Annotated in this window: 104 protein-coding genes (2 of these 104 running past the window's edge); 38 read left to right on the forward strand and 66 right to left on the reverse strand. The window is 69.1% G+C overall.

Translation table 11 applies throughout. The annotated features are described in order from the left end of the window. The 3 genes from menD to FU260_RS19855 form a co-directional block, all read right to left on the reverse strand. Positions 1–763: the beginning of a 2-succinyl-5-enolpyruvyl-6-hydroxy-3-cyclohexene-1-carboxylic-acid synthase gene (gene menD / locus FU260_RS19845; RefSeq protein WP_235912400.1), read on the reverse strand. Its footprint begins 944 nt before the window's first position; 763 of the gene's 1,707 nt are visible here — the first part of the coding sequence; it begins with the start codon at positions 761–763; the stop codon falls past the left edge of the window. After that, on the reverse strand, positions 760–1,707 hold the full coding sequence (locus tag FU260_RS19850; protein ID WP_147918617.1) for an o-succinylbenzoate synthase: 948 nt from the start codon (positions 1,705–1,707) through the stop codon (positions 760–762). Before FU260_RS19850 ends, menD begins: the two co-directional genes overlap by 4 nt. Positions 1,708–1,776: 69 nt before the next feature. Beyond that, on the reverse strand, positions 1,777–2,739 hold the full coding sequence (locus tag FU260_RS19855; RefSeq protein ID WP_147918618.1) for a helix-turn-helix transcriptional regulator: 963 nt from the start codon (positions 2,737–2,739) through the stop codon (positions 1,777–1,779). A gap of 94 nt (positions 2,740–2,833) precedes the next feature. Here FU260_RS19855 and FU260_RS19860 point away from each other — a divergent pair, with 94 nt between their 5' ends. The 4 genes from FU260_RS19860 (at position 2,834) to FU260_RS19875 (ending at position 5,369) form a co-directional block, all read left to right on the forward strand. Next, positions 2,834–3,073 (forward strand): hypothetical protein, encoded by a 240-nt coding sequence (locus tag FU260_RS19860; RefSeq protein ID WP_147918619.1) that lies wholly within the window; start codon positions 2,834–2,836, stop codon positions 3,071–3,073. Between the two features lie 152 nt (positions 3,074–3,225). Beyond that, positions 3,226–4,167, forward strand: coding sequence for a 1,4-dihydroxy-2-naphthoyl-CoA synthase (locus FU260_RS19865; RefSeq protein WP_147918620.1), 942 nt, complete (start codon positions 3,226–3,228; stop codon positions 4,165–4,167). Between the two features lie 231 nt (positions 4,168–4,398). Then, on the forward strand, positions 4,399–4,941 hold the full coding sequence (locus tag FU260_RS19870; protein ID WP_147918621.1) for a type IV toxin-antitoxin system AbiEi family antitoxin domain-containing protein: 543 nt from the start codon (positions 4,399–4,401) through the stop codon (positions 4,939–4,941). After that, positions 4,938–5,369: a nucleotidyl transferase AbiEii/AbiGii toxin family protein gene (locus tag FU260_RS19875; RefSeq protein WP_147918622.1), complete on the forward strand. Its 432-nt coding sequence runs from the start codon at positions 4,938–4,940 to the stop codon at positions 5,367–5,369. Before FU260_RS19870 ends, FU260_RS19875 begins: the two co-directional genes overlap by 4 nt. A gap of 198 nt (positions 5,370–5,567) precedes the next feature. Here FU260_RS19875 and FU260_RS19880 read toward each other — a convergent pair whose 3' ends face one another. From FU260_RS19880 to FU260_RS19890, 3 genes are all read right to left on the reverse strand, one after another. After that, positions 5,568–6,452, reverse strand: coding sequence for an SRPBCC family protein (locus FU260_RS19880; RefSeq protein WP_147918623.1), 885 nt, complete (start codon positions 6,450–6,452; stop codon positions 5,568–5,570). After that, positions 6,449–6,790, reverse strand: a complete 342-nt coding sequence (locus FU260_RS19885; RefSeq protein WP_147918624.1) for an ArsR/SmtB family transcription factor — start codon at positions 6,788–6,790, stop codon at positions 6,449–6,451. Before FU260_RS19885 ends, FU260_RS19880 begins: the two co-directional genes overlap by 4 nt. 253 nt (positions 6,791–7,043) lie before the next feature. Beyond that, positions 7,044–7,229 carry a hypothetical protein gene (locus tag FU260_RS19890; protein WP_147918625.1) on the reverse strand — a complete coding sequence of 62 codons (186 nt, stop codon included), beginning with the start codon at positions 7,227–7,229 and terminating at the stop codon, positions 7,044–7,046. A 125-nt stretch (positions 7,230–7,354) separates the two neighbouring features. Between FU260_RS19890 and FU260_RS19895 the strand changes: the two genes are divergently transcribed. Next, positions 7,355–9,055 carry a cation:proton antiporter gene (locus FU260_RS19895; RefSeq protein ID WP_147918626.1) on the forward strand — a complete coding sequence of 567 codons (1,701 nt, stop codon included), beginning with the start codon at positions 7,355–7,357 and terminating at the stop codon, positions 9,053–9,055. Between the two features lie 120 nt (positions 9,056–9,175). Here FU260_RS19895 and FU260_RS19900 read toward each other — a convergent pair whose 3' ends face one another. The 15 genes from FU260_RS19900 to FU260_RS19970 all read right to left on the reverse strand — a co-directional run bounded on the left by FU260_RS19900 (position 9,176) and on the right by FU260_RS19970 (position 31,635). After that, a complete protein-coding gene (locus tag FU260_RS19900) occupies positions 9,176–10,816 on the reverse strand; it encodes a glycoside hydrolase family 183 protein (RefSeq protein ID WP_147918627.1) in 1,641 nt (546 codons plus the stop codon). Beyond that, on the reverse strand, positions 10,813–13,392 hold the full coding sequence (locus FU260_RS19905; protein WP_147918628.1) for a GH116 family glycosyl-hydrolase: 2,580 nt from the start codon (positions 13,390–13,392) through the stop codon (positions 10,813–10,815). The genes FU260_RS19900 and FU260_RS19905 overlap by 4 nt, the downstream gene beginning before the upstream one ends. A 19-nt stretch (positions 13,393–13,411) precedes the next feature. Continuing rightward, positions 13,412–14,305, reverse strand: coding sequence for a carbohydrate ABC transporter permease (locus FU260_RS19910; RefSeq protein WP_147918629.1), 894 nt, complete (start codon positions 14,303–14,305; stop codon positions 13,412–13,414). Continuing rightward, positions 14,305–15,225: a carbohydrate ABC transporter permease gene (locus FU260_RS19915; protein WP_147918630.1), complete on the reverse strand. Its 921-nt coding sequence runs from the start codon at positions 15,223–15,225 to the stop codon at positions 14,305–14,307. Before FU260_RS19915 ends, FU260_RS19910 begins: the two co-directional genes overlap by 1 nt. Positions 15,226–15,296: 71 nt before the next feature. After that, entirely contained in the window at positions 15,297–16,664 is a 1,368-nt protein-coding gene (locus FU260_RS19920; RefSeq protein ID WP_168211871.1) for an ABC transporter substrate-binding protein, read from the reverse strand. 67 nt (positions 16,665–16,731) lie between these two features. Continuing rightward, the gene (locus tag FU260_RS19925; protein ID WP_210418132.1) at positions 16,732–17,823 is read right to left on the reverse strand and encodes a glycoside hydrolase family 172 protein; all 1,092 of its coding nucleotides are present in this window, start codon (positions 17,821–17,823) and stop codon (positions 16,732–16,734) included. Positions 17,824–18,174: 351 nt separating this feature from the next. Then, the gene (locus FU260_RS19930) at positions 18,175–19,230 is read right to left on the reverse strand and encodes a glycoside hydrolase family 172 protein (RefSeq protein WP_147918632.1); all 1,056 of its coding nucleotides are present in this window, start codon (positions 19,228–19,230) and stop codon (positions 18,175–18,177) included. Between the two features lie 57 nt (positions 19,231–19,287). Continuing rightward, entirely contained in the window at positions 19,288–20,304 is a 1,017-nt protein-coding gene (locus FU260_RS19935; protein WP_168211872.1) for a LacI family DNA-binding transcriptional regulator, read from the reverse strand. After that, positions 20,301–22,088 carry a glycoside hydrolase family 183 protein gene (locus FU260_RS19940; RefSeq protein ID WP_147918634.1) on the reverse strand — a complete coding sequence of 596 codons (1,788 nt, stop codon included), beginning with the start codon at positions 22,086–22,088 and terminating at the stop codon, positions 20,301–20,303. Before FU260_RS19940 ends, FU260_RS19935 begins: the two co-directional genes overlap by 4 nt. 121 nt (positions 22,089–22,209) lie before the next feature. Beyond that, positions 22,210–25,398, reverse strand: a complete 3,189-nt coding sequence (locus FU260_RS19945; protein ID WP_147918635.1) for a family 20 glycosylhydrolase — start codon at positions 25,396–25,398, stop codon at positions 22,210–22,212. Positions 25,399–25,443: 45 nt separating this feature from the next. Continuing rightward, the gene (locus FU260_RS19950) at positions 25,444–26,547 is read right to left on the reverse strand and encodes a glycoside hydrolase family 172 protein (protein WP_187368414.1); all 1,104 of its coding nucleotides are present in this window, start codon (positions 26,545–26,547) and stop codon (positions 25,444–25,446) included. A gap of 36 nt (positions 26,548–26,583) precedes the next feature. Continuing rightward, positions 26,584–28,530 carry a DUF5107 domain-containing protein gene (locus FU260_RS19955; RefSeq protein ID WP_147918636.1) on the reverse strand — a complete coding sequence of 649 codons (1,947 nt, stop codon included), beginning with the start codon at positions 28,528–28,530 and terminating at the stop codon, positions 26,584–26,586. Continuing rightward, the gene (locus FU260_RS19960) at positions 28,527–29,387 is read right to left on the reverse strand and encodes a carbohydrate ABC transporter permease (RefSeq protein WP_147918637.1); all 861 of its coding nucleotides are present in this window, start codon (positions 29,385–29,387) and stop codon (positions 28,527–28,529) included. The genes FU260_RS19955 and FU260_RS19960 overlap by 4 nt, the downstream gene beginning before the upstream one ends. After that, complete coding sequence (locus tag FU260_RS19965; protein ID WP_147918638.1) at positions 29,384–30,355, reverse strand: carbohydrate ABC transporter permease; 972 nt, start codon at positions 30,353–30,355, stop codon at positions 29,384–29,386. The genes FU260_RS19960 and FU260_RS19965 overlap by 4 nt, the downstream gene beginning before the upstream one ends. Before the next feature lie 2 nt (positions 30,356–30,357). After that, entirely contained in the window at positions 30,358–31,635 is a 1,278-nt protein-coding gene (locus FU260_RS19970) for an ABC transporter substrate-binding protein (RefSeq protein WP_147918639.1), read from the reverse strand. A 154-nt stretch (positions 31,636–31,789) separates the two neighbouring features. Between FU260_RS19970 and FU260_RS19975 the strand changes: the two genes are divergently transcribed. Further along, the gene (locus FU260_RS19975; RefSeq protein WP_210418133.1) at positions 31,790–32,995 is read left to right on the forward strand and encodes an ROK family transcriptional regulator; all 1,206 of its coding nucleotides are present in this window, start codon (positions 31,790–31,792) and stop codon (positions 32,993–32,995) included. Positions 32,996–33,031: 36 nt separating this feature from the next. Here the strand turns inward: FU260_RS19975 and FU260_RS19980 are convergent, their stop codons facing one another. Next, a complete protein-coding gene (locus FU260_RS19980) occupies positions 33,032–33,679 on the reverse strand; it encodes an NADPH-dependent F420 reductase (RefSeq protein WP_147918641.1) in 648 nt (215 codons plus the stop codon). 7 nt (positions 33,680–33,686) lie between these two features. Next, a complete protein-coding gene (locus FU260_RS19985; protein ID WP_147918642.1) occupies positions 33,687–34,529 on the reverse strand; it encodes an alpha/beta fold hydrolase in 843 nt (280 codons plus the stop codon). Positions 34,530–34,646: 117 nt separating this feature from the next. Here FU260_RS19985 and FU260_RS19990 point away from each other — a divergent pair, with 117 nt between their 5' ends. Then, positions 34,647–35,225 carry a TetR/AcrR family transcriptional regulator gene (locus FU260_RS19990; protein ID WP_147918643.1) on the forward strand — a complete coding sequence of 193 codons (579 nt, stop codon included), beginning with the start codon at positions 34,647–34,649 and terminating at the stop codon, positions 35,223–35,225. 135 nt (positions 35,226–35,360) lie between these two features. On the opposite strand, the gene FU260_RS19995 is transcribed toward FU260_RS19990, so the two are convergent. From FU260_RS19995 to FU260_RS20015, 5 genes are all read right to left on the reverse strand, one after another. Further along, positions 35,361–37,004: a fucose isomerase gene (locus FU260_RS19995; protein ID WP_147918644.1), complete on the reverse strand. Its 1,644-nt coding sequence runs from the start codon at positions 37,002–37,004 to the stop codon at positions 35,361–35,363. Positions 37,005–37,201: 197 nt separating this feature from the next. Continuing rightward, a complete protein-coding gene (locus FU260_RS20000) occupies positions 37,202–38,041 on the reverse strand; it encodes a TIGR02569 family protein (RefSeq protein ID WP_147918645.1) in 840 nt (279 codons plus the stop codon). Then, entirely contained in the window at positions 38,038–38,778 is a 741-nt protein-coding gene (locus FU260_RS20005) for an N-acetyltransferase (RefSeq protein ID WP_147918646.1), read from the reverse strand. Before FU260_RS20005 ends, FU260_RS20000 begins: the two co-directional genes overlap by 4 nt. 96 nt (positions 38,779–38,874) lie before the next feature. Further along, positions 38,875–39,645, reverse strand: coding sequence for an LLM class F420-dependent oxidoreductase (locus tag FU260_RS20010; protein WP_147918647.1), 771 nt, complete (start codon positions 39,643–39,645; stop codon positions 38,875–38,877). Between the two features lie 68 nt (positions 39,646–39,713). After that, entirely contained in the window at positions 39,714–40,763 is a 1,050-nt protein-coding gene (locus FU260_RS20015; RefSeq protein ID WP_147918648.1) for a DUF3048 domain-containing protein, read from the reverse strand. Positions 40,764–40,795: 32 nt separating this feature from the next. Here FU260_RS20015 and FU260_RS20020 point away from each other — a divergent pair, with 32 nt between their 5' ends. Both FU260_RS20020 and FU260_RS20025 read left to right on the forward strand, forming a co-directional pair. Continuing rightward, positions 40,796–41,920: an AMP-binding protein gene (locus FU260_RS20020; RefSeq protein WP_147918649.1), complete on the forward strand. Its 1,125-nt coding sequence runs from the start codon at positions 40,796–40,798 to the stop codon at positions 41,918–41,920. 52 nt (positions 41,921–41,972) lie between these two features. Beyond that, the gene (locus tag FU260_RS20025; RefSeq protein ID WP_147918650.1) at positions 41,973–42,842 is read left to right on the forward strand and encodes a 1,4-dihydroxy-2-naphthoate polyprenyltransferase; all 870 of its coding nucleotides are present in this window, start codon (positions 41,973–41,975) and stop codon (positions 42,840–42,842) included. On the opposite strand, the gene FU260_RS20030 is transcribed toward FU260_RS20025, so the two are convergent. Next, the gene (locus FU260_RS20030; RefSeq protein WP_147918651.1) at positions 42,801–43,205 is read right to left on the reverse strand and encodes a DUF4229 domain-containing protein; all 405 of its coding nucleotides are present in this window, start codon (positions 43,203–43,205) and stop codon (positions 42,801–42,803) included. The genes FU260_RS20025 and FU260_RS20030 overlap by 42 nt on opposite strands. A gap of 23 nt (positions 43,206–43,228) precedes the next feature. Between FU260_RS20030 and FU260_RS20035 the strand changes: the two genes are divergently transcribed. Further along, positions 43,229–43,684 carry a PLD nuclease N-terminal domain-containing protein gene (locus tag FU260_RS20035; protein WP_147918652.1) on the forward strand — a complete coding sequence of 152 codons (456 nt, stop codon included), beginning with the start codon at positions 43,229–43,231 and terminating at the stop codon, positions 43,682–43,684. Positions 43,685–43,788: 104 nt separating this feature from the next. Here FU260_RS20035 and FU260_RS20040 read toward each other — a convergent pair whose 3' ends face one another. Continuing rightward, complete coding sequence (locus FU260_RS20040) at positions 43,789–44,289, reverse strand: MarR family winged helix-turn-helix transcriptional regulator (protein WP_147918653.1); 501 nt, start codon at positions 44,287–44,289, stop codon at positions 43,789–43,791. A 33-nt stretch (positions 44,290–44,322) separates the two neighbouring features. On the opposite strand from FU260_RS20040, the gene FU260_RS20045 reads away from it, so the two are divergent. Then, on the forward strand, positions 44,323–45,597 hold the full coding sequence (locus FU260_RS20045; RefSeq protein WP_235912401.1) for an epoxide hydrolase family protein: 1,275 nt from the start codon (positions 44,323–44,325) through the stop codon (positions 45,595–45,597). 345 nt (positions 45,598–45,942) lie between these two features. On the opposite strand, the gene ccsB is transcribed toward FU260_RS20045, so the two are convergent. From ccsB to FU260_RS20075, 6 genes are all read right to left on the reverse strand, one after another. Beyond that, a complete protein-coding gene (gene ccsB / locus FU260_RS20050; protein ID WP_147918654.1) occupies positions 45,943–46,983 on the reverse strand; it encodes a c-type cytochrome biogenesis protein CcsB in 1,041 nt (346 codons plus the stop codon). Further along, complete coding sequence (resB, locus tag FU260_RS20055; protein WP_147918655.1) at positions 46,980–48,656, reverse strand: cytochrome c biogenesis protein ResB; 1,677 nt, start codon at positions 48,654–48,656, stop codon at positions 46,980–46,982. Before resB ends, ccsB begins: the two co-directional genes overlap by 4 nt. 13 nt (positions 48,657–48,669) lie before the next feature. Continuing rightward, positions 48,670–49,443 carry a cytochrome c biogenesis CcdA family protein gene (locus FU260_RS20060; RefSeq protein ID WP_235912402.1) on the reverse strand — a complete coding sequence of 258 codons (774 nt, stop codon included), beginning with the start codon at positions 49,441–49,443 and terminating at the stop codon, positions 48,670–48,672. Next, complete coding sequence (locus tag FU260_RS20065) at positions 49,440–50,162, reverse strand: TlpA family protein disulfide reductase (protein WP_244951251.1); 723 nt, start codon at positions 50,160–50,162, stop codon at positions 49,440–49,442. The genes FU260_RS20060 and FU260_RS20065 overlap by 4 nt, the downstream gene beginning before the upstream one ends. Further along, positions 50,159–50,803, reverse strand: a complete 645-nt coding sequence (locus FU260_RS20070) for a histidine phosphatase family protein (protein ID WP_147918656.1) — start codon at positions 50,801–50,803, stop codon at positions 50,159–50,161. Before FU260_RS20070 ends, FU260_RS20065 begins: the two co-directional genes overlap by 4 nt. A 79-nt stretch (positions 50,804–50,882) precedes the next feature. Further along, a complete protein-coding gene (locus FU260_RS20075; RefSeq protein ID WP_235912404.1) occupies positions 50,883–51,368 on the reverse strand; it encodes a MarR family winged helix-turn-helix transcriptional regulator in 486 nt (161 codons plus the stop codon). A 106-nt stretch (positions 51,369–51,474) separates the two neighbouring features. On the opposite strand from FU260_RS20075, the gene FU260_RS20080 reads away from it, so the two are divergent. Next, positions 51,475–52,017, forward strand: coding sequence for a YceI family protein (locus tag FU260_RS20080; RefSeq protein WP_147918658.1), 543 nt, complete (start codon positions 51,475–51,477; stop codon positions 52,015–52,017). A gap of 202 nt (positions 52,018–52,219) precedes the next feature. Here FU260_RS20080 and FU260_RS20085 read toward each other — a convergent pair whose 3' ends face one another. The 4 genes from FU260_RS20085 to FU260_RS20100 form a co-directional block, all read right to left on the reverse strand. Continuing rightward, the gene (locus FU260_RS20085; RefSeq protein ID WP_147918659.1) at positions 52,220–52,456 is read right to left on the reverse strand and encodes a glutaredoxin family protein; all 237 of its coding nucleotides are present in this window, start codon (positions 52,454–52,456) and stop codon (positions 52,220–52,222) included. 202 nt (positions 52,457–52,658) lie between these two features. Then, positions 52,659–52,757 (reverse strand): 30S ribosomal protein bS22, encoded by a 99-nt coding sequence (locus FU260_RS20090; RefSeq protein ID WP_084480631.1) that lies wholly within the window; start codon positions 52,755–52,757, stop codon positions 52,659–52,661. A 156-nt stretch (positions 52,758–52,913) separates the two neighbouring features. Further along, positions 52,914–53,129 (reverse strand): helix-turn-helix domain-containing protein, encoded by a 216-nt coding sequence (locus FU260_RS20095; protein WP_147918660.1) that lies wholly within the window; start codon positions 53,127–53,129, stop codon positions 52,914–52,916. 111 nt (positions 53,130–53,240) lie between these two features. Then, positions 53,241–54,416 (reverse strand): acetoin utilization protein AcuC, encoded by a 1,176-nt coding sequence (locus tag FU260_RS20100; RefSeq protein ID WP_147918661.1) that lies wholly within the window; start codon positions 54,414–54,416, stop codon positions 53,241–53,243. A gap of 90 nt (positions 54,417–54,506) precedes the next feature. Here FU260_RS20100 and FU260_RS20105 point away from each other — a divergent pair, with 90 nt between their 5' ends. Beyond that, positions 54,507–55,904 (forward strand): TrkH family potassium uptake protein, encoded by a 1,398-nt coding sequence (locus FU260_RS20105; protein ID WP_235912405.1) that lies wholly within the window; start codon positions 54,507–54,509, stop codon positions 55,902–55,904. After that, entirely contained in the window at positions 55,897–56,592 is a 696-nt protein-coding gene (locus FU260_RS20110; RefSeq protein WP_147918662.1) for a potassium channel family protein, read from the forward strand. The genes FU260_RS20105 and FU260_RS20110 overlap by 8 nt, the downstream gene beginning before the upstream one ends. A 37-nt stretch (positions 56,593–56,629) precedes the next feature. Here the strand turns inward: FU260_RS20110 and FU260_RS20115 are convergent, their stop codons facing one another. Continuing rightward, complete coding sequence (locus FU260_RS20115) at positions 56,630–57,157, reverse strand: VOC family protein (protein ID WP_147918663.1); 528 nt, start codon at positions 57,155–57,157, stop codon at positions 56,630–56,632. Between the two features lie 90 nt (positions 57,158–57,247). Beyond that, positions 57,248–58,060 (reverse strand): pyrroline-5-carboxylate reductase, encoded by an 813-nt coding sequence (gene proC / locus FU260_RS20120; protein WP_147918664.1) that lies wholly within the window; start codon positions 58,058–58,060, stop codon positions 57,248–57,250. Positions 58,061–58,177: 117 nt separating this feature from the next. Here proC and radA point away from each other — a divergent pair, with 117 nt between their 5' ends. Beyond that, positions 58,178–59,590, forward strand: coding sequence for a DNA repair protein RadA (gene radA / locus FU260_RS20125; RefSeq protein ID WP_147918665.1), 1,413 nt, complete (start codon positions 58,178–58,180; stop codon positions 59,588–59,590). A gap of 121 nt (positions 59,591–59,711) precedes the next feature. Further along, the gene (disA, locus tag FU260_RS20130) at positions 59,712–60,767 is read left to right on the forward strand and encodes a DNA integrity scanning diadenylate cyclase DisA (protein ID WP_210418134.1); all 1,056 of its coding nucleotides are present in this window, start codon (positions 59,712–59,714) and stop codon (positions 60,765–60,767) included. Positions 60,768–60,834: 67 nt separating this feature from the next. On the opposite strand, the gene FU260_RS20135 is transcribed toward disA, so the two are convergent. Together FU260_RS20135 and FU260_RS20140 are read right to left on the reverse strand one after the other, a co-directional pair. Then, the gene (locus FU260_RS20135; protein WP_147918667.1) at positions 60,835–61,821 is read right to left on the reverse strand and encodes a hypothetical protein; all 987 of its coding nucleotides are present in this window, start codon (positions 61,819–61,821) and stop codon (positions 60,835–60,837) included. A 69-nt stretch (positions 61,822–61,890) separates the two neighbouring features. Continuing rightward, complete coding sequence (locus FU260_RS20140; RefSeq protein WP_147918668.1) at positions 61,891–62,286, reverse strand: DUF5997 family protein; 396 nt, start codon at positions 62,284–62,286, stop codon at positions 61,891–61,893. 33 nt (positions 62,287–62,319) lie between these two features. On the opposite strand from FU260_RS20140, the gene FU260_RS20145 reads away from it, so the two are divergent. From FU260_RS20145 to FU260_RS20160, 4 genes are all read left to right on the forward strand, one after another. Next, positions 62,320–63,114 (forward strand): LysR substrate-binding domain-containing protein, encoded by a 795-nt coding sequence (locus FU260_RS20145; protein ID WP_147918669.1) that lies wholly within the window; start codon positions 62,320–62,322, stop codon positions 63,112–63,114. Then, entirely contained in the window at positions 63,111–64,031 is a 921-nt protein-coding gene (locus FU260_RS20150; RefSeq protein ID WP_147918670.1) for an HhH-GPD family protein, read from the forward strand. The genes FU260_RS20145 and FU260_RS20150 overlap by 4 nt, the downstream gene beginning before the upstream one ends. Positions 64,032–64,197: 166 nt before the next feature. Further along, positions 64,198–65,742, forward strand: coding sequence for a glycoside hydrolase family 140 protein (locus FU260_RS20155; protein ID WP_210418135.1), 1,545 nt, complete (start codon positions 64,198–64,200; stop codon positions 65,740–65,742). A gap of 109 nt (positions 65,743–65,851) precedes the next feature. Then, complete coding sequence (locus FU260_RS20160; RefSeq protein ID WP_147918671.1) at positions 65,852–66,427, forward strand: hypothetical protein; 576 nt, start codon at positions 65,852–65,854, stop codon at positions 66,425–66,427. A 324-nt stretch (positions 66,428–66,751) separates the two neighbouring features. On the opposite strand, the gene FU260_RS20165 is transcribed toward FU260_RS20160, so the two are convergent. Both FU260_RS20165 and FU260_RS20170 read right to left on the reverse strand, forming a co-directional pair. Further along, positions 66,752–67,276 carry an amino-acid N-acetyltransferase gene (locus FU260_RS20165; RefSeq protein WP_235912406.1) on the reverse strand — a complete coding sequence of 175 codons (525 nt, stop codon included), beginning with the start codon at positions 67,274–67,276 and terminating at the stop codon, positions 66,752–66,754. Positions 67,277–67,280: 4 nt separating this feature from the next. Continuing rightward, positions 67,281–68,246, reverse strand: coding sequence for a sugar-binding transcriptional regulator (locus tag FU260_RS20170; RefSeq protein ID WP_268957806.1), 966 nt, complete (start codon positions 68,244–68,246; stop codon positions 67,281–67,283). A gap of 193 nt (positions 68,247–68,439) precedes the next feature. Here FU260_RS20170 and glpK point away from each other — a divergent pair, with 193 nt between their 5' ends. The 6 genes from glpK to FU260_RS20200 all read left to right on the forward strand — a co-directional run bounded on the left by glpK (position 68,440) and on the right by FU260_RS20200 (position 77,390). Next, positions 68,440–69,957 carry a glycerol kinase GlpK gene (glpK, locus tag FU260_RS20175; RefSeq protein ID WP_147918672.1) on the forward strand — a complete coding sequence of 506 codons (1,518 nt, stop codon included), beginning with the start codon at positions 68,440–68,442 and terminating at the stop codon, positions 69,955–69,957. A 201-nt stretch (positions 69,958–70,158) separates the two neighbouring features. After that, positions 70,159–71,085 carry an NAD(P)-dependent oxidoreductase gene (locus FU260_RS20180; RefSeq protein WP_147918673.1) on the forward strand — a complete coding sequence of 309 codons (927 nt, stop codon included), beginning with the start codon at positions 70,159–70,161 and terminating at the stop codon, positions 71,083–71,085. 467 nt (positions 71,086–71,552) lie between these two features. Next, positions 71,553–72,935, forward strand: a complete 1,383-nt coding sequence (locus tag FU260_RS20185) for a Gfo/Idh/MocA family protein (RefSeq protein WP_147918674.1) — start codon at positions 71,553–71,555, stop codon at positions 72,933–72,935. A gap of 55 nt (positions 72,936–72,990) precedes the next feature. Next, complete coding sequence (locus FU260_RS20190; protein WP_147918675.1) at positions 72,991–74,556, forward strand: glycoside hydrolase family 43 protein; 1,566 nt, start codon at positions 72,991–72,993, stop codon at positions 74,554–74,556. Continuing rightward, on the forward strand, positions 74,556–76,445 hold the full coding sequence (locus tag FU260_RS20195) for a DUF6807 family protein (RefSeq protein WP_147918676.1): 1,890 nt from the start codon (positions 74,556–74,558) through the stop codon (positions 76,443–76,445). Before FU260_RS20190 ends, FU260_RS20195 begins: the two co-directional genes overlap by 1 nt. 12 nt (positions 76,446–76,457) lie before the next feature. Further along, positions 76,458–77,390: an AEC family transporter gene (locus FU260_RS20200; protein WP_147918677.1), complete on the forward strand. Its 933-nt coding sequence runs from the start codon at positions 76,458–76,460 to the stop codon at positions 77,388–77,390. Position 77,391: 1 nt separating this feature from the next. Here the strand turns inward: FU260_RS20200 and FU260_RS20205 are convergent, their stop codons facing one another. The 9 genes from FU260_RS20205 to xylA form a co-directional block, all read right to left on the reverse strand. After that, entirely contained in the window at positions 77,392–78,306 is a 915-nt protein-coding gene (locus FU260_RS20205; protein ID WP_147918678.1) for a carbohydrate ABC transporter permease, read from the reverse strand. Further along, positions 78,306–78,785 carry a DUF4064 domain-containing protein gene (locus FU260_RS20210; RefSeq protein WP_147918679.1) on the reverse strand — a complete coding sequence of 160 codons (480 nt, stop codon included), beginning with the start codon at positions 78,783–78,785 and terminating at the stop codon, positions 78,306–78,308. The genes FU260_RS20205 and FU260_RS20210 overlap by 1 nt, the downstream gene beginning before the upstream one ends. Then, positions 78,769–78,933, reverse strand: coding sequence for a hypothetical protein (locus FU260_RS23700; protein ID WP_168211875.1), 165 nt, complete (start codon positions 78,931–78,933; stop codon positions 78,769–78,771). Before FU260_RS23700 ends, FU260_RS20210 begins: the two co-directional genes overlap by 17 nt. Before the next feature lie 65 nt (positions 78,934–78,998). After that, positions 78,999–80,192 (reverse strand): type 2 periplasmic-binding domain-containing protein, encoded by a 1,194-nt coding sequence (locus tag FU260_RS20215; protein ID WP_168211876.1) that lies wholly within the window; start codon positions 80,190–80,192, stop codon positions 78,999–79,001. Between the two features lie 20 nt (positions 80,193–80,212). Continuing rightward, the gene (locus FU260_RS23705; protein ID WP_168211877.1) at positions 80,213–80,407 is read right to left on the reverse strand and encodes a hypothetical protein; all 195 of its coding nucleotides are present in this window, start codon (positions 80,405–80,407) and stop codon (positions 80,213–80,215) included. A gap of 105 nt (positions 80,408–80,512) precedes the next feature. Next, on the reverse strand, positions 80,513–81,301 hold the full coding sequence (locus FU260_RS20220) for a YesL family protein (RefSeq protein WP_147918680.1): 789 nt from the start codon (positions 81,299–81,301) through the stop codon (positions 80,513–80,515). A 26-nt stretch (positions 81,302–81,327) separates the two neighbouring features. After that, on the reverse strand, positions 81,328–82,302 hold the full coding sequence (locus FU260_RS20225; RefSeq protein WP_147918681.1) for an ABC transporter permease: 975 nt from the start codon (positions 82,300–82,302) through the stop codon (positions 81,328–81,330). Positions 82,303–82,771: 469 nt separating this feature from the next. Next, positions 82,772–84,229, reverse strand: a complete 1,458-nt coding sequence (locus FU260_RS20230; RefSeq protein WP_147918682.1) for a xylulokinase — start codon at positions 84,227–84,229, stop codon at positions 82,772–82,774. 9 nt (positions 84,230–84,238) lie between these two features. After that, a complete protein-coding gene (gene xylA, locus FU260_RS20235) occupies positions 84,239–85,417 on the reverse strand; it encodes a xylose isomerase (protein WP_147918683.1) in 1,179 nt (392 codons plus the stop codon). A gap of 162 nt (positions 85,418–85,579) precedes the next feature. Here xylA and FU260_RS20240 point away from each other — a divergent pair, with 162 nt between their 5' ends. Continuing rightward, positions 85,580–86,761, forward strand: coding sequence for an ROK family transcriptional regulator (locus tag FU260_RS20240; protein ID WP_147918684.1), 1,182 nt, complete (start codon positions 85,580–85,582; stop codon positions 86,759–86,761). Between the two features lie 35 nt (positions 86,762–86,796). Beyond that, positions 86,797–87,882, forward strand: a complete 1,086-nt coding sequence (locus tag FU260_RS20245) for a PLP-dependent cysteine synthase family protein (RefSeq protein ID WP_147918685.1) — start codon at positions 86,797–86,799, stop codon at positions 87,880–87,882. 209 nt (positions 87,883–88,091) lie between these two features. Here the strand turns inward: FU260_RS20245 and FU260_RS20250 are convergent, their stop codons facing one another. The 5 genes from FU260_RS20250 to FU260_RS20270 all read right to left on the reverse strand — a co-directional run bounded on the left by FU260_RS20250 (position 88,092) and on the right by FU260_RS20270 (position 93,614). Beyond that, a complete protein-coding gene (locus FU260_RS20250) occupies positions 88,092–89,105 on the reverse strand; it encodes a LacI family DNA-binding transcriptional regulator (RefSeq protein ID WP_147918686.1) in 1,014 nt (337 codons plus the stop codon). A gap of 57 nt (positions 89,106–89,162) precedes the next feature. Beyond that, entirely contained in the window at positions 89,163–90,077 is a 915-nt protein-coding gene (locus FU260_RS20255; RefSeq protein WP_147918687.1) for a carbohydrate ABC transporter permease, read from the reverse strand. Next, entirely contained in the window at positions 90,070–91,029 is a 960-nt protein-coding gene (locus FU260_RS20260) for a carbohydrate ABC transporter permease (protein ID WP_147918688.1), read from the reverse strand. The genes FU260_RS20255 and FU260_RS20260 overlap by 8 nt, the downstream gene beginning before the upstream one ends. Positions 91,030–91,123: 94 nt before the next feature. Next, positions 91,124–92,410, reverse strand: coding sequence for an ABC transporter substrate-binding protein (locus tag FU260_RS20265; protein ID WP_168211878.1), 1,287 nt, complete (start codon positions 92,408–92,410; stop codon positions 91,124–91,126). Continuing rightward, on the reverse strand, positions 92,343–93,614 hold the full coding sequence (locus tag FU260_RS20270) for a polysaccharide pyruvyl transferase family protein (RefSeq protein ID WP_168211879.1): 1,272 nt from the start codon (positions 93,612–93,614) through the stop codon (positions 92,343–92,345). Before FU260_RS20270 ends, FU260_RS20265 begins: the two co-directional genes overlap by 68 nt. Positions 93,615–94,369: 755 nt before the next feature. Here FU260_RS20270 and FU260_RS20275 point away from each other — a divergent pair. The 9 genes from FU260_RS20275 (at position 94,370) to FU260_RS20315 (ending at position 107,660) form a co-directional block, all read left to right on the forward strand. Further along, positions 94,370–98,080 (forward strand): heparinase II/III family protein, encoded by a 3,711-nt coding sequence (locus FU260_RS20275; protein WP_148239468.1) that lies wholly within the window; start codon positions 94,370–94,372, stop codon positions 98,078–98,080. Between the two features lie 168 nt (positions 98,081–98,248). Further along, positions 98,249–99,265, forward strand: coding sequence for a LacI family DNA-binding transcriptional regulator (locus tag FU260_RS20280; RefSeq protein WP_210418137.1), 1,017 nt, complete (start codon positions 98,249–98,251; stop codon positions 99,263–99,265). Between the two features lie 116 nt (positions 99,266–99,381). Then, positions 99,382–99,744 (forward strand): cupin domain-containing protein, encoded by a 363-nt coding sequence (locus FU260_RS20285; RefSeq protein WP_147918693.1) that lies wholly within the window; start codon positions 99,382–99,384, stop codon positions 99,742–99,744. A gap of 253 nt (positions 99,745–99,997) precedes the next feature. Then, positions 99,998–101,161, forward strand: coding sequence for a Gfo/Idh/MocA family protein (locus tag FU260_RS20290; protein ID WP_147918694.1), 1,164 nt, complete (start codon positions 99,998–100,000; stop codon positions 101,159–101,161). Between the two features lie 11 nt (positions 101,162–101,172). Beyond that, positions 101,173–102,060 carry a sugar phosphate isomerase/epimerase family protein gene (locus FU260_RS20295; protein ID WP_147918695.1) on the forward strand — a complete coding sequence of 296 codons (888 nt, stop codon included), beginning with the start codon at positions 101,173–101,175 and terminating at the stop codon, positions 102,058–102,060. A 44-nt stretch (positions 102,061–102,104) separates the two neighbouring features. Continuing rightward, positions 102,105–103,460, forward strand: coding sequence for a hypothetical protein (locus FU260_RS20300; protein ID WP_147918696.1), 1,356 nt, complete (start codon positions 102,105–102,107; stop codon positions 103,458–103,460). 10 nt (positions 103,461–103,470) lie between these two features. Continuing rightward, positions 103,471–104,805, forward strand: coding sequence for a PQQ-binding-like beta-propeller repeat protein (locus FU260_RS20305; RefSeq protein ID WP_147918697.1), 1,335 nt, complete (start codon positions 103,471–103,473; stop codon positions 104,803–104,805). 79 nt (positions 104,806–104,884) lie between these two features. Then, positions 104,885–106,201, forward strand: a complete 1,317-nt coding sequence (locus FU260_RS20310; protein WP_147918698.1) for an outer membrane protein assembly factor BamB family protein — start codon at positions 104,885–104,887, stop codon at positions 106,199–106,201. A gap of 82 nt (positions 106,202–106,283) precedes the next feature. Next, positions 106,284–107,660, forward strand: coding sequence for an outer membrane protein assembly factor BamB family protein (locus tag FU260_RS20315; RefSeq protein WP_147918699.1), 1,377 nt, complete (start codon positions 106,284–106,286; stop codon positions 107,658–107,660). 73 nt (positions 107,661–107,733) lie between these two features. Here the strand turns inward: FU260_RS20315 and FU260_RS20320 are convergent, their stop codons facing one another. The 4 genes from FU260_RS20320 to FU260_RS20335 all read right to left on the reverse strand — a co-directional run bounded on the left by FU260_RS20320 (position 107,734) and on the right by FU260_RS20335 (position 111,878). After that, positions 107,734–107,922 carry a PemK family protein gene (locus FU260_RS20320; protein ID WP_147918700.1) on the reverse strand — a complete coding sequence of 63 codons (189 nt, stop codon included), beginning with the start codon at positions 107,920–107,922 and terminating at the stop codon, positions 107,734–107,736. A 56-nt stretch (positions 107,923–107,978) separates the two neighbouring features. After that, positions 107,979–110,153 carry an FAD-binding protein gene (locus FU260_RS20325; RefSeq protein WP_147918701.1) on the reverse strand — a complete coding sequence of 725 codons (2,175 nt, stop codon included), beginning with the start codon at positions 110,151–110,153 and terminating at the stop codon, positions 107,979–107,981. Positions 110,154–110,243: 90 nt separating this feature from the next. Continuing rightward, a complete protein-coding gene (locus FU260_RS20330) occupies positions 110,244–111,053 on the reverse strand; it encodes a 3-ketoacyl-ACP reductase (RefSeq protein ID WP_147918702.1) in 810 nt (269 codons plus the stop codon). Positions 111,054–111,296: 243 nt separating this feature from the next. Further along, positions 111,297–111,878 (reverse strand): DUF488 domain-containing protein, encoded by a 582-nt coding sequence (locus FU260_RS20335; protein ID WP_147918703.1) that lies wholly within the window; start codon positions 111,876–111,878, stop codon positions 111,297–111,299. A gap of 64 nt (positions 111,879–111,942) precedes the next feature. On the opposite strand from FU260_RS20335, the gene FU260_RS20340 reads away from it, so the two are divergent. Then, on the forward strand, positions 111,943–112,299 hold the full coding sequence (locus FU260_RS20340) for a hypothetical protein (RefSeq protein WP_147918704.1): 357 nt from the start codon (positions 111,943–111,945) through the stop codon (positions 112,297–112,299). 63 nt (positions 112,300–112,362) lie between these two features. Here FU260_RS20340 and FU260_RS20345 read toward each other — a convergent pair whose 3' ends face one another. Further along, positions 112,363–113,400: an SGNH/GDSL hydrolase family protein gene (locus tag FU260_RS20345; RefSeq protein ID WP_168211880.1), complete on the reverse strand. Its 1,038-nt coding sequence runs from the start codon at positions 113,398–113,400 to the stop codon at positions 112,363–112,365. A 140-nt stretch (positions 113,401–113,540) separates the two neighbouring features. Next, a protein-coding gene (locus FU260_RS20350; RefSeq protein ID WP_147918706.1) for an L-rhamnose mutarotase crosses the window boundary here: on the reverse strand, positions 113,541–113,796 show its 3' portion. The gene runs 98 nt beyond the window's last position; the window shows 256 of its 354 coding nt (coding positions 99–354); the start codon falls outside the window, past its right edge; the stop codon is at positions 113,541–113,543.

Consider the following 113,796-nt stretch of genomic DNA (forward strand, 5'->3'; position numbering starts at 1 on the left):
CGGCCAGCACCGGCCAGCCCCAGCGCTCGGTGAGTGCACTGATCCCGGAGGGTGCGCCGTCGCCGGCCACCACCACGGTGCGCGGCCCGCGGGGCAGCTCTACCGCGTCGGCCGGCCGGGACGGCCGGACCTGCAGCCCGGGTGCCGGCCGAACGCCGGGCGACCACTCGCCGTCGGGAACGAGCGGATCGGCGAAGGCGATGTTCAGCTGCACCGGTCCAGCGTTCCGGGTGCGCACCCCCGTGGCCGCGGTCACGGCCCGCACGACGGCGGAGCTCACCAGGGCGCCCACCTCACCGCGGTCCGCGGGCAGCTCCCAGTAGCCGCGGACGGCGGAGCCGAAGATCTTCACCTGATCGGTCGTCTGGTTGGCGCCGACGCCGCGCAGCTCGTGCGGGCGGTCCGCGCTCACCACGATCAGGGGCAGGTGCGCATGCGCAGCCTCCAGGACGGCGGGGTGCAGGTTGGCCACAGCGGTGCCGGAGGTGGTGACCACGGCCGTGGGTCCTTCGTGGGCCAGACCGAGGGCCACGAAACCGGCGCTGCGTTCGTCCACCCGCACGTGCACACGGAGCCAGTCGGCACCGGCTGCAGCGGCGAGGGCGTAGGCCAGCGGGGCGCTGCGCGAGCCTGGGGCGAGGACCACGTCCCGCACCCCGGCGGCGACCAGCGCGGTGACCACGGCGCGGGCGCTGCGGGTGGAGGGGTTCTCCTCGGTCCGGGACGGGTCCTCGGATGACGGGTTCACGTGCTGCTGGCTCACGGCAGTGATCCTGCCACGGTGCGCAGCCGATTCGCCCAGCGGGTGGTCAGCTCGGGGCCGGCAGCGGTGGCGGCGAGGCGTTCCGGGGTGGGCTCGACGGACCGCACGTCGATGGCGCCATCGACCGGGAGCAGCGGGTGATCGGTGACGTCGTCGGTGAACAGGTTGACGGTGGCCAGGCCGCAGGCATGCTCCAGCGTGGGCAGCGCGGCCGCGAGCGCGAGGCCGGCGGCGATACCCACTGAGGTCTCCAGCGCGGAGGAGACCACTACAGGCAGTCCGATGTCTTCGGCGATCCGCAGCGCGGCGCGCACCCCGCCGAGCGGCTGGACCTTGACCACCACCACATCAGCAGCCTCCGCGCGGGCCACCTCGTACGGGTCGGCGGCGCGGCGGATGGACTCGTCCGCGGCGATCGGCACCTCGGTACTGCGGCGCAGGGCAGCCAGGTCGGCGACCTCGCGGCAGGGCTGCTCGGCGTACTCCAGCCCGCCGGCAGCGCGGTCCAGGATCGGCAGGCGGCGGCGGGCCTCGTCGTAGTCCCAGGCAGCGTTGGCGTCGATGCGGATCTTCCCGCCGGGGCCGAGCGCGTCCCGAACCGCCTCCAGACGGGCCTGCTCGGCGCCGAGGTCCTGGCCCGGTTCGGCAACTTTGACCTTGGCGGTGGTGCAGCCGCCGGAGCCGGCGACGATCTCGTGGGCACGCTCGCTGGTAGTGGCCGGAACGGTGACGTTGACCGGGATCCGGGTGCGCAGCGGTGCAGGAAACCCTTGGTCGGCGGCCTCCCGGGCGGCGTTCCACCAGGGCCGGGAGGTGGGCGCGTCGTAGTCCCAGAACGGGGAGAACTCGCCCCAGCCGGCATCGCCCCGGATCAGCAGGCCGTCTCGGAGGGTCAGGCCGCGGAACCGGGTGTGCAGCGGTATCGAGTAGCAGTGGGTGTGCACCGCCTCAGGATAGAACTGACGGATAGACGGCAGCGTGTGCCTTATCTGGCACGGCCTGCCGTATATCCGTCACTGGGCACCATCCACCGTCCGGGCCAAGCGCGCCGACAGCTGCCGGCACCGGTCGATGAACTCCGGTGGGCCGAGCAGCTCGAAATCCACATCGAGGGAGAACAGCCAGCCGAGGAACTCGTCCGCGTTGTCCCAGCCCGCCCGGAGCAGGCTGTGCTGATCGCCGTCGGGGAACAGCTGCCCGGCGCTGAGGCCCACCCGGGACGCGAAGTCGGAGACCGGTCCGTGCAGCCGGACGCTCACGTCATAGCGGTACGGCGACCGGCTGATCGCTTCCTGCACATAGGCGGCCACGTCACCGGCGGGCAGGTCGCGTGGTGTGAACCGGGCCCGCTGGGACGGGTGGGTACGGATTCGATCTGCCCGGAACGTCCGCCAATCTCCGCGCCGGGTGTCCCAGGCGACCAGATACCACCGTTGACCGGAGTCGACGAGATGGTAGGGCTCCACCACCCGGCGGATCCGCTGGCCGTCGGCCCGCGCGTACTCGAAGGAGAGTTGGCGCCGGGACGCGATCGCGGCAGAGATCTCAGTGAGGTGCTGTGGGTCGACGGCGTCCGAGGGCCTGCCGATCCTGGTGACGGCGGCTTTCAGCGTGGCGAACCGGTTGCGCAGCCGGGCGGGCAGCACCTGTTCCAGCTTGGTCAGGGCTCGCACCGAGGCCTCGGCCACTCCGGCCACCGGACTGGCGGCGACGGCGGCGAGACCGAGGGCAACCGCAAGCGCTTCGTCGTTCTCCAGCAGCAACGGCGGGAGTTGGGCGCCGGCACCCAACCGGTAGCCGCCGGCCATCCCGGCGCTGGCCTGGATCGGGTAGCCGAGCTCGCGGAGCTTGTCGATGTCACGGCGCACGGTCCGGTCGGTGACACCCATCCGCTCGGCGAGTCCGGCGCCGGTCCACTCGCGTCGCAGCTGCAGCAGCGAGAGCAGTTGCAGCAGGCGGGCCGTGGAGGACATCACCTGGTCAGCGTAGCGAACGTCTAGGACGGGAACTGTCCTAGTTCAGCGAGATCCTGGAGTACAGGCAACAGAGGACGAAAGAGGCGAAGCGACCATGACGCAGCTCACCGGTGCACCACACCACGTGTTCTGGCCGTCCCGGGTGGAGCTGAACCGGGCGGGCGCCGGTCCCCGGGCACCCCGGAGCCGGTTGCTGGTCCGGCTCGGCCGCGCGCTCGTGGCCAGCGGCGGACGGTCCAGCAGCCAGGGCATGCGGGCGCTCCATCTGCAGGCGCAGGAAGAGCGCACCCGGACCTGCGCCGCGATGCTCCGCGAAGGAATGCCGCTCTGCTGAGTGGCGCGGGAGCCTGAAGCTCTGGGCCCGCCCCCTGACCACCCGCAGTTCCGGATGCGCTGAGCAGTCCGCGGACCACCCGCAGTTCCGGATGCGCTGAGCAGTCCGCCGTCGACCACGCACCCCGGCGACGGCGACTTAGAGTAGGGCGGGTGAGCCACGATCTTCCCGCCCAGGTGTCCGAGCTGTTCGATCCGAGCCGCTGGCGGGAGGTGCCGGGCTTCGACTTCACCGACCTCACCTACCACCGCGGCGTGGACCGGTCCGGCGACCAGATGCGCGACCTGCCGGTGGTGCGGATCGCCTTCGACCGGCCCGAGGTCCGCAACGCATTCCGCCCGCACACGGTGGACGAGCTCTACCGGGCCCTGGACCACGCACGGATGAGTTCGGACGTCGCCGCCGTGCTACTCACCGGCAATGGCCCCAGCGCCAAGGACGGCGGCTGGGCGTTCTGCTCTGGTGGCGACCAGCGCATCCGCGGCCGGGACGGCTACCAGTACGAAGGCTCGACGGCTGGTGAGGTGGACCCGGCCCGCGCGGGGCGGCTGCACATCCTGGAGGTGCAGCGACTGATGCGGACCATGCCCAAGCCGGTGATCGCCGTCGTGCCCGGGTGGGCGGCCGGGGGCGGGCACAGCCTGCACGTAGTGGCCGATCTGACGCTGGCCTCGGCCGAACACGGGAAGTTCAAGCAGACCGATGCCGACGTGGGCTCGTTCGACGCCGGCTACGGGTCGGCGTTGCTGGCGAAGCAGGTCGGCGACAAGCGTGCCCGGGAGATCTTCTTCCTCGCCCGCACCTACTCCGCCGAGCAGGCCGAGGCGTGGGGGGCGATCAACGAGGCGGTGCCGCACGCGGACCTGGAAGAGCGTGCCCTGGAGTATGCGGCGATCATCGCCACCAAGTCCCCGCAGGCGATCCGGATGCTGAAGTTCGCGTTCAACCTCGCCGACGACGGTCTGGCCGGGCAGCAGGTGTTCGCCGGGGAAGCGACCCGGCTGGCGTACATGACCGACGAGGCGGTGGAGGGCCGGGACGCTTTCCTGCAGCGGCGCGAGCCGGACTGGGCAGACTTCCCGTACTACTACTGAGCGGTTTAGTCGGCGACCCGACGGCGCGCCCGCGCCTTGGCGACGACCGCGTGCGGCGCCCGGCTGCGGGTGCTCACCCCTCGCTCTCCGTCGGAGGCACCCGGCACGACCGGAGGCTTTCCGCCGCTGACCTCCGACCGCCGCACTTCCCTCCGGTCGACCGATCCGCTCCGAGACCCACAACCCTTTCCGAATCTGTCACAACACTACCGCTTTCGGTATGGTTGTGACATGGCCCTCGCACCGAAGTATCGAAACATCGTGCGTGAGATTGCGCTCGACCACTACGGGTACGTCACGACGAAGGAGGCGGTCGCGGCCGGGATTCCAGCAGTCGAACTCCCCAAACTCGCCGCACGAGGGGGCTTGGATAACGTCGCCTATGGCTTGTACCGGGTGCCGGATATTCCGCCGACTGACTTCGACCAGTTTGCCGAGGCACTCCTTCGTGTGGGCGAGGGAGCATACCTCCATGGCGAGTCGGTACTCGCGTTGTTCAGACTGTCCGACGTCAACCCTCGTCGGGTCCGCGTGGCAATCCGCCGACGCGCCCGACCTCAACTCCCGGCGTTCGTCGAGTTGACCCAGGCGAAGGAGGACGTGCCAACGACGCTCTACGCGGGCCTGGAGGCTCAACCGGTAGCCGACGCGATCCTGGAGTGCCGGGGACGCATCGAGACTGAGCGCCTGCGGGCTGCCGCCGAGCAGGCGCGCGCTGAAGGGTTGTTGACCACGACCGAGTGGCAGCGGGTAAGGAAGGGGCTGCGGCCATGAGCTACATCGGCGATGCCGACGAGCCTGAGGTGCAGCTTGCAGCCGATCTCGCTGGGCTATTGACCGAGGTTGGGCTCGAAGAACCCAGGCCCGTGCGCGCGATCCGGGTCGACCACCAGATCGCGCAGAAACTCCACGCGATTTCCGAGGCCGGAAGCGAACGGGCCCATGACCTCGTCGACCTCCAGCTTCTGGATCGAGGGGAGGACCTTGACCTTCCTCAGGTCCGGGCGACCTGCGTACGACTCTTCGAGTACCGGCAGCAGCACACCTGGCCACCGGTCATCGTGGTGGGCAATGGTTGGGACACTCTCTATGCCGCCGCAGTCGATGACATCGACGTCGTGCCCGAGATCGCGGAGGCCGTCCGCTGGGCCAACGCCTTCATCGAGCGGATCGAGGCGGCCGGGCCATGTCTGCCTGTGTGACAGATGTGCGGCAAGACGATCAGGCACCAGCGGTCACGTTCACGTGCCCGTCACGTTTGCACAGGTCAACCGCACAGCACCAACTGGTGCCGACGACCGCCACTGACTGTGTCGCGCCCTCCGCTATCACCGATTCCGTCGGAGGCACCTGGTGCGATCGGAGGCTGTCCGCGCTGACCTCCGACCGCCGCACCTCCCTCAGACCGACCCGTCACCGCTCGCCCAGGCGAGTCCGGCCTCCGCCAGCCCACCGATGGCACCCGCGCCCCACTCGCCCTCCGCCGGACTGCGTTGGCCGGAGTCAGCGCCCGTCACGGTGAGCGCGACCCGGGCACCATGCCCGGTACCCTCGCCGAACTCGAGGGTCAGGTGGTCGCCGGGCACGTCCGGCGCCAAGTCGAGGGCGAGGCGATGCGGCTCCTCGGCGTGGGTCACGTAGCCGAGCACCACCTCGGGTGCCTGTGCCGGCGTCATCGGTTCGCCGACGGCGGGAGCTCGCCGCTGCTGCAGTGTCACCAGATCTGTGCCGAACCAGGCGTTCCAGGCCACCTGGGCCGGGCAGACGAGCTGGCGCTCGTAACGCAGCGTCCAGCCGCACTCGTCCTCTGTCACGTCGGGTCGGTCCAGACCGAACCGGCTGACCAGCTCTTCGTGCCGAGCAAAGCCGGGCTCCGCCGTCGGCATCTCTGTCCCGGCGATCAGCGCGGCCAGGCCGCCGATACAGGTCTCCCAGCCGGTGGCGAAGCTGGCAGCGCCGGCGCGGTCGTCGAAGACGTGCGCCAATGTGAACTGCGTGCCGTCTCCTTCGGCGGTCAGGGTGAAGGTGAACTGGTCGCTGCCCCAGGTAAAGACGAGCAGCCCCGGCGCCTGCACCGTGTCGACGACGCCGACCGCCTCCGCCCCGTCAAAACCCGGGAACCGCATCGCACCGCCGGGGGTCAGCTCGAGCTCCACCGGCGCCGGGAACCACTGGGACAGGTGCACCGGCTCAGTGACGGCCCGCCACACCTTCTCGATGGGGTGTGGGAAGTGCCGCTCGACCACTACTCGGAATCCCCCGTCCCGCTCCTCGAACGTGGTCATGATCCCGCTCCTGGTTCATCGCTGTGGGTAAGATCCGGCATCGCGTCGAGGTGGGCACCGAGGTCGTCCAACCGGGACTCCCACATCCACCGGTAGGGCGCGAGCCACTCGTCAAGCTCGACCAGCGGCTGGCTGCGCAGGGTGTACCAGCGCCGGGGGCCGTCGATCCTGGCCTGCACCAACCCGGCCTCCCGCAGTACGCGCAGATGCTTGGACACCGAGGCCTGGGCCAGGCCCAGAGCCTCAGCGAGATCGCCGACCAGTTGCTCACCCGCCCGCAGCCGGTCCAGGATCGCGCGCCGCGCGGGCTGCGCGACTACCTCGAACGTGGATGCCATAGCCTCAATATGCTGCATACGGCACATTCCTGTCAAGGCATACAGGAGGTGGCTCGGCTCAATGCGCACTTGAGGCATTCGGCACGGCGCCCGGGTGCCCACCACGCATTCGGCAGTGCGCCCGGTGCGTCGATACCCGGGAGCACTACTGAGTGCAGGAAGTAACGACTGATTCGATTCAACCTGGATCGGATGGGATGGGATGGGGCGGGGTGGGGTGGGACGGCGCCGGGTGGGTTGCGGGTGCGGTCGCTCAGCCGACGAAGTAGGTGAGGGTGGCGTGGATGGCGAAGCCGATCAGTGCCGCGGCGCCGGCGAAGATGCCGAGCACGGCGAGCAGGGACAGGCCGGCGGTGAGCACGCTGGCACCCGCGGACTGCTGCGGGGCATCGGCACCGGTGGGGATATCGACGGGGCGGGAAGGGTGGATCGTTGTCATGTATCGATCCTGCGCCGGGGCAAGGGTCCGGCGCATCGGCCCGTCGGCCCGTCCTGAGCACTCGGGTATCCCCCTGATGGCGCACCTGGGCATCAGCCTGTAGGTGGACCTGGCAAAATAATGCTGTGGACTTCGCCTGGGGTGGTGCTATCGCCCTGGTGACGATCGTCCTGGTGGCCCGGTTCTCCACGAAGCTCGGTCTGGCGGCGCCACTGGTCCTGGTGGTGGTCGGGGTGGTGTTCAGCCTGATCCCCGGGACCCCGCCGATCGAGGTGGAGCCGGAGTGGATCCTGGTCGGCGTGCTGCCGCCGCTACTGTATTCGGCGGCCGTCACCGTGCCGATCATGGACATGCGCCGCAACCTCAAGGCGATCACCAGCCTGTCCGTGGTGTTGGTGATGGTGAGCACCGCCATCTCCGGATTCGTGCTCTACCTGGTGTTCCCAGACCTGGAGCTCGCCCCCGCTTTCGCCCTCGGTGCGGTGATCAGCCCTCCCGACGCTGTGGCGGCCACCTCGGTGGGAAAGCGCCTCGGTCTCCCACCCCGGCTGGTGGCGGTGCTCGAGGGTGAAGGGCTGGTCAACGACGCGACCGCCCTGGTGCTGTTGCGCACCGCGATCGCCGCCGCGGCCACGACGGTGACGTTCTGGGGTGTGCTCGGCGATTTCCTGCTCGCAGTAGCCGTCGCGATCGGGGTCGGGCTGGTGATCGGCTACCTGGCGGTGACGGTCCGGTCTCGGCTGCACAACCCGGTGCTGACCACTGTGGTCTCGTTCGCGGTGCCATTCCTGGCCTATCTGCCGGCCGAGCACTTCCGCGCCTCCGGGGTGCTGTCGGTGGTGATCGCCGGTCTGGTCACCGGGCACCGCGGTGCCAAGCTGCTCAGCGCGCAGGACCGGATCAGTGAACGGCTGAACTGGCGCACGATCCAGTTCGTGCTGGAGAACGGCGTGTTCCTGCTCCTCGGCGTGGAGCTGAAGCCGTTGGTGGAGGCGGTCCAGGAGGATCAGCTGGGCGTCGGGTCAGCAGTGTTGATCGGCTTGCTCGCCACGGTGGTGCTGATCGTGGTGCGGGTGCTGTTCATGATCCCGCTGATCGCCATGCTGCGCCGCGACACCCGCCGGGCGGAGCGGCAGGGGTCGAGGCTGGAGTCGATGGCCGACCGGATGAATCAGATGGAGGCCAGCGACGAACGGATCCGCGCCCGGCTCGCGCACGGGCGGCGGTTCATCGCCCGGCGGCAGGCGGATCTCGATTTCGCCACCTCCCAGGGGCTGGCCTGGCGCGGCGGGGCGGTGCTTGCCTGGGCTGGGATGCGCGGCGTGATCACCCTGGCTGCCGCGCAAACTCTGCCTCGGGACCTGCCGTATCGGCCCCAGCTGATCCTGGTGGCGTTCACCGTCGCTGTCGTCACCCTGCTGCTGCACGGGAGCACATTGCCAGCGGTGATCAAACGCCTCCGGCTGCGCGGTACCGATGCCGATGCGCACCGCGAGGAGCTCGCCAGTCTGCTGGACGAGATCACCGAAGCCGGGCTGGCGGCGATCAGCGACGAGGCGCTGTCCGCGGCTGACGAGGAGGTGGATGCCAAGGTGCTCAAACGCGTCCGGGGCGAAGCCCAGCTGCGGGTGGCTGCTGCCCGCCAGGCCGAGACCGACGAGACGTATACGCAGTACCGGGCGCTGCGCCGTCGTGCTCTGGACGCTGAACGCGGTGTCCTGCTCGAGGCACGCTCGATCGGTGCCCGCAGCTCCGAAGTGCTCGCCGAGGCGCAGACCCTGCTGGACCAGGAGGAGTCCCGCCTCTGGCAGAACCCCGGGCACTGATCGCTCCGGGCTGGCACCGAAGCCCCAGCCTCGAACCCGGGTCACCGGCCCGAGCAGGCCCGGGACACCGACCCACCAGCCCGAACGGGCCCGCGTCACCGGCCCGAACCGGGCCCGCGCTCAGCTGCGGCGCCGCCGCCGAACAAGCACCACTGCACCAGCAATCAGCCCGGCGCCGACCAGTCCGCCGGCCACCACGGCACCCGCGCCCAACCCACCGGAGCCGGCCCCACCACCTGCCGCACCACCACCGGCGACCTCGACCAGCGAGCAGTCATCGCCGTTCACCCACCGGTCGCCGCCCTCGAAGCTGGTGGCGATGTACACCTCGAGGTTCTCCGCATCGCCGGAGTCCACAGTGCCAGTGAGCTGCTGCCACCCGTCCAGATCGGTGAACTCCACGGCCAGCTCGCCCCCGGAGCCGGAGGGCGGGCGAGCGCCGAGCTCCCCGGGGCCGCTCGCTCCCCCGGTCCGCAACCAGCAGGTCAGCCGGTACTCGGTGTCCGGGCGCACGGCCACGGTCTGCGCCACCTCCGCCGATCCCTGAGTGTCCCGGAGCCAGAACTGGTGCGCGCCGAGCTTGGCCTGGTCGATCGCCACATCGATACCGCCGGTTCCGGTCAGCTGCCAGGGGCCCTGCCCCAGCTCGGTGGATCGTTCGAAGCTGGGATCGGCGAGCAGGTTCGGCCGGATGAGCCTGCCGTCGGCGTCGTACTCGGCGTGCATCAGCGTCACGTTGTACCCACCCCACACGGTCATCGCCAGGTAGAGCTCGCCGCTGGCGGACCAGGGGTGGACGTAGCCGCCGTAGAGGCCGGGATAGTCGGCCGAGCTGGCCAGCACCTGAGGCTCGGTCCAGGGCCCGGTCGGGGTGGTGGCGGTGCGTAGCACGAGGTCAATGTCCTCGTTCAGGTAGACCATCAGCCAGAGTCCGGTCTCGGCGTCCCGGTGCACGGAGAGCTCGGCCACGCTCGGCCCGAGGAGCGGCTCCAGGTCCGCCAGATCAGCGGACCAGCCATCACCGGTGTAGTACTCGTACGCGCCCTGGTCGCCCACGGCATCGGTGGCCACCCGGGCCAGGTGCGCGGGGCCGAACCTCCCGTTCGGGGTGCCGAACACGTACAGCGAGTCGCCGTCGCGGGCGAAGGCGTGCATCTGAAACGGGTGGCTGCCCTCGGCGTCGTTCTCCCACCGGGGCATCCCGTCGCTGCTCCAGGTCTGCCCGCCGTCGTCGGAGTAGTGCAGCTGAGCGAAGTTCGTCCACCACTGCCCCGGATCGCCCCACTCCCGCACGGACATCGCGGACAGGTACTGCCGCCCATCGATCGCGATTCCCGCGGTCGGGATGACGGTGTGCTCCTCGCCCGGGATCTTCGCCGAGCCGACGATCTCACCGGCGTGGCCGGGTGCGTCCTCGAGCGCCCAGTCGAAGGACATCCCATCGGACAGCTCGGCGTCGGTGGAGCGCAGCAGCACGTTGGAGCGCCAGTCCTGGCCACCGCCACCATCGCCGGACCAGTCACCGAAGGTGTCGCCGAACGCGGTGAGCACACCACCGTCGCCGTCGTCCCACATGATGCCCAGGTCGGTGCCCTCGATCTGCCACTGCGCGGCAGTGTCGGTCACGGCGCCGGTACCGGTCATCTCCTCCACCAGCACCGCACTCGATCCGGACTCCGAGGCGGAGGCCCCTCCGGCGGCGGCCAGGCTCATCGCGACCACTCCTCCCATGATCAGTGTGGCCGGTCGGGTCCTGCTCACCGGACCGCTCCCGGAACTCTCACCGTCTCCCCCGGGCCGATCCGGAGGTCGACGGCGGAGCTCGGGTGGCCGTCCACGCTCAGCTGGTCGATGGCGAGCTCTCCGTACCTGCCGGTCAGGCTCAGGCCGTCGGCGCTGGCCTCGGCGGTGCCCCAGCCGGTATGGGTGAGCACCGGGAACGCGCCGCCGGCCGGGGGCCGGCGCAGCGCCAGCGCTGCGGTGGTGGCATCCCAGCTGTGCTCGGTCAGCGCTTCCAGCACGCTCCAGCCGGCGAGGGCGCGCACGTAGTGGTCGCCGCACTCCACCTGGTTGTAGGGGTTGCGCCGGCGGCCGTCGTAGCGGGACCAGAGACCGTCGAGGATCGCGTGCCCCTCCTCCGCCAGCCCTTCGGCCAGGCAGTGCGCGGCCACCTGGTTCTCGGTGCCGGTCCACACCTCGTCGCAGTACCGGGTGGGGATCTCGGGGCGGCCGCCGTCCGGCCAGGTGCACATCAGCAGCCCGGTCTCACGGCCGTCGGCGAACACCCGGTAGCCATTGTCGAAGTCGGTGAAATCGGTGCGCAGGTTGTGCCGGACCACGGCCCGCAGCGCGGTGCGCACATGCTCGGCGGGCAGCAGGTAGCCGAGGCCGAGCTGGTGCGCCCACCACTGCCCGATCAGCTGGTCGGACAGGCAGCCGCGGCCCCACTGGAACTGTTCCGGGTCGCCATCCTCGAGCACCTGGACATAGAAGTCGCCGGTGAACAGCTGCTCGTCGTAGCGCCGGGACCCGGCCTCGAAGCGCTCCCGCCAGCCGGCAGCAGCCTCCTGCTCGCCGAGCAGCAGAGCCATCTCCTCCGCGGCGCGCAGCGCGGCCAGCCAGAGGGTGCCCATGAACGAGTTCACCCCGGCCAGGTCGATGTCGTGGGTGGAGGGCTGGATGCCGTGCAGCACCCCGGTCTGCTCCGGGTCCCACCGCTCGGCCACGTAGCCGAGCAGCCGCTGCGGCTGGGGCCAGTACCGGGCCAGCCAGTCCTGCCCGGCGCCGGTACGTACCTCCCGGTAGGTCTTCAGCACGGTGCCGAGCATCCCGTCCAGGGCCGGTTCCCCCGGTCCGCCGATCTCCCGGTCCCACAGCTGCGGGGTGTGCAGCGGGAGCAGCAGCCGGTGCGGGATGAAGCCGGCCGGTGCCTGCAGCACGTCGAGCTCGAGCTCGCGCATGTCCCGCTCCAGCTCGGGGAACAGCTTGGCCACCCCTTGGGCGTAGTTGAACACGTGGGTGCAGTTCAGCGGGCAGGAACCGCCCACGTCCCCGGACCACATCCGGGTGGAGGCTCCGTGCACCCCCTCGAAACCATAGAAGTGACCGTCCGCGGTGCGGAAGAACGTCGGGCTGCGCACGATCGCCGCCTGCGCGGCCAGATGTTCCACCGCGCCCGCGCGCAGAGCCCCGGTACTGAGGACGTCGGTCCAGTCCCGGGAGAGCTGCTCCAGCTCGTCCCACTCGGTCTGCACCCGTTCGGCCACGGCCAGAGCGTCGGGATACCGGGTGCTGTAATGGTTGCCGAGCCAGGACCGGCTCGGCCCCCACTCCGGGCGGATACCGCCGAACTGGGTGAAGTTCACATACCGGTTCGGGAAGTGCCAGGCCAAGGCGAACCGTACGGTCGTGGTCTCGCCGGGGGCCAGGGAGAACTGGCTGACCAGCCCGCCGTTCCAGGTGGACCCTGCTGGGCTGGGCCCGGCCTGGACCCAGGTGCCGGTGGGTTGCGGATCGGCCACCTCACCCGGCAGGTGCGTCCAGTCGTCGGGGCCGAACGGTTGCCGGGAGCCGAGGAAGTCGAGCAGCTGCCGCGGGCTGGTCCAGGCCGGGAGTGCACTGGCGGGCGCGCCGCTGGTGCTGAGCACCATCTGCCCGGCACCGGGGTGCAGCTCGGGCAGCGTGTGGTTCTCCAGCACCAGGGACGTCCAGCCGCCGGCCCGGTGGATCCGGTTGGTGTTGCCGCCGTACCCGGGGTGACCCACACCATCGGGTGGCACGACCCCGTCACCACCGACCGCGTTCTGCAGCCCGGCCCCGAACCAGCCGTGCACGTGTATGCTGTCGGTGTTCGTGACCGTGAAGGTGAACAGCGCCGCCGGCAGCGAGCTGCGGTCCACATCGAGCGGCACCAACGGAGTGAACGCCTCGAGCGAGATCTGCACCGGCAGGGTGTCGTCGTGGTACTCCACCCGACCGAACGGATAGGTGCCGGAGAACGTGGTGGAGGAAACGCCGTCGGCCTGGTGCAGCAGCTCGCGCTGCCAAGCCGGCACCTCATCATCGGTGACCAGCGGTGTGCTCGTGCTGCCCGCCGGCGCCGGTGGAGCCTGCAGCACGCGGACGGCATCGAACGGTGGCTCCCACTGGGAGACGCGGACGGCGAAGAACGAGCCAGGCAGCTCGCCGCGGTGGTTGCCGACGTTCTGCAGCTGCCACTGCCGCAGACCTCCGTCCGCCGTCAAGGCCAGATTGCCGGTGCCGATCCCGCCGAGCGGTAGCGCCACGTGCCGCCCCTCGGTGTGCGGGATCCGCCGTGCCTGGTATCCGTGGTTCATCGGTCCCCTTCCCGGCGCCTCATTTCAGGCCGGCCATCTTGATGTTGGCGATGATCTGCCGCTGGAACACCAGGAACACCAGCACCACCGGGGCAGCTGCGAGCGCGGAGCCGGCCATCAGCATGCCCAGCTCGGAGGAGCGCTCGGAGCGGAACGCCGCCAGGTACTGCTGGATCTGGTAGAGCTCCGGGGAGGTGATCGTCATGATCGGCCACACGTAGGAGTTCCAGAAGGTCAGGAACGAGGTCACCCCGACCACCACGAACGGGGCCTTGGACATCGGCAAGAAGATCCGCAGATAGACCCCCCAGCGGCCGCAGCCGTCGATCAGTGCGGCCTCCTCCAGGCTCCGCGGCACGTTCAGGTAGAACTGCCGGATGAAGAACACGTGGATGGCGGCAGCGGCCCCGGGCAGCACCAGCACGGCGAGGGTGTCCAGCATCTGCAGCTTGGTGACCATGATGAACGAGGTGAGCAGGATGGTCATCCCGGGGATGAACATCGTGGTGATGACCACCACCCACAGCGTGCGTTTGAGCTGGAACTCCAACCGGGCGAAGGCGTAGGCCGCCATCGAGTTCACCGTCAGGGACAGCAGCGTGAACAGCACCGCGCCCAGTGCGGTGACCCCCAGAGAGCGCAGGAACACCGGATCGGCAAGGATCTGGGTGTAGTTCTCGGTGTTCCAGACCTCGGGGAAGAACTGGAACGGAGTCCGCACTACCTCGGTCTTGGTCTTGAACCCGGCGATCACCATCCACGCCAACGGGAACAGCGCGAGCACCACGAAGAACATCCCGGCGATCGCCTTCAGCGTGCCGGCCAGCCAGCGGCGGGGCCGGCGCCGGGGGGTGTCGGTGTCCGGTGCCAGACCCCCCGAGGTCGGCGGGGTGAGGGTGGCGTTCTGGGTCATCAGTCCACCAACTTCTCGGAGTTGAGCACACGGAAGATCAGCGCCGAGACGGATCCGAGCACCACGAACAGCAGCAGCGCGGCGGCGATCGAGTAGCCGACGTACGGGTCACCGCGGAAGTGGTTGAAGATGAACAGGTTCGGCAGCTCGGTGGAGGACATCGGACCGCCGCTGGTCATGATCAGCGGCAGCTCGAACTGCTGGATCGAGGCGACGAACCCGGTGATGATCAGGTACAACAGCACGTTCTTCAGCTGCGGGATGGTGATGTAGATCGTCTTCTGCCACCAGTTCGCACCCTCGACGTCCGCGGATTCGTAGAAGCTCGCCGGGATGTCGAGCATGCCGGCGATCATGATCAGGCAGGTGAGGCCCATCCCGAGCCAGACGGCGGGGGCTGCGATCGCCGCCAGCGCCAGCTTCGGATCGCCCAACCAGGCCTGCCCGGGCAGGTCGAGCGAGCCGAGCACGGCGTTCAGGATGCCGCCGGAGTAGTCGTAGATGATGGTGAAGATCACCGAAGTGATCACCCCGGAGATGATCGTCGGGATGTAGATGCTCACCTTGAGCACATCGGCGAACCTGCGGTTCACCGCGGTGGCCAGCGAGGCGAACAGGAACGCACCGATCAGCTGGATCGGCAGCGTCATCGCCACGAACTGCAGCCCGAGGAGGATGGAGGCGCGGAACTTCGGGTCGGTGAGCACATCGGTGAAGTTCTTCACCCCGACGAACTCCGACTCCTCGTAGAAGCTCCAGTCGTAGAAGCTCAGCACCGTCGCCTGGATGGCCGGGTAGATCACGAAGATGCCGAGCATGATGACGATCGGGGCGATCATCACGTACGCCATCACGTTGTCCGGGTAGCGCTTCTTGTTCGAGTTCGCCACCTGGTAGGTGGGCGTTCGTCCTCTGGCCATCCCTCACCTCTCCTTGGTCCCGGGCCGGGGCAGCGGTGCCGCGCCCCCCGGCCCGGGGTCAGTACCGGTGGTCAGTCACCGAGCTCTTCACGGTTGGTGGGCAGGTCCTCGCGTTCGATGATCTGCTCGATGGTGGCGTTCGCTTCGGCGAGGGCATCGGCCGGAGCCACATCGCCCATCATCGACTGCTGGATCGCCAGCCCCATCGCCACGTTGACGTCCCACGGGTAGAGCGGTTCGCCGATCGTGTACGGCACCACGTCCTCGGTGATCACCTGGGCCCACGGCGCCTCGGCCGCGCCCGGGTCGGCGTTCACCGCCTCGGCCACATCCTCCCGGGCGGGTGCCTTGGTGAACTGCGTGTTCACGAAGAACGGCAGCAGCACGTCGGTGTCCCCGGCGAGGGCGAACTCGATGAAGGCAGCAGTGGCCTCGGCGTTCTCGGTGTTCGCATCGATGACCCACTTGAAGTTACCGACGGTGGTCAGCGTCTCGGTCTGGTTGCCGTCGCTGGTGACGGTGGGCGCGACCCCGGTGCTCTCCACCACCTCCGGGTAGTCGGCGACCAGCTCGCTCATCCCCCAGGAGCCCTGGGTGATCATCGCGACCTCGCCCTCACCGAACGGCGCGGCGGAGTTCCCGGCGGCCAGCGACTGGCGCGGGATGTAGCCCTCGTCGTACAGCGTGGTGTAGTGCTCGATCAGCTCTTCGTAGGCCGGGTCGGTGGCCTCCGCGGTGGTCCAGTCCTCGGAGATCGGCAGGTGCCCGGCCACGTGCATCTGCTCGGCCACCGTGCTCCAGGCCAACGTGTCCTGGTCGCTGAACGTCTCGATGCAGAACTGGCCGTCGGAGAGCACCGGCTGGATCTGCTCACACGCCTCGTAGAGCTCGTCCCAGGAGGTCGGTGGGGTCTCTGGGTCGAGCCCGGCTTCGGCGAAGATGTCCTTGTTCCAGTAGAGCACCCGTTGCGGTTCCAGCAGCAGCGGGTAGCCGTACCAGGTGCCGTCCACCTGGGAGATCTCCGCAGCGGAGTCGGTGACCTGCTCGAATGCCTCCGCGGGCATCAGGTCGTCCAAGGCCAGGTAGCTGCCCAGCCGGACGCCGTCGTTGAGACGGCCCGGCACCGGGTACACGTCCGGTGCGGTACCGGCGGCCTGCGCGGCGGTCATCTTCTCGTCCCAGGCGTCCCCGGGGACCACCGTGGAGTTGACGAAGATCTCGTCCTGGGAGGCGTTGAAGTCCTCCACTACCTGCTCGTACCACTCGTTCTCGGGGGTGGTGAATGTGTGGTGCCAGAACTCCACCACCTCACGGTCGCCGGCTTCGGCGTCCTCGTCTGCGGACTGCCCCGGGGTGCCACTGCCGCAGGCGGCGAGCAGGGCCACGGAGGCCAGGAGTGCGGTGCCGGCGCCCAGTCGACGCCGTGTGGTTGTGGTCATCATTGCTTCTCCTCGTTGAGATCCGTTCGTTCTCGTCGGTAGGTGGACACCTCGCCCGGTGGCTGGGTCAGCCCAGCCGTGGCAGGCGTTGTTCGACCGGGGGCAGCACCAGGCCGGTTGCCGGGTGCTCCTGGTACCAGTACGCAGTCGAGGACAGGTCGTCGCTGCGCTTGTTCGCGTGGCCGTGCTCGATGCTCACCCGGATCGAGGTGGTGAAGGGGACGGGGTCCTCCACGTGAAAGCGGTAGGTGGAGATCTGCCCGGACCAGTTCTCCCCGCCCGGGAGGGTGAGCCCGTGATAGGGCGCGGAGAACGGCTGGGTGGGACACCAGGCCGTGTTGAAGTAGTCCTCCGTCCCGGTACCGTGCAACGTCGGTGGCCACGCCTCGCCGTCGACGAAGATCATGTCGTCCCCTTCGCCGTACCAGTTCCACTGCTCGGTATGGCGCAGGTTGGTCACGTTCAGCACGCAGCCCACGTAGTGGCCGCGGCCGGTGGTCGACAGAATGGTGTAGTTGCCGTCGCCATCGAGGTTGCTGCCCTCGAACAGGTACTCGGAGTTGCTCTGCCCCTGCGGCGGCACCCCATCGGTAGGGCACTGCCGGTTCCAGCTGGCGTGGAACCGGCCGAGGCCGTCCTCGAGCTCGTCGAAAGCGTCGTAGTCGATGTAGAAGTAGAACCACAGCACCTCCGAGGAGCACTCGCTGGTGAGCTCGAACCGGGCGCCGTCGGCAAACGGCATGTGGAAGAAGGAGTTGAACGACTTCCCGTCCTCCGGGCTCATCTGCAGCGGCAGCGAGGCGAAGTTCACCGTGCGGGCGTGCCCGACGCCGAAGAAGTCGCCGAGCGGCACGAGCACGCTCGGTGTGTCGGCACCGTCCCAGTAGATCCGCAGCACCAGCTTGCGCAGGTAGTCCCGGTCGGCCGTCTCCGGCGTATCGGGTTCCCGCGGCGCCACGGTCATCCAGAGGTGGTTCACCGATCCGGCGCCGGCGATGTCCGCGAGCGTGACGGTCTGGCCCGGGTGGATGGTGACCCGGTCCTCGTTGCCACCGCTGCGGTCCCAGCTGGACTCCCGCCGCCGGCGGTGCGAGCGCAGCCGCGGGAGATCTCGCAGGCTGCTGCCGAAGTCGCCGTAGCGGCTGACCGTCATCGTCATCGACGTCCTTCCTCGAACGCGTGCGGCCCGATCGGCCGCCGCGCAGGGTGGAGCGGTTCTGCTCCCTCCCGCCAGGCACCCTCACGTCACCGGGGTCCATCAGGCGACGGCGTTCTGCACCATCGCGAGAAATCGTTTACAAGTAATCGATTTCAGATATGGTAGGTGGACCTGGCGGGCCTGTCAACAGGTCGACGGCGATCCGCCGCCGGTGCAGTGGCCACCGACCAACGGGCTACCCGGGGCCCCTTACGGCCCGGCCACCCAGCACCCAGCACCCAGCACCCAGCACCCAGCACCGCGAGGGTGCAAACCCATCAGATCCCAGCCACCCGCGCGGGCGGAAACGCCTCAGCAGATCTCGAGCTGATCCGCCGTCGGCGCCTCGGGTCGAGCAGCGGTGGGATGGTCGAGGTAGAAGAAGGCGGTCGAGGCGATGTCGTCCTGAAGCGGCAGGTACCGGCCGCCCTGGCGCCAGCCGAGCGCCTGCACGTCCACCCGCAGATCGGTCTCGAAGTGGATCGGGTCGAGCACGTGCCAGCGGTACATGCCGAAGCGCTGCTGGGAGTCGTACAACCCATCGGGGCGGATCACCTGGTGCATCCCGAGGTAGGGCGTGGTGAAGGCGGTGTACCCCTGGCCCGGGACGTCGAAGTTCCACGCCCCGCCGAAGTAGTCCTCGGTCCCGGTACCGCAGATCGTCGGGTGGTCCAGATCGCCGTCGAGGTAGTGCTTGACCTCCCCTTCCCCCCACCAGCCCCTGCTGTTCACACCCCAGGCCAGGTAGGTACCGACGTACTGCCCACGCCCGCGCACCCCGTCCAGCAGGACGTGCGTGCTGCCGGCGGCCAACGGGTTGCTCCGCCGCCACTGAGCGTGCAACCGGCCAGCACCGGAGACCTCGGCGCCGACCTCGTAACTGAGCTGGTAGTAGACGATCACCTCCTGATCGCTGAGATTCTCCACGGTCAGATGAGCGCCGTCAGCGAAGGGCATCGGCCAGTAGGAGTTGAACCCGCCGTGCGGGTTCACCGCGACCATCGAGGAGGAGAGCTGGGCGAAGGAGCCCCAGCCCTGGCCGAAGAAGTCTCCGACCGGCACCTCGATCGCCGGTTCGGCCGCGCCGTCCCAGTACGCGCGCAGGACGAGGTGGCGCCAGTGGTCGGTATGGGTGGTCAGCCAGAGGTGGGTGATCCGGCCCGGACCGTCGATCCGGGCCAGGTCGAAGGTCTCCCCCGGTCCGATCGGTACCGACGGCGAGACCTTCCAGCCCGGACCGAGGTCACGGGCAGCGGCCGCACCGGTGCCGTCGGTCGCCCGGGCGCCGCCGCCTTTGGCGCCGGTGAAGTTCTCCGGGCTGATCGATCGGGTCTGGACGTGCCGCAGCTCGGCGATGTCGCGGTACACAAGGGCTCCTTCTCGTCGGTGCTGGGTCGGGCGCCCCGCCGGCGTGGCAGGGTCGGGTCAGTTGTTCGGGGCGGTGCTGCCGCGCACCTCGAGCCGGGGTGGCAGCAGGACGTGCACCGGCTCGATCTCTGGGTCAGCGGCGCGGGCGACGATCCGTTCTGCGGCACGGATACCCATCTCGTCGACCGGCTGAGCGATCAGCGTCACGGCGGGGGTAACCATCCGGGTCCAGCGATCGTCGTCGAATCCGACCAGGGAGATCTCGTCCGGGATGCGCAGCCCCGAGGTCTGCACCGCCCGGTAGGCCCCGGTGGTCAGCGGTCCGTTCAGCGCGAAGATGGCGTCCGGGCGCGGTCCGGAGGTCAGCGCCGCGGCAACGATCCCCTCGGCGTCGGCCGCACGCAGGTCGGTCCGCATCATCCGGCTCTGATCGAAGGCGATGCCCGCGTCGGCGAAGGCGTCTCGCACCCCTTGCAGCCGGTCCTCGGTGGTACTCACCCCGGACGGCCCGGCCAGGCAGAGCACATCCCGGTGCCCCAGCTCGAGCAGGTGCTCGGCGGCGAGCCGGCCGGCGCGCACGTTGTCCAGCAGGACGGAGTCCCCGGTGAAGTCGTGCACCCGCCGGTCCACCACCACCGTGGGCACCTGGGCGCGGACCAGCCGGGCGAGATCGGACTCCTCCTCCGAGGTCACCGAGACCACCACCCCGACCATCCGCTGGGCGATCGCGGCATCGAGGTAGGCGTTCTCCCGCTCGAGCTGTTCGTCGGTGTTGCACAGCATCACCGAGTACCCGGCACCGACCGCGACCCGCTCCACGGCCGCCACCAGCGAGGTGAAGAACGGGTTCTGCAGGTCGGAGACGATCACCGCCCACATATCCGACCGTTGCCGGCGCAGCGCCCGCCCGTTCGGGTTGCGGATGTAGCGCGTGGCCAGGGCCGCCTGTCGCACGCGTTCGGCCAGCTCCGGGCTCACGCTGGTGGACCCGTTCAGCACGCGGGACACGGTCGCCGTGGAGACGCCGGCCGCCTCGGCCACATCGGTGATCCGCGCGGTGCGGTGTTCGTTCATTCGGTGTCTCCGTCGTCGTGGACCGCCAGCTCGCTGATCGAGGTGTAGCAGCCCCAGCCGCCCGGTGGGCCGGATAGCCGGATGCCGGTACTGCACACCGGGCCGAAGGTGAAGGTGAAGGTCACCGTGCCGGTCGCGGTCCAGTCCGGCCGATACGGCGGGGTGACGGTGACGCCGTCCAGGCTCCGCCAGCTGCCATCGTGATCGCGGACCTGCACCTGCGGCGCCCGGGCGAACCATCCGGATCCGTAGTCGTGCGGGCCGGAGGTGAACACCAGCCGGGTGCACTGCACCGGGTACGGCCAGGTGTAGCCCCAGTAGTCGTCGTCCTTGTGCAGCCCGTTCCAGGAGTCCTCGGCCCGGTCGGTTCGAGCGTCGTTGAGCACCTCCAGGTGGCCGCTCCGGGCGGCCCGCGCAATGGCGGCGACGCCGGGCAGCCGGGCCAGGTTCGCACCCGACGGCTGCGGCGGCGCGTCGGTACCGGGCGCTGGCATCGGCTCCAGCCGGAGGGGGCGCAGCGAGAAGTGGTAGGAGGAGCCGGAGTAGGTGCCAGCGGTGACGAACCAGTTCGACTGCAGCCACATCCGCCGCCCGTCGGCACTGATGAACTTGCTCGGCACCGTGGTGGCGTAGCCGCCGTGGTGGGCCTCGGCCGAGCGCGGCCCGGTCCAGGGGAAGGGACCGAAGTCATGGTCGAGGAAGCGCCGCCACGGGCCCCACGGCGTCGGTGCTTCATAGAACTGGAAGGTGTGCTCGGTCCAGGACGTGTACAGGAACCGGCGGAGTCCTGGGTTGTAGACCACCCCGCCCTGGGCGAGGAGCGTACCGGGCACCGGGGCCGGCGCCATCGGCGCAGCAGGCGCTCTGCCCACCCGGCGGGTATCGGTCAGGACCGGCACCGCCTCAGCCAGCTGCGAGCTCCACCGGGGCACGCCGTGGGGGTACTCTCCGGCGGCGTCGATTCCGGCGCAGAACTCCCAGGCCGCGCGGTCACCGATGTGGCTGCGGTGCACCCGGGCCAGGTAGAGGTCGGTGGGATCGGGGACCACACCGGAGTAGGAGGTGCGCCAGTTCTGGTCCAGTCCGTAGGCGTAGACGTAGTCGGCCGGATCGGTGGCCGAGGCGGGTAGGAGCGCACGCAGCACGCTCGCACGGGCGTTGCTCTGGCCGAAGTCCGCGAACATCACCGTGGTGAACCGTTCGGTGAACATCGGCTCGGCGGGCCGGGACCAGGTGCGGCCGTAGTCGGTGGAGCTGACGATCCCCGCGGCCGGGGCGATGTTGAAGGTGTCTGGACCGCTACCGCAGCGCAGGTCCTGCACGGCGAGGTAGAGCTCGTCGCGACCATCGTCGTTACCGTCGACGGCGATCATCCCGGTGGGTTTGCAGTTGTACCGTTCCGGATCGGTCCAGACTCCGGCCACCTCCCGGCCGGCGGCGAGCCGGATCCCGACCAGACCCTGCTCCGGTGTGCCGTCGATCCGGTTGACCACGATGTCCGACCACTGCCCGAGCTCAGGCTGGAAGCCGAGGCCGTCTCCACACGCGCTGTACAGCCCGCCGTCGTCGGCCCAGGTGCTCGGCCACAGGTCCCCGTCGCTGGCAGTGCTGACGGTGGCGCCCGGGGCGAGGGTGGCCACAGCGAAGAAGTTCGACTCCGGCGGGCCCTGCTCCCGTTCCCCGCTCGATCGCCCACCCGCTGGCGCGCGGGCATCGCCGACCGGCTCCGCACCCGACTCCTGGCCCAGTCCGGGCACACCGCCGAACTGCTCCGCCGGGTCCATCGCACACCTTCGTCCGTAATCGATTACCGGCAGTGTAACAAGGGTTCACACTCACCTCGGGCGTCCGGCGGCGCAGTGCCGCCGGACGCCCGAGGTGCCCGGTTCCCGGTTCCTGCTGCTGTCAGCGGGTGCGCAGCTGGAGGTTGTCCACGGCGAGGGTCCCGCTGTCGGCCCGGAATCCGATCGCCGGGTGGTAGTCGGCACGAACCTCGGGGTCGGTGATGTCGTCGGTACCGTTCACCGGGGCGGTGTGGATCCGGTCCCACTGCCCGTCGTGCCACCGGTAGGCGGTCAGCCAGCGGCCGGAGAGGGTGACCGCGAGCCGGTCGCCCACGCGCAGCTGGGCCGGGACGTCACCCCAGCCACCGAAGCTCTGGCCATCCACCACGATGTCGAATCCGAGCCTGGAGCCGTTCCGGTTGTACCAGGCGACCGCTCGGGTGTCCGCGTCAGCGGCGAAGCCGAGGAACAGCGAGTTCTCCGCGCCCTCGGTGTCAGCGAACTCCTCGATGTCGGCCACCACGGTCATCTCGCCCTCGCCCGGCAGCGTCTGCGGCGCGGTGAGCATGGAGTAGTAGTTCTCCCCGCTGACCTGGAGGCGGCCGTCGACCACCTCGGGGGCCAGCGCCGGCTCTGCGTCGCTCATCGTGAGCAGCTCGTACTCACCGGTGCTGTCCTGGGTGAACCGGTCCTGGAACTCGGTGCGGCTGAACTCCTCCGGTACCAGTTCGTCACCGGGGTACTGGATGGTGCCGACGATGAAGTCCCGGCCCCATTCGGAGATGGTGCCCCAGCGGGTGCCGGTCTGCAGGTCGCCGTAGCTGGTGGTGGCGGCATAGATCGGCCGGTCTTCGGCGTCGAGCGTCAGTGCCGGGGTACCCGTGGTGCTCTCCGCGAGGTGGGTCCACTGCCAGGGCGCATCGGCACTGTCCGGGTCCGGTTGCACAGCGGCGAGGAAGCCGCGGTTGTTCTGCCCCATGATCAGGGGTGCGCCATCGCTCTGCACGGTGATCGCCGGATCGTCGATGAAGTCGTACCAGGCGACCTCCGCCGACCACTCCCCGTCGCTGCGATGGGCGTACCAGACCTCATTCCCGCTGTGCAGGTAGGCGGCGTGGATCCCGCCGCTGGCATCCACGGTCGCAGTCGGGGTGCCGTGGGCGGAGTCAGCCACCTGGGTCCAGTCGTCGTCGCTGCTGAGCGAGCGGGACATGATCTGCTCTCCGCTGCGCACTACGGCCACCGGGTCCTCCCCGGCGGTGACCAGCGCGGGCTGGGCGTCGAGCGTGAGGTCCTCATCCTCAGCCTGCCACCCGTCGGGGCCGCTGTAGGCATGCACGCTGCCGTCTGCGGTGGCTGCGAGCAGGTGTACCTGCCCGTCGGCCACCGTGGCCGCTGGGTCGCCGGTGACGCCGTCGGCGACCGGTGTGGGCCGCCCGGTATCGGTGCTCACCACGAGCTGGTCACCGGAGACGGCGGCCCAGCCGACGTCCGTGCCGTCGACGAACGGCACCGGGGTGCCGGTGATCGAGTGGCCGCGGCGCTCGGTGCGGTACTCGGCCGACCCTGCTTCGTTCTGCCAGGCGTGCACCACCTGCCCGGAGCGGGTCCGCGCCACAGCGTGTACCCGCCCCTCGGCGTCGACCACGACCTCCGGATCGGTGACCACGGTGCGGGCGATCGGCTCACTGGACCACGGGCCTGATCCTGGGTCGTGCTGTTGGCCGGCCCAGAGCTGGCCGTCGGCGCCGCGGGCGAACCAGGCGATCGACCCGTCCGGATTCTGCGCCAGGGCCGGGTCCCCGGTCAGGTCATGGCCGGAGCCGGTGAAGCCGGGCGCGGTGCCGAGCTCGTCGACCAGTGCGGAGAACTCCGTCCAGCTCAGCTGCGCCCCCTCGCCCCAGGTGTGCTGGGTCAGGGCGGCCATGTCCGGGCGCAGGTTGTTCAGCACCTCGGCGTCGCTCTCCATCGGGGTGCCGATCCAGGCGAGCCAGACGGCGATCCGGGCACCGGAGACGTGGTCGGGATCGACCGGCTGGTCGCCGGTGAAGGTGTTCACGTCGAACTGCTCGTAGAGGTCGCGCGGGTCCAAGTTGCGCCGGGACATGTCGTAGTAGAGCAGGTCGACGTCGGTGTTGATCAGCTGGTTGCCACGGTCGGCGATCTGCTGCGGGGAGAGCAGTCCCGGCAGGGCGTCGTGGGTGATCCAGTACTCCACGGCGATATCCTCGTCCAGGGTGACGACGTCCGAGGCGCGGATCATGTCGTTCCACACCCGCATGGTCTTGCCGTGCGCCTGGACGAGCTCGTTGGCGCGGTTCTGGAAGTCCGCGAACAGGTCGGCGAACGTGGCGTCCGGGCCGAACTTCTGCTGGGCGTACTCGGTCAGCTGCGGGTGGTTCTCCCCGGTGCCGGGCCAGCCCGGGAACTCGTCCGAGCCGAGGTGCCAGACGTCGGAGGAGAACCGGTCGATGTTCTCCTCGATCAGGCCGAGCGCCCACTCCACCGCCTCTTCGTTGGTCAGATCGAGCGCCTGGGAGTCCAGGGTGCCGTCCTGGTTCTCCAGCTGGTACTCCGGGTGCGAGGGCAGCACGGTGGCCATGTGACCGGGCATGTTCAGCTGCGGCACCAGCCGGACGTAGTAACGCTGAGCGAGCGCGTCGACCTGCTCCATCTGTTCCGGAGTCATCCCGACACCGTCGATGTACAGGTTGGTGTCGTTGAGCTTGTAGTAGCTCATCTGCTGGAAGAAGGACTCCCACCAGGTGAGCGAGAAGTGCCGCGGGGTGTTGTCCACCAGCACGCTGCGCACCTCCTTGGTGGGCCAGTCCTGGGCGGTGCCGGCCGGGATCACCTCGGCCCGGGTGAGTAGCTGCAGCACGGTCCGGGTGCCGTTGAACACCCCGTGCGCCGTGCTGCCGGTGATGGTCAGCGTGCCGTCGACGTCGAGCTGGTAGCCCTCCTCGCCGAGATCCTCTCCGCCGAGGCCGAGCTGGATGTCGCCGTCACGGGCCTGACCGGTGTTCACCGGCACGCGGGTGCCGGTGAGATCCTCCAGGTCCGCGGCGACGGTCTCGGCGACGGTGGTGAGCTCTTCGCCGGCGTCGCCGGGCAGCACGATGTGCCCGCCGAGGCTGAAGTCTTCACCGTCGGGGTCGCCGGTCCACTCCTTCAGGGTCGGGACGACCTGCATATCGGAGACGTCGCCGTCGGCGGCCGGGGGTGCTGCAGTGGCCGGCACGCTGGTGACGGCCAGCCCGGCCAGCAGCGCAGGGGCTGCCAGCAGGGTGGTCAGTCTTCTGGTGTGCATCGTTCTTCTCCTCCTCGAGACGTGCAGTGGCGCGTGCTGCGCCACTCAGGCGGTTTCCATCTGGTCGAAGCTGGGGGCCGGTGGGAACGGAGCGTGCGGTTCGCTCTGGTACCACCAGGCCGTCGAGGCGATGTCGTCCCGCAGCGGGCGGTAACGTTCCATTCCTTCCTGCGGGCTGGCGAAGCCGAGGGCCTGGACCGTGACCCGGAGCCTGCGGCTGAACCGGATCGGGTCGGGCAGGTGCCAGCGGTACAGGCCGAAGCGGAGCTGGCTGTCGTAGAACTCGTCCGGGGTGATCACCTGGGGCATGCCCAGGTAGGGCGTGCTGTACGGCTCGTAACGGCCGCCGTCAGGGTGCTCGAAGGCCCAGGCGCCGCCGAAGTAGTCCTCGGTCCCGGTACCGCAGATCGTGGGGAACTCGTCGTCGTCGTCGAGGTAGAACTTGACCTCTCCCTCGCCCCACCAGCCGGGATGGTGGGACTCCCAGGCGAGATAGGTGCCGATGTAGTGCCCCCGCCCCTGCACGCCGTCGAGAATCACGTGCGGCTCGCCGTAGGCCAACGGGTCGGACCGGCGCCACTGGGCATGCAGATAGCCGTGGCCCACGCCGATCTCGGTGAGGCTGTAGGTGATCTGGTAGAAGAATCCTTCGATCGTGTCCTTGCTGGTGTTCTCGATGGTGATCCGGGCGTGCCGGCCGAACGGCATCTCCAGGTAGGAGTTCAGTCCGCCCGCGGGTGCGACGGCGACCGGTTGGGAGGAGACCGGGGCGTACCGCGCCCAGCCTTGGCAGAAGAAGTCGCCGAGCGGCACTTCGATCGACGGCGTCTCCTCCTCGTCCCAGTAGCACCGGAGGATCAGGGAGCGCCAGTGCCGCGGCAGCGTGGTGATCCAGATGTGCTGGATGATGCCCGGACCATCGATCTCGGCGACGGTGAAGGTCTCCCCGCCACGGAGGTCCTTGCACGGGGACTTCTTCCAGCCGATCGGCAGGTCGCGGGAGGCGTAGGCGGTGGAGTGCGTGCCGTGTTCGGCTCTGCCGCCGCCGCCGGGCGCCCCGGTGGGGTTCTCCGCGCTGATCGATCGAGTGCGGGCGTCGGTGAGCAGCGACATTCCGCCCGGTGGCCGGTGCGGCGGTCCTGGGGTCATCGGGGGCGTCCTCCTTGGCAGCGGGTCGGGCGGTGCTCAGTTCATCCGGAAGTCGTAGTGGGCCGGGATCGGCCGGTCGCCGAATGTCTCCCGCCACAGGTCGCTGAGAGAACGCTCGCCCTCACGCAGGTCGGGGATCATCAGGTCGGAGGCCAGCACTGCCTCGGCACGGTCCCGAGCGCCGGTGCGCAGCGCCGCGGTGCCCTCGAGCAGCCGGGCGCGCCCGCTGGATCTGCTCGCCTGAGGTGCGGAGTCGAAGCAGGTCAGGGCGAGGCCGGGCCTGCCGGCGGCGAGCGCGGCGGACATCGCCTCAAGGAGTAGCCCGGGCTCTTCGGGCGCGAGCTGGAGGGCCTCGGTGAGCAGCTCGAGCGCCGCCGAGGTCTCTCCCTGCTCGGTCAGGACGCGAGCCTCCCCGCGGCGGGCCCAGGCGTTCGGACGGTGGGTGTGGGAGGAGCGCAGGTAGTCCCGGGCCGTGTCCAGGTCGGCGCGGGCGTGGGCGAGGACGCCGAGGTGGTAGTCGCGCAGCCAGCTCGGTGCGAGCCGGTGCAGCCGGTTCTCCCAGAGCCCGCCGGTGACATAGGACAGCGGCGCCGCGGCCGGGTCGGCACCGGTGAACGGGTCGGTGCCGGACTCGGTGAGCAGCCGGTGCCAAGGGTCCTGCTCCGCCGCGAGCGTGGCAGCAGAGAACGGCCGGGAGGTCTCGTCGATCCACGGCTCGCCGGTCGCCCGGCGCAGCTCGCGTTCCAGCGCGCCCCAGCCTGAGCCGGCAGCCAGACCCTGCGCGGGTGCCTGGTCCGCGAGCGCCCGGGCCGAGGCCAGGGTGGTGTCCAGGTACTCGGGTGCGGCCAGCTCGGCCACCCGGCCAGCGACGTGGGCGACGGCGGTATCCCAGTCCTCGCCGTGCGCCACTCGCGCGTCGGCGGTGACATCGCCGTAGACCTCGAGCCAGTCCCAGCTGGTGCAAGCCGGCATCAGCACGTGCTCGAACTGCGTGGCCGTCAGCCCGGCCTGCAGCTCCAGGTACTCACCACCGTCCGGAGACAGCCAGCGCTGCCAGTGCCGCCCGCCTTCACCACTGCCCCAGCAGAACAGCTTGCGACCGTGCAGCCGGGAGGTGGAGACGATGGCGAGGCCGTGCCCGGTGGAGTCCACTCCGGCGACCCACGGCTGGCCGGTCTCCTCGATGGCGTAGAAGTAGTCGGCGGAGCGCGGGCTGGCCGCCGGCCAGGTGTGGTCACCGGCCGAGGCGCTGGGCACGCTCACCTCCGCCACCGTGCCGTCATAACCGGTGGCATAGGCCCGGCGGGCGGGGGCGAGTACGCGCAGGTCGGCGTGCTGCCGGACGGCGGCATTGGACCACCAGTACATCGGCACGTCGGCCTCGTTCGGGTTCTCGATCCGGACATAGACGTGTAGACCACGTGCACCGGCGGGGAGCCAGGCGTCGATCTGGAAGACCACCCGACGCACCCGGTCCAGCTCCCACATCCGCAGCCGCGGCGCGCCGTCCGGGCCATCGACCACGGCGGCGTGCAGCGGGGCCATCGTGTGCGCGCTGTGTCCCTTGGTGCCGATGTTCCACTCCACCCCACCGGCCACCCAGGCGTTCCGCAGTGCCAGGTTGGCCGGTTGCACGCACGCGTTCGCGTAGACGAGGTCCTCCCCGGTGGCCAGATCCACCAAGGACCACAGCCGGCCGCCCAGCCAGGGCAGGAAGGTGGCACGCAGGATGCCGTTGTCCAGGACCACGGCCTCGACCTCGGTCGGCTGGCGGCCGCGGCCATAGCCGTCCTGCAGCAAGTAGGGGTGCATCGACCGCGGCTGTTCGATCCGGGCGCCGGCCTGGAGCTCGGCGGGCAGGTCGTCGTCGAGAGAGAACGGCGCCTCGAGCAGCCCGTCCGGCAACGGCAGCGGGTTGTCCGCACCCAGCGGTGCGAGCGGAAGCTGCAGCGTCTGGCGGTGCAGCGTCGAATCAGCGGTCACTTACCGGCTCCTACGGTCATACCTTCGATGATGCGGCGACCCAACCAGATGTAGGCGGCCAGCACCGGGAGCAGGATGATCCCGATACCGGCCAGCAGCTGGCCGTAGTCGTTGCCGCCGTACTGTTGCTGGGCCATGAAGTTCAGCAGGGCCAGTGGGAGGGTCTGCTTGTCCGTGCTCTGGATGAGGATCAGGGCGAGGAACACCTCGGCCCAGAGCCAGACCAGGTTGAGGATCAGCGCGGTGGTCATCCCGGAACGAGCCATCGGGGCGACGATCTGGGCGAACAGGCGCACCATGCCGGCACCGTCCAGCGCGGCCGCCTCCTCGAGCTCGTCCGGCATGGACCGGAAGAAGCCGGCGAGCAGGAAGACCGTGAACGGCAGGTTGAGTGCGATGTAGACCACGATCAGCCCGAACAGCGAGTTGAGCAGGCCCAATGTCTGCACGACCGTGAACAACGGGATCACGATCACCTGGGTGGGCACGCCGACGCCGACCGCGATATACATCAGCGCCACCTCGGAGAGCCGGCGGTTCGTCTTGGCCAGGATGTAGCCGGCCGGGGCGGAGATGACCACGATGCCCACTGCCGCGGTGACGCAGACGAGCACGGAGTTGCCGATGGCGGCACCGAACCCGGAGGTGATCCAGGCATTCAGCCAGTTCTCCGTGTGCAGCACCCGGGGCAGGCCCCACGGGTCGTCGAAGATCTCCGCGTGGCTGCGCAGCGAGTTGACGAACAGCCAGATGAACACGGCGAGGTTGAAGGCGATCACCAGCCACACGGCAGCCGAGGCGAGCTTGCGCCATCCGCTGCTGCGGCGCGAGGACCGGCGCATCGCTGCCAGGCTCACAGCTGCACCGCCTCGCGTCGGCTCAGCCGGCGCAGCAGGATGACCAGGATGATCACGGTCACCAGGGTGACCACGGCAGCGGCCGAGGCGTAGCCGAACCGGTAGAGCGGGACCCGGCCGCCGAACGTGGACCCGTAGATGAACAGGGCGGTGTTCCAGGTGCCCGACGGCGGCAGGTCGTTGGTGGTCCCGCCGAAGGCGAGGATGAAGTCGAAGATCTTCAGCGAGCTCACCGTCCAGAGCACGGTGGTGGTGGCGATGACGTCCCAGGTGAGCGGGAACGTCACGTACCGGAACCGCTGCCAGGCGCTGGCTCCGGCCAGCTCGCACTCCTCGTACAGGTACGGCGGGATCTGGTCGACGCCGGCCATGATGATGGTCACGTACAGCCCGGTGGACATCCACACCATGCCCACGCAGATCACCAGCCACAGGTGGTCGCCGAGGAAGTTGGGCCGGTCGGCAACGCCGAGGTCGGCCAGGAAGCTGTCCAGCAGACCGCCGTGCTGGAACAGGAAGCCCCAGAAGATGGCCAGCACCAGCGGGGAGACGATCGACGGGAAGAAGATGACCGCGCGGGCGAACCGGCGCCCGGCCATGTCCCGGAGCATCATCGTCAGCGCGAAGCTGAGCGCGAAGACCGCCGCACCGACGCCGAACAGGATCACCAGAGTGTTCACCAGGGCGGTGCGGAACACCGGGTCGGCCAGCAGCAGTTGGAAGTTCGTCAGACCGCGCCAACTCATCTCGTTGATGCCGTCCCAGGAGTGCAGGGAGATCCAGAACGAGGCGACGGTCGGGCCGACCATGAACACGGTGTAGAGCACCAGCGCCGGCAGCAGGAACGGCCAGAACATCATCGCCCGCCGCCGCTGCAGCGGCGAGGTTGCCCCGCCGCCACCACCCCGGCGCCGGGCCGAGCCTGCTGGGCCGGCCCGGGTCAGCGCCCCGATCGTCGGTGCCGTCATGCTCAGCCCTGCTTGGCCCAGTAGCTCTGCTGGGCGGTGGTGAGCGCCTCGATGGCCTGGTCGACGTCGATCTCCCCGCGCAGCAGCTGCAGGTTCACCGGCTCGAACACCTCGGCGGGGTAGCCGGGGTAGTCCCCGTCCACGCCGTCGTAGAAGCGGACAGCGGTGCGGGCCTCGATCAGCTCAGCGGTGTCGGCGAGGGTCTCCGGCGGGTCGACATCCGGCCGGGTGACCAGCTGTGCGGCGTCGTCGGCCAGCGCCTGCAGCACGTCGGTCTGGACGAAGTGGGCGAGCAGCTGCTCGGCCTGCTCTGGGTTGTCCGACCCGGCAAGAACCGCGAACCCGGAGACGTCGCTCTGGATGAACTCCCCGTTGCCGGCCGACGGGAAGCCGAGCTGGCGGTACTGGAAGTCCTCCGTGGTGGACGTACTGGTCTCCTGCGGCGCCCACGAGCCCATGAACAGCAGGTCCGCCTCACCGGCTGCCCACTGCTCCTGCACCTGGGGGAACCGCGAGCCGAAGCTGCCCTCGGCCCAGTACTGCCCTTCGCCGAGCTCCGCGATCCGCCCGAGTGCGGCGCGGACGCCGTCGTCGTCCCACGCCTGGCCGGACTCGTCGGCGGCGATCGCGTTGAACCCGCCGGCGCCGAGCTCCTGGATCAGTGCTGCCGAGGTCCACACGGCGCCGTAGGAGCCGATGTCGCCGTCGAGGGCGATCGGCCCGGAGCCACGCTCGGCCTTGAGGTCCTCGAGCGTGCTCATGAACTCCGACCAGTCGGCAGGCTGGGCCAGGTCGTGGGCGTTGCCGTCGTAGAACACGCTTTGCGCCATCAGGATCGTGGGCAGCATGAACGGCCCGTCCATCGACTCGTCGGTGATCAGCTCGTCATAGTCGCCGAGCACGTCGGCGACGGTAGCGTCCTCACCGGGAACGTCGGCCGCGAACAGGCCGGAAAGCTCGCGTGCCTGGTCCGCGCGTACCAGCGTGGCGCGGATGTCATTGCTGGAGGCGTCCACCACATCGGGCACGTCTCCGGAGCGCAGCAGCGGCTGAACCTTCTGCATGATCTGGCGGCCCTGCCACTCCACCTCGACCTCGATCCCGGTCTCCTCGGTGAAGTCGTCGATGGCCGACTGCAGGATCTCCGCCTGCGGTTCGCCGGCCTCCCACTGGGACCAGTAGGTCACCGTGTCAGCGCCTTCTCCTTCGCCACCGCTGCAACCGGCGAGCGTGAGCGCTCCTATCGCCACGGCACCGGCGATGATTCGGCTCCGAGTCATCTTCGATACTCCTCGTTCTCGTCTTGTCCTTCGCGGACGATCGTTGGTTCGCGCGGCCACGTCATCGAGGCGTGCCGACCTATTTACGATAGAATCTTTACTAAAGGTTCTCGCTAATATAGACCACAACGGCGATGTTGTGAAGGGTCCGGTGATGGCGGTGGAGAGCTCAGGCGCGATTCGTGGTGTGAGCCCGGCCGACCTGCGCCGGATCAACGAGCGGGTGGTGCTGGAGGCGATGGCCCCCGGTGGGCACTATCGGGTGACCGAGCTGATGCGCACGACCGCACTCACTCGGGTGACCGTGACCGATGTGTTGCGCCAGCTCCAGGAGAAGGGCTGGGTCACGGCTGAGGCCTCCTCGGGCGGGCGTGGGCGCCCGGCCCAGGTGTTCGGCCGCGTGGTGGCCGCCGGCGTGGTCGGCGGCCTGGACCTGGGCGCCCACGAGGTGGCGGCCTCGCTCGCCGATCTGACCGGCACCGTGCTGGACCGCGAGCGCGCCAGCGTCGACCCCGACCTGCCACGCGCGGACCGGCTGGACTGCGCCGTGGACCTGTTGCACACGCTGCTGGCCAGGACCGGTCACACCCCGGCGGACCTCTGGTCCGCCTTGGCCGCCACCACCGGAACCGTCACCGACGAGGGTGTGGTCGGCCAGTCGGTGGCGATCGCCGACTGGGCGGGTACCGACCTCGTCCACGAGCTCCGCCAGCGGCTCGACGTCCCGGTCGAGGCGCGCAACGACATCCAGCTGTTCGGCCGGGCCGAGCACCTCTGGGGCGCGGCTGCCGGCTATCAGCACGCCCTGCTGGTGTGGCTCGGCCGCCGCCCGTCCGTCAGCCTTATCCTGCACGGCCGCCCGCACACCGGCGCACACGGTACCGCCGGCGACCTGTCCCGGGTGGGACTGAGCCCCTCGGACACCGCGTGGAGCGGTCACGGCCGCTGGCTACCGACGCCGGCGCCGGGTGCCGATCCGGATACCGCACCGGAGGACCCGCTCCCGGGTCTGCTGGCAGCCGCTCAGACCGGCGACTCCGGCGCGCTGGCGGCCCTGCGGCACTGGCTCGAGGCGATCTCGCCGTTCATCTCGCTGTTCGCCGCCGTGATCGACCCGGAGGTGATAGTGCTCGGTGGCCCGCTGGTGCCGCTGGCGGAGGAGCTCGTCCCGGTGCTGGAACAGGATCTGGCCGTGCACCTGCAACAACGCCCGCCGATCCGGATCGCCGCCGGTGGTGGGGACGCCGTGGTGGATGCCGCAGCCCGCTACGCCGCGGACCGGGTGCACGCCCGGCTGATCGACAACGGCGGAAACGGCATCGGCCCCCTGAACCAGGCCGCGCTGCTGCAGCTGGCCTGAAAGATCAGCCCGAGCCGAGGCGGAGTCGCCAGCCGCTCAGGCAGAACGCGTCGCACGGGCCAGGTTGGCGGCCAGCTCCTCGCGCGTCTGGCCCAGGTGCGCGTACCAGGCAGGCTGGCCAGGTGCGCTGCGCCACGACTCACGTAGGGGACTGTTGTCGACGGTATCGAAGCCGAACTGGTCGTACAGCCTCGTCACCAGCGCCACCGCTTCGGGATCATCACTGGAAACCGACAGCGCATGCCGGCCAGGAGTTCCTGGCGGACTGGCCAGCTGGAACAGCCGCGGCGCCTGGATGTGGGTGAACGCCTTCGCGACCTTTGCGGCGGGCACCTGTTCCTGGCGAAGCTCGTGGACGGTCTTCTCCCCAGAGTCGACCATGGCGAAGGTGCCGTCGCGCCACGGCATGTAGTTGTTCGTGTCCAGCACGATCTTGCCGGCCAGCTGCGCCGTCGGCAGAGTGTTGGTCAGGGTGAGCGGTATCGCGAGAATCACGAAGCCGCCGGCCACGGCCGCATCCACCGCAGTGGCGGCGCGCGCGGCCGGGCCGAGCTCAGCGACGAGATCGCGCAACGTCTCGGGTCCACGCGAGTTGGCGATCACGACCTGGTAGCCGCTCCTGATCGCCGCCCGGGCCAGCTGTCTGCCCACCTCGCCGGCTCCGATGATGCCGATCGTGGTCATGGCGCTGTCACTGCGCCAGGAAGGATGCCAGCGCGGTGTTCACCTCGTCGGCGTGAGTCCAGAGCAACCCGTGCGGAGCACCCTCGATCTCGACATACTCCGCTGCCGGCACCGCCGCACGGAAGCGGCGAGCAGTGGCGTCGATCGGCAGCGTCCGGTCGCCGGTGCCGTGCAGGATCAACACGGGCTTCCCGCTCCCCCGGACCGCCTCGACATCGCCTCGGAAGTCCTCGGTCCAGGTGGGAACCACCGCGTAGGCGGCGACGGGCGCACTGGAGACGGCCACGTTCCAGCTGGCATCGACGGCCTGCTGGCTGATTCGGGTGCCGAGGTTCTCATCCAGGTTGTAGAAGTCGGCGAAGAAGTCGGTGTACCAGGAGTAGCGGTCCTTCTTCGCCGCCGCGATGATGCCGTCGAAGACCTGCTGTGGCACACCCTCGGGGTTATCCTCCCGGGCCACCAGGAAGGGCTCCAGCGAGGCCAGGAAGGCCAGCTTGGCGATCCGCTGATGTCCGTAGCGGCCGACGTAGCGAGCGAGCTCGCCGGTACCCATCGAGAAGCCGATCAGGATGACGTCCGTCAGGTCGAGCGTCTCGAGGACGGCGTTCAGGTCGGCGGCGAAGGTGTCGTAGTCATAGCCGCTGCCGACCTTGGCGGACTGGCCGAACCCACGGCGGTCGTAGGTGATCACGCGATAGCCGCTCGCGAGGAGCTCGCGGGTCTGCAGCTCCCAGCTATGTCCGTCGAGTGGGTAGCCATGGATCAGGACCACCGGCTGTCCCGACCCCTGGTCCTCGTAGTAGAGGTCGATGTCGGTGCTGTTCTCGGTTCCTACGGTGATGTATCCCATGGTGCCGTTCCCTCCGAATGTGCCTCAAGCCAGCCTTCAGCCCGGCGAGAACGGTCATTCTCGCCAGTGGCACACAACTTAGAGAACGATCATTCTCATGTCAAGTAGACTGTCGTCATGGATGACACTGAGGCACGGGAGAGAATCCTCGCTGCAGCAGCGGAGCTCTACTACCGCAAGGGATACGCGACAGTCGGGATGGCTGAATTGCGCGCAGCAGCCGGCGTGTCGCTACGACGGCTCTACCTCCTGTTCCCGTCCAAGAGCGACATCGTGAAGGCGGTGCTCGCCCGCAGGCACGAGGAATGGACCACCGCTCTGACCGCACGGCTGAGCGCGGCTGGGCCGAGCGCGCGCGAGCGGCTCCTCGCCGTGTACTCCCACCTCGAGGACTGGTTCCGCACCGACAACTTCCGCGGCTGCGCCTTCATCAACGCGTTCGGCGAGCTCGGCGGGGTCGATCCCGAGATCGCCACTATCGTGCGCGCACACAAAGCGTCGTTCCAGCAGTACATGGCCGACCTCGTCGCCGGGATCGGCGCGCCGGCGCCGCTGGCTGCCCAGCTCTCCATCCTCGCCGAGGGGGCGCAGAGCACTGCGGCCATCTCCGGGGACCCTGCAGCTGCCCGCCAGGCCCAGGATGCGGCCGAAGTACTGATCGATGCGTCAATCGGCGCTGCCAGCCCGGCGCGATGACATCGTGAGTGCACTCCTGCGCACTGACTGAGCGGCGATCGCGCGCGGGTCGGTAGCTACCGGCTCTCTGCGCAAAGCCACCGGCGCAGAGCCACCGGCGCAGATCAAACCGCGCGCACAGCGGGTTTCAGGCGCTCAGCCGGGCAGCTGCACCTGCCCGCACAGGTGCACGGTGAGGCCGAGCCGGTCGAACATCGCCGCCTTGGCCACCAGCGCTTGGTCTGCCGTGCCCGCATCCGGGGTGTAGACCACCTGGATGTGGTTGGCCTTGTGCCGGCCCATGAACTGGTCCCGGCTCACCCCGTGCAGCACCGCGTGCATCACCGGCCACTCCGGGTTGGTCATCTCCTTGCGCCGGGTGCTCTCGGACTCGGGGAGCGCTACGGCGCTGCCCCGTCCGAGATCCACGTGCAGTCCGCCGTCGGCGATGTACACGCGGGACCAGACGATCTCCCCGGGCCGGGACACACCGTTCAGCGTGGCCCCGCCGGCGGGGAAGAACACCGGCCCCTGGCGCCACCCCTCGGCGCCGGCGTAGCCGCCTTCCAGGTGCGAGGCGGGCACCGACCCGGAGATCTCCATGGTCCACACGTAGTCGCCGCCGAACTCCTCGCCCCAGCGCACATCGTGCAGGGTGGTGGCGGGGTCCAGACCCATCGCCCGCCACACCCGGTGGGTGACCAGCGCATCGACGGCCACCCCCTCGTCCACCTCGTTGAAGTGCGGTAGTGCGCGCCCTTCCCAGAGCACGCGGGAACCGTCCCGGCTGGTCACCGGCGGGCGGGAGTCGTTGTTCAGCAGACCCTCCACGAGATCGGAGGCCGGAGACAGGTTCTTCAGGCCCTGCTGGTACTGGATACCCACCGCGTCCAGGCCGAAGTCGTCGCTCATCCGCAGCACGGCCACGTACATCTTGTACTGCCAGCGCAGCTGGTTCTCGGTGAGCTCCGTGGCCTCGTCGGTGCCGAGCCGGAAGGTCATCCCGGCCTCGCGCAGCCAGTCCCCGACCGCATCCGCCTCCTCGTCGGAGACCTGCTGCATCTGCGCCCACAGCTCGCTCTGGGAGAGCCGCTCCTTGTACACACCGATCGGGTTCAGCAGCTCATCGTCGATGATCGCGTTGTACATCCCCATGCAGCCCTCGTCGAAGACGCCGATAATCGCCTTCGCGTGCAGCAGTTCGGCGGCCAGAGCTCGGCCGAGCGCCGTCTCGTCCGTCTCCGGCAGCGCCGGGAGCGGGCGCACGTGGGAGTCGTCGTGGTTCACCCGGCCGGTCGTGAGCCAGCCGGCGAGCTGGTCGGTGAACCAGTCGTCGGTGCCGTCCACGGTCCAGAGGGTGGAGTATGGCTTGCCCATCTTGGTCAGTCCGCCGTTCAGCCCGAGGAGACCGACCAGGCCTGGCCACTGGGCCACGAAGTTGGCGACGGTGAGGATCGGGCCCTGATGGCTGCGCAGGCCGGGCAGGACGTGGCTGGAGTACTGCCAGTTGCCGATCGCCACGACCAGCGGTACCTCCCGCGGGATGCCGGCGAACACTTCGAGGCCCTTGCGCTGGCTGTTGATGAATCCGTGCCCGGTCTCTGGGTCCACGCCGTGGGCGCGCACCACCCGGTGGCCCTGTGCCTCGATGGCGGCGGTAATCATCTGCTCCAGCGCTTCCTGCACCGGCCAGCTGGCCACGTTCGCCGACTCGCGCAGGTCGCCGCTGGAGACCAGGTAGACCGTGCCGGGCTCCGCCGGGGCCGGCGTGGAGATGGTCGGCATCGCATAGGTGGTCATCAGCTGGGGTCCTCTCGACGGCGGCGCGGCGGTCGCGCTCGACCCGCACCCGGGCCGGGTGGGTGAGCACGATTCCGCCAGGCTAGCAGCAATCGATTACAGAGCGAGCTGGCCGCCCTCCCCCGGTCTCGAGGGTGTGGGCCGGCGGACCGGGTGAGGGCGCGGCGCGGACCGGGTGAGGACGCGGCGCGGATGCCTCAGCATTGCCCGGCGATCGACGCCAGTACGGCAGCGGCCACCGGCTCGTACGCGGGATGCGGCGATCCGCCGAGGAAGATGTCCGTGGTCATCCGGAACAGCAGCGCGCGGGCGAGCAGGTGCGCAAAGCCCGGATCTGGGCTGATCGAATCGAGCACACTCACCGGCGCTCCCTCGAACGCGACCAGGTCCACTGCCAGCACAGCCACCGACCACTCGATCGGACGAACGAACAGGGACAGGTCGATCACTGCGGGCGGCAGGGCCGGATGCAGAAGGGTGTTACCGGCCAGGTCCCCGTGCACCACCTGACCCTCGGGCGCCTGACCGGTGTCGCCGGGTGCAGCGTCCGCCGCCCGGACGAGCGGATGGTCGGCGAGCGGCGCGGCGCCGCCCTCACCCCAGGCTGCCCGGTCCGCGCGCGCCCACGGGTCGTTGCGGCGCGGCAGCTGGCGGGGGTCGATCGGCGCCAAGGTACGGGCGCAGACGCGCGCGGCTTCAGCCCGCTCCGCCCACCGGGCCACCGGCTGATCCCCGGCCAGCCACGCCGTGGCCGCCCACCCGTGCACCAGCACAGCCCCAGCATCGGAGGGCACCGGGAACGCGAGCCGGACTCCGGTATCGGTCACCGCCGGCCGGGCGACCTCGTACAGCCAGCGCAGTGTCGGTTCCTCCTCGGCTCCGGCCGGCTTGAACACCAGCCCACCGGCCCGCCACGAGCTGCCCTGCCCACCGGAAAGCGGAACCGGCGTCCCCTGGACACCGAAGGCCGCCAGTACCGATGGCGGCGGCGGAGTCAGTGCCGCAACTGGCGGCACGCCGGTCGGCGGCCAGCTCATGCCCCGGTGCGGTGCCGGACCCAGACGTTCGGCTCGGTGTAGGTGGCCGTGCCGTGCCAGGTGTCGCAGTGCACCGGCCTCAGCGCGCCGGGCACCTCGACCTCGCCACTGGCATCGAACGGCAGCCCGGTCCAGCGCCGCCATTCGGCGAGAGTGCCGGCCACCACCATCGATCGCGGTGCGACCTTCTCGATCCGACCGCCGGCACGCACGTGCACCCGCAGCCAGGGATCGGCCGGCAACCCGTCCTCGCGGGTCCGCCAGGCGTACCGAGACATCGGCTCGCGGAGATCGTCCTTCCCGGTCGGGCGCACCGGAACCACCAGATCGGCGTAGCCGTGCCGGGCAGCGTTCTCCCGCACCGCGGTGAGCATCTGGGCGGACAGGCCTTGGCCCTGCTTCCCGGCGAGCACGAGGATCTCCAGAGCGGCGAGTGCGTTCGGTGTGCCACCGGTGAGCCGGGCATGCAGCCCACGGCCGATCGCCCCGTCCCATCCGTCGTCGGGCAGCTCACCCTCAGCCAGCAGCACGGGAATAGCGTGCGCCTTGGCCACCACCTCGCCGCTCTCGTCCTGACCGATGAGCACATGCTCACCGAACTGCTGCAGCACAGCCGGCGCGTAGTACAGATCACCGAACGGGTCCCGCCGGATGAACTCTGGCCACGGATTGGCCATCGCCAGCAGGGCCTCGAGCAGATCAGGGCGCTCGGCCAGGGTGGACGTTGTCAACTGCATGGGCACACCCTCGCACACGACCGCGCCGCACAGCATCGGAGATTCCGGCGCAGTCACCACCCACCGGAGGTTGGCTGCTCCCAGGCCCACGCTGCGTTATCCCGCGTTGTGCGCATCCCGCCAGGCGAGCGCTGTGCGCACCTCGTCCAGGTCGTACTCCGGGCCGGTCGAACCGATGGTGAACAGACCGGCTCCGGCCGCAACGAACTCCCCAGCCTGCTCCACACCGGGCCACGCCGCCGAGCGCGCGATCTCCGCCGGGTCCCGGGCCACGTCCACGCAGTGCGCGTCGAGAATTCGGCTCTTATGGCTGAACGTGGCCAGGTCGCCGAAGGCGTGCCAGATGTTCGCGTACTGGGCCACCAGGCGCAGGGTCTTGCGCTCCCCGCCGCCACCGATCAGTAGCGGCAGCGGGCCCAGGGGCCGCGGGTTCAGCCGGGCGAGCCGGTCGGTGATCCGCGGCAGATAGTCCCCCAGCAGCGCGATCCGGGACCCCGGGGTACCGAACTCGTAGCGGTACTCGTCGTAGTCCTTCTCGTTCCAGCCGGCACCAATGCCGAGGATCAGCCGACCGCTGCTGATGTGGTCCACGGTGCGGGCCATATCCGCGAGCAGATCCGGGTTGCGGTAGCCGCCACCGGTCACCAGCGTGCCGATCCGGACCCGCTCGGTCTGCTCGGCCCAGGCCCCGAGCATCGTCCAGGCCTCGAAGTGGTATCCATCGTGGTCGCCTTGCAGCGGAAAGAAGTGGTCCCAGTTGAAGATCACGTCCACGCCGAGGTCCTCGGCGCGCAGCACCGCGCCCCTCATCCGGGAGTAGTCGGCGGCGTGTTGGGGCTGCAGTTGAACGGCAATCTCGACGGGCATCGGCACTTCCTTCTCTCCAGGGTCACTCTGCGGTCGATCAACAGGTCTGGTCAGCTTTCGAACGGGACTCACTCGATGGTGACGCCGCCGCTGGTGGGCACCAGCTCCACCCAGGTATTTCCGGGGGCGAGCGCAACCGGCTCGCCGTCGAACGTCATCTCGAGCGGGTCGGCGTCCGCGTCTTTGCTCCACTGGCAGGCGAGGCTGCGCCCTCCTGCAGCCACGATCGCGTCCCCGCTGCCGGACAGTTCGGTCTCCGGCACGCTCGCACCCGAAGGATCCACGAAGGAGGTGGTCACGATCTCGACCCGAAGCACCACCACGTTGACGGCGGTGATCCGCCCGGCATCGGTCGTCACCGCGTCCGCGCCGCCCTCGGAGCGCAGCCAGACCTTCGCCTCGGCGTCCCAGCTCCAGCTCGGCGTCGCCGATGGGAAGGAGCAGCGAATGCTCCGGGCCCGGTCCCCTTCGGTGACGGCAGTGGCTTCGCCGGCGGCCTCGGCGAAGGCGAACTGCTCCGGCGGCGAGTCCTTGTGGTCACCGTCCGCGTTCTCCAGGAATACCTGCGGGGCGCCGAGCAGGTTGTGCGGGGCGTACCGCTCGGCAGTGCGGGAGAAACCGGGCGAGCCGAGATCGTGCGAGAACAGCTGCAGCCCCGCGTCTCGGAGCGCGTTCACGAACGGCGCCTGCCCGCCGGAGAAGACCATCAGTCCGCCATAGGGGGCGGCGATCGCCGGATCCATCGGCCGCACCGAGCGCACCGGGCCGAACGTCTCCGGAAGCTGGGAGTGGTACACCGCCCCGAACCGGGTGATGCCCCCTTCGACCATCTCCTCCCAGACCACGTCGGCCTCCTGCAGCCCGGTCTGCGGGCGGGCGGCAGCTGAGTTCTCGATCTTCACCGTCATCGCCGGCCGGTCCACGATGTCGCCGGTCGCCCCGGTCAGCGGCCAGGTCGGCTCCGGGGTGGGGCTGGGCGTCGGACTCGGCGTGGGGCTGGGCGTGGTCCGCGTCTTCGGAACGCCGTCATTGCACCCGGCCAACAGTCCCACCGGTCCGAGGAGTGCCGCCGCGGCGAGGACCTGACGGCGTGAGGCCGGCCGCTGCGAGATGGTCACCGGCCAACACTACGCCGCCTACGCTTGCTGCTATGCCGCAGACACGGGTCGAACCAGAGTTCGAGACGCTGCTGCAGGGACTGGAACGGGCTCTCGGTGGTGGCCCGCCGGTGCTCCTGGCGCAGGTGGACCCCGCACGGCTTGCCGAGCACCCGGAGGTGGCGCTGGTCCTGGCCACGTCCGGCTCGAGCACCGGGCAGGGCCGGCCGGTGGGACTGTCCGCTGCCGCGCTGCGCGCCAGCGCCCGCGGCACCGAGGAACGCTTGGCCGGCCCGGGCCAATGGCTGCTCACCCTCCCGCCGCAGCACGTGGCCGGCATCCAGGTGCTCGCCCGCTCGGTGCTGGCCGGTACCACCCCGGTGCGTACCGCGCCGGGGGCGTTTCGCCCGGAGGCACTCGCCGAGACCATCGCTGAGATGCGCACCGACGTGCCGCGGTACGTCTCCCTCGTGCCCACCCAGCTGGTCCGGGTGGTGCGCAGCGAGACCGCCCTCGCCGCCTTGCGTAGCTGTGCCGCGGTGCTGGTCGGTGGCGCCGCCACGGCGACGGCGGTCCTCACCCGTGCGCGGGAGTCCGGTGTTCGGGTGGTCACCACCTATGGGATGACCGAGACCTGCGGGGGCTGTGTGTACGACGGCGTCCCTCTCCCAGGTGCGCAGGTGCGCCTGGGCGGGTCCGGCCGGGTGCTGCTCGCCGGTCCGATCCTCGCCGAGGGATACCTGGACGGAGGGCCACAGCCGTTCACCGAGATCGATGACACGCGATGGCTCCGCACGGGTGACGCCGGCATCCTCAGCGACGGTGTGCTCACGCTGGCCGGCCGGATCGACGACGTGATCGTCACCGGTGGGGTGAACGTGCACCCGGCGGCAGTGGAGCAGGAGCTGGCGGACCTCGCCGCAGTCGCGGAGGTGTGTGTGGTGGGTGTTCCCGACCCGGAGTGGGGCGAGCTGCTCACCGCCGTGGTGGTGCCCGCGGCCGGACGTGAAGTGTCGCTGGAACTGTTGCGCGCCCGCACTGGGGGCGGTCCGAGCGCACCCCGAGCCGCGGTCACGGTGGCAGAGCTTCCGCTTCGCGGCCCAGGAAAGACCGACCGCCGGGCGGTCGCCGAGCTCGCTGCCAGCCAGCTCGCCCGGGGGCGTGGACAGCGACACTGAGCCCCCTCCTCCCCGGGGTATTGTGCTGCTCGCCCCGACGAACGGAAGTGTGATGCCCTCCCTGCGTGCCTGGCTCGATGGCGCACGTCCTCGTACGCTGCCGGCCGCCGTGGCCCCGGTGCTGGCCGGCACCGGAGCGGCCGCGCTGGAGCAGTCGGCCTCAGCCGGCAGAGCGCTGTTGGCGGCCGGTGTGGCGCTGGCGCTGCAGGTCGCGGTGAACTTTGCCAACGACTACTCCGACGGGGTGCGCGGCACCGATGATGTGCGCGTGGGCCCGACCCGGCTCACCGCCTCCGGCGCCGTGGCACCGGCGGCGGTGAAGCGCGCAGCGATGCTCTCGTTCGCGGTGGCCGCCGTGTTCGGGGTGGCCCTGTGCGCGGTCTCCGGGCAGTGGTGGCTGCTCGCTGTGGGCGCGGTCTGCGTGGCCGCCGCCTGGTTCTACACCGGTGGACGGCGACCGTACGGCTACGCGGGCCTGGGCGAGGTGAGTGTGTTCGTCTTCTTCGGCCTGGTTGCCACCCTGGGCACCACCTACACCCAGGCCGGCCGAATCACCGCGCCGGCGGTGCTGGCGGCATGCGGGATCGGGTTCCTCGCCTGCGCACTGCTGATGGTGAACAACATCCGCGACATCCCTACCGACCGTGAGGCGGGCAAGTTCACCCTGGCGGTCCGGGTCGGCGAGACCTGGGCCCGGCGGGGCTATGCGGCCTTCCTCGCACTCGGTGTACTCGGCCCGGTACTGATCGCGTTCTGGGCACCGTTGGCGCTGCTGCTGATGATCGCCGTGATCCCGGTGGTGGTGCTGTCCGGCCGGGTGCTCGGTGGCGCGACCGGACGAGATCTGATCCTGGTGCTACGGGACACCGGGTTCCTGGAACTAGCCGTCGGCCTTGGGGTGCTCGTCACGCTGCTCGTCTGAGCCGGCTGAGTCGCGGGTGCCCGAGCCGCGCGGTTCGTCTGGCTCGGCCGCTTCCTCGCCGAGCGGGGCGTCCTCGTCGTCGGCATCCGGGGCGAGCCGGTCCTCTTCCTCACCGAGCAGGGCATCCTCATCGTCGGCATCCGAAGCGATCCGATCCTCCCACCCGGTCTTCCCGCGCCCACGGGAGGCCAGCCACTCGGCCGAGGCACGGCGAAACTTGTCCAGCAGCACGTAGGAAAGCCCGGCGCCGACCAGCACCGCGGCAACCACCAGAAGCACTCCGCGCATCCCGGCCAGGTAGAGACCACCGCCCGCCGCGACGATCAACAGGATGCGAAGCAGGCTGTAGACGAGTACGGGCATGCCACACAGCGTAGGCTCAGGTCATGAGGTTTCTCGTCGTCCTGGCAGTGATCGCGATCACGGTCTACTCCGTGATCGATTGCGCACGCGCCGAGGACCGGCAGCGCAGGGGGCTACCCGCGTGGCTGTGGGTAACCGTGATCGTCGTGCTCCCCGGAGTGGGTGGCCTCGTCTGGCTGCTGGTCAGCCGGACGGCACCGGACCCGCGGCCACGTGGATACGCGCGGCCGAGCCGCCCGGTGGCCCCGGACGACGATCCGGACTTTCTGGCTGGACTGGCGCGGCAGACTCCTCGGGAGAGCCCCCAGGCGCCCGCACCGGACGTCCCAGAGACACCGGAGGAGTCCGGTTCAGAGCGAGACCAGAGCAGTTCCGAGCGTGACGACCCCGACGAGGATCGCGAGCAGAGGGGCAAGCCGAACAGTGAGGATGGCGAGCAGCCGACCCGCGAGGACCGCGGCCGGCGCAGCCCGGAGTAGTCGGTCTCCCTCAGCACTGCCGTAGGCGCGAGGGTCGGAGTCGTAGGATTGCAGGTCGACGCAGCCCAGTGATTGCGCGTTGAGCCGACGGTCGCCGCCTCGCATCACTCCGTCGGCGAGTCGGTCACTGCCTCCTGAACCTTCTCGATCAACTCCTGGGTTTGGCGAAGGTCGGCCGCCCCTAGCTCGGTGCCCACCCGATCTGCCCACTGCTTCTGGGCGACTGCGATCTCCGCGATCGCTAGCCGCCCCTCGTCGGTCGGGCAGATCAGCTTGGCGCGCTTGTGCTCGGGGTTGGCCTGGTACTCGGCGAGCCCCTCGGCGACTAGCAGATCCGCGACGCGTTGGACGCTCTGCCGGGCCATGCCGCGACCTCTGGCGATCTGGGCGACGGTGGCCGGTGCGTCCATCGCCATGTCGAGCACCACCCAGCGGGCGAGTGAGAGCCCCGAGACCCCCGCGAGCTCTTCGCCGATAGCGCTCACCCGCCCGCCCAGTTGTGCGATCGCGACGACCAGGCCGGTGAACAGGTCCCCTTCTGACGTCCGGGGCGGACGCTCATTCTTCTTGACAGCGTGCTGTCGTTCTCCTAGGCTTCGTGACATGACAGCATACTGTCACATGATTTCATCACCGTCATGACGACACACGGGAGCGACCCGATGGACCAGCAGATGACCACTCACCACCCCGTCACCGACACCTCCGTGACCGACGACTCTGTCACCGACGTCGTGGCAGCCGACAGCCCCGCAGACACCTCGATCCGCCCGTTTCGGATCGACGTCCCACAGTCCCAACTGGACGACCTCGTCAGCCGGCTGGGGCGAACCCGCTGGCCCGACGAGCTCTCGGGCGCCGGGTGGGACCGCGGGGTCCCCCTCGCCTATCTGCGGGAGCTAGTCGAGTACTGGGCGACGTCCTACGACTGGCGGGCTCAAGAATCACGACTGAACACCCTCTCGCAGTTCAAGACCACCATCGACGGCCAGGACATCCATTTCCTGCATGTCCGTTCACCGGAGCCGGGAGCGCTGCCATTGATCGTGACCCACGGATGGCCCAGCTCGGTCGCCGAGTTCCAGGACATCGTCGGCCCGTTGTCCGACCCGAGAGCCAATGGTGCGGACCCGGCAGATGCCTTCGATCTGGTGATTCCGGCACTACCAGGATTCGGCTTCTCCGGGCCGACCACCGCACCCGGATGGACCTGCGCCCGCACGGCGCGGGCATGGGCAGTACTGATGGGGCGACTGGGTTATGACCGCTACGGCGCCCAAGGCGGCGACTTCGGCGCCCTCATCTCCCCGGAGCTCGGCCGGGTCGATGCTGAACACGTCGTCGGCGTGCACCTGAACGCCGCTTCGGTCGGCTTCATCCCGTGGGGAGGGGTCGACGCGCAGACGACGGCGGAGATGACGGATCGCGAACTCGCAACTCTCGGCCGGCTTGAGCAGTTTCTGGGCGAGGGAAACGCCTACTTCCAGGTCCAGGCCACCCGACCGCAAACCCTCGCATACGCCCTCACGGACTCGCCGGTCGGGCAGTTGGCCTGGATCGTCGACAAGTTCGCGGCCTGGACCCACACCACGACGGGCTGTCCGGAGGATGCGGTCGACCGGGACGCGATGCTGACCGCGGTCATGTTCTACTGGCTCACCGGAACTGCGGGCTCGGCGGCCCGGCTGTACTACGAGAACATGCACTCCACGCCCGAGTGGGGACAGGCGCCTTCGCCAACGCCGATCGGCGTGGCCAACTTCGCTGAAGACGTGGCATTCCGCCGATTCGGTGAACGAGGCAACAACATCGTGCACTGGACCGACTTCGACACCGGCGGCCATTTCGCCGCCCTGGAGACTCCGGATCTGCTGGTGAAGGATGTCCGCACCTTCTTCCGCCCACTCCGCTGACGGCATCGGGCTCCAATCCGGAGCGGGACGTCCAACGGCTCGCCCAGCGCTCGCGCTGCCGGCACCGCGTCGTGGCTAGTCAGGGTGAAGCGGATCGTCGGAGTCCGGCCGGCCGGCCGCCCCGGCGAACACCACTACCAGGTCGACCGCCGGAACCGGCTCGCGATCTGTTCCGCACACTGGTCGGCAGACCAATGCCGGTCAGCGTGACCGGGGCCCTCCACCTCAGCGGAGGTAGGTTCGCGGGATGGAGGCACGTTGCCACTTCCCTCCGATCCCCAAGGTTACCTCCGATGGGGTGGGAGGTGCGGGGTGGGAGGTGCCGCGCGGATCAGAGCCGGAGGGTCAGAGCCCGGAGTAGGAGTGCCGGCCGTCGAAGAAGATGTTCACCACGTAGAAGTTGGCGAGCAGAGCGACGAAGCCGGCCAGGGCGAAGTAGGCGAACCGCTGCGCCGCCCAGCCGGTGGTGACCCGCGCGTGCAGGTAGGCCGCGTAGATCACCCAGATCACAAAGCTCCAGGTCTCCTTCGGATCCCACCCCCACGGCCGGCCCCAGGCATGCTCGGCCCAGACCGCACCAGCCACCACAGTGAACGTCCAGGCCACGAACGCCACCGCGTTCAACCGATAGGCGAACCGCTCCAGGTCCGCTGCCGCCGGGAGCGGATCGAGCACTCGGTCCAGCACCGTCGGACCGCTGCGGGCCCGCGCCGGAGCCACCGCGAGACTACCGCCGCCAGGACCCCGCTCGCCCACGGGAGCACCGTTGCCCCGGCCAGATCCGCCGCCACCAGAAGCTCCGCCGTCGCCATCAGCCGAACCATCCCCGCCTGGAACGATCGCCGGAGTCGGCTCGTCCGCACGCGCCTCCCGGCGTCCCTTGACCAGCTGCACCACCGAGGTGAGCGCACTCAGGCCGAACAGCCCCGTGGCCAAGGTGGCCACCGAGACGTGGATCACCAACCAGTAGCTGTCCAGCGCGGGCTGCACGCCGTCGGCCTCCACAAACAGCACTGCCGTGGCGAGGAACAGCGCCAAGAATGCCAGCAGCGCGACACCGACCCCGAGGTAGCGGATGTCCTTGCGCCGCTGGATCCCGACGAACAGCGCCACCAGGAAGAACGTGAACATCAGGGTGAACTCGTACATGTTCGCCCACGGCACCCGGCCAGCGGCCACTCCGCGAAGCACGATCGCCACGAAGTGCACCAGCACCGCGAGCCAGATCACGGACATGCCGATCCCAGCAGCACGCCGGCGCCGGTCCGGTTTGGCGCCGACGCCCAGGGCGGACACATCCACGGCGAACGCCACCATAGCCACCACGTAGCAGGCCATCGCGCCGTACACCAGCAAGGTGCTCACGGCGCCGAGTTCGGTGTTCACGGTCTCTCCTTCGTCTGCTCCGTGGCAGGTTCATCCTCGCTGAGCGGGGCAAGCACCCGATCGAGCTCACGCCGCAACCCGGGGTCGTCACCGCGGGCCAATGCTGCCGCCGTGACCACTGTAGCCCCGCCCGGGCCGGGGATGATTCGGGCCCAGATCCGCCGCCGCGGCAGGAACAACGAACCGGTGAGCCCGGCGATCGCGATCCCGGCGAACAGCCCCATCCACAGGATCGAGGGGTCGTAGCGCACATCGAGTGCGGCGAACCGCGGAATGTCGTTCAGGGTGATCGTGCCCAGGCCGTCCGGCAGATCGACGCTCTCCCCCGGCCGGAGCGTGATCCGGGCCGCCTCGGCCGGGTCCTCCGGATCGGGGACGGCGGTCAGCCCAGCGGTGTCCAGCGTGTACAGGTTCTGCGGGACGCCGTCGTCCAGGCCAAGGTTCCCGGTGTACAGGTTCAGCATCAGCACCGGGTCCATCAGCTCCGGATAGCTGGAGGTGATCGGGGTGCCGTCCGAGGCGACGGCCGCCGTGGGCAGCAGGCTGCCGCTGAAGCCGAGCTGCTCCAGCCCGTCAGCGGTGTCCGGCACCATGATCGCGCCGTTGGAGGTGTACCCGGCGTCGCCGCTAGGCAGGAAGATCACCGGCCCGGAGAAGGCCACCTCACCGGAGGCGTCGGTCACGGTCACGTCCGGGGCGTAGCCGTTGCCGGAAAGGTAGACCCGGGTGGAGTTCGTCTCCAGCGGATGGTTCAACCGGAGCAGATGATCCCTGCTGTTCCCGTCCGGGCTGAGCAGAGAGATGTCCGCGATGAAGTCCCGGGGCTGTGCGTCCTCGGTGAATACGGAGCTGAAGTCGTTCAGCCGGACCCGGAACGGTTCCATCGCCTCAGCGTCGTACCAGGCACCGGTGTCGAAGGAGTCGTAGTCCACCGGGGAGTTGACGAACGTGCGGCCCTCGATGATCACGATCTGCCCGCGGTAGTGCACCAGCTGCCCCCACGCGGTCACCACCAGCAGACCGACCAGGGCCAGGTGGAAGATCAGGTTGCCGGTCTCCCGCCCGGTGCCACGTTCGGCGGAGACGGTGTGGATCGTGCGCTCCCGGCCGGCCGCGGTGGTCACCGACTCGGTGCCCCATACCCGGCGGTAGCGCCGGCCCATCGTGCCGGCGAGCGCCTCCTGCACCTGGTCCGGTGTCAGCTCGGTGCGCAGCTCGGTGCGGACCGGGAACCGGGCGAACCGGCGCGGCACCCGGGTGGGGTTGGCGCGCAGGCTCTTCAGGTGGGAGACGGTGCGCGGGATGATGCAGCCGATCAGGGAGATGAACAGCAGCAGGTAGACCGCGGAGAACCACGGCGAGGAGAAGACGTCGAACAGGTGCAGATTGTCCAGCACCGGGGCCGTGTCGGGGTGGTCGCGGTAGTACTGCACCACCGCGTTCGGGTCCGAGGAGCGCTGCGGGAAGAATGCACCGGGCAGGGCCACTGCCGCCAGCAGCAGGAGCAGCATCAACGCCACCCGCATGCTGGTCAGCTGCCGCCAGGTCCAGCGCAGCCAGCCCTTGACGCCGAGTGCCGCTCCCCGAGGCGGCCGTCCCGAGCCAGTGGGCTTCTCCTCCACCAGGGTCTCGCCGCTGCCGCTCTTCAGCCCTTCGGGCCGGTAGCTTCCCATCAGCGCACCACCCTCACACCACCGTGGTGAAGCCGTCGATCAGGCCCTGCAGCCAGCCGGCCCACCGGGACCAGAGCCCGGTCACCAGCGCCAGGCCGAGCAGGATGAGCACTCCCCCGCCGGCGCGCATGATCACCAGCCGGTGCCGGCGCAGGAAGGCCACCATCCGGGTCGAGGACTTCAGCCCCATCGCCACCAGGATGAACGGCAGGCCGAGGCCGAGGCAGTAGAGCAGCACCAGTACCAGTGCCCGCACCGGGTCACCACCGCCCACCGCCAGGGACTGCACCGCGGCCAGGGTGGGGCCGATGCAGGGCGCCCAGCCGAGGCCGAACACGATCCCGAGCAGCGGTGCACCCCATACCCCGGCGCGTGGGGAGATGTGCAGCCGGCGTTCGCGTTGCAGGAACGGCATCGCGCCGAGGAACGCCAGGCCGAGCAGGATCACCAGTACGCCGAGTACCCGGGTGATCACGTCCTGCCAGCGGAACAGGGTGATCCCGATCGAGGTGAGCGCCATCGTGGCGAGGGTGAACACCAGGGTGAACCCGGCCACGAAGCCGAGCACACCGAGCACCAGGCGGGCCCGGGACCCACTGCCCTTACCGGCCGGGTCCGCCCCGACCATGCCACCGAGGTAGCCGAGATAGCCCGGTACCAGCGGCAGCACGCACGGTGAGGCGAAGGAGATGAAGCCGGCGAGCAGAGCCACCGGGGCAGCTGCGAGCAGTGATCCGGAGAAGACCACCTCGGCGAGGGAGGAGCCCCAGGCGGCCACGGGGGTCACACCTCCTCCGCCAGGGTGTCGTCGATCAGCGCACGCAGTGTGCCCGGTTGCACCTGACCGATGATCCGGCCCGACACCCGGCCCTCCTGGTCCAGCACTACAGTGGACGGCATGGCGCGCAGCGGCACCACGCCCTGCATCGCGGCGACGCCCTCGGCGTCGGTGTCGTTCAGGCTCGGGTAGGGCACCTCGAAGGAGCGTTCGAAGGCCAGGGCGGTGCCGGCGTCGTCGGTGTGGTTCACCCCGAGCAGGTGCACGTCCTGGTCGGCGTAGTCAGTGGCGACGGCGGCCAGGTCGGGCGCCTCCGCCCGGCAGGGTGGGCAGGCGGCGTACCAGAAGTTCACCACGACCACGTCCCCGCGCCAGTCGGCCAGGTCGATCTGCTCCTCGTCGTAGGTGGTGCCGGCCAGCTCGACCGGTGCACCGCGCTCCTCGGCCGGCCAGGTCTCGATGCTGCCGTCACCGGAGACGTACCCGGCCTCGACACCGTCGGCCGGGTCATCCTCAGCTGCGGCACAGCCGGTGAGCAGAGCGAGAGCGCACAGTGCCGCAGCGACCGTGCGCAGTGCGCCACCACCCGGGCGAACGTGCCGGCCCGTGCGACCGGCGCGCGCTTGAGTGCTCGCACCACTACCCGGGTGAACGCCTCTGGATCCGCCGGCCCGCGCGCGTGCCCTGAGCCGGACCGGACCACCCACCCGGGGAGGCGGGTCGGTCACGGAAGCACCGCCGTCGAGGGGTCTGGGAGGAGATCCCGGCAGGGTTCGGAGTAGTCCAGGGCGACCAGGGTGCCGTCCTCGAAGGTGAGGCTGGTCAGCGAGGCGAGCGTGCACCGGCGGCGGCGCGGGTCGTGGATCATCGACCGTCCCTCGAGGGTGCGCCGCACGACCCAGATCGGCAGCTGGTGGGAGACCAGCACGGCCTCGTGCCCGGCGGCGTGGCGCTTCGCCTCTCGGATCGCAGCGAACATCCGCTCCGCCTGCTCCAGGTACGGCTCACCCCAGGAGGGCCGGCCCGGGTTCACCAGCTTGGGCCAGTACCGCGGGTCGAGCAGCAGGCTGGGGTCCTTGCCCACGGAGGTGCCCTCGAAGTAGTTCACCGCTTCGATCAGCCGGCCGTCGGTGTCGATATCGAGGCCGAATGTCTCGGCAAGCGGGGTGGCGGTCTCCTGGGCGCGCTGCAGCGGTGAAGCGGCCAGGTAGACGAGGTCTGCCTCGCGTGCGTCAAAGGTACTGGCGATCCGCCCGGCCATGGTCCGCCCCCGTTCGGAGAGCCCGAAACCCGGCCGGCGCCCGTAGAGCACCCGTTCGGGGTTGAAGACCTCGCCGTGCCGGAGCAGATGAACAGTGGTACGCACCATGACCCCAGTCTCGCAAACCTTCCTGGGTGCTCCGCGCCACCGGCCCGCGGCTCAGCCGTCGCGCCGCAGCGGGCGCGGGTCAGGAAGTGGGCTCGGGTTCGTGCTCGTCGGCGTCCAGGGCGGCACCGATGGTCTCGAAGATCCCCCCGAGCCGGGTGAAGTCCTCCGGCTCGAGCACGTCCACCAGCCGCGCGCGAACCGACGCCACATGGTGCGGTGCGGCGGCCACCAGCCGCGCGTAGCCGTCATCGGTGAGCAGGCAGTCCACGCCGCGCCGATCGCCGACGCTGGACCGGCGCAGCACCAGGCCGGCCTGCTCCATCCGGCGCACCGTGTGGGTGAGCCTGGACCGGGACGCCACCACCTGCTCGGCGAGCTGAGACATCCGCAGGCTGCGGTCCTCGGCCTCGCTGAGCCGCACCAACACCTCGTACTCGCTCATCGAGAGGCGGGCGGTCTCTTCCAGGTCCCGTTCCAAGGCGTTCAGCAGGGCCCAGCTGCCGATCAGGAACGTGCGCCAGTGCTGTTGCTGCTCGCTGTCGAGCCAAAGTGCGTCCCGGCTCACACCCGATCTCCTTTCCCTACCTCTTGACATCAGCGTAGAGGATCGTCATAGTAATTACTACAACGTTCAACCATTCAATGCGCAACCACACGAGGAGCACACCACTATGAGCACCATCCCCGTCGGCACTTTCGCCATCGACGCCGCCCACAGCGAGGTCGGCTTCATCGTCCGGCACTCCGGTATCGCCAAGGTGCGCGGCCGGTTCACCGACTTCAACGGTTCGTTCACCGTCGCCGAGAACTTCGCCGACTCCAGCGCACAGGTCACCATCCAGGCCGCCTCGGTGCACACCGGCAACGAGCAGCGCGACGGCCACCTGCGCAGCGCCGACTTCTGGAACGCCGAGGCGACCCCGGAGTGGACCTTCGTCAGCACCTCGGTCTCCGGCAGCGGCGAGGAGTTCGTCCTGGGCGGTGACCTGACCATCAACGGCGTGACCAAGCCGGTCGCCCTGGACGTGGAGGTCAACGGCGCGATCGGCGCCGAGGGCGAGGAGCAGGTCGGCCTCAGCATCAGCACCGAGATCTCCCGCAAGGAGTTCGGCCTGACCTGGAACGTGGCCCTCGAGGGCGGCGGCCTGCTGGTCGGCGACAAGGTGAAGATCGTCATCGAGATCGAGGCTGCTCGCGAGACCGCGAACGTCTGACCACCAGCCCTCAGGCGCCAGCCGGTCAGCCCAGGGAGCGACCCCCGGGCGCCAGACGATCGTCTGAGTACTGGATGCACATCTGAGGACCGAAGTTTCGGTCCTCAGATGTCCAGAAGGTACTCAGACACCCGCGCAGCGCAATGAAACCGGCCCACTCGGAGATCATCCGGGTGGGCCGGTTTCGTCGTGCTCGGCGCAGTCAGTCCAGTGCGGCGCGCAGGCGGTCGGGCTCGATCTGGTGGTAGCCGACCTGCTCGCCGTCGACCAGCACCACCGGTACCAGCTCGCCGTAGCGCTGGGCGAGGTCGGGGTCCTCGTCCACGTTCACCTCGGCCCAGGTCTCGCCTCGGTGGTCGCAGACGGCGCGCACCACCCGCCGGGCGTTCTCACAGAGGTGGCAGCCGGGCCGGCCGAGGAGTTGTACACGTGCGCTCATAGGTTCTCCCTCTGCTCAGGTGCTGCCGAGGAGCCCACTCACCGCGCGACGGCGGTGCTCACCTGGGCGCTCAGCCGTCACCGGGGCTGGTCCGAGCCCACCCGGGCGCCGGCGGCAGCCAGCCACGTGCCGGCACAGCCGGGCAACTGGAGGGCGCGGCCGGGCCGGGCGGGTAGCTGTGGCAGCGGGACGCCGCCGGGTGCTACTTCTTGTTACGACGCTGGTGACGGGTCTTGCGAAGCATCTTGCGGTGCTTCTTCTTGGCCATACGCTTGCGGCGCTTCTTGATGACTGAACCCACGGGACCTCGCTACGAATCTACGGATGGCGCGAACGGCTCGCACCACAGTGGAACAAGGGGATATCTTACCGGCTCGGATCCGCCCCTCACGCCTCGCGTGAACGACCCCTGCGCTAGCCGGCCCGCGCGGCGGGCCGCCCGGCACCCGAGTACCGCTCAACGCCCGACGGCGGACTGCCCTTCGCCGAAGTCGAGCCCGTCGGAGAGCATCTTCTCCACAGCCGCCTGTGGCACCCGGTAGGACTTCCCCACCCGGATCGCCGGCAGCTCGCCGGAGTGCACCATCCGATACACGGTCATCCGGGACACCCGAGCCATCTCCGCCACCTCGGCGACAGTCAGGAACCGTGGCGCGGCGGCGGCGTCTGCCATGGCCTTGGTTCCTCTCCGGGCTCGCGGTGGGATGACATGTCGGGAGCCGATGCCGGTCCCCAACCAATCATCCTAGAGGGTTTTCGTGCGGAATTGGAACTCCCCCGACGATCAGTCGGCCGTCATCGGCTCCAGACCGTGGTGCGGAAAGGCCGCCCGCCGGGTGGCCATGATCGCCCGATCGACGGGGTCTGCGGGGTCGTAACCGTCCAGCCACGGGCGGAACGAGACATCCCCGACCTCACCCATCGTGGTCGGCACTTCCGCTCCGGTCAGCTTCCCAGCGAGCTGCTGCCACGAGGCTGGGATCTCCGTGTCGGACGGGAAGTGGCGGCCGAGGCTGATCGCCACCAGATGGGACCACACGCGAGGCACCGTCCAGACCAGGTCGTAGCCGCCCCCTCCGGTCGCCAACCACCGGCCGCCGGCGTGATCTGCGGCCCAGCCGGAGATCAGTTCCGCGGCGGCCCGTTGAGCGTCGACGGAGACCTCCAACGCGGTCAGTGGGTCCCGGGCGTGGGTGTCGCACCCGTGCTGGCTGACCAGCACCTGCGGAGCGAACTCCCGTGCCACCGGCCCGGCGACGGCCTCGATCCCGCGGAGCCAGCCACGGTCGGACGTGCCCGGCGGCAGAGACAGGTTGATCGCGCTGCCGCGCGCGTCCGCTCCGCCGATATCCTGGGCGAACCCGGTGCCCGGGAACAGCGTCTGCCCGCTCTGGTGCACGGAGAGCGTCACCACCCGGGGCTCGTTCCAGAAGATCCGTTCCACGCCGTCGCCGTGGTGGGCGTCCACGTCGATGTAGAGCACCCGCTCGCAGCCGTTGGCCAGCAGCCAGGCGATCGACGCGGCGACGTCGTTGTATACGCAGAAACCGGCGGCCCGGGAGGCCATCGCGTGGTGCATACCGCCGGCCAGGCTGACCGCATGCGCCGGGCGCTCGCCCCAGACAGCACGCGCGCCGGCCACAGTGGCGCCGACGATCCGGGCCGAGGCCTCGTGCATCTGCGGAAAGATGGGATCGTCGTCGGTGCCCAGACCCCTGGCCCGGTCCGGTGTGCCGGCGCTGGCTGCCCGCACCGCTCGCACATAGGCGGCCTCGTGCACGGTGGTGAGCGTGGCATCGTCGGCCACCTCGGCCGGGACCAGGTGCAGGTCCGAGTCCTCCAGCAGCCCGAGCGCTGCCAACAGTTCGAAGGTCAGCTTCAACCGCACCGGGGCCATCGGGTGGCTGGCGCCGAAGTCGTAGCCGAGCAGGCTCTCGCTCCAGGGCAGGGTCACGGACATGCAGGTCACCGTATCGGTGTTGCCCACGGCATGGCGCCGGAGCGCGTGGCACAGTATGCAACGACCATCGATGCGTAGAAGCGGAGAGTCGTGGACACCGAGCGTGTGGAGCATGTGCCGGAGGAGGGCACCTCTGCGTTCGTTCGCATCCGTGAAGGCATCGATGCGATCGCACACCGCTCGCCCGCCCGGCTGACGATCGGTGTCTTCGCCCTGGTGATCGCGGTGATCACCGGCCTGCTCTCGCTGCCGATCGCCACAGCGAGCGGGCAGCGTGCCCCGTTCGCCGATGCCTTGTTCACCGCCACCACCTCGGTGTGCGTGACCGGGCTGGTCACCGTGCCGACGGCCACCTACTGGTCCAGCTTCGGGCATGCCGTGATCGCGGTCGGCATCCAGATCGGTGGCCTGGGCGTGATGACCTTGGCGTCCATCCTCGGCCTGGCGGTGTCCCGCCGGATCGGGCTGACCCAGCGGCTGCTTGCTGCTGCGGAGACCAAGACCACCAGGCTCGGCGAGGTCGGGTCGCTGATCCGTGCGGTGCTGGTCACCACTGCGGTCATCGAGGGGGTGCTGATGCTGGTGCTGCTTCCGAAGTTCCTGATGATCGGCTACCCGATCGGCCGGGCACTGTGGCACAGCCTGTTCCAGTCGATCTCGATCTTCAACAACGCCGGGATCATCATCGAGGAGACGCTGGCGCCGTACACCGGTGACTGGTGGATGTGTCTGCCGATCATCATCGGTGGGTTCATCGGTGCGCTCGGCTTCCCGGCGATCCTGGCGATCACGCAGAACTGGCGGCGCCCGCGGCGCTGGTCGCTGCACGCGAAGCTGACCGTGGTCACCAGCGCCCTGCTGTTCGCCGTCGGTGCGGTAGCGATCGCCGCCCTGGAGTGGGGCAACCCGGACACGCTCGGACCGCTGTCGCTGAACGAGAAGATCCTGAGCAGCCTGCTCGCGGGGATGACGCCCCGCTCCTCCGGGTTCTCCACCGTGGAGGTGGCCTCGATGAGCGAGGGCACCTGGCTCGTGCAGGAGGCGCTGATGTTCGTCGGCGGCGGTAGTGCGTCCACGGCCGGCGGGATCAAGGTGACCACCTTCGCCGTCATGCTGTTGGCGATCGTCGCCGAGGCGCGCGGTGACCGGGACATCGAGGTGTTCGGCCGGCGGCTGGACCCGGGCGTGGTGCGGGTAGCGATCGCCGTGGCGTTCGTGGGCGCCACGATGGTCGGCGCGGCCTCGCTCGCGCTGCTCGTGCTCACCGACCTGCACCTGAACCAGGTGCTGTTCGAGGTGATCTCCGCATTCGCCACCTGTGGCCTGACCACCGGGATCACACCGACGCTGCCGGACTCGGCGAAGTATGTCCTGGTGGCGCTGATGTTCGCCGGCCGGACTGGCACGATGACCCTGGCTGCGGCGCTGGCCCTGCGGGACCGCCGGCGCGTGATCCGTTTCCCCGAGGAGAGGCCGTCCATTGGCTAGGAAATCCGACCGTCAAGCGGCTACCGAGATCGACTACGGGCACGACGCCAGCGTGCTGGTGATCGGGTTGGGCCGGTTCGGCGCCTCGCTGGCTGCCACCCTGGACGGGCTCGGTCGGGACGTGCTCGCCGTGGAGCGCGACCCCGAGCTGATCCGTGCCTGGAGCGGACGAATGCCGCTCGTCGAAGCGGACGCCTCCAACCCGGATGCGCTGGAACAGCTGGGCGCACGAGACTTCCCGATCGCCGTCGTCGGCGTGGGCACCTCGCTGGAAGCGAGCGTGCTGATCACCGGAAACCTGGTGGACATCGGCACCCCGCTGATCTGGGCGAAGGCGATCTCTGCCGAGCACGGCCGCATCCTGCAGCGGATCGGCGCGCACCACGTGGTATATCCCGAGCATGACGCCGGCGCGCGGGTCGCGCACCTGGTCTCCGGGCGGATGCTGGACTTCATCGAGCTGGAGGACGAGTTCACCATCGTGAAGATGCGCCCGCCGAAGGAGACGCACGGGTTCACGGTCGGCGAGGCGGACATCAAACGCAAGTACGGCGTGACGGTGATCGGCGTGAAGGAGCCGGGCAAGCCGTTCGAATATGCCACCGCGGACACCCGCATCGATGCCGGAGACGCGCTGATCCTGTCCGGTGACACCGTCCTGCTGGAGAAGTTCGCCGCCCGGCCCTAGTGGGTTCGCGTTCCCGGAGGGGGCCGCAGGAGCAGGTTCAGCCGCGGGTCGGTGCGCTGCTTCGGCCGGCGGGAGAGCTGCTCAGCTCGATGTCCAGCGACTCCTGTGCGTACCGCATGTTCTCGCTGTACTCGGGCTGCTCCAGGCGCTGCCAGATCGCCTCCTCCGGCACTGTCTCCACCTGTTCGGTAACCCACCAGATGTTGCCCAGTGGGTCTTTGACGCGCCCTCCGCGCTGACCGAACGCATTGTCTCCGAGTTCGGTGACCACGCTCGCACCCTGCGCGACCGCTCGAGCGACGGCCGCCTCGGCATCGGGCACCCATACCCGCAGCAGGCTCGGCATCTGCGGCCATTCCGGGCGCCGGTCGAAGGCGAGCACCACGGTGGTGCCGACCCGAATCTCTCCGTGACCGATCGATCCGTCGGCTGTCTGCACGCGGGCGAGCTCCTCGCCGTCGAAGACGGAGGCGATGAAATCGAGCAGCGCCCCGGTGTCGTCGGTGACGACCCAGGGGGCCACGGTGGTGTAGCCCGCCGGGGTGGCGGAATCGGTCCGGGCCATGATGACTCCCTTGGTTGGTAGTCCTCAGGCTAGAGAGGATTGGTGCCAGTTACTGACCGCAATCCGCGAGGCCCCGACCGACGTGGAGCACTACTCCTCGAGCGACCTGCCGAGCTCGACCGAACGAGCCCGGGCCGCCTCCACCGCGGCGACCACCCCGGCGCGCACCCCGTGCTGGTCCAGGGCACGTACCCCGGCCACAGTGGTGCCCGCCGGTGAGCTGACCTGCTCCCGCAGCACCACCGGGTGCTCGCCGGACGCTGCGGCCATCGCGCCTGCGCCGGCCACCGTCCGCGTCGCCAGCTCCAGAGCGGTCGCCCGGCTCAGCCCACCGAGCACCCCCGCCTCGGCGAGCGCGTCGATCAGGTAGAACACATACGCCGGGCCGGAACCGGAGATCGCGGTCACCGCGTCCTGGTCGGACTCGGGCACCCGCAGCACCGTGCCGGTACCGCTGAGCAGCTGGGCCACCTGGTCGAGGTGGGAGTCGGTGGTATGGGAACCGGGGCTCATCACGCTCACCCCCTGCCCGATGGTGGCAGGCGTGTTCGGCATCACCCGGACCACCGGCACCGGCGCTTCCAGGCGGGATTCGATGAACGCGGTGGGGATGCCGGCGGCGATGCTCACCACCAGTACCTCCGGCCCCAGCACAGGGTCGATCTCGGCGAGCACCGCGGCGACGTCCTTCGGTTTGACGGCCACGATCACCACGTCCGCGCAGGCCACCGCCTCGACGTTCTGCTCCACCCAGCGGACGCCGTGCGCCGCGGCGCGCTCCCGGCCGTGCTCGGGCCGCCCGTCGCTGATCCGCACCTGTGCTGGATCCACGACGGTCAGCAGCGAGGTCAGTACCGCTTCGCCCATCACCCCCACGCCGATCAGGGCTGTGTCGCTGGCCATGGGCACTCCTCGGGCTGCTCGGGATCATCCGGCCGACGCTCGCCTGGCCGTGAAAGCACGCTACCGGTTCATCCGGCCTTACCGCCGATGTCACCGCCGCACGCTAGCGTCTGGGGTATGGCTGCTGCTCGCACTCCCCGCCCGTCCTTCCGCTGCGCCGAGTGCGGCTGGACCACGGCCAAGTGGGTCGGCCGGTGTGGCGAGTGCCAGGCCTGGGGCACAGTCGTCGAGGCCGGCGCACCTACGTCAGGCCCACGCACGACGGCGGTCGCGGCCGTGGCGAGCCCCGCTCGCCAGATCGGTGAGGTGGACGCCCACGAAGCCCGCTACCGGCCCACCGGAGTGGGTGAGTTCGACCGGGTGCTCGGTGGGGGGATGGTGCCGGGCGCCGTCGTGCTGCTCGCCGGCGAGCCGGGCGTGGGCAAGTCGACCCTGGTGCTGGACGTGGCCGCCCGCGCAGCCTCGACGGGGCAGCGGGTGCTGTATGTGACCGGGGAGGAGTCGGCGAGCCAGGTGCGGATGCGCGCGGACCGGATCGGGGCGATCCAGGACGGTCTGCTGCTCGCGGCGGAGACCGATCTGGCCACCGTGCTCGGTCACGTGGAGCAGATCCAGCCGGACCTGCTGATCCTGGACTCGGTGCAGACCATCGGTTCGGCCGACGTCGATGGCACCCCCGGGGGCGTGTCCCAGGTGCGCGAGGTCGCCTCCGCAGTGATCGGCGTCGCGAAACGTACGGCGATGCCGGTGGTCCTGGTCGGGCACGTCACCAAGGACGGGTCGATCGCCGGACCACGGGTGCTGGAGCACCTGGTGGACGTGGTCTGCCAGTTCGAGGGCGACCGGCACGCCCAACTGCGGATGGTTCGAGCGGTGAAGAACCGCTTCGGCAGCACCGACGAGGTCGGCTGCTTCGCCCTGGCGGAGAACGGGATCACTTCCCTGGCCGACCCGAGCGGACTGTTCCTGTCCGGGCAGCGCGACCCGGTGCCCGGCACCTGCGTGACGATCACCCTGGACGGCCGGCGGCCGATGCCGGTGGAGATCCAGGCACTGACCACGCACCAGTTCTCCTCGAACCCGCGGCGGACCACCGCCGGGGTGGACTCGGCGCGGGTGTCGATGACCCTGGCGGTGCTGCACGGTCGCCTCGGGGTGGACACCGCCGCGCGCGACGTCTACGTGGCCACAGTCGGCGGTGCGCGGGTGACCGAACCGGCCTGTGACCTGGCGATCGCGCTGGCGGTGGTCGGGGCGCGCCGCGAACTCACCGTGCACCACGGACTGATCGCCATCGGCGAGGTCGGTCTCACCGGCGAGGTGCGCTCGGCGATCGGGCTGCAGCGCCGGCTCGCGGAGGCCGCCCGGCTCGGGTTCACCCGGGCGATCGTGCCGGCGGCCGGGGATCTGGGCACCGTGCCGGACAGTCTGGAGGTGATCCGGGTGGCGAACCTGCACGAGGCGGTGGCCACCGCGGAGCGCGTGGAGAAAGTGCGCAACTCCGACCCGGTACCGCTGCGCCGGGTCTGAGCACTCGCTTCGTCACCGGCGCAGCCCTGACCTGTCGATGCGGCATGCTCGCGTAGAGTGTGCTCCGACCAGCCCGCCTGGACGGAAGGAACCGTTGGTGCCCGATTCCACCCTCGCACCCATGCTGCGCGAGACACTGCGCGCCGTGGCACCGGGGACGGAGCTTCGTGACGGGCTGGAACGCATCCTGCGGGGCCGGACCGGTGCGCTGATCGTCCTCGGCAACGACGAGACCGTGGCCTCGATCTGCTCCGGCGGCTTCGAGCTGGACGTGCAGTTCTCCTCCACCCGGCTGCGTGAGCTGGCGAAGATGGACGGCGCGATCGTGGTGGACGAAGGTGCCAAGCGGATCCTGCGCGCGGCCGTGCAGATGATCCCGGACGCGACCATCGAGACGACGGAGTCCGGTACTCGCCACCGGACCGCCGAACGCGCCGCCAAGCAGACCGGGTTCCCGGTGATCTCGGTGAGCCAGTCGATGCGCATCGTCGCGCTCTACGTCGGCGGACAGCGGTACGTGCTGGAGGACTCCGAGGCGATCCTCTCCCGCGCGAACCAGGCCCTGGCCACCCTGGAGCGGTACAAGTCACGTCTCGACGAGGTCTCCGGCACGCTCTCCGCGCTGGAGATCGAGGACCTGGTGACCGTGCGCGATGTCACCTCCGTGGTGCAGCGCCTGGAGATGGTGCGCCGGATCTCCGCCGAGATCTCCGACTATGTGGTGGAGCTGGGCACGAACGGCCGGCTGCTCGCCTTGCAGTTCGACGAGCTGATCGGCGGGATCGGGCCCGGTCTGGAACTGGTGGTCCGCGACTACCTGGACGCCCGCGGCCCGCGCACCCTCGATGAGGTGCTCGACGCCCTGGCCGATCTGGATTCGGCCCAGCTCATCGACCTGCCGCACATCGCCCGGATCCTCGGCATCGGCGGCCGGCAGGGCGAGTCGCTGGACTCGGCGATCGCCCCGCGCGGCATCCGCATGCTCACTCGAATCCCCCGCCTGCCGATGTCGGTGGTGAACGCACTCACGGGCCACTTCGGCACCTTGCAGAAGATGCTCGCCGCCACTATCGATGACCTCGAGGTGGTCGAAGGGGTCGGCGCCCAGCGTGCGCGAGCGGTGCGCGAGGGGCTGTCCCGGCAGGCCGAGGCATCGCTGCTGGAACGCTTCTCCTGATCCTGCGGTCAGGCCGATCGGCCCAGCGCACCCCGTCCAGATTCGGCACCCGCCGCCGGAGCCGGGGTCAGTTCAGCGTGAGCGCCCGGCGCTCGGTCACCTCGCCACCGTCGACGGCGAGATTCACCTGCACACGATAGGTCCCCGCGCGTGCTTCGCGCGTGTCGCTCGGGCAGTCCGCCGCACTCCGCCGGCCGCTCCACGTGATGGTGTTCTCCTCCACCGCTCCGGCGGCGAGCAGGATCTGCCGTTCGTCGCCGCTGGCCGGGCACTGCGCGGTGGTCCAGACCGTGTCATCACCAGAGGTGACCCTCAGCTCCAGACTCGCATTGCCCACATCCAGCAGGCAGGGCACCTGTCCGGTATTGGTGATGGTGACCGGCACGTCCACCCGCGACCCGGCGGCGACTTCACCGCTGGCCAGGCCGAGCTCGAGAGAGACCGCATCCGGCTGGCAGCCGACCGGGTTGGCGAGCGCCTCCTCGTCCGGGCCGGTGGAATCCGCCGTCGGCTCGGCGGTGGCGTCGGAGTCGTCGGAGCCGAACCGGTCCAGCAGCACAGGCACACCTCGCACCACCCCGAAGGCGACGGCTGCCACCACCAGCAGCGCGAGGACGCCGACCACCACCCGGCGGCGGCGGAACGTCGCCGCCCGGTCCTGCGCGGCCTGGCGCCGTGCAGCGCTGGAGCTCGTCCCGCTGCCGCGGCCGGCCGCCGTCCCGGGCCGTTGCCGCGTCGCCGTTCCGGAGCTGGGCTGCTTCGTCGTCGAACGCTTGCCCCCAGCGGGTTTCGCCGCCGGGGTACCGGCGCCGCTGGTCTTACCTGTTCCGGCGCCGCTGGTCTTACCTGTTCCGGCGCCCTTGGGCTTGCCAGCTCCGGCGCCTTGGGACACCCGGGTGCCGGTCCGCTTCGCCCTGTCCGCCGTGCCGCGCGTTCCGGAACCACGGGTGTTCCTGGTCGCCCCCTGCCCCGAGCGGGAGCGCCCGGTCGCTGCACCCTGGCCGCGACCGGACGAGCCGGTGCGGCGCTCGGGAGTTCGGGGCTGTTTCGACACGACCTGACGGTAACCCGCCGACCATCGCTGCGCCGCGTATACGCGCCGGGACCGGGCGAGGTGCGCCGCTCAGCGACGAGACTGTCGCGGGCCCTTCTTCGCCTTCTGCTGCCGCACCCGTTCCTCCTCGGCCAGCACCTCCTGGTGCACCTGCCGCTCCTGCTCCAACCAGGCTGGCGGCTCCGCCCGGAGGGCATCGATCTCGGCAGTGGTCAACGCCTCGTCGGCCCCGGCCCGGAGCAGACCGGCAATAGAGACCCCGAGCCGGCCGGCCACCACCGGGCGCGGGTGCGGGCCCTCGCGGCGGAGCGTGTGCAACCACTCCGGCGGGTGCTTCTCCAGGTCGGCCAGCTGCGCGCGTGTCAACCAGGCGGACTGGAACTCCTCCGGTGCCGCAGGAAGGTAGATTCCCAGCTTCTTCGCCGCGGTGATCGGCTTCATCTTCTGGTCGGCGCTCGCGCTCATGGGGGCAGTATGCCCCGCCGATACCCTGTCTGAATGCCAGTTGCCCCGTTCCGGCTCGGATACGTGCCCGGCGTCACTCCCGCCAAGTGGGTCCGCACCTGGACCGAGCGCCACCAGCTCCCGCTGGAGCTGGTCCCGCTGACCGCCCCGACCGCAGCCGCGGCGCTGACCGAGGGGACTGTGGATGCCGCGCTGCTGCGCCCACCGGTCGACTCCGAGACGGTCAGCGCCATCCCGCTGTACACCGAGGTCACCGTGGTGGTGGCGGCCAAGGACCATGCGCTGGCCGCCCTCGAGGCCGAGGAAGAGGCCACGGCCGCAGATCTGGCCGGCGACGTCCTGCTGCACCCTCTCGACGACGTCTACCCCGACACCAGCCACCTACCCGCCACGGTCCTCGATCACCGGCCGGCCACCACCGCCGATGCCATCGAGCTCGCCGCCGCAGGAACCGGCCTGCTGATCGTGCCGATGTCCCTGGCCCGCCTCTACCACCGCCGCGATCTGCTCTACCGCACCCTCGCCGGAGCGCCGGGGGCGCCGGTGCTGCTCGCCTGGCTCACCGAACAGACCACCGACGCCGTCGAGGACTTCATCGGCATCGTCCGCGGCCGCACGGTGAACTCCACCCGCGGGCGCCGCCTCGAGCCCGAGGCCGACCCGTCCGACCAGTCCGGCCGGGACTCCGGTGCCCCTTCTGCGCGAGGCGGCTCCGCTGCCCGGGCGAGACCTGGCCAGGGTGGCGGACCCGCGAAAGGTGCCTACCGCCGTCGGCCATCATCAGCACGCGGTCAGCGGCCCGGATCCAGGCGCCGAGGGCGCCGATGACGGCGCAGGACTCCCCGGACCCGATGGCGCTACGACGCCCGATCCTGCACTGGTACCGCGATCACGCCCGCGACCTCCCCTGGCGCCGCCCCGACACGTCCGCCTGGGGTGTGCTGGTCAGCGAGGTGATGCTGCAGCAGACGCCGGTGGTTCGGGTGGAGCCGCGATGGCGGGAGTGGATGACCCGCTGGCCCACTCCGGCGGATCTGGCCGCTGCCCCGACCGCTGACGTGCTGCGTGCCTGGGACCGGCTCGGGTACCCGCGCCGTGCGCTGCGGCTGAGAGAGGCGGCCCGCGCGATCGCCACCGAGCATGGCGGGATCGTGCCGGCGGACGAGCAGGTGCTGCGTGCCCTGCCTGGGATCGGCGACTACACCGCTGCCGCAGTCGCATCGTTCGCTTACCGGCGCCGCGCGGTGGTCCTGGACACCAATGTGCGGCGGGTGCTTGCTCGGGCCGTCGATGGGCAGGCGCTGCCGCCACCCTCACCGCGCCGCGCGGAGCGCGAGCGTGCCGAGGCGCTCCTCCCCCGCGACGGCGCAGCCTCCGCCCGTTGGAACGTCGCCGTGATGGAGCTGGGCGCCCTGGTCTGCACCGCCCGCTCACCCCGGTGCGCGCACTGCCCGATCGCCCGCCGCTGCGCCTGGGTAGCGGCAGGACGGCCAGCGGACACGCACGCCGATCGACGGCGCAGCCAGGCGTGGCACGGCACGGACCGGCAAGCACGGGGCCGGGTGATGGCGGCACTGCGGGAGCAGGACCAGCTCTCCGCCGCCGAGGTGGCCGACCTCTGGCCCGAGCCGGGGCAGCGGGACCGGATCCTCGCCGCTCTGGTCACCGACGGGCTCGCCGAGGCCGAACGCGACAGCGACGGCGTCCCCCTCGCCTACCGGCTGCCGGCCGGCGGAGCGTCCTAGGCCCCGCGTCCGCGCGGCTTGGCCGTTGCCTGCACCCGTCTCCAGCGTGGGAGCAGAACGGTCGAAGTTTGCTGTGATGCTTCTTGGCCGCTACGTTAACGCATGTTCATGCATAGGCGCTTGGATATCTGGCAAAGGGCGTCTCACCAACATTCGCGGAGGCAACGTGTCTAACGACGGACCGGACAAGATCGCCGATGGCTCACACCCTGGACTCTCCCGACGGCGGATGCTCGCCGCCAGCGTCGCGGCGGGGATAGGGGCCGCGGGCGCAGGTGGACTCCCGGCGGCTGCCGATCCGGGCGATGAGTCGACCAGCGGCGGGCAACTGGCCGATCTGCCAGGCCCGTGGGAGAACGGGAAGCTGATGGTCTCCGAAGACGGACGCTTCCTGCAGCACGAGAACGGAACGCCGTTCTTCTGGCTGGCCGATACCGCGTGGCTGCTGCACAAGCTGTCCCGGGAGGAGATGGGGCAGTACTTCGACAACCGACAGGAGAAGCAGTACAACGTGGTGCTCCTGCAGGTCATCCCGGCCAACCTGGAGTTCGCGGACTACTACGGGAACTCACCGTTCATCCGCAACAACATCCGCCGGCCGAACCCCGAGTACTGGGACCACATCACGCACATGGTGGAGGTAGCGGCACAGGCGGGGATCTACATGGCGATGAACGCCGTCTGGCGCAACATCGTCAAGGACGGTCTGATGTCCGCCACCGATGCGGCGTGGTACGGACGATGGCTGGCCCGCCGCTACCGGGACTACCCGAACATCGTCTGGCTGATCGGCGGCGACGCACCCGGCCACGAGAAGATGGAGGTCTGGCTCAGCCTGGCCGAGGCGATCCGAGGCCAGGACCCGGACCACCTGATGACGTTCCACCCGAACGGCCGGTTCTCCTCCTCGACGTGGTTCCACAACGAGTCCTGGCTCGACTTCAACATGTTCCAGTCCGGGCACCGCAACTACGAGCAGACCTACAGCGGGGTCTCGCCGACCTACAACAGCATCGACGTGCCGACCTATTGGAAGGCCGAGGACAACTGGATGTATGTGCACGAGGACCACGCGCGCTACCCAGCCAAGCCGACCATGGACGGCGAGCCGAGCTACGAGCATGTGCACCAGGGACTGCACGACTTCTCCACGCCGTTCTGGGACGACACCGACACCCGCCGCTACGCGTACTGGTCCGTCTTCGGCGGTTCCTGCGGCCACACCTACGGCAACGGCGGCGTGATGCCGATGCACGTTCCCTCGGACGGGCCGGTGAACGGCTACGACGTCGCCGAGTACTGGTACGAGACGATGGACGATCCGGGCGCCGGGCAGCTGCAGCACATGAAGAACCTGATGCTGTCCAGGCCCTATTTCCAGCGAATCCCCGGCCCGACGATGTTCGACGGGGACCCCGGGTTCCGCCACGACCGCCTGGTGGCGACCTACGGGGAGCACTACGCGTTCGCCTACATCCACACCGGCCGCTCGTTCTCGCTGCAACTGGGGCACGTCACCGGCGACCGGGTGGTGGCGTGGTGGTACGACCCGAGGACGGGAGAAGCGTCCCGCATCGGCGAGTACGACAACATCGGAGTTCGGACGTTCAGCCCGCCCGGAGGCAAGCAGGTAGGCAACGACTGGGTCCTGGTGCTGGACGACGCTTCCCAGCAGTTCGGGAAACCAGGAGAGCCGATGGACCAGTCGTGAAGCCACCCACCCCCTCGCTCGCTCGTCCTCCCGCCCGGCGGACGGTCCGGCGCACCGTCCGGAGCTGAGCAGGGCACCCACTAGGCTCATCGCGAGCTGCCGCGCGAGGATGACCTCGCGCGGACGGCACTGGGAAGGCGAGCGCCGGGAGCGGGAGGAGCAGGACACGAACGTGGACGAGGACGCAGCCCTGGAGGATGTGGCGATCGCGCGTGCGCTGCGCGCGCACACCCGCACCCTGTTGGTGATGTGCGCCGCGTGTGCAGTGCTGGCCCTGGTCGGCGCGGGAGCGCTGAGCATGGCCGGGCAGTACCGCAGCGATGTGCGGGTGGTGGCGGGACTGACCATGCTCGGCGGTGCACAGCTGCTCGCGATCGCCGCCGCCGCGATCGCCGGCCTCGGCTGGATGGGCATCGCCCGCGGTGTCGGTGAGCCGGGGAGCCGGACCAGCCAGGATGCCGTCCGGCGCGAGCTCCCACAGCGTGAGATCGCCCGCACCGCGCGGCGCCTGGCCGTGCTGCTGCGCGTCATCATCGCCCTCGCCGTAGTCGGGGTGACGATCTGGGCGATCGTGGATATCGGTGCCGTGATCGGTGCCGCTGTCGGCGCCGTACTGCTGGTGCAGGTGGCGGTGGTGCTCGCGATCGTGCGGGTGAACGTGCTGCTGCGACCCCGGCTGCCCTGACGACGCTGGAGTTACCGGACGATCAGCCAGACCACGATCAGCACGGCGAGTATCAGCAGGGTGACCGGCCAGTTCGTGCGCCGGCCACCGCCGTCGTGACCGTACTGCCGGCGCCGGCGGTAGGACCGGTATCCGGAACCGGACGACCGTGACCGTGACCGTGACCGGCTGGAGAACGATGAGCCCGATGACCGCCGGCGGGAGGACCCGAACGAGCTCCCACCGCCGGACCTGCTCCGAAACCGCGAGCCGCCGCTTCGCCTGAACCCGCCCATCCGCTTACCCATGGCACACAACCTAGCCAATTCCGCGCGAGGGCGGGCCTCAGTCCAGCTGGCGAAGCATCCGCGTGTTACCCAACGTGTTCGGCTTCACCCGCGCCAGGTCCAGGAACTCGGCGATACCGTCGTCCCGGGAGAGCAGCAGCTCCAGGTAGACCTCCCGGTCCACCACCTCGCCCTCGATCGGTGCGAACCCGTGACCGGTGAAGAAGTCCACCTCGAAAGTCAGGCAGAACACCCGGGTCAGCCGGTACTCCCGGGCCCGGTCGAGCAGCGCCTCGAGCAGCTCGTGCCCCACCCCGGTGCCGCGCCGGTCGGCACGGACCGCCAGCGTGCGCACCTCGCCGAGGTCTTCCCACATCACGTGCAGCGCGCCACAGCCGACGACGTCACCGGTGCTGGGGTCCTCGGCGACCAGGAACTCCGGGACCGACTCGTAGTAGCCAACCAGGTCCTTGGCCAGCAGGATGCGCTCCTCCGCATAGGGGTCCACGATCGTGCGGATGGCGCGTGCGTCAGCGGGCAGTGCGGGGCGAATCACCAGGTGGGGCTGGTCGGCAGCTTTCACCTGCTCAGCCTGCCACGCTCTCGGGACTTAGTCGCTCCAACAGCAGCCGCGCGGTCGTCTCGTCCGTGACCAGATCGGTAGCCACCCGGGCGCGCAGCGCACCGAGCAGCGCAGGGACCTTCGCCGCACCGACCGCCACACAGACCCGGCGGCCCAGAGTGCGCAGCTCATGCGGTGTCGGGCCGGTCGCTCGGGCGTTGATGGCGATATCCCGGTAGGTGCCGTCCTCGCGCAGGAAAACGGTGCACACATCCCCCACCACCCGGTCAGCCGCCAGCTCGTTCATCTCCGTATCGTCCAGATACCCCGCGTTGTACACGTGCGAGGGCACGTCGGCGGCGAGCGCGCCGACTCCGAACAGGGCGAGGTCCACCCGCCGCTGCACGGCCAGCACCCGACGGATGCTGCGCTCGCGCCACATCGCCTCTTTGGTCTCGGCGAAGTCGAAGAACGCCGGCACCGGGAACAGGTACGGCGTGGAGTCGAACTCGGTGGCGATCGTCGAGACCAGATCGCCGGCGTAGGTGACGCCGCCCGCGTAGGTGTTCGCCGCTCCGTTCAGCTGCACCACGATGCTGCCGCGGGCCGGGCTGGGGTTCAGGTGCCGGGTGATCGCGGTCACCGTGGTGCCCCAGGCCACGCCGACCACCATGTCCGGACGGACCCACTCGGTGACCAGACCGGCGGCCACCATCGCCACCTGTTCCAGCCGTTGCACCTCGCTGGCACGTTCGCGCACGGGCACCACGTGCGCCACGATGCCGAAGGTCGCCGCCAGCCGATGTCCGAGATCGGCACCAGTGCCGCTAGGGCGGCGCAACGAGATGCGCACGATGCCCTCGTCCCGGGCAGCCTTGATCAGGCGGGACACGGTGGACCGGGAGACGCCGAGCGTCCCGGCGATGACCTCCATGGTCTGGTCCTGGAGGTAGTACATCGTCGCGGCACGGTACGCATCGTCCTCACGCACTCGTTCATCCTTTCCGCGAACAGCCTGCACGTTCGTGCACGATGGTTGCGCACTCGTGCGCTCGAGGCAACTATGGCGGTCAGGACACCGTGCAACCACACCGACGTGCCGGGCGGGTGCCGCAACCAGTGCGTGGTGAGGAAGCGTCGAGAAATTCCGCCTCGGCGGAGCCCTCCAACACCGAAGGAACGACATGCCTGACTATGTACTCGCCATCGATCAGGGCACCACGAGCTCCCGGGCGATCATCTTCAACCACTCCGGTCAGATCGTGGAGAGCGGCCAGATCGAGCATGAGCAGATCTTTCCGAAAGCCGGCTGGGTGGAACATGACCCGCAGGAGATCTGGCGGAACACCCGTGAGGTCGTCGGGCTGGCGCTCGCCCGCGCGAGCCTGAGCAAGAGCGATATCGCTGCCGTGGGCATCACCAACCAGCGCGAGACCACCGTGGTCTGGGACAAGAACACCGGTGAGCCGGTCTACAACGCCATCGTGTGGCAGGACACCAGGACCCAGAAGATCGTCGACGAGTTGGGCGGCCAGGAGGGCGCGGACAAGTACAAGGCCACGGTCGGCCTTCCGCTGGCCACCTACTTCTCCGGGCCGAAGATCCGCTGGATCCTGGAGAACGTCGAAGGCGTACGCGCCAAGGCCGAGGCCGGGGACCTGCTGTTCGGCAACACTGACGCCTGGATCCTGTGGAACATGACCGGCGGCGTCAACGGTGGCGTGCACGTGACCGACGTGACCAACGCCTCGCGCACCATGCTGATGGACCTGAAGACGCTGCAGTGGGACTCCGAGATCGCGGCGGACATGGGCATTCCGATGTCGATGTTGCCGGAGATCCGCTCCTCCTCCGAGGTCTACGGCAAGGGTCGCGAGGGTGGCATGGTGCCCGGGGTACCGATCGCCGGGATCCTCGGCGACCAGCAGGCGGCTACCTTCGGCCAGGCGTGCTTCGAGGTCGGGATGGCCAAGAACACCTACGGCACCGGCAACTTCATGCTGATCAACACCGGCGAGGAGGCCATCCCCTCCGAGAACGGTCTGCTGACTACCGTGGCCTACAAGATCGGCGACCAGAAGCCGATCTACGCCTTGGAGGGCTCGATCGCGGTGACCGGCTCCCTGGTGCAGTGGCTCCGGGACAACCTGGGCCTGATCAGCGAGGCACCGCAGGTCGAGGCCTTGGCCAAGACGGTCGACGACAACGGCGGCGCCTACTTCGTGCCGGCATTCTCCGGATTGTTCGCCCCGTACTGGCGCTCGGACGCCCGCGGCGCCCTGGTGGGCATGACCCGGTTCGTGAACAAGGGCCACATCGCCCGCGCCGCGCTGGAGGCCACCGCCTACCAGACCCGCGAGGTGGTCGATGCGATGAACGCCGACTCCGGGGTGAACCTCAGCGAGCTGAAGGTCGACGGCGGAATGGTCGCCAACGAGCTGCTGATGCAGTTCCAGGCCGACATCCTCGGTGTGGACGTGATCCGCCCCGAGGTCGCCGAGACCACCGCCCTGGGTGCGGCCTACGCCGCGGGCATCGCCGTCGGCTTCTGGTCCGGAGAGCAGGACGTGATCGACAACTGGGCCGAGGGCAAGCGCTGGACGCCACAGCTGGACGCCGACGAGCGCGAGCGCCTGCACCGGAACTGGAAGAAGGCGGTGACCAAGACCTTCGACTGGGTGGACGAGGACACCCCGGCCTGACCGGCAACCGGACCTGGCACGCCACCGGGCCACCGGACCTGGCACGCCACCGGGCAACCGGGCCACCGGGCAACGGAGGTAACTTCGGGGATCGGAGGTGAGGTACATCCTCTCTCCGATCCCCGAAGTTGCCTCCGTTGTTGCGGCACCGCCGGGGACCGCGAGTTGCCTCGGCCGGTGACGGCGGTCCAGGCTGCGGGTATGGACGCGAATTCCGCCAGGATCGGCGTGATCGGGCTGGGCACGATGGGGGCCGAGATGGCCCAGCATATTGCCGCCGAGCATGCGGGCACCGGTGTGCTGGTGCACTCCCGACGGCGAGAGAGTGCCGCGGATGCCGAGGCGGCCGGAGCGCACTGGGCCGCCACGCCCGCAGAGATCGGCGCCAGCTGCGCAGTGGTGGTCACGGTGCTACCGGACCTGCCGGAACTGGAGCAGGTGCTCGCCGGTTCGGACGGTCTGCTCGCCGGGCTGACCCGACCGACCGGTCCGGCCGGGCAGGACCGCCGGGCCACACCCACAGTGCTGGTGATCTGCTCCACCTCCTCCCCCGGCGGAGTGCGCCGAATGGCCGCCGATCTGGAGGCGCGCACCGGCGGACTGCTGCACTGCGTGGACGCCCCGCTCAGCGGCGGCCGGGAGGGTGCCACGGCCGCGACGCTGTCCATCTTCGCAGGCGGCAGTGCCGCAGATGTGGCTACGGCAACACCGGCACTCGCTCCCTGTGGCCGGGTGGTGCACCTGGGCCCGCTGGGCGCCGGTCAGGTGGCGAAGGCCTGCAACCAGCTAATCGTGGCTGCCACCACGGTCGCACTGGCCGAGAGCGCAGTGCTCGCCGAACGGTCCGGGCTGGACCTGGCCGCCCTGTTCGACATCCTCGGCGGTGGCTACGCCGGCAGCCGGCTGCTCGAGGTCAAGGCCGATAAGCTCACCCACCGCGACCACAGCCCGGACAGCCCCGCCAGGCTGATGATCAAGGACCTCCAGTTCGTTCTGGACGAGGCCGAGACGACCGGCACCCCCGACGAGCACGTCCGCCTCCTGCAAGACCTCTACCGCCAGGTGGTCGGTGCTGGGCTGGGCGATCTGGACTCCACTGTGGTGCAGCGCTACCTAGCCGAACGCTGAGCCAACCCGCCAACCCGCCAACCCGCCAACCCCGCCAACCCCGCCACCAACCTCACCCGGCCACCCCGCCCGCAGCTCCACCCAGCCCGCAGTCCCATCCCGGGCGATTCGGCAGCCAGCCCGCCCGCAGTCCCACCCAGCCCGCAGGCCCACCCGAGGCGATTCGGCAGCCAGCCCGCAGAGGCGATACCGCGGAGCACTACTCACCGTGCCAAGTAACGACTGAATGGATTCAGCAGGCGAGAGCAGGCGAGAGCAGGCGAGAGCGGGCACTGGGCTGCGGATAGGTACGGGCGGGGCCGGACAGGCGCTGGCGCACGGCCGCGAGAATCTCAAGGAGTGGGAAACGGTTTCTAGTCGACCGGCCGCTTAGCGGCGCGGCTCAGTTGACATGACAAGTCTTCGTTGACTAGTTTATCAGAAATCGGTTTCTCGCCGCTGACCGCTACCTTGTCGACAGGATGCCCATGTCTGACCGTTCTGCCCGCCGCTACGCCGTCATCGGGACAGGCGGGCGGTCGCGGATGTACATCGACGCCCTCACCTCGAGCCACGCCGACCTGGGCGATATCGTCGCGTTCCTCGACCCGAACGAGGCGAGGATGGCCCACTACGACCGTTACCTCGCCGAGCGCGGCCGGAGCGCACCACCGCACTTCACCCCAGAGTCGTTCGAGCAGATGCTCAGCACCGCTCGCCCGGACGTGCTGATCGTCACGAGCAAGGACTCCACCCACGCCGACCACATCGTGGCCGGCCTGGATCACGGACTGGACGTCATCACCGAGAAGCCGATGACCATCGACGTCCCCAGCCTGGAACGGATCGTCCGGGCCGCGCAGGGGTCCACCGGCAACCTGACCGTCACCTTCAACTACCGGTACTCCCCGCGCAACTCCACCGTGCGCCGGCTGATCGCCGAGGGCGCGATCGGCACGGTGACGTCGGTGCACTTCGAATGGTGCCTGGACACCGTCCACGGCGCCGACTACTTCCGCCGCTGGCACCGGGACAAGGACAGCTCGGGCGGCCTCGCCGTGCACAAGTCGACACACCACTTCGACCTGGTGAACTGGTGGCTGGACGACGTCCCCGCGACTGTGTTCGCACTCGGCGGCCTACGCTTCTACGGCGCCGAGAACGCCGCATCCCGGGGCCTGGCCCCTCGCCCCACGCTGGGCCGGGACCTCGTCACCTCCGGCGACCCGTTCGCACTCGACCTGGCCGCCGATCCTCAGCTCAAGGGCCTGTTCCTGGACGCCGAGCACCTGGACGGCTACCACCGCGACCAGGATGTCTTCGGACCGGGCATCACCATCGAGGACAACCTCTCGGTGACCGTGGGCTACCAGGGCGGTGCTGCGATGTCCTACTCGCTGAACGCCCACTCCCCCTGGGAGGGCTACCGGGTAGCGTTCAACGGCACCGAGGGCCGGCTGGAGCTGGACGTCGTCGAACGCGGGGCGGTCAGCAGCGACCGCTCCACCAGCGGTTTGGGGGCCGGAGGCAAGGAGCGCCCGGTCCTCGACCCGAGTGCCACCGAGGCCGAGCGCACCGGACAACGTCTGCGACCGCACGGCTCACGCTTGATGCTGCAGCGGCAGTGGTCCCAGCCGGAGGAGGTCCAGATTCCCGAAGGCGCCGGCGCGCACGGCGGCGGGGACACGATGCTGCTGGACGACGTCTTCCGCGGTGGGGCGCAGGACCCGCTAGGCCGCCAGGCCGGCTATCACGACGGCGTCCGGTCGGTGATCATCGGCGCCGCCGTCAATGACTCGCTCGCCTCGGCCCGCGCGATCCAGCTCGCCGACTACGGCGAACTGCTGCACTCCGCAGTCCTCAACCGTTAGCCCACCGGCTCTCCGGCCCACCGGCCGGCGGCCACCACACGCGAAAGTCCCGGCGATGGCGCTTCCTCTCCACCCCGATACCCCGGCCCACCCGGGTGAGTACCGCAACCCGGTCCTGGACGAAGACTGGCCGGACCCGGACGTGATCCGCTGGGGCGACGGCTACCTGATGGTCGCCTCCAGCTTCAATCGTGCCCCGGGGCTGCCGTTGCTGCGCTCGTCGGACCTGGTCACCTGGGAGATCGTCGGCCACGCCCTGCCGGGTCTGCCGCCGGCCGAGCACTTCGCCCTCCCCCGGCACGGCGGCGGCGTCTGGGCGCCCTCGATCCGCGCCCACCGCGGCACGCTGTATCTCGTCTGGCCCGATCCGGACCATGGCCTGTACGTCTCCACGGCGACCGACCCGGCCGGGCCGTGGTCCATCCCGCACCTCGTGCTCGCCGGACAGGGGTTGATCGACCCCTGTCCACTCTGGGACACCGACGGCCGCGCCTACCTGGTGCACGGCTGGGCGGGCAGCCGGTCCGGGGTGAAGAACCTGCTCACGGTGAGAGAGGTCAGTCCGGACCTGAGGTCGGTCCTCGCGCCGGGGCGCACGATCATCGACGGCGCAGCGTTGCCGGGCTACCGCACGCTCGAGGGGCCCAAGTTCTACTTGCGGGACGGCTGGTACTGGATCTTCGCCCCGGCCGGCGGTGTGGCGACCGGATGGCAGGCGGCCTTCCGGGCCCGGTCGGTGTACGGACCGTACGAGGGACGCACCGTGCTGGCCCAGGGCGCTGGACCGGTGAACGGCCCGCACCAGGGGGCCTGGGTCACCGATCCCGGTGGTGCCGACTGGTTCGTGCACTTCCAGGACCGCGGTGCCTATGGGCGGGTCACCCATCTGCAGCCGATGCGCTGGGACTCCGGCGGCTGGCCGGTCCTCGGCAACGACGGCGAACCGGTGCTGAGCCACGCTGCCCCGGTGAACTCCACCCGCCAGGGGATGCGCGCCGTCGACGGTAGTGATGACTTCACCGGCACGCTGAACCGGAAGTGGCACTGGCAGGCCAACCCCGATCCAGCCTGGTCCATCCTCAGCGACGGGCACCTGGACCTGCAGCCGATACCGAACGACCTCGGCGACCTGCGCCAGCTACCCCAGGTGCTCAGCCAGCAGCTGCCCGCCGTGGCGTGCACCTTCCAGACCAGCCTTACCCTGAGCCGCACCACCGAGCCTGTCCGCACCGGGCTGGTGCTGCTCGGTCAGGAGTACGCGTGGATCGGAATAGAGGTCCGCGAGGGCGGCGCCCACCTGGTCTGCCGCCGCTCCGGAACGGACCAGAGCGCCGACCGCCGCCGGGTGGAGGAGCCGGTCATCGACCAGGCGCTGCCCGCTGCTGCCACGGTGCGGCTCAGGCTCAGCAGCGACGGCGCCGGCGCCGTGCAGCTGGCCTGGTCGACCGGCGACACCGACTGGGCCTGGGTACCGCAGACCTTCACCCCGGTCGAAGGCCGATGGATCGGCGCAGAGGTCGGGTTGTTCGCCACCGCACCACCAGGGGCCGGATCGCCGCCATTGGCGCGGTACGGTGCCTTCCAGATGAGAAGTACTCAGTCGACCCCCGGGGAGGCGTGATGAGCACCACCGGCGCGGCGACGATCGCCGAAGTAGCGCGGACGGCCGGGGTCTCCCGCGCCACCGTGTCCCGGGTGATGAACGGTCGCGCCACGGTGGACCCGGCGATGGCCGCCCGGGTGCGCAAGGCCGCCCGGGAGCTGAACTACTCCCCCAGCACCGTGGCCCGCAGCCTGTCCCTGGGCCGCACCCAAACGGTGGCGCTGCTGGTGCCGGATCTGGGCAACCCGATGTTCCAACAGGTGCTGCGCGGGGCGAATCAGGCCGCCACCAAAGCCGGCTACCGGATCCTGGTCGCGGACAGCATCGAGGAACCGGAGCGGGAGGCCGAGCTCGCGATCGAGGCCCGCCGGCGCTGCGATGCACTGATTCTGTGCTCACCGCGGATGCCGGAAGACCAGCTGAACGAGGTGCTCACCGCGACCGCCCCCGTGGTGCTGGTCAATCGCGAACCGCACGGTAGCGACGTCCCGGCGCTCGCCGTGGACTACGCCACCGGCATCCGCACTCTCGCCGAGCACCTGATCGGACTCGGTCACCGCCGGTTCATCTACCTGGCCGGTCCCGTGACCTCGGCCTCTAACACCGCCCGGCTGGAGGGACTGGCGCTGCTGCAGGCGGCCCACCCGGAGATCAGCATCCAGCACAGCCCCTGCGGGTCGATGATCGAGGACGGCTATGCCGCCCTCGAGGCGGTGCTCAACTCCCAGGCGACGGCGGTACTCGCCTTCAACGACCTCGTCGCCTTCGGTCTGCTCGGCAAGCTGAACGAGACCGGGGTGGGCGTACCGCGCGGCATCTCGGTGGCCGGGTTCGACGACATCGCCTTCGCCAAGTACGCCACCCCCGCGCTGACCACGATGTCCGTACCCCAGATGGACCTCGGCCGGCACGCCTGGGACCAGCTGCACCAGCTGCTGGTGGGTGAGGCGGAGAGTACCTCCCTGTTCTTCCGACCCCGGCTGATCGAGCGGGTCAGCACCGGACCCGCCCCGGTCCAGCCGACCACCGCACCGGCCGCGCCGGAGGCCGGCAGCCTGCCGCTGTGGTCCCGGGACGACGACGCCGGTGTGCTGCGTGCGGCCGGGTCCTCCCTGGCCCGGTACGAGCGCCACCCGGCGATGCCGGACGTGCACGCACCGCGGCCGTACCTGCACCCGGTGCACACCTGGAACGGCACCCCGCTGACCGAGATCTCCCCGCTGGACCACCGGCACCAGTACGGCGTCTCCCTGGCGGTCGCCCAGGTGAACGGCTCCTCGTTCTGGGGCGGGCGCACCTACGTGCGCGATGCCGGGCCCACGCTGCTGCAGATCCACGGCACCCAGGTCAGCCACGACATGACCCTGGTCGGACCGGCGCTGACCGAGCAGCTCACCTGGTTCGGCCATGACGGTGCGGAGCTGCTCACCGAACGTCGGCGGCTGACCGCACGGACGTTGCCGGCCCAGCACGGCTGGGAGCTGACCTGGCAGTCCCTGCTGCACGCGAGCGCCGGTCCGGTGACCATCGACTCCCCGGCCACCCAGGGCCGTACCGGAGCCGGCTACGGCGGGATCTTCTGGCGCTTCCCGGACGACGGCGAAGCCTCGATCACCTGCGCCGATGGCACCGGCGAAGAGGTCGCCCACGGGTCCACCTCACCGTGGCTGCTGCTCTCCCGGGCGGGCGACCGGCCCTGGACGGCACTGCTGCTCCAGCAGGGTGAGGTGCGCCCGTGGTTCGTGCGCTCCACCGATTTTCTCGGTGCCGGACCGGCGCTGGCCTGGTCCGAGTCGTTGCACATCCCCGCCGGGGACAACCTGGAGGTGGGGCTGCGGGCAGTGCTGTTCGACGGCGTGGTCGGCGCCGACGAGGTCACGGAGCTGATCGAGTCGGTCACCGAGTAGGCTGATGGCCCGATGACGGCTGTGCTGACTGCGCTGGGCACGATGACGCTCATCGCGTTGGCCGGCTGGCTGCTCGCGACCACGAGGGTGCTCGGCCCGGAGGCGCCCAAGGTGCTCGCCCGGGTGGTGTTCACCCTGTCCACCCCGAGCCTGCTGATCACCACGATCGGCTCCGCGAACCTGGAGCTGCTGCTCACTCCTGCGGCCCTGAGCACCTGGGTGAGCACACTGATCGTGGCCGCGATCGCCGTCGTGATCTTTGCGTTCCTGCTGCGCACGGACCGGTCGGTGACCACGATCGGGGCCCTCTCGGCGAGCTATCTCAATGCCGGCAACCTGGGTATCCCGGTGGCCGTGTACGTGCTCGGCGACGCGCTCGCCGTGGTGCCCACGATGCTGCTGCAGCTGCTCGTGCTCGCCCCGGTGGCTTTCGCCGTCGGGGACGCCCGCCCCGGGCGGCGACGCCGGGATGCCGTGCTCCGTGCGCTGCGCAGCCCGCTGACCGTCGCCGCGCTGCTCGGTCTGGCGCTGGCACTGGTTCCGTGGCAGTTGCCGACGGTGCTGTGGGAGCCGCTGCACGCACTTGCCGCCACTGCCGCTCCGCTCGCGCTGCTCACCCTGGGCATGTCCATGGTGCGCTCAGCACCGCCTCCGGGTGCCCCGAAGCCGGCTCTGGACCGGCGGCACTGGGCGGGGGTGCTGGTCGCCACCGCGATGCGCACGCTGGTGCACCCGGCGCTGACCTACCTGGTGGCGGACCTGGTGGGCGTACCGCCCGAGGCGAGGTTCGCCGTCGTGCTGATGGCCGCGCTACCGACCGCACAGAACGTGCTGGTCTACGCGATGCAGTTCGACGCCGGGCAACGCCTGGCCCGGGACGCTCAGGTGATCACCACGTTCGCCTCGCTGCCACTGATGGTGGCGGTGGTGGCGCTGCTGCACTGAGTCAGCCCTTCACCGAGCCGATCAGCGCGCCCTTGACGAAGTAGCGCTGGATGAACGGGTAGACGATCAGCATCGGCAACGTGGCCACGGCGATCACCGCCATCTTCACCGATTGCGCGGGCGGGACCACGTCCACCACCGAGGCGTCGGCATTCAGCCCGCTGGCCACGATCACGATCTGGCGCAGCAGCACCTGGATCGGCCAGAGCGTGGAGTCGTTGATGAACAGGATCGCCCACATGTAGGTGTTCCAGTACGCCACGGCGTAGAAGAGCCCGATGGTAGCGATCGAGGCGACCGAGAGGGGCAGCACGATCCGGACGAACACCCCGAACTCGGAGCAACCGTCGATCCGCGCCGCCTCTTCCAGGCTGTCCGGGATGCTCTGGAAGAAGCTGCGCATGATCACGAAGTTGAAGGCATTCACCGTGAACGGCAGGATCAGCGACCACACCGAGTCCAGCAGACCCAGCCCGTTGACCACGATGAACAGCGGGATCATGCCGCCGCTGAACAGCATCGTGAAGACCACCAGGAAGTTGATCACCCGGCGGCCGCGCAGGTATCGCTTGCCCAACGCGTAGGCCATCAGCGAGGTGACCAGCAGGCTGAGGAACGTGCCCACCACGGTGACGAACATCGACACCCCCATGGCCCGGAAGATCGTCGGAGTGGACAGGACGTAGCGATAGGCGTCCAAGGTGAACTCGCGCGGGATGATCACGAACGCGCGGGTAGCCAGTTCACCGGGGTTGGCCAGCGAGCTACCGATCACGTGCAGGAACGGCAGCAGACAGACCAGCGCGAACGCGATCAGCACGGCACTGTTCACCACGGAGAAGACCCGTCGCCCGGAGGTCGGCTTGCGGAGCCGGTCCGGGCGGTAGGTGATGGTGGTCTCGGACCTGGCGGCCATCAGGAGCTCCCGTCCCGGACTGGGCGCGCAGCGAACAGGCCGGCGCCGAGGAAGAAGAAGAACGCGATCGGGTAGGCGATCAGCTGGCTGCCCAGCAGGCACACTGCACCGGCGGCGAGCAGCCACCAGCCCGGCGCCCTCCGCCAGGGCCGGCTGCGGGTGAGCAGCACGGCCACAGCAGCCAGGGCGAGCACGAGCAGCAGGGTGAAGCCGAACCAGGCGCCGAGCGTGCGACCCGCCTCGAACGCCTCGGCCGACGAGAGGTCCTCCGCCCCACCCAGCAGCACCGGACGGACCACGTCGGCGAACGCAGCCTCGTCGAGCCGGTTCACCACCAGGGCGAAGCCGCCGAGGAACAGCGTGGCCAGCACCGCCCCGATACCCGTCAGCCACAGTTCGGCGGTTCGGCGGATCGAGGGCGCGGGTGGGGGTACAGCCTCGTCCTGCGGCCGGCGCCGCTGCTCAGCCCTGGCGCTCATCGTCACCCTGCACATCCAGGCGGATCCGGTCGCAGGTGCTGATCACCACGTTCCGGGGGCCGCCGCCGGCCGCGGCTGCCTCGTCGATCGCTTGCTGCAGTCCGGCGGTGGCCGGTGCGAGGGAGGAGACGTTCTCGAGTGTGGGCACGAATGGAAGCCTTCCTGATCCTGCCGCGAGCGCCGGCCGGAGGGTGACCGGCGCCCGCGGCGGGATCAACCGTTGACGCTGTTGTAGGACTCAGTGAACTCGGTGATGATGTCGTCCAGGCCCTGGCTGCGGACCGACTCGATCGCTTCCTCGTAGCCGGCCATGTCCAGCTCGCCGACCATGTACCGGTTGAACGCGTCCATCACGGTCTGGTCGATCGTGGACCACTGTCGGTCGTAGGTCTCCGAGGACAGTGACTGGGCCGGGTTGGTGACGGCGTACTCGGCGCTCTCCGCCATCAGCTCGTCCGCCCGGTTCACGTACTCGTTGTCCGAGGTGAAGATGATGACGTTGTCGGCGGGCCGCGAGCTCGCGTATGGCTGCACCTCCTGCTCCCACTCGGTCTGGTTGATCCGGGAGTAGACACCCTCGCCGTCGACCTCGTAGTGCTCGCCCTCGATGCCCTGCGTCATCAGGGTGAACGGTTCCTCATCGAGCAGGCTGTCGATGAAGCCGAGCACCTCGCGCAACTCTTCCTCGGTCTCCACCGTCTGGGTGTTGATGGCAAGCCAGCCGCCCATGCCGCCGTTGGTGTCGGAGACGATCCGCCGCTCCACGTCCCCGGCGGTCATGTCGTTGATCTGCGCCCAGTCCATCGGCGTCTCCGGATCGATGCTCTCCGCCAGTTCGAGGTAGCCACGGGCCTCGAACAGTCCGGTGATCACGATGCCGCCCTCGCCACGGGCGATGGCATCGCGCTGGTTGTCCTTCTGCATCGTGACGAACTCCTGGTTCATCCCGCCGCTCTCATACACGCTGCGGTACCAGGCCATCGCCTCCTTCCAGGCGTCGGTGGTGTATGCAGGCACCACGTTCCCCGCGTCGTCGAGCTCGAACCGGTCCCCGGCACCGAAGTAGCCGGCGATGATCCGGAAGGACAGCGAGAAGCTCTCCGACCGCTCGATGAAGCCGGTGGTGTCATCCTCGCCGTTGCCGTCCGGGTCGTCCTCGGCGAACGCTTGAGCGACCTCGGCAAGCTCGGCGAGGGTGTGTGGGGTCTCCAGGCCGAGGTTGTCCAGCCAGTCCTGGCGCACCAGGACGCCATATCGGGCGATCGGCTTCTGGAACGGGATCCCGTACAAGTGGCCGTCCAGGCGGGCCACGTCGATCGTGGCCTGCGGGATCTGGGAGAGATTGTCGAACTCGGACAGATAAGGCTCCACGTCCCAGAACATTCCCGACGTCAGCGCGTTGCGCACCGTGGTGGAGTCGATCTGGGTCAGGGAGGTGATGTGTCCGCAAGCGTGCCGGAGGCGAGCGCCGCGTTGATCTTCTCCTCCTTGGATGCGTCCGGCACCCACTGCATCTCGAAGTCGGTGCCGGTGTAGTCCACCAGTGCCTCGTGGATCGGACCATTCGGGTCGGGGGTGGTGGGCGTGTGCAACATCGACATCCCAGGTAATTGGGCCGTCATCACCGCCGTCTCCTCCCTCGGTGCCGCCGTCGCTTCCGCAGGCGGTCAGGGCAAGGGCGGTGGCAAGTACGGCTGCAGTGCCGCCCGCCAGTCTCTTCCGGGTATTCATACTGCGCTTCCTTTCTGAAGGTGCCGCTCGGCGATACCCGGTCGATCCGGGTGTGCGAGGTCAGCGTGTGCGTCGTTGCGCTCGGCTCGGGCAGAAATCTCGGTGCGGGCAGGGTTTGCGGTGCCAACAGGGCCCGCGGTGCCGCCGCCGGTGGAGCCGTTCGCCGCGCTGGCTTCTTCGGCGTCCACCTCGGCAAGCTGGCGGAAGACGCCGCGCACGATCAAGCCGACGACGGTCATCGGCAGGGCGATCCCGACCACTGGGAGCAGCGGCAGCGCGAAGCGGTACATCACCCAGTACAGGGCGGCTACTGCCGTGGTGCCGATGATCGTCCAGTGCAACGACCCCACCCCGAGGAGCAGTGCGGCACTGAGCGTGGAGCGGATCGTGGTGACGTCCAGGGCCGCAAGCACGAAGTACACGTACGCGGCGATCACGGCCAGCACCACCAGAGCCAGCAGGTTCGCCACCCGCAGGTACCAGTTCGCTGCGCTGAGCAGATTCACACCGATCACCACCGCGACCGCGAGCAGCACCCAGCTGACCAGCACCGGGCGCCAACGCAGCTCGGTGGCGTAACGCCGGAACGTGGCTGCTGCCGGTGGGAGTTCGCCGAGACGGAACCAGCGGTCGACGTACTTGGCGAATGCGTAGGTCGCGGGCCCGACGCCGAAGATGCCGAGGCCGACCACCGTGGTGGCGACCCAGAGCAGGTTGAGCCAGAGCAGCCGGTAGAAGCCGGACAGCAGATGGTTGAGTCGGACCAGACCTTCGTAGGACAGCATGGGAACACCTCCTCCGCCTCGGCGGGCTAGTAGACGCCTTCTTCGCCGAACTTCTTCGCCATCCGGTTCGCGATGACCACGAGGAGCAGACCGACCAGCCCCTTGAACAGGCCGACGGCGGTGGCGTAGCTGAGCTGACCGTTCTGGATTCCCGCCGTGTACACGTAGGTGTCGAAGATCTCGGCCACCTCGCGGTTGAGGGAGTTCAGCAGCAGGAACATGTGCTCGAAGCCGAGCTCGAGGAAGTCACCGATGGCGAGGATGAACATCACCACGATGGTGGGCCGGATGGCCGGCAGGGTGATGTGCCAGGTCTGCCGCCAGCGGCCGGCGCCGTCCAGTTCGGCTGCCTCGTACAGGCTCACATCCACCGCGGTGAGGGCGGCCAGGTAGATGATCGTGCCCCAGCCGGCAGACTTCCAGACGTTCTGGAACACATACATCGGGCGCAGCCAGTCGGGGTCGGTGAGGAAGCCGATCTCCTCCCCGCCGGCACCTGCGATGAGGTTGTTGATCGCACCGCCATCGGTGGTGAGCAGGACGTAAAACAGGGAGACCACGATCACCCAGGACATGAAGTGCGGCAGGTACACGATCGACTGCAGGGAGCGCTTGAACACCCGGGACCGGATCTCGTTCAGCATCAGCGCGAGGATGATCGGTACCGGGAACGAGAACACCAGCAGCAGCAGGGACACGATCAGGGTGTTCCCCAGCAGCATGAAGAACGTGTCCTCGGTGAACAGCCGCACGAAGTGGTCGAAGCCCACCCACGGGCTCTCCGCCACACCCAGGAACGGCATGTAGTCCTGGAAGGCGATGACCAGGCCGCCCATCGGCATGTACTTGAACAACAGGAAGTACACGATCCCCGGCAGCGCCATCAGGTACAGCGTCTTGTGCCGCCAGATGGAGGCGGCACGGTGCCTGGCCGGCCGCACCGGCGCATCGCTCGGTGGCGGGGCCGCCCCCTGGCGCCGAATGAGCGGAGGTGCGCTCATCGCGTCGTCACCTTCGATGTTGTCGTCGCCCGCATTGGCGTTAGTCCCTCGCTCCGCATCGAGCCGATTGGTCAGGGAATCCGGCAGGAACCGGTTTCTCAGTGGAGTGAGAGTACAACAGAGTCACGACACTTAGCAACGGGGTGAGTCTTTCCAGCGAATCACCATCAATTCACCCGATGTCATCGGAGCTCTCGGCATCACCATTCCCCTGCGAATGGATCCATTTTTCGGGAGACCGGTTACTCACCGGCCCGTCCGGAAGCGAGTGCCGCCAAGGGATCCCGGGGTAGCCCACTCACGCCCCACTGCGCCCATCGGAGACAACCTTCGGTGTCGGAGCAGAGCTGTACCTTGACTCCGATCCCGCACGCTACCTCCGATCGCGAAGCGGTAGTGGCCAGTGCGGGCTCGCCGGTCAGCGGGTCGCCGGTCAGCGGGTCGCGCAGGTCGCGGTCGAGCGCGGAGGCTACCGCCGGGACATGGTCATCGTCCGGGCACTCGCGTACCGCTCGGCGAGGTCGGCGCTCGGCGACGTGGGAGCGAACGTCTTCTCCCCGGCCAGCTGCCACTGCGGCGGCTCGTCCTCGCCGCTGAGCGCCCAGGCGGCCTGGCGACCTGCGCCGTCGGCCACGTACTCCCCCGGCGCCGGTACCAGCACCTCGGAACCGAGCACATCCGGGGCGATCTGCTGCACGGCACTGGAGCGGGCGGCCCCACCGATGAGCAGCAGTCGGCGGGCGCGCACGCCCTGCTCCCGCAGTGCGGCGAGCGCATCGGCGAGTCCGGAGATCACCCCTTCGACGGCGGCCCGCGCCAGGTGCGCGGGCGTCAGGTTGGCGCGGCGTACACCGTGGATCGCGCCCGTGGCATCGGGCAGGTTCGGGGTGCGCTCACCTTCGAAGTAGGGCACCACGGTCAGCCCGTCTGAGCCTGAGGGTGCCGACAGCGCCAGCTCGGCGAACGCCTTGTGGTCGACCCCGAGCAGGGCGCCGACCGCGTCGAAGACCTGGCTGCCGTTCAGCGTGGCCAGCAGCGGCAGGAAGTGCCCGCTCGCGTCCGCGAACGAGGCCACGGTGCCGCTGGCATCGGCCGTCGGGGTGTCCGAGACTGCCGAGACCACCCCGGAGGTGCCGATGGAGATGGCCACGTCTCCTACGCCCATTCCGAGGCCGAACGCGGCGGCTGCGTTGTCCCCGGCACCGGCGCCGAGCACCAGCGTGCCGCCGTCGGGCCGGTTCACCGTGCGTGCGACGCCGCCCGGCGCCACCACGGTCGGCACGGCCACCGTCCGGCCGAAGCCGCGTTCGAGGAGATCGGGCTGATAGCTGCCGCTGACGGCATCGAAATAGCCGGTACCGGACGCATCCGAGGCGTCCGTGGTCAGCCGGGCAAGCCCGTCGGTTCCAGGGCCATCACCGGCCAGCCGCCAGGTGAGCCAGTCGTGCGGTAGCGCGACCGCGGCCACTCGGGCCGCATTTTCTGGTTCGTGCTCCGCCAGCCAGCGCAACTTGGTGATGGTGAAGGAGGCCACCGGCACCAGGCCGACGCGCTGGGCCCACACCCGCCGGCCGGCGTCCGGATCACCGTCGCCGAGCTCGACGATCAGGTCCCCGGCGGCACCGGCACTGCGGGTGTCGTTCCAGAGCAGCGCCGGGCGGACCACCTCCCCGTTCTCGTCCAGGGCGACCATGCCGTGCTGCTGCCCGCCGACGCTGACGGCAGCGACGTCGTCCAGCCCGCCGGCAATGGTGATCGCTTGCTGCAGCGCCTGCCACCAGGCCTCGGGGTCCACTTCGGTGCCCGGCGGGTGGGGTGCGGAGCCGAACCGGCGCAGGGCGCCAGTGGCCGCATCCCGGATCACCACGGTCGCGGACTGGGTGGAGGAGTCGATCCCTGCTACCAGGGCACCGTCGGATGAACTCATAGGTCCTGCCTAGCCGATCAGGTGCTGGATCGCCAACTGGTTCAGGCGGACGAATCCGTAATTGCGCTCACCGGCGGCGTCAGCGTCGAAGTCCTCGAACGCGCTGGTATCGGCGAGCAAGTCGGTCACCGACTCCCCCGCAGCCAGGGTGGGCTCGGACAGCTCGAGCACCCCCGAGTCGGCGAATGCCTGCTGGACGGCGGGGTCCGCGCGGTAGGCCTTGGCCTTGGCGGCGAGCAGCAGGTAGGTCTCCATGTTCGCCTTGGCGGAGTCCCAGACACCCTCATAGCCCTCGGTACGGGACGGCTTGTAGTCGTAGTGCCGCGGTCCGTCATAGCGGGGGCCGCCGCCGGGGAAGCCGTTCTCCAGCAGGTCCACGGTGAAGAAGGCGGAGAGAAGATCGCCGTGCCCGAACACCAGGTCCTGGTCGTACTTGATCGAGCGCTGACCGTTCAGGTCGATGTGGAACAGCTTGCCGGACCACAGGGCCTGCGCGATCCCGTGGGTGTAGTTCAGACCGGCCATCTGCTCGTGCCCGGTCTCCGGGTTCAGTCCGACGATGTCGCCGTGCTCCAGCTCGGCGATGAAGCCGAGGGCGTGACCCACTGTGGGCAGCAGGATGTCCCCGCGCGGCTCGTTCGGCTTCGGCTCCAGGGCGATCTTCAGGTGGTAGCCACGCTCCTTGATGTAGGCGGCCACGGTGTCGACGCCCTCGCGGTAGCGGTCCAGGGCGGCGTTGATGTCCTTCGCGCCGTCGTACTCGCTGCCCTCTCGCCCACCCCACATCACGAACGTCGTGGCGCCGAGCGAGGCGGCCAGGTCCACGTTGCGCAGCACCTTGCGCAGGGCGAACCGGCGCACCGACCGGTCGTTGGAGGTGAACCCGCCGTCCTTGAACACCGGGTGGCCGAACAGGTTCGTGGTGACCATCTCGATCACCAGACCGGCGTCGTCGGTGGCCTTCTTGAAGTCGGTGAGGATCTTCTCCCGGGTGGCGTCATCGCTGCCGAACGGGACGACGTCGTCGTCATGGAAGGTCACGCCCCAGGCACCGAGCTCGGCGAGCTTGGTGGCGTACTCGCCCGGGTCCAGAGCGGGGCGGGTCGCCGCACCGAACTGATCCTGCGCGGTCCAGCCCACGGTCCACAGACCGAAGGAGAACTTGTCGTCGGGAGTGGGGGTCACCATGGCGGGCTCCTCGTCGCTGAGTCGTGCGGGCGGGCCGATGCCTGGAGATCCTGGCGGAGCGGACGGGGCCGCTCGCTGCCGCGGACCGGAACGGCCACCGCTGCGACATGCTGTTTGTTGTTCCGCACAACTTATCTCGTGGCTGGACTAAGGTCAAGAGTCATGGACCAGCCCAGTAGCCGCGCCGCCCGGCAGGAGAGCCTGCGTGAGCACAACCTCGCCCTGGTCGCGCGCGAGGTGCTCTCCGCCGCGCAGCCCCTCTCCCGCGCCGAGGTCGCCACCCGCACCGGGTTGAACCGGGCGACGGTCTCCCGGCTGGTCGCCGAGCTGGTGGCCGGACGGCTGGTGGTCGAGGACACCCCGGTGATCACCGGCGCCGGACGGCCCGCCACGCCGCTGCGTCCCGCCACTCGCACCGTGGGCGGGCTGGGGCTGGAGGTCAGCATCGACTTTCTCGGTGCCCGGGTGCTGGACCTGGCCGGGCAGCCGGTCGCCGAGGAGATCGTGGCCGGGGACCACCGCGGCTCCGAGGCGAGCGTCCTGCTCGGCCGGCTCCGCGAGCTGGCCGAGACAGTGGTGACCCGGGCCGAGGCCGCCGGCACCCGGATCGCCGGCACCACGCTGGCGCTGCCCGGCCTGGTGGCCCACTCCCGGCTTCTGGTGGCCCCCAACCTGGGCTGGCGGGAGGTCGACCCGGCCGAGCACCTCGATACGTTGCCCGGCGCCCGGCTCCGGCTAGATAACGAAGCCCGGCTGGCGGCACTGGCCGAGCTCGCCCAGGGAGGTAGTCGCTCATTCCTGTACGTCTCCGGCGGGGTGGGCATCGGTGCCGCTGTGGTCCAGGACGGCACGTTCGCCACCGGGGTGCACGGTTTCGCCGGCGAGCTGGGGCACGTCTGCGTAGATCCCGCCGGCCCGCGGTGCCGATGCGGAGCCACCGGATGCCTGGAGACCTTCGCCGGTACGGCCGCGATCCTGCGCGCTGCCGCACTCCCCGAGGCGAGCAGCCTGCGCGAGGTGAGCTCCGCCGTCGCCGACGGGAACGAGACCGCCCGCGAGGCGGTGGAGCGCGCCGGGCAGGCCCTGGGTACCGCTCTGGCTGCGCTGGTGAACCTCGTGGACGTGAACGAGGTGGTGCTCGGCAACACGCTGGCCGAGCTGGCCGAACAGATGCGCCCGGCGATGACGGCGGTGCTGGACGAGCGGGTGCTGGCGGCACAGTGGGCACCGGTGACCGTGCGGGTCGCCGATGCTTCCGCGCATCCGGCGCTCACCGGCGCAGCCCGGGCCGCCCTGGCACCGGTGGTCACCGATCCGGCCGGCTGGCTCGCAGCGACCGGCTGAGCGTTACGTCTGCGGCGACCTGCGAGACTGCGCTCATGGAGAGCGCGCGACCTTCGGCAGCGGACCGGGCCTGGTGCGATGAGGCGATCCGGCGTGTGCAGGCCGATGCGCACCGGTCCGCCGATACCCACCTGCACCAGCTGCCGCTGCCGGACCGGTGGGGCATCGACGTCTATCTCAAGGACGAGTCGGTGCACCCGACCGGGAGCCTGAAGCACCGGCTGGCACGCTCCCTGTTCCTCTACGCGCTGGCGAACGGCTGGTTGCGGGAGGGGTCCACCGTGGTGGAGGCGACCAGTGGAAACACTGCGGTGGCCGAGGCCTACTTCGCCCGGATGCTCGACCTGCCGTATGTGGCGGTGATGCCGCGCAGCACCTCCCCGGAGAAGGTGGCCAGGATCGAGGCGTATGGGGGACGTTGCCATTTCGTGGCCGCTCCGCCGGACATCTACCCCGAGGCGGAACGGATCGCCGCCGAGACCGGTGGGCACTACCTGGACCAGTTCACCTATGCCGAGCGAGCCACCGACTGGCGGGGGAACAACAACATCGCGGAGTCGATCTTCGCCCAGCTCGAGGCGGAGCGGCACCCGGTGCCGCGGTGGATCGTGGCCGCGGCCGGGACCGGCGGTACGTCCTGCACCATCGGGCGGTACATCCGCTATCGCCGGCACGAGACCCAGCTGCTGGTGGTGGACCCGGAGAACTCCGCCTACTACCCGGGGTGGAGCCTCGGCGTGAGCGACTACACCACCGGGATGCCATCGCGGATCGAGGGCATCGGCCGGCCCCGGATGGAGGCCAGCTTCGTGGCCAGCGTGATCGACGACATGCTGCCCGTGCCGGACGCGGCCAGCATCGCGGCGATGCACCACCTGGCGGAGGTGTTCGGCCGGCGGGCCGGCGGTTCTACCGGAACCTGCCTGTGGGGAGTGTGGAGTCTGGTGGCCGGGATGCGTGAGCGCGGGGAGACCGGCTCGGTGGTCACGCTGCTGTGCGACCCGGGCGAGCTGTACGCATCCACCTACTACGACCAGGCCTGGCTGGCGAAGAAAGGGATCGACCCAGCGCCGTACCGCGAGCGCCTGGAAGGCTTCTTCGCCGGGGGCACCCTGGGCTAAACGGAACGGTTCCGACACACCTCGGGCGAGCCAGAGGTGGGCGCGGCAACGGCGGCCCACGTTCCCCGTCGCCGCGCCTAGGCAGTCTCCGCGAGGGCAACTGCGCGACGAGAGACCGCGCGCTGCGGTGGGCTGGGCCGCAAGATCCACACCTCTGTGAACGGTAGCGGGACGAGCCGAACTGTTCGGCCACTGGGCCCGCTCACCCATCAGCGGATAGGCCGCATCACGCTCTCTCGCGCCACGATCCGCGGGGACGGATCGGCCACCACGCCGAGCCTAGTGGCGGTGCCAGAGAGCAGGGCTGAGACTTGCTCGACCGCCCGGATCCCCAGTTCCCGCATCGGCAGGAGAACCGTGGTCAGCCTCGGCCGTACCAACTCAGCGATCTCAGCGTCATGAATTCCCACCACTGACAGGTCCCGAGGCACATGCACGCCAGCGTCAGCGGCCGCCCCGAGCAGGCCGACGGCCGACATCACGTTGTTCACCACAACGGCGGTGGGCATCGATTCACCAGCTTGGAGCATCGCTAGTCCGGTAGCGCCAGCCTCTGCTCCATAGCCGCTAAATAGCGGGGGGCGAGGCTTCAGCCGCGCGCGCTTCATAGCGCCCACGTATCCCTCATGCCGCGGATTCAGGGGCTGGATGTCCTTGCCCCCAACGAACGCGATATCCGTGTGCCCGGCCTCAATGAGATGCCCTGCGGCCATCCGCCCCGCCGCGACCTCGTCCCCGGAGACCCACGGGTCATGGTCGTCCGACTGATACTCCACCAGCACAACCGGAGTGGGCCGGGACCGAAGTACGCCCAGCACCTCCTCATCGATCAGGCCACCACTCCGAAGCACAATCGCATCCACGGAGCCCTGACCCAGCAGCCGCGCGAGAAAGTGGCTGCCAGACCTCATCCACATCGTGTCGCCGAGCACGATGGCCCATCCTCGTTCCTCGGCGGCGTCATAGATGCCGTGGAACAGTTCCTTATACACCGGGTTCTCGAGGTTCTCCACAACAACGGCGATGGTGCCGGCCTGCCGACGGCGGAGCGCGCGGGCCGCACCATTGGGCACGTACCCTACTTCAGCAATCGCCGCTTCGACGCGGGCCCGAGTCGCCTCGCTCATGCGAGTGTGGGTCGTGCCGTTGAGCACGGCAGAGACTGCCGACGCCGAAACCCCCGCGATTCGTGCGATGTCCTTTTGTGTCGCCATCTGCCTCATCGTAACGATCGTTGGGTCATCGGGTGACTTCCGGTCACGACTCCGACTGTCTTGATACTACTTCAGACCAGTAGTGGCGATGCCCCGGACCAGATACCGCTGGCCCAGCAGGAACACCAGAAACAAGGGGATGAGGGAGACGATCGACATAGCGAACATGGCGCCCCACGACGACTGACCGGTGGAATCGAGGAAGGTCTGCAAGGCGATCGGCACCGTGTACAGTTCTGGGTCGGTCAGGAAGATTAGCTGCGAGAAGAAGTCGTTCCAGGTCCAGATAAAAGTGAAGATCGCTGTCGCGGCCAGAGCTGGTACCGCCAGGGGCAGCATAATTCGTAGGAAAATTCGACCGTGACCTGCACCATCGATACGTGCGGCTTCACTGAGCTCCTTGGGGACTCCACGGAAAAACTGGACCATGAGGAAAACGAAGAAGGCATCGGTAGCCAGAAACTTAGGAACGATGAGCGGAAGGAAGGTGTTGAGCCACCCTAATTCGGAGAAGAGAACATACTGCGGAACAATAATCACGTGGATCGGCAGCATGATCGACATCAGCATTACCGCGAACCACAGGCGTCGGAATCGAAAGTTCAACCTCGCGAAAGCGTAGGCCGCCAGTGAGCAGGACACCAGGTTCCCTAGCACCGCACCAGCGACCACGATGAAAGAGTTCATCAGATAGTGACTGAAAGGATCAGTCAGCACATTCCAGCCTCGAGAGTAGTTCTCGGCCGTAAACTCCGACGCAATCAGGCCGGGCTCACTGAAGATCAGAGCATCAGGCTTGAACGATGAGGCCAACATCCACAAGAGTGGATAGATCATCATGATCCCGACCACGATCAGGACGATACTCTTGACCACCCTGCGCGCACGCACTCGCCAGGATAGTGTCAACTCACGGTGCCGTGTCGGACGCTCGACCACCTCGGTCTTCGCCGCTTCTTCGGGGGTTAGTAGCTCAGTCATCGTAGAAGACCCAATACTTCGAGGCAAAGAAGTTGATAGCAGTCATCGCCCCAATGATGATCAAGAGTAGCCATGCCATGGCTGACGCATACCCCATGTTGAAATTTCCAAAGCCTTCTTGGTAAAGATATAGCGTGTAGAACAAGGTCGAGTCACTGGGTCCACCTGTGCCGCCGGAGACGATGAATGCCTGAGTGAACGTTTGGAACGCATTGATTATCTGAAGGACCAGGTTGAAGAATATTATCGGGGTCAGCATTGGGAACGTTATGCTTCTGAACTTCCGAAACTTCGAGGCACCGTCCAAGCTCGCAGCCTCGTAGTACATCTCCGGGACCTGCCGGAGTCCGGCGAGGAAGATCACCATGGGCGATCCGAACGTCCACACATTAAGGATGATCAGCGTCCCCAATGCATAGTCAGGATGCGAAACCCAGCCCTGGGTGCCGATCTGAATCAATGGTTGGATGCCGTTGAACCACTCGATCATCTGGTTGATCAGCCCGTTGGTACCGAACAGTTGCCGCCACAGAATCGCGATCGCGACCGAGGCACCCAGCAAGGACGGCAAGTAAAAGACCGAACGGTAGAGGGCTAGTCCGCGCACACCCTTGTCCAGCACCATCGCCAGTCCCAGCGCAGCTGCAAGTTGCAGCGGTACGGAGACGAAGACGTAGGTGAAGGTCACTGCGAGAGACTGAATCAGTCGAGAATCCTGGAACAGGCGCTGGTAGTTCTCCAACCCCGCAAACACAGGATCCGAGAACAGGTCGTAGTTCGTGAAGGACAGGTACAGCGACGCGAGCAAGGGCCCTACGACGATAAGGCCCAGGCCCACGAACCAAGGAAGCAGGAAGACCGCGGCCGCCTTCCCATCGGCCCGCTCGGAGGGAGACTTGGTCGCCGACCTTCCTGTCTTGCTGAGCTTCGAGAGCTCACTCGTCACAGCCACGGCGCCTCCCCTTGAGTGTCGGGTTCATCATGGTCATTCCAATGCTGTCCTGGACCGCCCGGCGTGCGTAGGTAGGCCGGGCGGTCCGTGCGAACTAGTTGGCTGCGGAGATGCTCTGGTCGAGTTCGTTCGCGAACTGCTCGGCAGCCTCCTCGGGCGAGAACTGGCCGAACAGCATCTCTTCGGCATAGCGCCGCAGCACCTCCTCGGCTGTGTCCGCGCCGGGTGGGGGCGGCATCGGCGCAACCTCAGGGGCATCGGCTTCAACGGTGGCGACAAAGTCCGCCATCATCTGCTGCTCAGGCGAAAGATCCTCCCTGATGTGCTCCACGACGTCTCCATTCGCCGGGATGCCGCGCTCGGCCTGCAGGATCTCGGCCGCCTCGAGGTTGCCCTGGAGGCAGTCCAGCAACTGTGCTGCCTCGACCGGGTGGGCGGTCTCTGAGGTAATCGACCAGCTCATCGACCGGAAGGTCTGACCCGTCTGGCCCGCTTCGTGAGTCGGCAGCTGCAGCAGTTCGAACTCTGAACCGGTGCCCGCGTGCAGGGCAGTGATCTCGTTGATCGGCCGTACCGCCAGCAGCGCGCGACTGGTACCGATCATCGTCTGCTCGATTCCTCCGCCCTGGTGCTCGACCGAGATGGACGCTGGGGCAGATCCGCCCGACTCCTGCAGGTCAAGTCCGTACTGCAGGAACGAGGCCACGACCCCAGTATCTAGGCCTACTCCGGTCTCTGTGTAGAGACCGTCGAGGTGCCCGAGTTGCCTCGCCCAAATATTCAGGAGACGGATGTCCTCGCTGGGCTGCTGCAGCCCCCACACCTCACCGTCAGAAGCCTCGGACACGCTGCTCGCATAATCGAACAGATCGTCCCAGTTCCAGTTCTCATCGTCTGGCCGCTCAAGCCCATATTCCTCCATCATGGTCACGTTAAGGACGAGTCCGGAAGCGTTCGTAGTGATCGGAATCGAGTAGAGCGTCCCGTCAACCGCATCCGCGTTCAGCACACCAGGCGAGATGGCGGATGTGTCGATGTACTCTTCGACGGTGGCGATATCCAGCAGGCCGCCGCGCTGACCGTACGAGCTAATGGCGCCACTGACGACCTGAATGATGTCGGGCGGGTTGCCGGCAGCGAACTGGGTCGCCAGCCTGTCGTCATAGCCCTGGCTAGCAAACTCGGCTGAGGTGGTGATATTGCCGATAGCAGCTTCACATACTGCCAAGGCTTCCTGTGTCTGCTCGTGGCGACCCTCGCTGCCCCACCAGGCTACGCGGATCTCAACGGCATCCCCGCCGTCGGTCGCTTCGTCATTGCCCTGGGACAGGTTGTCCGCCTGGCCACACGCGCCCAGAAGCAGCAGTGCTACTGAGCCCATCGCTAGGACTGCGGCGGTGCGGCGCGGCCGCCTCACTCGCAGTGGCAAACTGGCATTCCTCATCGTGTACCTCCAATTGGTCGCAGGCGAGTGCCGGCTCATAAGGCGCGACAGATTCGCCGTACAGGATTGTGCTGGCCATCTGCCGAAGTCGACTGCGAGCAACGGCATTCACTCTTGCGGACGTGTCACTCCACCGCTGTGGGTCATCAATGATGCTGGTAACCGTCTCCGCCGCCGCCCTCTTAGCGCCCAGAGAGATTTCAATGAGCATGTCCGATCCACCCAGATCGTGGTACATGCGCCCCTTAACCGTCTCGGTAGGTTGGCGCAGGTACACAGTAGGAACCGCGTGGGCTGAAGCAATAATCGGCGAATGGCATTCCATGCTGATCACCGCGCGACTCACGGAGTAGACGGCGCTGGCCTCTGCGAGCGACCAGAATCGATCCAGCACTCGGACCTGCGGTGCTACGTCCGGAGGTAGTAGCGGGAGGAGGTGCTCCCGCGCGTAGGCGGGTGCGTAGGACATCTCCGGGACAACGGCAGCCGGGGACTGGGTCTGGCGAACCCAGGTCACGATGGCGGCAACCAAAGGCCCCAGGTCGGCCTGGGAGGTCGCCGCATTGATCGCGTCCCTACGGAGGCTCTCCGAGGTGGGTTCCTCGCCGCGCATCTGGGCGTAGGGGGCATAGCGCAACCTCGGCACGAAACACGCGAAGCTGTCACTGCTCAGGTCCATCTCCTTAAGGAAGGGGTCGATGGTGGCAAGGTCGGCATCGCCATAGGAGAAGGTACCGTCAGGGCCGAACTCCAAAGACGCGGCCTTGATCTGCTGGCGGCGCAGGTAGTTCAGCGATATGGAGTCTCTGCAGAAAATGAACTCCGCAGAATTGAGAGGCTCCCGGGCTTCCTCGCTATGAAACGATGACGGGAGGAACTCCGCCATGGCTTGTAACTCGGCCAGCGTTCCCCAAGTCGGTGGGCAAACTGGATCGACCGTCACGCCAGCGTATCCATGAGGCTTTCCCGTGGTGCGGGACCAATGCTGGAATTCGGCGTGGCGATTCTCGACGTCAGCTGCGGAACCATGGACCATCACCTCCGCTGACCGCCATGCCTCTTCGAGTTCAGGCGTCGTGAAATGGCCGCTGCTAGTCAGCTTGCCCCGTACTATCGACACCTGCGGAAGGAGCTGGCGCATCAATGCCTCCTCGCGCTCACCGAGAGTTACCGGCCAGAGCGTGAGTTCTGCATCCCGATCCGCTTCCAACAATGCCGAGAGTAGTCCAGGCGAGTGCGCCGTATCGCCAATATTGACGTCTTGCCAAGACGAGCGAAGTAGCACTCTCCGCGACTTTGGGGAACTCATACACACCTTTCCAACGCGGCATCAACGCCGTAGAAATCCTGACGAGCCGCCTTGTTGACGTGTCGTTGCGTCAAAAGTTAGCACCACGGTTTAGAGGTGTCAAACATGTGGCATCTGCAGCGCAGTTCGCCACAGCGCCTGCGGTGGCGAAGGTGAGGACTCGGTACGCCCATTTCGGTTGATGGTGCCTGGCAGATCACAGACGCCCCGGGAACGACTGTCATCCGGCGCACGACGCGTCCGCATGGCCGGTCGGTGCGCGCTTCGACTCGCCAGCCGAACATGACCAGTCCCGCCGAACACCCCTCACGCGCTTGACTCGAAGGGGTCAGTTTCTCTAAGGTGACGCAACGACACGTCATTCCCTTCGAAGTACGGCCGGAGCAGCACTGAAGCGCTCGACGTCCACTCGTTTCCCGCAGCCGAGCACCGCATGCGCCAGCTCACGCTCGAAGTCGCGACGTAGCGTCCGCTGGCGGGCGGGCGATCGCTGGCGAGGATCACGAACCCGTCCCATTCAGGGCAGAACACCCAAAGGAGGCACTGAGGTGCAACGGAGCATTCACCAGGCGACAGCCCGATCACGTATGCGCGCGGGAATTGCCGCCGGAGCCGCACTGGCTGTCGTGGCGACCGGTCTGATCTCGACCCCGGCGGCAGCCGACGACGTCTCGGATCTCACCGCGCTCTTGGATCTCTCCCGTCCCGAGCTGGCTCAGGTGGCAGCGGAGGTCGCGGCCGGCGACGCACCGGGCGCTGCCGAGGAACTGCAGGAGTTCTATGCCGGCCGGACGAACGTGGAAATTCCCGAACCCGGTCGAGCCGGAGTCGGTGAGGCGAGCGCGGACGAGTTGGCGAACGGGACCTTCCGCTTCGACGGCGTGACGCGCGACTTCTACGACGAGGGTTCGCAGCGGATCGATGTCGACTGGCAGGACACTTGGGACGGTACGGAGGAGGCGCCGGGCGGGGGCCAGGTGTGGATGTCTGACTTCGCCTTTATGCCGACGCTGACCTGGGCGTATATGAGCGAGCCGAACCCGCAAGTCCGCGCCGACTATGCGCAGGCGTGGATGGAGATCACGCTGGACTTCTTCGCCGACAACCCGGACTGGCCACGGAACCGGAACCTCTCGGGAGCGAAGCGTCTCAACCAGTTGGTGGACTCCTTTTCCGTGTTCCGCAGCGAGCCCTCCGTCAACGCCGGTCAGCTGGTGGATTATCTGATCGGGGTCGACGCCACGACGAGCCATCTCGCCGATGCGCTGGAGGCGCACCGCGGCAACAACTGGTTCTTGTCGATGGCCCGTTCCATCTACATCACCTCGGTGTACCTCCCGGAACGCGCCGCATCGTATGAACAGGAGTACTTCGCGGTGCGGTCGTTCGAGTCGTTCCTGACTCAGCACGGCGCTCTGTTCAAGGGTGACGGCGTGTACCGCGAGCCGACGGTCAACTATCAGGCGTACGCGGCGGACCTGGTCAATTCAGTCGTTGAGGTCGGTGAGCTCAACGACCGCACGCTGCCCGCCTCCATCATCCGGACGACGGACTGGATCGCCGACTCGCTCTTCGCTACCCGCATGCCCAACCTCGAGGCCCCCCTGTTCGGAGATGCCGGTAACGTCAACGCGGGCCGAGCGGCCATCGCGACGAGCGGTGAACGCCACGGGTGGTCGGACTTTACCTGGGTCGCGTCCGGTCGCGCCGAGGGCACCGCTCCGGGGCTGGGCTCGACGATCTACCCCAGCAGTTTCGGCGTCCAGCGCTCCGGCTGGGACGCCGACGCCCGTTACATGCACATCAACAACCAGAACACCTCCTACACCCGCTCTCACCGGCACCCGGATGACCTCAGCCTCATCATGGCTGCGTACGGTCGTCCGCTGATCGTCGATCCGGGCACCGCTGGTTACAGCTCGACCCCGCTCAATGACTGGCTGCGCCGCACCACCGAGGCGCACAACACCATCGAGGTCGACGGGAATCCACAGGAGGCCGGGGTCACGCGCGCCTCCTACCTGTGGCGATCGAACGAGGGGCTCGACGTCTACCGGGGTGAGGCTCACGGCTACCGTCCGGTCATCCACGACCGCGTCGTCTACTTCGTCAAGCCAGGGTTCTGGATCGTCTCCGACGCCCTGAGCGGCGACACCGCAACGCACGACTACCGGCAGTTCTGGCACTTCCCGGGCGATCCGGTCACCGTCGACGCCGAGACCAACGTCGCCACGATCGGCTTCGACACAGCTGCGGGTGCTGACCCGGTCTCCGGCGCGCAGCTAGTGCCTGTCAGCGCCGAAGGCTCTGACGCGGTCGCGACAGTCCACGAGGGCGGCGCAGCTCGGGTCGGAGATGAGATGCTCACGGACATCGAGTACTTGTCCTACGACTGGACTAGCGACGGGCCGACCGGTCTGGACACGGTGATCGTTCCCGGTGAAGCCGGCCCGGCTCCCTCGGTGACTGCCTCCCGGATCGAGATGCCCGAGGTGGATCATTCCGTGGCGAGCGCTCTGGAGATCGACCTCGCAGCGGCCACCGGTCGTTTCTACCTCTCCCGCGAGGAGACTCCCTCATCACGGTCGTTCGGCGACGCCACGACCGATGGCGAGACGGCCTATCTTGAGCGCAGCGACGACGGCGATCTCACCAGGTACGCGCTGACCTCGGGGACATCCCTCATCGACGACGGCGAGACAATCGTCGTCGCCTCCGACCTCGTTTCCGACGTCAGTGTGAAACTCGCGGGCGACACCGCCGAGATCTCTCTCTCCGACCCCTTCACCGGAACGCTGCAGCTCAGCGCCGGCTCCGCAGACGAGGTACTGGTCAACGGTGAGGCGACGGACTTCACCCGCACCGGGGACGTGGTCACCATCTCCCTTGAGGAATCGTTCGAACCTGCCCTCGTCTTCGATGAATCGTTTGACGAGAGCAGCCTGGAGAGCACCACCTATGCATTCGAGAACGGTTCACTCCAAGGCTGGCGACCGCGGCACGGCGATGACAGCTGGGAGCTTGGCGGGCAAGACGGGACCCAGTTGGCACAGACTTCCAGTGCCAACCGCCAGTCGTTCGCGATACAGCAGGATGTGCCTGCGGACGTCCGGATCTCGGCAGAGATCGTGCCCGGGGAGCGCAACTACGCCACGGCGCGGACGGGCTTGACGTTCCGCTACCACGACTCCCACAACTACTACCGGGCCAATATCCTCAAGTCACGCGAGGGGGTACAGCTCCAGCTCGTGAAGGTTTACGCTGGCGAACTGACAGTCCTAGCCGAGACCGACCTGCCGATCGATGCGGACTCTGCGCACACCCTGTCCATCTCAGCGGTCGGGAGCCACCTGGTCGCCACAGTGGGCGACACATCGATCGCCGTCGACGACACTCGCCTATCGACTGGTGGCGTGGGTGCCTTCACGCATCGACAGGAGGCGCTCTTCGACAACATCACGATCACCGAGGCGGTCGACGGGGACCACTGGCAGGCCATCGGGGGTGACATCTCAATCGACTCCGATCAGTTGCGGATCACTCCCAGCAATGACAGGGCACATGTCCTCATGACCTCGGCCTTGCCGTCACGGTTCTCCGACGTCTGCGACTACGCCGTCAGTACCACCGTCACGCTCGGCGACACCGGCGCTGCAGGAATCTCGCTGCGCGACACCGGGGACGCGTACGGGTACCGCATCCACATCGGTAAGACAACCCGCAATTCCCAATACGCGAGCATCGTCCGAGAGGCGCACCGGTCCGGACCTGCGCAGATCGCGAGGACGTCCGTCAGCAACAACCTCGACGGGCCGGTCGAGCTGGGTGCCACCGTTCATGGCGACCGGATCACGGTGACGCTGAACGGCACACAGATACTCGAGGCCCGCGACACCCTGGTCCGCAGCGGTGGCGTCGGGCTGTACGCAATGGGGTCGGAGAGCGCGTTCGAGGACCTGACCGTTGCGGGTGGCTGCGAACGAGCCGAGTCCGATACCGGCGTCGAGATCCCTGCCTGGGATGCGGCCGGCACGTACACCGAGGGCGACCGTGTGACCTATGAAGGTGCGGTTTGGTCAGCGGCCTGGTGGACGCGGGACCAGGCACCCGGCGACCCATACGGTCCATGGCAGGAGGTGTCCAGCACCGAGGACGGCATCGCTGTGTGGACTGCTTCCAGGATCTTCACCGAGGGTGATGTCGTGGTGCACGAGAGTGAGCGGTACCAGGCGCAATGGTGGACGAGGAACGATCCTCCTGGTGATCCGCACGGGCCGTGGGAGCCGATCGAGCGATAGCTCCCACACCCAGGCAACAATCGCGCCATGGTTCCTGAGACGAGGCGATCGTCCGAACGAGTCATGCGAGGCGCCCACCCCGTTCGTCGAGGCGGGCGCCTCGGATGCGTCGGCCAGGCCACACGGATATCCTCCACGGTCAGGCAGAGAGCGCTTACCATGTGGCCTATGCCTTCGGTGACCCTCAGTGATGTGGCCCGGGAGGCCGGGGTGTCCCTGGCTACCGCGTCCCGTGCGATCAACGGCAGCGCGAACCGCACCGTGCGCCCAGAACTCCGGGAGCGGGTACTGGCGGCCGCCGGCCGACTGGGCTACTCCCCGGACGCGAACGCCCAGGCGATGGCGCGCGGGCGGACCACCACGCTCGGGCTGATCGTGCACGACATCGCCGACCCGTACTTCTCCTCGATCGCCGCCGGGGTCTCCGCTGCGGCCGAGGACGAAGGGCTGATGGTCACCCTCGCCAGCACGGCCCACCGTCCGGAGCGAGAGACGGTGCTGCTGGAGATGCTGCAATCCCAGCGTGCCCGGGCGATCGTGATCGCCGGTGGCCGCCAGGACGATCCGGAGGGCACCGAGGCGCTCCGGATAGCGGTGGCGGCATACGCCGAGCGGGGCGGCACGGTAGCGATGATCGCCCAGCCGATCCTGGACGTGAACACTGTGGCGATCGACAACACCGGCGGGGCGGCGGCGCTCGCCCAAGCACTGGTGGGCATCGGTTACCGGGAGTTCGCCATCCTCACCGGCCCGGGGCGCCACCTGACCGGTGCGGAGCGGACCACCGGGTTCGCCGCTGCGCTCACCGAGGCGGGCCTGCCGGAGCCCCATCTGGTGGAGTGCGAGTTCACCCGGGACGGCGGCTACGCCGGAATGGCCGAGCTATTGCGCAGCGGGCCGAAGGTGCAGGCCGTTTTCGCCGTCAACGATGTGATGGCGATGGGCGCGATGGCAGCCGCGCGGGACGCGGGGTTGACGGTGGGCGCAGATATCGGAGTTGCCGGGTTCGACGACATCCACACGCTGCGGGACGTCACGCCGGGGCTGTCCACAGTGGCGGTGCCGCTGCCGGAGGTGGGCCGGCTGGCCACTCACCTGGCGCTGCAGCCATCCTCGGAGAAGCCGCTGGTCGAGCAGGTGCAGGTGGAGGTAGTGCTGCGGGACTCGACACCACCGCTGACCTGACTCTGGTCGGGCGCGGGCGTGGTCGCTGGCCCGACACACCGCGGATGCGCTGGCGTCCGTGGCACACGATTGCCAGCGAGGGTCGAGGTCACCCGCGAATCTGCCAGGGTGGAGCCATGTCAGACGACGTGGTGGACCTGAACGCCAAGTTCGAGCAGTTCTCCGAACACTGGTCACCCAAGCTGGTGGCGCGCCTGAACAACTATGAGGTGAAGCTCGTCCGGATCGAGGGCGAGTTCGTCTGGCACAGCCACCAGGACACCGATGAGCTGTTCCTGGTGCTGGAGGGTGAACTGACCATCCAGCTCCGGGATCGCGACGTCACTCTCGGCCCGGGCCAGCTCTACGTCGTGCCACGAGGCGTCGAGCACTGCCCGCGCGCGGATGGCGAGGTCAGGGCGCTACTCCTCGAGCCCGCGGGAGTGGTCAACACGGGCGATGCCGGTGGCGACCTGACGGCGGTCGTCACCGAGATCTGACCGGCGGCCGGTCTGGGCGCGGCGGTCGCGGGTCGCCGGTCTGGGCGCGGCGGTCGCGGGTCGCCGGTCTGGGCGCGGCGGTCGCGGGTCGCGGGTCTGGGCGCGGCGGTCGCGGGTGGCGTGGTGCCGGACGCTCCTTGACGCGGTCCCACCTCGCCGTCTAGCCTTGGGAAAGCGCATTCCAAGCCACGACGGTTGGCCACGCCCACCAGCACCCCGGCAGTCGCCGTTCCCCACACCACCAGGAGACTCCATGACCACCCGCACTCTGCGAATCGCGATGAACGGCATCACCGGCCGCATGGGCTACCGCCAGCACCTGCTCCGGTCGATCCTGCCGATCCGCGATGCCGGCGGGGTCGAACTCGCCGACGGCACCAAGGTCCAGGTGGAGCCGATCCTGGTCGGCCGCCGGGAGAACGCCCTGGCCGAGATCGCCGCAGAGCACGGGGTCGCAGAGTGGACCACCGACCTGGACGCCGTCATCACCGACGAGCGCACCGACATCGTCTTCGACGCTTCGATGACCAGCCTGCGCGCCGACACCCTGACCAAGGCGATGAAGGCCGGCAAGCACATCTTCACCGAGAAGCCCACAGCGGAAACCCTCACCGAGGCGATCGAGCTCGCGCGGCTGCGCGCCGAGACCGGGGTCACCGCCGGAGTAGTCCACGACAAGCTGTACCTTCCGGGCCTGGTCAAGCTCCGCCGTCTGGTGGACGAGGGCTTCTTCGGCCGGATCCTCTCCCTGCGCGGGGAGTTCGGCTACTGGGTGTTCGAGGGCGACCACCAAGCCGCGCAGCGCCCCAGCTGGAACTACCGCACCGAGGACGGCGGCGGTATGACCACTGACATGTTCTGCCACTGGAACTACGTGCTCGAGGGCATCCTCGGCTCGGTCAAGTCCGTGACCGCGAAGACGATCACGCACATCCCCACCCGCTGGGACGAGCAGGGGCAGGAGTACGCCGCCACCGCCGACGACGCCGCTTACGGGATCTTCGAGGTCGCCGGCCCGAGCGGAGAAGACATCGTCGCCCAGATCAACTCCTCGTGGGCGGTGCGGGTCTACCGGGACGAGCTGGTGGAGTTCCAGGTGGACGGCACGCACGGCTCGGCGGTGGCCGGGCTGCGCAACTGCGTCGCCCAGCAGCGCGGGCACACCCCGAAGCCGGTGTGGAACCCGGACCTGCCGGCCACCGAGCCGTTCCGGGACCAGTGGCTGGAGGTCCCCGCGAACGACGATCTGGACAACGGCTTCAAGGCGCAGTGGGAGGAGTTCCTCCGGGACGTCGTCGCCGGCCGTGAGCACCGCTACGACCTGCTCTCGGCCGCCCGCGGTGTGCAGCTGGCCGAGGCCGGTCTGACCTCTTCCGCGCAGGGCCGGCGGATCGCGCTCGAGCCGATCACCCTCTGAGGCGGCCGGAGATGACCGACTTCCCCACCGGCGACCTGAGCCGGTTGTCCCTGAACACTGCTACCACCAAGGCGCTCACCCTGGCCGAGGCGGTGGACGTGGCCACCCGTGCCGGACTCGGCGCCGTCGGCCTGTGGCGCGACCGGGTGGCCGAGGCTGGCCTGACCCAGGCCGCCGAGATCGTCAAGGCCTCCGGTCTGCGCGTCTCCTCGCTGTGCCGGGGTGGCTTCCTCACCGCTGCCGACCCCGCCGGGCAGGCGGACGCCCTCGCGGACAACAAGGCCGCGATCGTCGAGGCGGCCACGCTGGGCACGTCCGAGCTGGTGATGGTGGTGGGCGGCCTGCCCGCAGCACCGGGGCCGGAACAGCCGCCGGCCCCCGGTGGCGACCGGGACCTGGTGGCGGCCCGGCAGCGGGTGGCCGACCGGGTGGCCGAGCTGGCACCGTTCGCCGGTGAGCACGGGGTGCGGCTGGTGCTCGAGCCGCTGCACCCGATCTTCGCTGCCGACCGTGCCGTGCTGTCCACCCTGGAGCAGTGCCTGGACCTGGCTGCGAACTTCCCGGCCGAGCAGGTGGGGGTGGTGGTGGACACCTATCACGTGTGGTGGGATCCGAAGCTGCGCGAGCTGATTCACCGCGCTGCCACCGAGGGACGCCTGGCCGGCTATCAGGTGTGCGACTGGAACCTGCCGTTGGCCAAGGACGCCCTGCTCTCCCGCGGGTTCATGGGCGACGGCTACGTCGACTTCGCCTCGATCACGTCCTGGGTGGCCGAGACCGGCTACACCGGGGACGTGGAGGTGGAGATCTTCAACCAGGAGATCTGGGACGCCCCGGGCGATGAGACGGTCCGCACGATGGCGGAGCGCTACCTGGAGCTGGTTCAGCCCTACCTGTAGAACCCGTCCACGCATGGTCTGGACGGCTACGGCATCATGGCTCCATGTCGAAGGGGCCGGTGGAGGAGTTCGCGCTCGACGGCGCAGGCTCACCGGAGGGTGAGAGTTCCGCTGGCCCTGACTCCAGCGGCCAGGGCCCTGCCGGGCCGGATCGCCGACGGCGGGTCTCACCGGGCTGGCGGCACCGTCCTGGGTTATGGGTCGCCCTGGCGGTAGTGCTGGTCGTGGTCGGGGCCGCGGTCTCACCCCAGGGTGAGCCCTTGGAGCCACGACCACCGGACACCGCCTGGACCGCATCCACCGAACCCGGCCGCGCACCCGGCATCTGGGTGCTCGGCGATCGGCCGGTGATCGCCGCCGCCGACGGGCTGACCGCCTTCGACCCGGCCACCGGAGAGCCTGCCTGGACCGTCGATCTGGATGACCCCGCCTGCACCGCCACCACCGACGCACTCACCTGCACGCACGGCGAAGGCGAGGACGCCAGCATCGCCACGATCGACCCAGCCGGCGAAGCTACCGAACAACCCTTCCCGGGAGCCGACGTGGCCGCCACTGCCGGCGAGGACCTCATCGTCGGCGGCGGCGCAACGGACGGTGAACCATGGATCGGCCGGTACACGGTGACCGGCTCCGGGTCACCGGCCCAGGTGTGGCGCTACGAGCCCGAGGTCCCCAGCGAGCCGGCGGTCCGCTTCTCTGCTGCGACCGTCAGCCAAGGGGTGGCCACCGTATTCACTGAGCCGGACCGCCAGGCGGAGTCAGGGCCACTGGGCAACTTCGTCATCCCTATCGCCGCGGCGGTCGGAACGGGCGAGGCGATGCCGGCGATAGTGCAAACCTTCGGTAGGGTCTCCATCTCCTTCCCCGGGACCGAGGGTGTGGAAATGGGTCGGCAGGTATCACCTCTCTCCGGGCCGGAGCCCGCCATCCCCGGGTATCCCGACGCAGTGTTCACCTCGGTCGGAGTACTCGACACCGTTGGCGGCGAGCCGATCCTTGAATACGTGGGGGACCCACTGATGGCGATCGGCAACGACATCATCTATGTCGGCCCGGATCCCGACGCTGCGCCGTTCTCGGAAGAGAGCGTGGAGGTGGCGATACGAGTCGAACGCGTGGACATCGGCACCGGAGAGTCGCAGTGGCAGTTGGACCGCGACCAGGTGCTGGGCTGTCCGTGCCCCGCCTCCACCGACACCTTGGTCCTGGCGGCCTCCGAATTCACCAACAACGAGTTTCCTGAGATCAACCCGGTGGGGCTGCTGGGCATCGACCCGGAGACCGGCCGGCACCACTGGACCCTGCCGATCAGCACCACCCCGGACGCGATCGCCGCCGGCCCGAATCACGTGTACCTGCTGACCGATGGCATCCTCACCGCCTACGAGAACCGATGAGCAGCAGCTGATGAGGTCGCGGCACACAGAGGAGTTCGCGCTCGACGACGCAGGCGCCCCGGATGACGAAAGTTCCGCTGGCCCTGACTCCAGCGGGCAGGGCCCTGCCGGGCCGGATCGCCGACGGCGGCTCTCACCGGGCTGGCGGCACCGTCCTGGGTTATGGGTCGCCCTGGCGGTAGTGCTGGTCGTGGTCGGGGCCGCGGTCTCACCTCAGGGTGAGCCCCTGGAGCCACGACCACCGGACACCGCCTGGACCGCCTCGGCAGACCCCGGCCGGGCACCCGGCGTCTGGGTGCTCGGCGTTCGGCCGGTGATCGCCGCCGCCGACGGCCTGACCGCCTTCGACCCAGACACCGGAGAGCCTGCCTGGAGCGTCGATCTGGACGACCCCGCCTGCACCGCCACCACCGACGCACTCACCTGCGTCCACGGCGAAGGTGAGGACGCCAGCATCGCCACGATCGACCCAGGCGGCGAAGCTACCGAACAACCCTTCCCGGGCGCCGACATCGCCGTCAGCGTCGGCGGGGACCTCATCGTCGGCGGCGGTCTGGGTGGCAACCCCTGGCTCGGCCGGTACACCACCGGAGAGGATCCACCCGCCGAAGTGTGGCGGTACCAGCCGGAGTACCCGATCGACCGCTCGGAACGGTGGACTGGTGCCACCGTCAGCCAGGGAGTCGCCACCGTGTTCAGCAATGACGCCACCAGTTCCGGCGGCCCGGCGCTCGACCTTGCTGCCGAGGTCGAGACCGGCGAGAGCCGGCCCGCCGTGGTGCAGCGGCTCGGTGGCTTCGCGGTGAGCAACGTGGGCCGGACCTCGGCGGAGTGGCAGCAGCAGGCGCCGCCCTTGGCCGGGCCAGGCCCCGAGGTGCCCGGTCACCCTGATCTGGTCTTCACCGTGGACGGTGCGCGGGACCGGCCCAGCGGTGAGCTCATCCTCTCCTATACCGGGTTGCCGCTCCTGGCTCTCGGCGACGATCTGATCTATGCCGGTACGCCACCCGGCATGCGGGCAGAGCTGACCGGTCCGGACGAGATCGCCGTCCAGCTCGAACGGGTGGACGTGCGCAGCGGAGAGTCACTGTGGCGCCTGGAACGCCACAGCTACCTGACCTGCCCCTGTGCCACCAGCGGCGACACCCTCGCACTCGTTGCGGCCGCCTTCGAGCCGGGCGAGTCCTTCACCGCCATCCCGCAGGCACTGCTCGGCATCGACTCCGACACTGGCCAGCACCGCTGGTCACTGCCGCTGCACACAGTCCCGGACGGGGTCGCCGCCGGCTCCCGCCAGGTCTACGTCCTGACCGATGGCACGTTGACCGCCTACGCCGGTCACTGAGCGGCCGCCCGCGGACCGGCTCGCTCGAACCCTGGTGAATCCGACTGTCCGCCCCGCAGTTCTACGGCAGGATAGTGGAGTGACGAAGGGGCCAGTCGAGGAGTTCACCGTCGGTGGTGGCGAGATGGACTGGAGCCCCAGCGCCGAAGACGGCAACCTCGAACCTGCGCGGCGACCATGGCGAGGTCCGGTGGCCTGGGTGAGTTGCGCCGTCGTGCTGGTCCTGATCGGCATGGTGCTCGCCCGGCCGCTGCAGATCGGCACTGAACCCTGGGGAGCCGTTGCGGACATCACCTCGACTCCGCGGGAGGCCTGGTCGCTGCCGCTGGAGGAGGAGATCCGCTCGGTGCTGCTCGCCGATGGTGTGCTGGTCGCCGCCGGAGCCCAGAGGGTCCAGGGTCTCGAGCCTGGCAGCGGCGACCAGCTCTGGGAGCTGGCGATGGTCGGCGCCCGCTGCACCACCGACACCGAGAACCTGGTCTGCACCGATACCGCCTCACAGGTGCAGCAGATCGACCCGCACTCCGGGGAGACCACTGCGCTGGACGTGCCGCAGGCGATCGTGGCCACAGTCTCCGGCGGCGACGTCTTCGCCGTCACCCGCGCCGGGCAGGGACAGGTGCAGCGACTGTCCGACGGCGAGGTGCTGTGGTCGACCCCGGTGACCGCCATCGATGACAACGGCCTGTCCAGGTCGGGGCTGACCGTGATCGCGGGACAGGTGCTCACCCCGCTGGTGATGGACCAGGCCGACTTCGGTGCCTCAGGCGCGGTGTTGGATGCGGAGACCGGCGAGCGGTGGGAGGAACACGAGCTGTTCGTCACGCAGCTGAGTGCGGGAGTGTGGCTCGCCAGCCATCGCGACGGCGGCACGATCTTCGTCCACGGAATGGACCAGCCGAGTGAGACTGTCGGAGCGGGCGGCTTCCTGCAGTACGACGACCAGTGGCAGAGCTCGGCGCAGATCGGGACGACCGCGGACAACGAGCTCGGCATCGTGGACCGGGAGAGCGGGGACTGGCTCTGGCACACCGACTACCCCGCCTACCCGATGGCCCGCGCCGGCGGTGTCCTGGTCGCGCTGATCGCGGATGGCCAGACGAGCGCTATCCAGGGGTTGCGGGTCACCACCGGTGAACCACTCTGGCAGCACCCGAACACCTGGCTGATGTGCCCGTGCCTGAGCGACGGCTCGACCTTGGCCGGGCAGTCCTACGAGATCGGCGCCGACGGGTCGACCAGCACAGAGCAGGCCATAATCGTGGGCCTGGACGTCAGCTCCGGCGAACAGGTCTGGAGCCTTCCCCGACCGCAACGGATGCTCGGGATGCTTACCGACGGCCGGCACCTGGTCCTGGCCTCGCCCTGGGAGCTGTCCGGGTGGCGGCTCGGTTGAGCGACGCACCTCCGGTCCGATCCGGGCCGTCGGTGCCAGCCGATCACCTGAGCGTCGCCGAGGAGAGCCGCACAATGGAGGCATGCCACGCCCGCCGTTGATCGAGTTCGCTCTCGACGACGGCGCTCACGGTGCCGGGGACGACTCACCCGGGCCGGGTGCCGGCCGAGAACGGCGGGCACCCGCACCTCCCGGACCAGAGCGCCGGCGAGCGGTCCTGCCCTGGGTGGGCTGCGCCGTCGTACTCATCCTCGTGGGTGTGCTGACCGCCCCACCCCGGCCCTCGGAGGTGGGCCCGTGGGGTCGGGTGGACGACCTCACCACCGACCCGCAGGCTGCCTGGTCCATGGGTGCGGCCGGTGGCGAGATCCGCTCCGCGCTGATCGCGGACGGCATGCTGATCACCGTGCGGGAGTCCGACATCCAGGGCCGCGACCCGAGCACCGGTGAGGTGCAGTGGGCCGAGGAAGCAGACGCGGCCCGGTGCAACACCGACGGCACTGCCCTGGTCTGTGTGGACGCCGACTCCCGGGTGCTGGAGCTGGACGCCGACACCGGCACGGCCACCACCCGGGAGATCCCCGATGCCCTGCTCGCCACCCGGGCCGAGGGCGGCCTGTTCGTCCTCACCACCGGCGAGCGACCCGCGCTGCAGCGCTTCGCCGACGGGCACTCGCTCTGGAGCACCCCCGTGCACATCGACCGCGGCCCGGTGCCGTTCGGGGAGGAGCTGACAGTGCTCGCCGGCCACGTGCTCACCACCTCGGCCACACCGGCCGGCGAGCGGGCGGAGAGCCACGGTTCCGCCTACGACGCCCGCACCGGCGAGTGGCTCGGCGAGGGTGGGCCCCATCACCTGGCCCAGGCCGGCCCCGGCGCATGGCAGCTCACCGGGTCCGACGGAGGGCGACTGTTCGTCCGCGGGGCCGACCAGCCGCAGCAGCTCGCGCATGTGCGACTGGGCTACGACGACGCCTGGGATGGACCTGACCAGGTAGCGATCAGCGGTGCGGGGGCCGCCAGCGCGCAGGAGGACGAGGGCCGCGGTGGCGGGGTGCTGGACACCGAGAACGGCCGGTGGCGCTGGTCCACGGAGGAACCGATGGTCCCGGTCGCACGGGTGGATGGTGTGGTGGTGGCGGACACCAGTGCGGCCGGTCTCTCGGCAGTCCAGGGCCGGGACGCCGCCACCGGTGAGGTGCTCTGGCAGCGGGCGGAGACCTGGCTGCGCTGCCCCTGCCTGGCTGACGAGAGCACTCTGGTCGCCGTCGAGGTCGGGTTCGCGCCCGCCACGCTGACCAGGTCCGCGGAGTACGAGGACCTGATCGCCGTGGACGCAGGCACCGGGGAACAGCGCTGGCAGGTCGACCTGTCCGGAGAGACGTTCGCCATCCTCACCGACGGCGAGCACCTGATCACGGTGGCGCCGACGGTCCTCCAGGGCTGGAACCTCGGCTGATGGGCGATTAAGGTCGCGCAACATCGGTCACCGGTGACCGCTTCTACGCGACCTTGACGTCGCTGGCCCGCAGTCAATCCTCCAAGTCGAACGCTTCGTGGAAGGCTCGTGTCAGGTCGCGTTCCTGCTCACCCAGCAACACGCCGAGGGGGCGCAGCAGAGAGTCCCGGGAGATGGTCGCGATGGAGTCCAGGTTGACGACGCAGTCGTGTCCGAGCCCGTTGCGCTGCCCGACGAGCACCTCGCTGCGCAGGCCGCGCACGAAGGTCGCGCGGAAGCGGTCACCGGTGACCGGTGCTGCGCGACCTCAACCGCCGGTCAGTAGACGTTGCCGTGCTCGCGATACTCCCGCCAGACATTCTCGAAGAAGTCGTCATCCTCGGGGATCGGCCGCACCGGGCGCCAACGGAACACCGGCAGACCAGCCGGATCTGCGCCGTCGCGCGCGTGGACCGGAGCGAAGGCCGGCTCGGCGGCCGGCAGCTCGCTCGGCGCCAGCGCACCCACCGCGGCGCCGGCCGCAGCGCCCGGCGCACCCGCGGGCGCTACCCAGCCGGTCTCCTGCACCTGCTCGGCGAGCGCCCCGCCGTCCAGCGTGAACCGGAAGAGCTCGGGCAGATCGAGCTCCTCGGCGGCGTTCTCGCCGTAGCCGACCAGGGGCAGGTCCCCGGCCGGGTCGGTGTACAGCACCGACCCGCGCGAGCGCCCGCCGTGGGCCACGAAGTCGGCCATCGCACTGAGGTAGAGGTAGGCGGTGGTGAGGATGTCCCGGACCAGAAATGTGCGGTTCATCGACCGGCGGGAGGCGGCGTCCGCACTGATCAGATCGGTGTAGCCGGTCAGCCAGGTGTGCACCTGCTCGAGGGCCTCGGCGATGGACTCCGCCGATCGCACCGGCCCGGCCTTGGCGCTCATCAGCTCTTGCACCGCGGTGAGCAGTTCACCGGTGTTGTCCGGGGCACCGGCCGCGGACCGCTCGGCGGCGATCTCGGCGAGCGAGCGGGCTCCGGCCAGCACCGGCGCGGCCGCAGCCGCGAACTCCGCCGCGCCGACCGGGTCCTGGGTCCGCCGGGCGGAGATGAACTGCGCGGCCCGGGTAGCGCCGACCTGCCCGGAGTTCAGCGCCGCGCCGCCGGGTCGGTACACCCCGTGCGCGCCGCCGGCCTCCCCCACCGGGAAGAAACCGGCCACGTTCGACTGCCACCACCCGTCCACGAGCAGCCCGCCGTTGTTGTGCTGGGCGCAGACGTCCACTTCGAGCATCTCGGTTTCCAGGTCCACCTGCGGGTTCTTCTCCAGGTAGAACTGGTAGGCGGGCTCGTTCATCGCCCGGAGCCGCTCGATCGGGGTGCCGAACAGGACGCCCGCCTTCTCCAGGTACTCGTGTGCCTCCGGCGCCAGGGCGCCCGGGTCGAACTCGGGGCGCACCGGGTTGGACCGGAAGTCCAGGAACACCCGCCGCCCGCGCAGCACGGTCTCCCGGTAGACGAGCAGGTCGATCAGGCTGGAGCCGTCCCGGGCCTTGCGCACGTCGAACGGCCACTGGTAGCCCTTGAGGAACACCAGGGACATCAGCCGGCCGTAGTCGGGAATCGCCTCGGTGAGGAACTCCCGCTCGTCGCCACCCTCGGCATCGGTGGAGACGAACCGCGGGACCACCTGCATGTAGGTGCCGGACACGTTCCAGCGCGGTTTGATCGAGGCCAGCCCGAACTGCCACTCGGTGACGTTCTTGCCGTGCACCCCTGCCCGGTAGGCCGCCCCGGAGGCACCCCACTGCCCGTTCGGGAACACCCGGGTGGCGTAGATGCCGGCCGGCCCGCCGGTGGCGTAGACGATGTTCGCGCAGCGCAGCAGCAGGTACGGCGAGCGCTCGCCGTCGTGCGGGACATCGGTGCGCAGCACCAGCAGGCCGACGATCTCGGCCTCGGCGCCCTCGCCGTGCACGATCAGGTCCACCACCCGGCAGTTGTCGTAGATCGGGGTGCCGTTGCGGGCCACCTTCTTCTCCAGCTGCTGCACCATCGAGCGGGAGGTGTACGGGCCCACCGACGTGGCCCGGCGGCGCGGGTCGTGGTCGGTCTTGTACCCGATGAACTCCCCGTACCGGTTCTGCGGGAACGGCACCCCCAGGTCGCACAGCCGCAGGAACGCGCGGGCGGACAGCGCCGCCTCGGCGAGCGCGTTGTCGCCGTCCATCGCCCCGCCGGAGAACAGCGTCTTGGCCATCTCGTGCACCGAGTCGCCGTCCGGGCCGGAGAGGGTGAGCTTGTAGTACGTCTGCTTGTCCGATCCGGCGTTCCGGCTGGCTCCGGCGCCGACCTTGTCGGTCACCATCACCACGTCGGGCTGGCCGAGCTCCCAGAGCCGGTCGGCCGCGCAGAACCCGGCGGAGCCGGTGCCGACCACCACAGTGTTCGCGGTCACCACCGGCACGTCGTGGCCGTCGATCGTCAGCGTCTCGGCTCGGGGAAGGTCCTGGGCGGTGGTCATCGAAGATCTCCTCTGCTGGCTTTCGAGGTCGTCATGTGGGGAGTGCGCTATAGCGCACCCTGGGCATGACGACTCGGGACGGGGCGGGCATCAGAGCCGCGGGATGTGCATACCGCCGTCGACGTTGATGATCTCGCCGGTGGAGTAGGGCATCCGGCCGGCGGAGAGCTGCACGACGGCGCCCGCCACGTCCGCAGGAGTCCCCCATCGGGGCATCGGGGCGAGGCCGCCGGCGAACTGCTCGTCGTACTTGTCCTTGACGCCAGCGGTCATATCGGTGGCGATCACGCCCGGGCGCACCTCGTAGACGAGGATGCCCTCGGGGGCCAGGCGGGCGGCCCAGAGCTGGGTCGCCATCGCCACGCCGGCCTTGGAGATGCAGTACTCCCCCCGGTTGGTGGACACGGTCACTGCCGAGGTGGAGGACACGTTCACGATCGTTCCCCGGATCGACGGCGCAGTCTCGCCCGGCGTAGCCACCTCGCCGGCCTCAGGGGTGGCCGTGGCGGGTGCCTCCTGGGCGATCATCACGTTCGCCACCCGCTGGGTGAGGAAGTACGGACCGCGCAGGTTGATCCCGAGTACCCGGTCGAAGCTCTCCGGCTCCGCCTCCAGGATGTCGGCGCGCACCGAGGGCGCCACGCCAGCGTTGTTCACCAGCAGGTCGATGCGCCCCCAGCGCTCGCGTGCGGCGTCGACGTACCGGGCGTGGTCTTCGAGGTTGTCTACCGAGCCCTGCACGTAGATCACCTCGCCGGCCTGGTTGAGCTCGGCGATCAGCTCGGCCGGCTCGGGCCGGGTGGCCAGGATCGCCACGGCATATCCCTCGGCGAGCAGTCCCTGGGTGATCCCCAGGCCGATCCCGCGGTTTCCACCGGTGACGAGTGCGACCTTGGGCACGTAGAGCTCCTTCGAGTAGAGACGATGGCACCACCGGAGTCATCGCCGCCGGCGGGTTGCCGCGGACGAGTCACGTCCGCTGACGACCCCATCATGCCTGATTCGACCACCTTCGGGCAAGCGCTTTCCGTTACGCTGGGTCTCTCCTCCCGGCGTTCACCGCTTCCACGTGATGATCGACACGAGGTCGCCACCACCGGCCACCGTCCGGACACCGGGTGCGTCGCATCGCCTCCCTGCCCGCTACGCCGGCGAGGACGCAGACAATGGGGGCTGGTCGCCGTCATAGACCACCATCGCCTGCCCGGTGGCGGTCTCCTCCGCTGCCACCAATCGAGCCTCCGGTGTGAGGGGATGGTCCTGGAGCCGCCCGTCGTGCATGAGATGGCGCACCTCGGCCCGCTCCACGAGCACCACGTAGTCCGACAGCAGGCGCCGGTGGCAGCGCCACCACAACGACTCCGAACACATCACCGCACTCTGCCCGGCTGCCGGCTCGGCGAGAGTGGACAGCCCCGCACGGAACTCTTCGGTCTCCATCCAGTCGGCGTAGGCGCGGAAGGACGGGTGCCGCAGCCCCAGGTGCGCCGTCCGCTCGCCGACACCGCGCCGCCGACCGCCGAGGCGCTGCTCCCAGACGTAGTCGACCCCGGCCTGCTCAAGCCACTCGGCCATCGTTTCGCGGCCGAACTGCGGGTTCCGCCGCGAGCCGGGGAATGAGCGCACATCCACGATCCGGGTGATCTCGGCACTGCGGATGAGTGCGAGGAAGTCCTCAGCGGCGAGTGTGCCGTGGCCGAGGGTGAGGAGTCGGCGAGAGGACATGCCACCACACTAGGCCGCGCCATGGCCGGCCGCTCACGCACTCCCCGCACCTATGCTGGAGGCCATGAGTGCGACCGGCGGGCCCGACCCGGCATCCCCGCCAGCTCCGGCGCCGCAGTCCGGCGCGCCCAGGGTCGGCTGGAGCACCGGCCGGGTGATCGCAGCCGTGGCCGCCGGAATCATCGCCCTGCCCCTGTTGGCCGGCCTGTGGCTGGTGGTCTCCTCCACCTTCGGCAGTGGTGACCCGCACGGCTATGCACTGCTCGGCGGCGCCTTCCTCGCGGTCGTCGCCGGCATCCTGCTGGTCTGCCTGGTGCCGTGGATCTTCCCGGCCGCGCTGCGGCTACGCGCCTTCGGGCTGGCGCTCCTCGGCTACCTGGTGCTCGTGGTCGCGGTGGGCTGGGTGCTGGCGAACGGCTAACGCCTGTGGCGGCGCGGCTGAGCTACCTCAGCCGGGGACTCGCGCAGCGCTGAGACTCCCGTGCTAGCTGGCAGGAAGAAGGTCGGCCAGCACCGGTTCCAGCCGGTCGGCCATCCGGGTGAAGCCGAGGTCAGTGGGATGCGAGCTGTCCACTGTGCCCTCGTCGTCATCGCCGAGCAGGTGCTCGTGGCCGAGGTAGAGCAGGTTCGTCCCGCCCTCGGCCCTCAGCTGCTCGAAGGCCGCGGTGAGCTCGGCGCGGGCGGCCGCGTGCGCCGTCTGCCGGTCCGGCCTGATCCAGGAGTTGGTGAGGGTGCGGTCCTCGACCAGCAGTACGGGAGTGTCCGGGCGGCGGGTGCGCAGCGCGCGCAGGAACGGAAGCGCTCGTTCGCGGACCAGGGCGGCGTCCATGTTCGGCACGCAGTCCACCACGTAGACGGCAGCGTCGATCTCGGCGATCAGTTCGGCCAGCGCCGTCTCCATCTTGCCGTTGCCGGAGAATCCAAGCCCGACCACCTCGTGGCCGAGCCGGCGGCCGAGGATCGCCGGCAGGCTCATCCCGGCCCGGGAGGCGGAGGCACCGTGGATGATCGAGGTGCCGTAGTACACGATCGGCGGGAGCGGTTCGGGCTCGACCAGGGTGAGCGTGGCACCGGCGGGCACGCCGAGCTGCACCTCGGCGAGCTCGTTGAACAACGGAAGGTAGAGCCGGTAGCGCCGCCTTCCCGGAGCCAGATTCTCGGCGAGCGCCGCCTCGGACTCCAGCCCGGTCGGAACCCCCACCCCCACCCAGCGCAGCTGGTCAGCGCCGTCGACGCCGTACAGGTCCAGACCGCTGACCGCTGTGGCCGGCATGTGGCCCATGCTGAGCGCATCCTGACGCACCTGCCAGCGCGCGTGGATCTGCGTAGCGTCGGTCTCGACCTCGTGGAACAGGCTCGAGGAGTGCCGGCTCAGCCCCCAGACCACCTCGGGCACTACCGCGCGGGCATGCGCCGGGAGCCGGTCGTAGCGGCGCTCCATCGCCTCCCTCGACCAGCCGCGTGCGTGCGGCTCGCCGAGCGGGTACCAGGTCAGTTCAGCGGTCATTGCTGTGTCCTCCATCGACGGCGATCGTAGAGGAAGCAGGTCACGTCGCCCTGTCTGGATCATCAGTTGGGATGGGAAGGCGCACGATCCTGCCCCGTGCGATCCAGGTGCAGGAACCTGCACTTCTCACTATGGTGCAGATGCGATCGCCGACCCTAGGCAGACGTCGTTGGCAGCCCGGCGGCATCGAGCTGGTCCTCCAGGCTGAAGATCTCCGGCAGCACCTCGAAGCCCTCGTCCGGGTTGCCGGGGTCGACGAAAAACTTCTCCATGCTCGCCTGCCACCGGGTGTTCACCGCGGTGCGGGCCATCGCGGCCTGCGCCGCGTCGTAGTCGTCGGCCTCGAAGTGGCCCACCAGCAGACCGTCCGGGCTGAGGTAGAGGCGGTAGTGCCGCCAGCCGGAATCCCGG

Source organism: Ruania zhangjianzhongii (genome assembly GCF_008000995.1).
GTDB classification, from domain to species: domain Bacteria; phylum Actinomycetota; class Actinomycetes; order Actinomycetales; family Beutenbergiaceae; genus Ruania; species Ruania zhangjianzhongii.

What these genes read in the sequence shown, in the direction of transcription:
- FU260_RS19980 (WP_147918641.1), bottom strand. Translation starts at nt 33,679, where the DNA reads ATGACCACGATCGGCATCATCGGAGCCGGCGAGGTGGGCAGACAGCTG.
- FU260_RS19880 (WP_147918623.1), bottom strand. Translation starts at nt 6,452, where the DNA reads ATGACCACGTTCGAGGAGCGGGACGGGGGATTCCGAGTAGTGGTCGAG.
- FU260_RS20150 (WP_147918670.1), top strand. Translation starts at nt 63,111, where the DNA reads ATGACGGCGCAGGACTCCCCGGACCCGATGGCGCTACGACGCCCGATC.
- FU260_RS20255 (WP_147918687.1), bottom strand. Translation starts at nt 90,077, where the DNA reads ATGACTGAGCTACTAACCCCCGAAGAAGCGGCGAAGACCGAGGTGGTC.
- disA (WP_210418134.1), top strand. Translation starts at nt 59,712, where the DNA reads ATGCTGCGCGAGACACTGCGCGCCGTGGCACCGGGGACGGAGCTTCGT.
- FU260_RS20020 (WP_147918649.1), top strand. Translation starts at nt 40,796, where the DNA reads ATGCCGCAGACACGGGTCGAACCAGAGTTCGAGACGCTGCTGCAGGGA.
- FU260_RS19925 (WP_210418132.1), bottom strand. Translation starts at nt 17,823, where the DNA reads ATGACGATGACGGTCAGCCGCTACGGCGACTTCGGCAGCAGCCTGCGA.
- FU260_RS20265 (WP_168211878.1), bottom strand. Translation starts at nt 92,410, where the DNA reads ATGGGCTCAGTAGCACTGCTGCTTCTGGGCGCGTGTGGCCAGGCGGAC.
- FU260_RS20300 (WP_147918696.1), top strand. Translation starts at nt 102,105, where the DNA reads ATGTCGAAGGGGCCGGTGGAGGAGTTCGCGCTCGACGGCGCAGGCTCA.
- FU260_RS19920 (WP_168211871.1), bottom strand. Translation starts at nt 16,664, where the DNA reads ATGACCACAACCACACGGCGTCGACTGGGCGCCGGCACCGCACTCCTG.
- xylA (WP_147918683.1), bottom strand. Translation starts at nt 85,417, where the DNA reads ATGGTGACCCCCACTCCCGACGACAAGTTCTCCTTCGGTCTGTGGACC.
- FU260_RS20035 (WP_147918652.1), top strand. Translation starts at nt 43,229, where the DNA reads ATGAGGTTTCTCGTCGTCCTGGCAGTGATCGCGATCACGGTCTACTCC.
- FU260_RS20115 (WP_147918663.1), bottom strand. Translation starts at nt 57,157, where the DNA reads ATGGCCCGGACCGATTCCGCCACCCCGGCGGGCTACACCACCGTGGCC.
- FU260_RS20280 (WP_210418137.1), top strand. Translation starts at nt 98,249, where the DNA reads ATGCCTTCGGTGACCCTCAGTGATGTGGCCCGGGAGGCCGGGGTGTCC.
- FU260_RS20275 (WP_148239468.1), top strand. Translation starts at nt 94,370, where the DNA reads ATGCGCGCGGGAATTGCCGCCGGAGCCGCACTGGCTGTCGTGGCGACC.
- FU260_RS19940 (WP_147918634.1), bottom strand. Translation starts at nt 22,088, where the DNA reads ATGGACCCGGCGGAGCAGTTCGGCGGTGTGCCCGGACTGGGCCAGGAG.
- FU260_RS20220 (WP_147918680.1), bottom strand. Translation starts at nt 81,301, where the DNA reads ATGCTGTCCTACGAAGGTCTGGTCCGACTCAACCATCTGCTGTCCGGC.
- FU260_RS20305 (WP_147918697.1), top strand. Translation starts at nt 103,471, where the DNA reads ATGAGGTCGCGGCACACAGAGGAGTTCGCGCTCGACGACGCAGGCGCC.
- FU260_RS20010 (WP_147918647.1), bottom strand. Translation starts at nt 39,645, where the DNA reads ATGCCCGTCGAGATTGCCGTTCAACTGCAGCCCCAACACGCCGCCGAC.
- FU260_RS19875 (WP_147918622.1), top strand. Translation starts at nt 4,938, where the DNA reads ATGAGCTACATCGGCGATGCCGACGAGCCTGAGGTGCAGCTTGCAGCC.
- FU260_RS20180 (WP_147918673.1), top strand. Translation starts at nt 70,159, where the DNA reads ATGGACGCGAATTCCGCCAGGATCGGCGTGATCGGGCTGGGCACGATG.
- radA (WP_147918665.1), top strand. Translation starts at nt 58,178, where the DNA reads ATGGCTGCTGCTCGCACTCCCCGCCCGTCCTTCCGCTGCGCCGAGTGC.
- FU260_RS19890 (WP_147918625.1), bottom strand. Translation starts at nt 7,229, where the DNA reads ATGACAACGATCCACCCTTCCCGCCCCGTCGATATCCCCACCGGTGCC.
- FU260_RS20095 (WP_147918660.1), bottom strand. Translation starts at nt 53,129, where the DNA reads ATGGCAGACGCCGCCGCCGCGCCACGGTTCCTGACTGTCGCCGAGGTG.
- FU260_RS19990 (WP_147918643.1), top strand. Translation starts at nt 34,647, where the DNA reads ATGGATGACACTGAGGCACGGGAGAGAATCCTCGCTGCAGCAGCGGAG.
- FU260_RS20340 (WP_147918704.1), top strand. Translation starts at nt 111,943, where the DNA reads ATGAGTGCGACCGGCGGGCCCGACCCGGCATCCCCGCCAGCTCCGGCG.
- FU260_RS20140 (WP_147918668.1), bottom strand. Translation starts at nt 62,286, where the DNA reads ATGAGCGCGAGCGCCGACCAGAAGATGAAGCCGATCACCGCGGCGAAG.
- FU260_RS20345 (WP_168211880.1), bottom strand. Translation starts at nt 113,400, where the DNA reads ATGGAGGACACAGCAATGACCGCTGAACTGACCTGGTACCCGCTCGGC.
- FU260_RS19995 (WP_147918644.1), bottom strand. Translation starts at nt 37,004, where the DNA reads ATGACCACCTATGCGATGCCGACCATCTCCACGCCGGCCCCGGCGGAG.
- FU260_RS19910 (WP_147918629.1), bottom strand. Translation starts at nt 14,305, where the DNA reads ATGACCCAGAACGCCACCCTCACCCCGCCGACCTCGGGGGGTCTGGCA.
- FU260_RS19945 (WP_147918635.1), bottom strand. Translation starts at nt 25,398, where the DNA reads ATGCACACCAGAAGACTGACCACCCTGCTGGCAGCCCCTGCGCTGCTG.
- FU260_RS20040 (WP_147918653.1), bottom strand. Translation starts at nt 44,289, where the DNA reads ATGTCACGAAGCCTAGGAGAACGACAGCACGCTGTCAAGAAGAATGAG.
- FU260_RS20270 (WP_168211879.1), bottom strand. Translation starts at nt 93,614, where the DNA reads ATGCGCCAGCTCCTTCCGCAGGTGTCGATAGTACGGGGCAAGCTGACT.
- FU260_RS19870 (WP_147918621.1), top strand. Translation starts at nt 4,399, where the DNA reads ATGGCCCTCGCACCGAAGTATCGAAACATCGTGCGTGAGATTGCGCTC.
- FU260_RS20230 (WP_147918682.1), bottom strand. Translation starts at nt 84,229, where the DNA reads ATGAGTTCATCCGACGGTGCCCTGGTAGCAGGGATCGACTCCTCCACC.
- FU260_RS20245 (WP_147918685.1), top strand. Translation starts at nt 86,797, where the DNA reads ATGGAGAGCGCGCGACCTTCGGCAGCGGACCGGGCCTGGTGCGATGAG.
- FU260_RS20285 (WP_147918693.1), top strand. Translation starts at nt 99,382, where the DNA reads ATGTCAGACGACGTGGTGGACCTGAACGCCAAGTTCGAGCAGTTCTCC.
- FU260_RS20160 (WP_147918671.1), top strand. Translation starts at nt 65,852, where the DNA reads ATGACCTCGCGCGGACGGCACTGGGAAGGCGAGCGCCGGGAGCGGGAG.
- FU260_RS20210 (WP_147918679.1), bottom strand. Translation starts at nt 78,785, where the DNA reads ATGAGCGCCAGGGCTGAGCAGCGGCGCCGGCCGCAGGACGAGGCTGTA.
- FU260_RS20250 (WP_147918686.1), bottom strand. Translation starts at nt 89,105, where the DNA reads ATGAGGCAGATGGCGACACAAAAGGACATCGCACGAATCGCGGGGGTT.
- proC (WP_147918664.1), bottom strand. Translation starts at nt 58,060, where the DNA reads ATGGCCAGCGACACAGCCCTGATCGGCGTGGGGGTGATGGGCGAAGCG.
- FU260_RS19935 (WP_168211872.1), bottom strand. Translation starts at nt 20,304, where the DNA reads ATGAACGAACACCGCACCGCGCGGATCACCGATGTGGCCGAGGCGGCC.
- FU260_RS19950 (WP_187368414.1), bottom strand. Translation starts at nt 26,547, where the DNA reads ATGACCCCAGGACCGCCGCACCGGCCACCGGGCGGAATGTCGCTGCTC.
- FU260_RS20045 (WP_235912401.1), top strand. Translation starts at nt 44,323, where the DNA reads ATGACGACACACGGGAGCGACCCGATGGACCAGCAGATGACCACTCAC.
- FU260_RS19915 (WP_147918630.1), bottom strand. Translation starts at nt 15,225, where the DNA reads ATGGCCAGAGGACGAACGCCCACCTACCAGGTGGCGAACTCGAACAAG.
- FU260_RS20000 (WP_147918645.1), bottom strand. Translation starts at nt 38,041, where the DNA reads ATGAGCTGGCCGCCGACCGGCGTGCCGCCAGTTGCGGCACTGACTCCG.
- FU260_RS20080 (WP_147918658.1), top strand. Translation starts at nt 51,475, where the DNA reads ATGAGCACCATCCCCGTCGGCACTTTCGCCATCGACGCCGCCCACAGC.
- FU260_RS23705 (WP_168211877.1), bottom strand. Translation starts at nt 80,407, where the DNA reads ATGACGGCCCAATTACCTGGGATGTCGATGTTGCACACGCCCACCACC.
- FU260_RS19905 (WP_147918628.1), bottom strand. Translation starts at nt 13,392, where the DNA reads ATGAACCACGGATACCAGGCACGGCGGATCCCGCACACCGAGGGGCGG.
- FU260_RS19975 (WP_210418133.1), top strand. Translation starts at nt 31,790, where the DNA reads ATGGCGGTGGAGAGCTCAGGCGCGATTCGTGGTGTGAGCCCGGCCGAC.
- FU260_RS19970 (WP_147918639.1), bottom strand. Translation starts at nt 31,635, where the DNA reads ATGACTCGGAGCCGAATCATCGCCGGTGCCGTGGCGATAGGAGCGCTC.
- FU260_RS20005 (WP_147918646.1), bottom strand. Translation starts at nt 38,778, where the DNA reads ATGCAGTTGACAACGTCCACCCTGGCCGAGCGCCCTGATCTGCTCGAG.
- FU260_RS19985 (WP_147918642.1), bottom strand. Translation starts at nt 34,529, where the DNA reads ATGGGATACATCACCGTAGGAACCGAGAACAGCACCGACATCGACCTC.
- FU260_RS20025 (WP_147918650.1), top strand. Translation starts at nt 41,973, where the DNA reads ATGCCCTCCCTGCGTGCCTGGCTCGATGGCGCACGTCCTCGTACGCTG.
- FU260_RS20085 (WP_147918659.1), bottom strand. Translation starts at nt 52,456, where the DNA reads ATGAGCGCACGTGTACAACTCCTCGGCCGGCCCGGCTGCCACCTCTGT.
- FU260_RS20205 (WP_147918678.1), bottom strand. Translation starts at nt 78,306, where the DNA reads ATGGCCGCCAGGTCCGAGACCACCATCACCTACCGCCCGGACCGGCTC.
- resB (WP_147918655.1), bottom strand. Translation starts at nt 48,656, where the DNA reads ATGGGAAGCTACCGGCCCGAAGGGCTGAAGAGCGGCAGCGGCGAGACC.
- FU260_RS19860 (WP_147918619.1), top strand. Translation starts at nt 2,834, where the DNA reads ATGACGCAGCTCACCGGTGCACCACACCACGTGTTCTGGCCGTCCCGG.
- FU260_RS20335 (WP_147918703.1), bottom strand. Translation starts at nt 111,878, where the DNA reads ATGTCCTCTCGCCGACTCCTCACCCTCGGCCACGGCACACTCGCCGCT.
- FU260_RS20315 (WP_147918699.1), top strand. Translation starts at nt 106,284, where the DNA reads ATGCCACGCCCGCCGTTGATCGAGTTCGCTCTCGACGACGGCGCTCAC.
- glpK (WP_147918672.1), top strand. Translation starts at nt 68,440, where the DNA reads ATGCCTGACTATGTACTCGCCATCGATCAGGGCACCACGAGCTCCCGG.
- FU260_RS20030 (WP_147918651.1), bottom strand. Translation starts at nt 43,205, where the DNA reads ATGCCCGTACTCGTCTACAGCCTGCTTCGCATCCTGTTGATCGTCGCG.
- FU260_RS20240 (WP_147918684.1), top strand. Translation starts at nt 85,580, where the DNA reads ATGGACCAGCCCAGTAGCCGCGCCGCCCGGCAGGAGAGCCTGCGTGAG.
- FU260_RS20145 (WP_147918669.1), top strand. Translation starts at nt 62,320, where the DNA reads ATGCCAGTTGCCCCGTTCCGGCTCGGATACGTGCCCGGCGTCACTCCC.
- FU260_RS20225 (WP_147918681.1), bottom strand. Translation starts at nt 82,302, where the DNA reads ATGAGCGCACCTCCGCTCATTCGGCGCCAGGGGGCGGCCCCGCCACCG.
- FU260_RS20070 (WP_147918656.1), bottom strand. Translation starts at nt 50,803, where the DNA reads ATGGTGCGTACCACTGTTCATCTGCTCCGGCACGGCGAGGTCTTCAAC.
- FU260_RS20195 (WP_147918676.1), top strand. Translation starts at nt 74,556, where the DNA reads ATGAGCACCACCGGCGCGGCGACGATCGCCGAAGTAGCGCGGACGGCC.
- FU260_RS20325 (WP_147918701.1), bottom strand. Translation starts at nt 110,153, where the DNA reads ATGACCACCGCCCAGGACCTTCCCCGAGCCGAGACGCTGACGATCGAC.
- FU260_RS20100 (WP_147918661.1), bottom strand. Translation starts at nt 54,416, where the DNA reads ATGTCCGTGACCCTGCCCTGGAGCGAGAGCCTGCTCGGCTACGACTTC.
- FU260_RS20290 (WP_147918694.1), top strand. Translation starts at nt 99,998, where the DNA reads ATGACCACCCGCACTCTGCGAATCGCGATGAACGGCATCACCGGCCGC.
- FU260_RS20185 (WP_147918674.1), top strand. Translation starts at nt 71,553, where the DNA reads ATGTCTGACCGTTCTGCCCGCCGCTACGCCGTCATCGGGACAGGCGGG.
- FU260_RS20200 (WP_147918677.1), top strand. Translation starts at nt 76,458, where the DNA reads ATGACGGCTGTGCTGACTGCGCTGGGCACGATGACGCTCATCGCGTTG.
- FU260_RS20295 (WP_147918695.1), top strand. Translation starts at nt 101,173, where the DNA reads ATGACCGACTTCCCCACCGGCGACCTGAGCCGGTTGTCCCTGAACACT.
- FU260_RS19965 (WP_147918638.1), bottom strand. Translation starts at nt 30,355, where the DNA reads ATGACGGCACCGACGATCGGGGCGCTGACCCGGGCCGGCCCAGCAGGC.
- FU260_RS19885 (WP_147918624.1), bottom strand. Translation starts at nt 6,790, where the DNA reads ATGGCATCCACGTTCGAGGTAGTCGCGCAGCCCGCGCGGCGCGCGATC.
- FU260_RS20190 (WP_147918675.1), top strand. Translation starts at nt 72,991, where the DNA reads ATGGCGCTTCCTCTCCACCCCGATACCCCGGCCCACCCGGGTGAGTAC.